Genomic DNA, 115,343 nt, shown 5'->3' with positions numbered 1-115,343 from the left:
TTTCTCTATTTAATATAAGGTTCATAAGTTCTTGTTGCACTGCATGCTCACATCTATTTAATTCATCAATAAATAAAAGAACTTTTTCTCCCTTTTCAATATGATCATCAATTTCCATAAGTTTTACATGTGTAGCATATTTTGTTACGCTTTTTTTAACTACGTCTCCTTTAAATAGGATTTCTTTCTTCTCTACCATTGGAAGACCACCTATTTCTCCCTCTTTAAGAAGATTTCCATCTATAGTAACTAAATGATAATTATTTATTCTACTAAGTTCCTTTGCTAAAGAAGTTTTTCCTATACCACTTTCTCCTATTAAAAGAGGTACTTCTCCTGTCATAAGAACTAAATTAACTGTACTTAACGCTTCTTTAAAATCCACTTTAGTGTCCCTTCTTTCTATAAATCTCTCCGTGAAACTTACCTTATAAACTCTCTTGTGAAAAATCTAAAATATTTTCTCAACTAAGCTATATTTTATATTTTTAAATCTCTATTTTTATATTGATAACATACTATCAACTAATATTATCTTTGCTCTTTTACTTCCATATTCTTTGATAAATTCTACTTTGTTCATCTCTAAGACTTCTAAATCGATAAAATCTAAAAGATAGCTTTCATCTACATTCTCTTCTGCAACTTTTTTTGTAAGTATATCAACAACCATATCAACATCTATACTTTCATAAAGATATTTAACAACATTTATATTATCTCCTATAAAAGTTTCTAAATCTTCATAAGTATAGTTTGGTAAGAAGTTTATTGCCTCAGCATCTTCCTTAACTGAAGTTCTCATTGCTTCTAAAGTAGGATTTTTTATAAATTTAATTGCTGACCAATGATTTTTAACAGCTATAAGCTGAACTTCTGGTGATGGATCTTCTATATATTTTATTGCATCATAATCCTTAGAAACAGCTATTTGTTTTAACTTTTCTGAAGGATTTTTCACAAATTGTATAGCCCACCCCTTAGTTTTAACAGCCTCTTCAACCACCTTTTCTGAAGGTTCCTTAATAAGCTTTAAGGCATTCCATAGAGATTTTACTGCTAATATGCATATTTCCTCTGATGGATTTTTAACATACTCTATAGTAGTTGGATTTCTTCTTACAGCTTCATCTTTACATTTTTCACATTGGTTTTCAACATATTGAATTGTAAATGGATTTTTCTTAATAGCCTCTAGCTGCATCTCCTCTGATGGATTTTCTATTTCTCTTATATATAAAGGATTTTCCTTAATCTTTTTTAATTCTAAATTATCCATAGCATTCATAAATTACACTTCCTCAATTTTATTTTTCTCTCAATAAATGCTCAATCATTTTAAAACTCAAATAATGTGTTGCTCCGTTAAAGTTGAGTAATTCTATCAACTTTCTAAATTACATTTATTATTATATAACAATTATTATTAAATATAAAGACATAAAACAAAATTTTAAAATAAACAATAAAAATTCTTTACCAAATTAATTTCCCTCTAAATATTTATATAAAAATCAACTTTCACTTAAAATAAAGTTTAAAAATAAAAATACCACCTTTAAATAAGGTGGCATTAAAAACTACTTTTATTTAAATATTATATATTATACTTATCTATGTCTCTTTGGACAGCTCTTAATAAATTATTAAGTTCCCAAACTTCTCCCTCTTCAATAAGTTTATTTAAACTTATTTGATATCTAGAAGCCTCAGCCACTTTTCCTATTGAAATAAGATTTAATATACTATTCATTATAGTACTTATAATATCTGATTTAACCTCAAATAAAGTTTGAGCATCCTTTATTTCATCTTTTATTTCAAGCATTTCTTCATCTAAAGTAAATGCTGCATCAGCTGCACGTTTTAATTTAAATTGTATGTCCTTTGGCAGATTCTTTTTATACTTATAATTTAAAGAATGTTCTATTGTAGCCCAGAAATTCATTGCTAAAGTTCTTATTTGAAATTCAGCAAGTATATCTTTTTGTCCATCTGCCATATTTATAGGATATCTTATAACCACATGATAGCTTCTATAGCCACTTGGTTTTACATTGCTAACATAGTCCTTTTCATAAAGAACTTGCATATCTTTTCTATTCCTTATAATATTGACAACAGTATCTATATCATCAACAAATTGGCACATTATTCTTATACCTGCAATATCCTCCATCTCATATTGGATTCTATCTACAGGAATACTATATTTATTTGCCTTTTCTAATATACTAGATACCTCTTTCACCCTTCCAGTTACAAACTCGATTGGAGAATATTCATTTTTTCTTCTAAATTCTTTTCTAATACTTCTTAACTTTACCTTTAATTCACTTACTGCTTGATCATAAGGAGTTAAAAAGTCTTTCCAATTTTGTATAGCCATAGAACCACCTATTTCCTAACTCTCTTAGAGAGATTTATTTAACTCTCCTCGCTCATTATACCAAAAAAAGTATTAAAACTAAATATTTCAAAATCTTAATTTTACATGAAACAGTGTCTTAATCTAAGATTTTTATTGGATCAAAATTTATAAAATCACAGCTTGTAAGCTTATACTCTATTCCATCTCTCTCTTCATTTAATACTTTGCCCTTAAGTGCCATACCATGAAGATGACCATAAATAACCTTATCAACACCAAACTCTTTAAATATATTGATAAAGGCTGAATCCTCAAATTTCTCATTTGTAGGTGGATAATGTACCATGCATATTATCTTTTCATATCCTGCCTTTTTAGCTTCTTCTAAAGATAATCTTAATCTTATCTGTTCCCTATCAAAAATCTTTTTATCCTTTTGTGTGAATTTATCAGAACCTTCACAAATCCACCCTCTGCTTCCACATATAGCCCAATCTTTATATGTAAAAAAATTATTTTGTATGAACTTTGTATTTTCATACATTTTATTCAATTTAGAAATACTTCCCCACCAATAATCATGATTCCCTTTAATTATTATCTTTTTACCTGGAAGTGCGTCTATCCAATCTAAATCATCTTTACTTTCATCTGATTTCATTGACCAAGAAATATCCCCTGCTATTAAAACAGTATCTTCCTCTGTAATTTTATTATTCCAATTTTCTTTTATCTTCTCATGATGATTACGCCACTTCTCACCAAAGATATCCATTGGTTTATCTGTATTAAGTGCTAAATGCAAATCAGAGATAGCATATAACGCCATATTTCATCACCTTTCATATATCTATTTAATCTTACATGTAATTATTAGAGAAAATATTTTCTTTAGTAAATAAAATAAATCATCTAAACTAATCTACATTTTGTCAGTAATTTATTATACACTTTTATTAATTATATATACAAGTTTCAAAGTGGTAGAAATACTTTTAAAATACAATTTATAAAAAACACATTTTCATTAAATTCAACTTTGTAATTTCAATACTCAAAGTTTTTAAATTTACTTCTTAATTAATTGTAACCCTCTGGATTTATATATTATTATTTGATAAATAACTAGATTAAATTAAGTGTAAATATCTAATTAAAATCACATATAAATAAAAGAGTGTAAATAGAATATATTACCACTAATAATAATTAGCTAATATATTCTAATACACTCTTCTAAAAAAGAATTATGCTAAAACTATTTTATTGTAGTTTTTCTTACCTCTTTTAATTAAAACTTCACCATTTTCAAAGTCAGCTTCTTCTAATGTCTTTTTAAAATCAGCAACTTTTTCTCCATTTAATGATAATCCACCTTGCTTAACAAGTCTTTTTCCTTCAGCTTTTGATGGAACTATTTCAGCTTCAACTAAAATATCTAAAAGTTCAGCACCTAACTTATCTTTTCCCATTTCATAAGTTGGAACATTACTCATGTCTCCACCTTTTCCAAATAAAGCTTCAGCAGCTTGTTGAGCTTTTGTAGCTTCCTCTTCACCATGTACAAGTTTAGTTACCTCAAATGCTAAAACTTTTTTAGCTTCATTTATTTGAGAACCTTCTAAACTTGAAAGTCTTCTAACTTCATCCATTGGAATAAATGTTAATAGTTTTAAGCATTTTTCAACATCTGCATCATTAACATTTCTCCAGTATTGGTAGAACTCGTATGGAGAAGTTTTCTCTGGATCTAACCATAATGCACCATTAACTGTTTTACCCATTTTTTGTCCTTCTGAGTTAGTTAATAATGTACAAGTCATAGCATATGCACTCTCTTGTGATTTCTTTCTTACAAGTTCAACACCAGCTATCATGTTTGACCATTGGTCATCTCCACCTAGCTCCATTTTACAGTTGTATTTTTTATTTAAAACATAGAAGTCATATCCTTGCATTAACATGTAGTTAAATTCTAAGAATGAAAGACCTCTTTCAAGTCTTTGTTTAAAACATTCTGCTGAAAGCATTCTGTTAACTGAGAAGTGAACTCCAACCTCTCTTAAGAATTCAACATAGTTTTGGTTTAATAACCAATCAGCATTGTTAACAAGTATAGCTTTATCATCTGAAAAATCTATGAATTTCTCCATTTGCTTTTTGATACAAGCAACATTATGAGCTATAGTCTCATTTGTCATCATCTTTCTCATATCAGTCTTACCACTTGGATCTCCAATTGTAGCTGTACCTCCACCAATTAAAGCTATTGGTCTATGTCCAGCCTTTTGCATATGAGCCATAAACATCATTGCAATGAAGTGTCCTACATGTAAACTATCAGCTGTTGGGTCAAATCCTATATAAAAAGTAACTTTTTCCTTCTCTAAAAGTTCTCTTGTTTCAGCTTCATGAGTAAACTGTTTTATGTACCCACGTTCCATTAACGTATCTAATACATTAGCCATTTGTTTATCCCTCCAAAAAAATTCTAATCCAGCTTACTTGCTGGTGCTATATTTAGCAATCATATAGTATATAGTATATCCTTTATTATATTAATTCTCAATTGATTTTAAAAAAAAGCTATTTTTTTAATTATACAAATCTAAATAACTAGCCCAAACCAAGGCTCACTAAAAATATATAAAAAAATAAGAACCATAACTTTTAATTATAGTTCTTATTATACCCATAGTATTAAATATCATAAATACTACATAAATCTATATAAAACAATTTATTTTCTAAACTAGCTAAAGCTTAAGCCACATATTTCTTGATATTTTCAGGCATTACTCTCACATCTCCATGAATAGTTACAAATACGTTTACATTAAGTTCTCTGCTCATAAGTTCTATTTTTTTCAAATAATTTTCTAAATCCTCTAATTTTATATCATCCAAAATATTTGCTATGCTATCAATATATATACTTTCTACATCATAATCTCTAGAAATTATCCCTTGTAAAAATCCATAAAATTGATCATAACTCTTTACACAATAATTGTCCATAGGTATAAGTCTAACCTTTTTATTTAACTGAAGCATTCTTTTATTATCATTATCAATAAAAATAATACTTCCTTTAGACTTTTCAATTTCTTCATTAGCTAGTTTAACTAAATTTTTGCTCTTTCCAGCGCCTCTTTGGTTAAAGAATAATTGAATCATCTTTACCACCCCTTAATAATATTTTATCAGGTAAAAACTTACTTTATATATAATATTCCTAATACCCTCAAAATATTAACCTATTGTTCTATATTTATTAAATATAAATTTAGTTATATTTTCTTCATTAACTGTTATAACTTTCACCTTATTAGTAAAGCTCTCCTTTACTTCTTTTCCCCCTAAATTGTAATTCATTTCCCCATCTCTACTGTCTAAGCTTATTATTTTTTCATATATCCACATATTTCTCTTTATATATCCTATACGTCCATCTCTATATCTTTTTACAATTTCTCCTGGACAATATACTGTTAATTCTTTCTTTCCTAAGACCACCTCAACAATCTTATTATATTGAGAGTAATCTCTGTATATCAAAATATTTCTTATAGTATCAATTATTAAGGCTACAGGATATTCATTAGGTACTATTTCTCTTAATTTTTTCTCCATGCTTTTCATCATGTCTAAAATATTTCCTCTTATTATAAAAGTTTGTTCTCCACCTAATAAATTTCTTATTTTTATCATATTATGTGGTATATAAATACTATTTACATCTGAAAAAACTAATAATCCACCTAGTGTACACATTGATTTCCCAGAGATATTATTTTTATGAATTATATTGCTACTACTAAGTAAAAACTCTCTATTTTCCTTAGATATTTTAATACCCTTTAGATAAAAATATCTTCTTACTAATTCCTCATTTAAAAAGTCTATATTACTATTTACTATGGGGCATGTCTCCAAATTAAAGCTTATACCTTTTTGAAATTCTGATAAAAGCTCTTGTTTTCTCATAATATCTGTAGTTGACCCTCTTCTTATATAAAAGGCTCCATTTTCCCTGATTTGATAAGGCTTTTGATAGCTATTAAATATTACTATTACCAATAATCTTTTTCCATCTAAAAAACATTCCTCTAAACTTATTGGAACAGGCGGTTCAATCCTTGAGGCAACTATTTGTTGAACTCTTTCTTCAGTAATATAATCAACATCCACACCAACTATTTTCTTTGTTTTATCCTCAACTCCTATTATTATATAACCTCTTCCCCCTCTAGAATTAGCTATAGCACATATATCCTTTGCAAGTTCTTTTTTCACACTTTCTGTAAAAAGCTCTATCTTTAATTTAAAATCTAATTTTTCATATTCATTTTTCTTTATTAATCTTCTCAGTTTATTCTCATTCATAATAACCCTCTTCTTTAATAAATATTATTGCCCTTATACCTTAAATAAAATATAGCATAAAATTAAAGCCCATAGAACATTATATTCCATAGGCTTTTTTAAATTGATTGTATTTATAATTTAAGAAACTATTTATTAAATCAGCTCTTAATCTGCATATTAAAAGCAATTTATACTTAAAATATAGACTTATTTAAAGTGTATTTCCTGTAATTGTTGTGCCATCAATTTCAACATCAACATTAATCTTTAAATTTGTAATACTTATAGGATCCTTTTCTAATACCTCATCTGGATATTTTCTATAAAAAAGATTACCAACATTAACAATGTCTATATCACTCTCTTTAAAGCTTTCAAAGAAAAGTTCTAAGTATTGTTTTATTACTGCCTCTTCTTCTAACTCTAAAAGATTTAAAAGTTTTTCATCCACAATGAGTCTTGATTGTGATTCCCCAATTAAACATTTAACTTTTATATCCTTATAAAGAGTTATATTTTCTCCATCATAACTTATTGATGTCTTTGTTTTTGCATTAGATATATCTAATGTTATAAAAGTATTAGGGTCTTGAGGGTTCATAACTTCTAGAGTTCCTCTTTTTAAATCTCCCATTAAAAGATTATAGCTCATACCTTCCTCTGCAGTTATTCTTCTCACTAAGACCTCATTTTTTAGCAAGGCTCCTCCGCTTAACTCTAATCTTTTTTCTTCCATATCATCTCTTATACTTAATGCTCCTAAAACTAGTAGGTTTCCATAATTAGTTCTAAGCTCTAAATAATCATTAGCATCAATAGCTATAACTCTAGGACTTTTATTCATCCTTTGAACTAAATCATCAATAAAAACACCTAAATATTCTTCATCAACAGTTACATCATTTAAAAGTTCTTCTGGAGAACCAAATAAAACAAACATATAAGGTCTAATCATGAATTCTTGATTTTTATTTATAATATCTATGTACTTTCTTATACCATTTTTAGCGGCCTTCTCTGTAAATATATATCCCTTGCATTGAGTAAAGTCTAACTTACTACTAGAATACATATTTATATCCTTAATAGCTTCTAAAACTGTTTTTCCAGTACCTTTATATAATACTCTTCTTCCTTTATCAGAACTTTCATTTGAACTTCTATAAGGTTTTACACAATCTAAATATATATCTATATTTCCCACTTCATTTTCATCAAATATTAAGCTTGTTACAAATGTAACTCTATTTATATCCTTATAATTATAGCAACCAATAAGCATGGTTGACATAATTATTATGCTTAGTAAACTAGCTATAACTTTCTTTAGGTTCATTTTTACCATCCTTACCGACTATATCTTTTGATATTTCGTCTAATCTTCCTCTCATAATAATGTCTTTAAATTTATATCTATTTAAAGTTCCTAGTGGGAATAAGTATTGATATTCACAACTTCTTAAATGTGCTAAGTGAGATAATAATACAACGCTTATTAAAATCACACCAGGAATTCCAAAAAAGGCAGCTGTAATTACTATTCCTATACTCCAAATCGATACTGCACCATAAAGCTTAGGAATTAAGAAATAACAAACGGCACTTAAGGCAACTACTACAATAGTTATTCTTGAAGCAATACCAGCTCCCACAGCAGCCTCTCCTAAAATAAGTCCTGATACTAAACTCATAGATGTTCCTATAGGTTGAGGCAATCTTAAACCTGCTTCTTTTATTATTTGGAATAATAACATCATTATTATTACCTCTGCTACTATAGGAAATGGAACCCCAGCCCTAGCAACTGCTAGTCTAAAGACAAATAAACTAGGTAAAACCGAAAAATGATGAGTAACTAATGCAACATATATTCCTGGTAAAAACATAGCAATAAAAAATGCTATCCATCTTAAAATTCTAGTAAAACTAGTAAAATACCTATTTAAATAATAATCATCTGGTGTTTGAAAATTTTCTATAAAAAAGAAAGGTACTGTAAGAACAAAAGGAGTTCCATCTACTATTATTGCAACCCTTCCTTCTAATAGTTTTGCTGCTACCTCATCTGCTTTTTCTGTATATCCAATAGTATCAAATAAAGTTCTATCTTCTCTAAGTTTAGCCTCAATATAATTAGTATCTAATATAAACTTATAATCTAAATTTTTTATTTTTTCTCTGATTTCATCAATTAATTCCTTTGGAGCTTTATTTTTTATATAAGATATGCATACTACAGTTTGAGTATCTTCCCCTACATATAAAGGCTCAAATTTTAAATTATGATTTTTTATCCTTCTTCTTAATAATGTAACATTATCCACAAAGGCCTCATTAAAACCTTCTCTAGGTCCCTTTATTACTGCTTCTGTTATTGGAATTCCAACACCTCTTCTTGTATAACCCTTTGTTTCGCAATAAATTACCTTATCAAACTTATCAAAGATTATTACTACATCCCCTGATAATACATGAAGTAATGTATCATTTTTATCCTTTGACCAATTTGTTATGTTTATATCTATAACCTTAGTCATAATATCATTTTCATCTTTTATTCCATCCTTAACTAAGGTTAATGGTTTTACTATGTACTCACTTATGAACTGAGTAGAACATAAAACATCCATAAAAACAATTGTGGCCGGTCCTAAAGCTGTATCCACCTCCCTATACTTAACATCAAAACTATCTTTTAATTTGTCTTTTAAGAAATCTAATTGTTTTTGCATTCATTTATCACCCAAAAATATTATCCGCTAGTATTATGTTTAATATTCATTTTTTTGAGAATACTAAAATTTGAAATTATAAAAGAAATGAGGTGATGTCTTTGGGAAAGCTAACTGCAAGACATTTTATATTTTTTATCATTGCTGCCATAAGTACATCTTTGGTTAACTATACATCCTTATTTATAAAAATAGGTGGAAGAGATACTTGGATTTTCACTATAATCTCTGGAATTATATTTTTCTTTGTAACTTCCTTTATTTTTAGTGTAATCTCAAAGATAGAATATTATGACTTTAAAGAAACTTGCTATATAGTTCTTGGTAAACCCTTAGGAAATATTTATATATTAATATTTTCACTTACTTTAGTCTTAATGTGCATAGAATCAGCTTCTGTAAGCTCATCTTCTATAAACGTTAATATTTTTGCTCAAAGTCCAATATGGTATTGTTTATTGTTTTTCATAATAACTGTATTTTTAATAGGTAAAAATAGATTTAATAGCATACTTATAATATGTATAGTTTGCGTAAGCATTGTACTTGCAATTAATTTATTATTAGCATTATTAAACATTAGATATATAGATTACACACTTCTTCTTCCTATATTTAAGGATAGAAGAATTTCAGAATATATTCTTTGTGCTTTAACTCAATTAGGCTCCTTATCAAGCTTAGCTATAGTTTTACCTATTCTTCCAAGAATAGATGATAAGAAAAACTTAAAAAAAATCTCAATAAACACAATACTTTTAACATCTATATTTTGTGCTTTGTGTGTTGTTATACTAATATCAACCCTAGGTTCTTTGAGGTCTGCAAATGTTTTTTATCCTCAATTTGTTCAAACTCAAAGAATTTATTTTGGTGGTTTTGTAGAGAATGGAAATGTTTTTGTAATGATTTCTTCTACTCTTTCTTGGGTTGTAAAATATTTAATAACTATTTTTTCATTGTATACAATTTGGAAAGATAGGGTAAAATATAAACGTAATTTTATAGCATTAATTTCAGTAATAGTATATGCCTTTTCTTACTTAGCTGCTAAGAATGCCTATACCCTTTTTATACTATTAAGATACTATCAATACATACTTCTAATAGTGCTGTTTATATGCCCTATAATCATATATACACTAGCTTATTTTAAGCGTCAGAAATTTAAATATTTGAAGTAAAAAGTATTGTATTCTTTTTTCTATATGATATAATCAATATATAAAATAAAATTTAGTAGATATGTACTTTATTTCTGTCCTGTAAAATTTATTTTATTAGTTTTATAGTATAGATCTCAAACGTACCTAGTAAATTTTACAGGAGGTAAAAGAAATGGAAGATAAAAATTTAGTTTGTAAAGACTGTGGAAAAGAATTCGTATTCACTGTAGGAGAACAAGAATTCTTCAAAGAAAAAGGATTTGAAAACGATCCAGTTAGATGCCCAGCTTGCAGAAAAGCAAGAAAAGCTCAAAAAATGAATAGATAATTGATAATTAACGCAAGTTTATTCATAAATTAAAAGTTCTGCACTTTGCAGAACTTTTTTCATTTCTATTTCATAAAAATAATCTTATTTGGAAATATTATATAGAGCAATCTAACTTATGATTTTTATACATAATTAAATATAATTTTATTAAAAACTATATACTCATTTTTTTAATATATTATGGATAGATTTTGCTTTTTATGATATATTTATGAGTATATAAAAATGAGAGAAAAGGGATGATAAACAATGTCAAATGCTGAGCACTCATCAAACTTTATAAGAAATATAATAATAGATGATTTAGATAGCAAAAAACATGATACAATAATAACTCGTTTTCCACCTGAACCTAATGGATATTTACATATAGGTCATGCAAAGTCTATAGTTTTAAACTTTGAATTAGGAAAAGAGTTTAACGGAAGAACTAACCTAAGATTTGATGATACAAATCCAACTAAAGAGGATACTGAATACGTTGAATCTATTAAAGAAGATGTTCATTGGTTAGGTTATAACTGGAGCGAATTACATTTTGCATCAAACTACTTTGATGAAATGTATAAAAGAGCTCTACTTTTAATTAAAAAAGGTAAAGCTTATGTTTGTGATTTAACTCCAGAAGAAATAAAAGAATATAGAGGTACTCTTACTGAGCCTGGTAAGGAAAGTCCATATAGAAATAGATCAATTGAAGAAAACTTAGATCTATTTGAAAGAATGAGAAAAGGTGAATTTGAGGACGGTTCAAAAGTTTTAAGAGCTAAAATAGATATGAGCTCACCTAACATAAACTTTAGAGATCCTATAATTTATAGAATTGCTCATGCTAGTCACCATAATACAGGTGATAAATGGTGTATCTACCCTATGTATGACTTTGCTCATCCATTAGAAGATGCTATTGAAGGAATAACTCACTCTATTTGTACTTTAGAATTTGCTGATCACAGACCATTATATGATTGGTTCGTTAAAGAATGTGAAATGGAAAGTGTTCCAAGACAAATTGAGTTTGCAAGACTTAATATCACAAACACTGTTATGAGTAAAAGAAAGTTAAAGCAATTAGTTGATGAAGGCATAGTTGATGGTTGGGATGACCCAAGAATGCCTACTGTTGCTGGACTTAGAAGAAGAGGTTATACTCCTAAGTCAATAAGAAACTTCTGTAAAGCTATAGGAGTTGCTAAGGCAGATTCTACTGTTGATTCTCAAATGCTTGAGCATTTCATAAGAGAAGACCTTCAAGAAACTGCTCCAAGAGCTATGGCTGTTATAAATCCACTTAAATTAGTTATAACAAACTATCCTGAGGGAGAATCAGAAATTCTTGAAATAGAAAATAATCCAAAGGATGAATCAGCTGGTAAAAGAGCTGTTACATTCTCAAGAGAAGTTTATATTGAAAGAGAAGATTTCATGGAAAATCCTCCAAAGAAATATTTCAGATTATTCCCAGGAAACGAAGTAAGATTAAAAGGTGCTTATTTTGTAAAATGTAACGAAGTAATAAAAGATGAAAATGGTGAAGTTACAGAAATTCACTGTACTTATGACCCAGAAACTAAGAGTGGAACTGGATTTACTGGAAGAAAAGTTAAAGGAACAATCCACTGGGTTGATGCTAATAACTGTATTCCTGCTGAATTTAGATTATATGAACCATTAATCTTAGATGATTGTGAAGAAAATGAAGGAAAGCACTTCCTTGAGCAAATAAATCCTAACTCATTAACTATATGTAAGGGATTCATTGAGCCAAGTGCTAAAGATGCTAAACCTCAAGATAAATATCAATTATTTAGACATGGATACTTCAATGTTGATCCTAATTTCACAAGTGATGATAATTTAGTATTCAACAGAATAGTTTCATTAAAGAGTTCATTTAAATTAAAATAATAAAAAATAATATTTAAGGGCATGTGTCAAAATATTTTTTAATAAAACTTATAACTCTATTCTATTTATACTGTTTATAAGTTTTATCATTAATATTTGATACTGCTCTTTTTCTTATTTAAATCTATTAATAAATTTTACTTGTATTTATTTTCTCTAATTTAAGTTAAATATTTTCTATGTTCCTTAATCCCCTCAAAAATCTATTATAAATTTCCCATACCTTTAATTTTCAAAGAAATATATACACTTTATTTCTCTTTATTCTTTTTCATAAAAAAATTTTCACCACTTATTGAAAATTATTATCATTTACTATTGACATTATTATCTTACTATTGTATTATAATGACATAAACTAATTGAAATTGATTTTCATTAATAATAAGAATTAAATTTACGAGGTGATATATATGAAAAAATTAAATATTATTTTTTGGTCAGGTTCTGGTAATACAGAAGCTATGGCTAACTTAATAGCTGAAGGAGCTAAAGAAAACGGATTAGAAGTAAAACTTTTAAATGTTTCTGATGCATCTACTCTAGATGTAGAAGGATGTGATGTATTAGCTTTAGGTTCTCCGGCTATGGGATGTGAAACTATTGAAGAAGGCGAAATGGATCCATTTGTTGAAGAAATTTCAGGACTTGTATCTGGAAAACCAACTTTATTATTCGGTTCATATGACTGGGGAACTGGTGAATGGATGGATACTTGGAAAGATAGAATGGAAGGCTACGGTGCAAATGTAGTAAATACATTAATAGTTAATAATACTCCAGAAGGAGAAGACATAGAAAATTGTAAAGCTGCTGGTAAAGCACTTTAAAATTTATTTGAAAGAAAGGTGGAAGAAGCTGAAATGAATAATGATTTCCTTAATCTCTTAGAAACTCTTAACAACGAAAAATATATGAGATCCTTTATATCATATTTAATTTCTCCTGTAATAACAGGGATTAAGCCTTCTTCCACCATTACTCTTTCAAAGCAAGGTCATAATTTATATAAGCTTTGGGATATGTATGGTGAAGATTTCTTAAAAGATCTTAATTTAAAGCACATATTGCTTAGAGAAACTGTAAATTCTAAGGTAGTATTAATTTATGATGAAATAAATTTAATGAATACTGTATATAAAAAATCTTCCATGGATTTTTTAGAAAAACTAGACTATAGATTAACTATGAGCATTGATGAAATATTAACTCATTTAGTTAATAGATATGATTCATTCCATTGTCCTCATGAATTAGGTATTTTTCTAGGAATTCCGGTTAAGGATGTAGAATGCTTTATGGAATGTACTAAGAGCAAATGCCTCCTTTGTGGATATTGGAAGGTATATGAAGAAGAGAAAAAAGCCCAAGAAATCTTTGAACTTTATGATAGTTCAAAAGAAATAATAATGAATCACTTGCTTTCTGGTAAGGATTTAAAGGAAGTTTATAACTTGACAAATAATGTATATAAATTTACTATTTGACTCTCATTGCTAATAAACCACTCAGATTTCTGCCATTATCTGAGTGGTTTTATTTTTTTCTTATTTTTGCTCTAAATTTACTACACCTATAAGTTGCTCTTCATATATGCAATTTATTTTTTAATATACTACTTTAATAAGTAATTATAAGTTTATCCTTTACATTGTAATTATTCATTGCTTGTAAACTTATATCCAACTCCTCTTATAGTTTGAATATATTGAGGATTTTTATCATCACTTTCAATCTTTTTGCGTAAATGTCTAATATGAACATCTACTGTTCTTGTTTCACCTATGTATTCATATCCCCAAATTTTATCAAGCAAAAGTTCTCTAGTTAATATATTGCCCTTATTCTTTATAAGAAGCTTTAATAATTCAAACTCCTTTAATGTTAATTCTACATTTTGAGTTCCTTTTGTTACTTCTCTTGTTTTAAAATTAACTACTACATCACCAAATTTAATTATATTTTCTTCTTTTTTAACATTACTTCTTCTAAGTAAAGCTTTTACTCTAGCCATAAGTTCTCTTATTGAAAATGGCTTTGTTATATAATCATCTGCTCCAAGTTCTAAGCCTAATACTTTATCAAACTCTTCCCCCTTTGCTGTAATCATCATTACTGGAATATCTGAAGTTTCTTCATTTCTTCTAATTTCTTTACATATTTCTAAGCCATCTATTTCTGGAAGCATTAAATCTAAAAGTATTAAATCAAACTTAATTTCTCTTATAAGCTTTAGAGCTTCAGTTCCATTAACAGCAACTTCTGTATCATATCCCTCTTTTTTTAAATTAAATTTTATAAGTTCTCTAATATGTTCCTCATCATCTACTATTAGGACTTTTTTATTTGTCATTCTTGTCCCTCCTTTACCCAAAACACTACCCTATTTTATAGCTTATCACAATATTGAAAACAAAAAAAGATATACCACTTATAGATATATCTTTAAATTATTATACTAATTAAGTCAGACCTAATAAGCTAAATTTTATCTTATTTATATTTTATGTTATTATCCTAGTTCAGTCATATCACCTTTTATGGCATAGACTATATTCTCACAAACATTAGTTATATGATCACCTATTCTCTCTAAATATCTAGCAACAAATATTAATTTAACCCCTTGATTTATATTATTAGAGTCTTTATGCATTGCAGCTAATAAATTTACATAAACATCATTATATAAATCATCAACTATATTATCCTCTAAGGCGGCATCATAAGCTAACTTTGTTTCATTACTATCTAATGCATTTTTTGCAGCATTTAGCATATTTAAACAAACTGATTTCATTTTAGGTATGCCTACCATTCCTGTAATATGCTCTTCATTATCTATTTTTATTGTTTCCATAGCTATATTTACTGAATAATCTCCTACTCTCTCAAGTTCCATAGCTATAGTTGATAAAGCATATACATTTCTTAAGTCTTTAGCCATAGGCTGCTTTAAAGCAGTAAGTTCAATAGATTTTTCAATTATTTTATTTCTTAAGTTATCTATATCATCATCCATTTTTATAACTTCTCTAGCTAGATCTAAATCCTTATTAACTATTGAATCCACTGATTTTTCTATGGCTACTTCACATAATTCCATCATTTCTTTAGTTTCAGATTTTAATTCTTTTATACTTATTCTTAAATCATCTATACTCATTTACTCTAATCACCCCTTATAATTTTAGCCAAATCTTCCTGTTATATAATCTTCTGTTCTCTTATCTCTTGGATTTGTAAAGATTGTATTAGTATCACTAAACTCTACAAGCTCTCCATTTAAGAAGAATGCTGTTTTATCTGATATACGCGCCGCCTGCTGCATATTATGTGTTACTATTACTATAGTATATTTATCCTCAAGCTTTCTTATAAGCTCTTCTACTTTTAATGTTGATATTGGGTCTAAAGCTGATGTTGGCTCATCCATAAGAATTATTTCTGGATTCATAGCTATAGCCCTAGCAATACATATTCTTTGTTGCTGCCCTCCTGAAAGACCTAAGGCAGAAGATTTTAATCTATTCTTAACCTCATCCCAAATAGCAGCATCTCTTAAACTCTCTTCTACAATCTTATCTAAAACCTTTTTATCTTTTATTCCATGTACTCTTGGTCCATAAGCAACATTGTCATATATACTCATTGGGAAAAGATTAGGCTTTTGAAATACCATCCCTACTTTAGTACGAAGTGCTATAACATCATCGTCTTTGTATATATCTTTTCCATCGACCTGTATTTCTCCTTCAATTCTAACTATAGGAATCAAATCATTCATTCTATTTAAAGTACGAAGGAAAGTTGATTTACCACATCCTGAAGGACCAATTAGTGCTGTAACTTCATTTTCTTTTATATCTATATTAATTTTCTTTAACGCATGATTACTTGCATAAAATAAATCTAAATCTCTTACTTGAATTTTTGTTTTCTTATCACTCATCTTAATACCACCTTAAATTAATAGTTTGCCTTATTAAATTTTTTAGCTATTAACTTAGCTGAAATATTTAATGCTAGTATTATAACTATAAGAACTATTCCAACTGCCGCTGCTGTTTCTATATCTCCTTTTTCCTTTGTTACAAGGTAAGCTTGAACTGTAAGTGTTCTTGCACTTGAAAAAATTCCTTTTGGCATTTGTGCAACAGTTCCAGCAGTAAGTAATATAGCTGCTGATTCCCCTATTATACGTCCTATTGATAATATTACTCCTGAAAGTATTCCAGGCATTGCACTTGGTAATATTACTTTATATAAAGTTTGAAACTTTGTAGCACCTAATCCTAAGGATGCTTCTCTATATGATTCCGGCACAGTTTTTAAAGCTTCTTCTGTAGTTCTAATTATTACAGGTAAAATTATTATTGATACTGTTAATGAACCTGCTAAAATTGAATACCCCATTTTTAAAGCTACTACAAAGAATATACCTCCAAATAATCCATAAACAATTGAAGGAATACCTGCTAAACTTTCAGTAGCAAATCTTATAAACTTAACCATCTTTCCTTGTTTAGCATATTCTTGTAAATATACAGCTCCCAAAACTCCTATGGGAGTAGCCACTGCTAAGGAAAGTAAAACAGTCCATAAGGTTGTTACTATCATTGGCAATATTCCACCACCGCCACCAGCTGAATAATTACTTGTTAAGAATGTTAAATTTATTTTTCCTATGCCCTTTATAAATATGAATCCTAAAATAATTACAAGAATTCCTATTGTAAAGATGGCTGATAACCAAACTAACCCATTTAATATATTATCTTTAACTTTTCTCATATTTATTTACCGCCCTTGTTAGAAAGTTTACTAAGTACTAAGTTTAGTATTAATATGAATGTAAATAATACTACCCCTGTTGCAAATAGCATTTCTTGGTGAGTTCCAAATGCATACCCCATTTCTAAGGCTATATTAGTTGTAAGAGGTCTTACACTATCCATTATAGAACTTGGAATAACAGGTGTATTTCCCGCTACTAATATAACTGCCATTGTTTCTCCAATTGCTCTACCTATTCCTAATACTACCCCTGTCATTATTCCTGATTTAGCCGCTGGTACAATAACTTTAAATATTGTTTCAGTTTTTGATGCTCCTAAGGCTAATGATCCTTCTTTATATGCATTAGGTACAGCTCTTATAGCAGTCTCTGATACTGTTATTACCGTCGGTAACATCATTATTGCTAATACTATTATTACAGCTAGCAAACTTTGTCCTTTAGGTAAATTAAATACCTCTTGTATTGTAGGAACTATTATTGCTAATCCAAATACTCCATATAAAACAGAAGGGATTCCAGCTAAAAGTTCTACTGCTCCTGACATAATTTTTGCTATTTTCTTTGGTGCTATCTCTGCTATGAATATTGATGTTAATATTCCCACAGGAACACCTATTAATAAAGCTCCTATTGTAGCACCTAAAGAAGCCACAATCATAGGTAATATTCCATATTTATTTGCACTTGGTATCCATTGTGTACCAAATATGAAATCCCAGAAAGAATATCCTTCTATTATGAAGGGTCTTAATCCCTTATAAAAAACAAATCCTATTATTAAAAGTAAACTTATTACAGCTACTGAGGCACTAATTAAAAATATCTTTTCAGTTAAGCTTTCTATGAAATATTTACTCTTATTATTCTGACTTTTAGCTTCCATATTTACCTCCACCTTAAATTAATCTCCAATAAATATATCTTTGACATTTTTCTTAAATTAATTCTCTTTAATAAATAAGTATTAAGTTACACTTATTAATCCATCTTCTTCAACTATTTCTTGTCCTTCTTTACTCATTATGAAATCTATAAATTTCTTTGAATTTTCATTTAAATTTTCCTCTTTATATACTAATAAAAATGGTCTTGATAGCTTGTACTTTTTATTTTGTACATTTTCAGCTGTAGGCTTTACTCCATCAATACTAACAGCGTGCACTGAATCATCTACATAACTAAAGGATATATATCCTATTGCATTCTTATTTCCTGCTACCATTGTTTTAATACTTCCAGAACCATCTGAAATCTGAGCCTGTGGACTTATTTCTTCTGAATTGAATCCAACAATTTCTTGGAAGGCATCTCTTGTTCCTGATCCATCTTCCCTTGAAACTAATACTATTGGAGTATCTTCTCCACCAACCTCTTTCCAGTTTGTTATTTTACCTGTATATATATCCCTAATCTGCTCCATTGTAAGATTTTGCACTGGATTTTCATTGTTAATTATTACTGACATACCATCATAGGCAATAGGTTTTTCTTTAATTCCAGATTCTAATTCCTTTTCCTTTAAATCTCTTGAAGAAATTCCTATCTCTACAGTTCCATTTATAGCATCTTTTATTCCTGCTGATGATCCTAATTGATTTACCTCAACAGTAATATCTGGCATCTCCTTTTTAAAAACTTCTGCTTCAGCCTCTACTAATGGTCCTACTGAACTTGAGCCTGAAATTTTTATTATATTAGCTCTTGATCCTCCACCACATCCTGTTAATAAAAAGCCCATTGCTAAAATACTGCTTAATGCAATTACTACTCTTCTCCTATTCATTTTTTCCTCCGCTTATATAAATTTAATATACATTTTAAAATCTAATAATTTATTTTTATTTAATTTTATATTTTTGTTTCGCTTACAAGATTAATCTTATTTCTCTTAGGTTAAGTTAATATTATTTCTATGTTAAATCTATGTAAAAAAATCTAATAAAAAAATCCTAAGAATATAAATAATCTATTCTTAGGATTAAATGTATATTAAATATATAAGCGAACTATTTTACTTTTATTAAGTGTTCTTTAGCTACTATGTCTTGCCCTTCCTCACTTAATATGAAATCTATAAAACTCTTACCTGATTCTGTTAAATTCTCTTCCTTATAGACTGCTAAGAAAGGTCTTGAAACTTTATAAGATTTATTTAAAACATTTTCTGGTGTTGCTTCAACTCCATCAACCTTTACTGCACTTACACTATCATCAACATAACTAAAAGATATATATCCTATTGCATTTTCATTACCTTGAACTAAGGACTTGATATTTCCTGATCCATCTGATATCTGAGAATTAACAGTTAACTCTTCAGCCTTAAATCCCACTATTTCTTGGAAAGCATCTCTTGTTCCAGATCCATCCTCTCTAGAAACAACCACTATTGGAGCATCATTCCCTCCAAGTTCTTTCCAATTTGTTATTTTTCCTGTATATATGTCTTTTATTTGAGCTAATGTTAAATCCTTCACTGGATTATTTTTATGTGTTATTAAAGCTATTCCATCATAAGCTATTTCTACTTCTTTAAGTCCTGCTTGTTTTTCTTCTCCCTTAAGGTCACGAGAAGCCATTCCTATTTCTGAAACTCCCTCCATAGCATTTTTAATACCTGCTGATGATCCTATTTGATTTATTTCTATAGATACATCTGGTTTCTTAGTCTTAAAAGCCTCCGCCTCTGCTTCCATAACTGGCCCTACAGAAGTTGATCCAGATATACTAACTGAATTTGTAGATTTTGCTTCGCTTCCTCCAGAATTACATCCAACCATGGCTGTTGCACCTATAAATATAGTACCTATAATTGCTATTAATCTCTTTTTAAACATATTTAAATTCCCTCCAAAATCTCAGTTAATATTGAGTACACTCTTATATTATCTTCTCAATGTTAAAAGGAAATTATGCTAAGGTTAAGTCCATGTTAATAAAAAAAATAAAAAGACTTTATAAAAAGTTATTTTTATACAAGTCCTTTTATAATCATTAACACTTATAATAAAAGTTATGAATTAAGTGGTAAAACACTACCTTAATTATTATTTAATAGTCTTGACAACATTTATTAGCCTTGGAAAGGCATATTCAAAGAATTCCTTGTAGCTTTGACAATAGTAGTTTAACTCTAAGTCTGAGTCTTCCTTTGAATCTCTGCACCTTCTACATCCACCTTTACAAAGTCTAAACCACTTACACCTTTGGCATTCTTCATGAACTTTAAAGGATGATTTTATAAACTCATGATTTTTATTTGTTTCAAATAATTCTTTCATTGTCATATCCTGTATGTTGCCTAGTCTCCATTTATCTAAAACATAAAAATCACAAGGATAAACACTCCCATCACTTTCCACAACAAACTGACAGGTACATGTCCCATTCATTCCACAAGATGATGACTTTCCTAATAAAATTGTTTCTAATAAACCATCAAAATATCTAATGCTTACTCTATTTCCATTTAGAAAATCTTCATACCAAAAATCGAATAAATTCTTTAAAAACTTAGTATAATCCTTTGGCTTTAAAGAATAATTATATTTACCCTTTTCCTCGTACAATGGGTCAAGACAATTTATAAATTGAAGAAATTTAAAATCTTTTTCCTTAAAATATCTATATATTTTATTTACATGCCTAGCTGTATTAGAGGTCACAACGCATAATATATTAAATTCAACATTATACTTTTTAAATAAATCCGTTGCCCTTTCTACCTTACTAAAGGTATCTAAACCATAACAATCTTTTCTATTTAAATTGTGTATTTCCTTAGGTCCATCCATAGATAGTCCCACAAGAAATTTATTTTCACTTAAAAACTTTGCCCAACTTTCATCTATTAAAGTCCCATTGGTTTGCAAACTATTACATATTTTTAAATTTTTATAATTATGTTTTCTCTGAATCTCAATTAACTTTTCAAAAAATTCTAATCCTGCTAAGGTAGGTTCTCCTCCCTGAAAAGCAAAACTACAATGGCCATCAGCTTCATTCAAAACCCCTTTGACCATGCTTTCTAAAACTTCATCTTTCATAATACCATAGCTCTTAACATTCCTATTGTCACTTAAAGAATGATAAAAACAATAAGTGCATTTTAAATTACATCCACTAGAAGCTGGCTTAATAAGCAAACTTAATGGTGGCATCCCAATTCCCCCTCTTACTTTTCACAATTATAATAAAAAATATTTATCACTTCTAATAAAATTTATTAATATATAATAACTATCCTTAATAGTATTAAACTTTTGCTAACTCTTCTTTCAAAGCTTTATAACCAATCTTTTCATTAATTAATCTTACTACCTTATTCATTTCATATTGATCTCTTCCTTTAATACTATATTCTCTACCATCTTTTAAGAATATAGTAATTAAGTAAACATATTTATTAGCTGTATTAATTATATTAATTTCTTTAACATCATGAAAATTAATATTTTCCTCTCCATTTATAAAAAGAATAAAATCATTTTTTCTTATAATAAAAGTACTTTTAATACTTTCCTTTGTAGCATATATAAACATTCCAAAACAAAAAATAATAGTTAATACTCTCCATATAGTTGATGTAATATTATTAGCTTCTCTTGCCATAACTCCAATTACCATATCAAAAGCGGAAAATATTAATAATACGTTTGATAGCTTATCATATAATAAACTAATAACTTTTGAATCTGTTTTTTTCTTTTCTAACTTAATAGTTTTTAATTTATTATTCCTATAAATAATTAAACCACCTAATATCAAAATACATACAATCAATCTAATAACCATAACTCCTCCTTTGTTCCCTCTGCTAAAAGCAAATTCTTCATAAAAATCACTTAACAAATTATTAATTTTCTTTATTGTATCATTTTTACAAATTAAAGGAAATAACAACTTTATTGTATAAAAAAGTTCACTAGATATAAGCGAAGTAATATTTGAATAAGTGATTAGAATCTATTATTTTCCCTATAAACCCTATAAAAAAAATTCATCATATATAAGCGAAATGTATTTGAATGAATGATTAGAATTTAATTGTTTTTGGAATGAATTTATCCTTAAAAATCTGAAACTGTTTGAAATGAAATGAGTTTTTCTCTTTTAGATAATCTTAATATTTATTTTCTTACTAAGTAATAAAAAGCTCTATAAAAAAGTTCACTAGATATAAGCGAAGTAATATTTGAATAAGTGATTAGAATTTCATTTATTCTGTAATAAATATAATGTTAAAAGGCTGAGACTGTTTGACCAACGGGAGTTTCGAAGCCTTAATTATATTTATGGAAGAATTAATAGAAATTCTTCACGAAATTCAATAATTACTAAGCTATATCTAGTGAACTTTACTTAATAGAGTTCTTAATTCCTATCTTGGGATTAATCCTATTTTCTTTTGCATTTTTCTAAGAGTTTTCATTGCAGCATAATTTGCTTTTTCTGCACCCTTTTTGTATATTTCCTCTAAAGCTTTTTTATCTCCTAATAAAGCTTTAACCTTTTCTTGAACTGGAGCTAACTCTTCAACTATAGCTTCAGCTACATCATTTTTAAATTCAGCATATCCTTTGCCATCATACATTTTTACAACTTCCTCAGGAGTATATCCTTTTATTGCACAAAGAATATTTATTAAATTCTTAACGCCTGGCTGTTCATCAGTATAATTTACTACACCAATACTATCTGTTACAGCTCTTGAAATTTTCTTTCTTATAACATTAGGCTCATCCATTATTAATATGAAACCATTTGGATTAGCATCTGATTTAGACATCTTTTTGCTTGGATCTTGTAAATCCATTATTTTTGCGCCCTCTTTTGGAACATATCCCTCTGGTATAGTGAATGTTTTGCTATAAGAATTGTTAAATCTAGTACCAATATCTCTAGCAAGCTCTAAATGTTGCATTTGGTCTTTTCCCACTGGAACAAGATCTGCATTATATAAAAGTATGTCAGCTGCCATAAGAACTGGATAATTAAATAATCCTGCTCCTATTGAATCGCCCATTTTCTTTGATTTATCTTTATACTGAGTCATTCTGCTTAATTCACCCATATATGAATTACATGTTAAAAGCCATGAAGCTTCTGAATGAGCTGGTACATGTGATTGTATAAATAATGTATTTTTCTCTGGATTTATTCCTGATGCTATATATATAGCTAAAACTTCTAAAGTTCTTCTTCTTAAATCTGCTGGTAATTGTTTTACTGTTATGGCATGTAAATCAACAACGCAGAAATAACAATCATATTCTTCTTGTAATTTAGTCCAGTTTTTTATAGCGCCTAAGTAATTTCCTAATGTTAAATCACCTGATGGCTTTATTCCACTAAAAATAATTTTTTTCTTATCTTCCATTAGTTTTTCTGATGCTTCTAAAAATCAAATGAAGTATCAGATACACCTCCTTTATAAAAATTTAATTAACCTTTTTATTTCTTAAATAGCTATTTTCTTTTAAAATAAAAAAGCCCTATAAGCCATAAGACTTATAGGACGAATATATCGCGGTACCACCTAATGTTACAAAGAAAATTCTTTGTATCTCTTTCTTGTAACGTAAGAATTACGATTTAGAATACTAAAATTCCTCTAAACATCTCGAAGATCCATTCAACTTAAGCATAACTATCATACTCCCAGCAAACATATGACTCTCTTAAAGTTTGTTTTTAAGTTTACTAATTCTTGTCATTGATATTTTATATTAAACTTTAATGTTATTTTATCATTTTTTACTCTTTAGTCAAGATTATTTATTTCTTTTACTTATTATTAAGATGAATTCTATAATTATCCCGTTAATATCCATTTTAACATTAATTTAATATTACAGCTATTTTTTTATCAAATTATCAAGTTTACATTTCCACAATTTTATATATAAAATATTTTTGTTGATTTTTCTTAACATTATGATAATATAGTATTATAACTTTTAAAAATAAAATAAAAATTTAATAAAAGAATATTAGCAAAATACTATATAAAAATTTTTTAAATCAAATTATAAATCAATATATTTTAAAATTATTTATCTCTTATATCTTAAATAATAATTTTAAATGTAAATATTAATTTGATTGTTTAAGAAAGACGGGGTGTATATTATGAATAACAAAAGATCAGATTTTTTAGTAATCGGCTTTGCACTATTCTCAATGTTTTTGGGGGCTGGTAACCTTATTTTCCCACCTTTATTAGGAAGAAATTTAGGTGCAGATTACTATTTAGGGATTATAGGATTTATAATAACTGGAGTTGGAGTACCACTACTTGGTATATTATCTTCAATGAGAGTTAACGGTAAGTTTGAATTATTCGGAGATAAAGTAGGTAAAAAATTCTCATTAATATATTCAATAGCATTATTTATACTTATTGGACCATTATTAGCTATTCCTAGAACAGCAGCTACTACATTTGAATTAGCATTTGCTCCTAACTTTGCAAATATAAATTACTTTGCAGTAATAGTTGTTTACTTTTTAGTTAATTTAATCTTTGTATTAAAGCCATCAAAAGTTATAGATGTTTTAGGTAAATTTTTAACTCCTATATTATTAGCTATATTATTTTTCTTAATAGCTAAGGGAGTTCTTAGTCCAATAGACGCTTTAACAAAATCATATACTCCTGATGCCCTTTCTACATCATTACTTGAAGGATATCAAACAATGGATGCAATTGCAGCTGTTATATTCTCTTCAATAATATTAGGTTCAATAAAAGCTAAAGGATATACTGGTAAAGCTAGCTTTAAATTACTTATTAAAGCAGCAGTTATTGCAATCGGAGGACTAGCAATAATTTATGGTGGATTAATCTTCCTTGGGGCTCATACTGGGGATTTAGCTTTAGATTTATCAAATTCTCAATTATTACTTTTTGTTGCTGAAAGTATTCTAGGACATGCAGGTGCAATATTAATAGGTGTATCAATGGCATTAGCTTGTTTAACAACTTCAATAGGATTACTTTCTGCTGGTGGAAGCTTCTTTGAAAGAGTTTCTAATGGTAAATTGCCATATAAATTTAACGTTTTATTAATGACAGTAACTAGTATATTAGTTGCTAGTATGGGATTAGATAAGATAATATCATTATCAGCTACTTTACTTGGTGTAATCTACCCAGTAACAATAGTTCTTATATTATTAAATCTATTCCATAAGAGAATAACTAACCCACTTACTCATAAGGTTACTGTATATGTTACTTTAGTAGTTAGTATATTAATAACACTAGGTAACTTTATACCTGGAGTAGAAAACTTAGTTTCTCTTCTTCCTCTATACTCTAAGGGATTTGGTTGGGTAGTACCTGCTTTAGTAGGATTTATAATACCAAGCATTATTCCTACAAGAGAAACTGCTACAGCTTAAAATATAATATCTTATAATATAAGAATATTTATCAAAATTTATATTTGATAAATATTCTTTTTTATTTATAAATCTTTTTTTCACTTTAAACTTTATAAAAAAATATTATTTTTTAGCTATAATTTTATGCGCTTTATCTTAAGCAAAAATAACCTTTCTTTAATTTTAATATTTTAAAAATAACATTAATATTATTTTTAAATTTTAACAATCTTATCCATAACTTTACAACTTATGCAATAGAATGCTACAATTGTTTTGTAATTTTAAAAAGGGAGGATGCTTACATTGGCAAGAAAAACTAATAAAAAAAGGAGTTCAAAAAAGCCTGCTAAAAATCGTAAATTAATAATTGCACTTTCAATTATAGGGCTTTTAATAGTTGGTTTAGTAGGAGGGGTAGCTACTTATGGACTAACTATGCTTGGAAAAGTGAACAAAGTTGATTTAAATGAAGACAATTTAGGAATTGATAAAGCGGTAGATGAAAAGCTTTCTAAATACGATGGAATAGCTAACATAGCTTTATTTGGAATTGATGCTCCTGAAGGTACTGATGGTAGATCAGATGCTATAATGATAGCTACAGTTGATAAGATACATAATAAACTTAAATTAACTTCAATAATGAGAGACTCTTATGTGGATATTCAAGGACATGGAAAAGATAAAATAAACCATGCCTATGCTTTTGGTGGACATGAATTAGCTTTAAAAACTTTAAATGAAAACTTTGACTTAAATCTTAAAGATTTTGCTACAGTTAACTTCTCATCATTACCTAAAATAATTGATTCTGTTGGTGGAATGGATCTAAATATAAGACAAGATGAAATTGATGCAAGTCCTGGTATAAACGATCATATAAAAAATTTAAATGCAATTAATAAAACTGATTGTCCTTTAATAACTTCACCTGGTGTTCAACATGTAAATGGTACACAAGCCCTAGCTTACTGTAGAATAAGATACACTGCTGGTGGAGATGGTGAGAGAACTGAAAGACAAAGAATAGTTTTAAGCAAATTATTTGAAAAATTTAATCAAGTTTCTCCAACTAAATACCCAACAATCTTAAACGAACTTATGCCTATGGTAACTACTAGTCTTTCATCTGGTGAAATTCTAAATCTTGCAAAAATAGTTGCTTCCATGGGTGGTTCTGGTTTAGAACAAGAAAGATATCCTATGGATGAATATTCTAAAGGTGAAATGATAAATGGTGTTTATTATTTAGCATTTGATAAAGATGTTACAGTTAAGCAAATTCATGATTATATTTTTGAAGATAAAAAATAAAATTTTTTATATACTTCTATATATTTATAGAAGTATTATTTTTGCTTAATACTATTGATTTAAATTAAAATATACTTTTTTTAATTCTATAATATTGATATAAAAATTGGAGGTTATTATGAAAAGAAGGAGAATTATTACAACCCTTATACTAACGCTTACTTTATCCTTGCAAAGCATATCAGTTTTTGCTCAGCCAAATAAAGAAGTATCTAACATTTCTTCAGAAAAGACTGATATAAATAATGGCTGGGTTCATGAAAATAATAATTGGTATTATATATTAAACAATGAAAAAATAACCGGTTGGAAAGAGATTGATGATAATTGGTATCATTTCAATAGTGAAGGAATCATGGAAACTGGTTGGCAATTTATAAATGGTGATTGGTATTATTTAAAATCTAATGGTCCTATGGCTACTGGTTGGCAATTTATAAATGATGATTGGTACTATTTAAAACCTAACGGTCCTATGGCTACTGGTTGGCAATCTATAAATGATGATTGGTACTATTTAAAACCTAATGGACCTATGGTTACTGGTTGGCAATTTATAAATAATGACTGGTATTATCTAAAGTCTAATGGGCCTATGGCTACTTCATGGCAAAAGATAAATGATGATTGGTATTACTTAAAACCTAATGGACCTATGGCTACTGGTTGGCAAAAGATAGATAACAATTGGTACTATTTAAATTCTAATGGGCCTATGGCTACTGGCTGGAGATTCTTAGATAACAATTGGTACCACTTAAGTGAAAATGGACCTATGACTATAGGTTGGAAAAATTCAGATGATAAATGGTATTATCTTGATGATAATGGTGCAATGGCTCAAGATTCTGAAAAAACAATTAATGGAAACATATATAAATTTGATTCAGATGGGGTAATGATAACTGATAAATGGTTTGAGTCTACTTATATAAATAAAGATGGAATTGTATTACACGGTTCTCCATCTAGATCTCATTCATATACTCAATACAAGTTATTTAATTATATGAGTAATGAAGACAATAGAGAATCTGTTCATTATGCTGCTATAGACCTTCACGGTGGAGAAACAACTAATAACTGTGTTTATTTCACTTCTGAAGCCTTAAGAAGAGCTGGAGTTAAAATCCCTCTATATGTAGCTAACACATATCAATTAGAAAGAGAATTACTTTCTAGAGGATGGATAAGATCAACTAACACAAGTGATCTTAGACCTGGAGATGTAGTATTTTCAGGATATAAACATTCATTTACATTTATGAATTGGTATGATGATGATTATGCTTATATAGTTGATAATCAAAAAAAATATTTTGATTCTGTTCTTCATAGAAGACTAGTCTCAGTAGATGACCCTGTTAACGGTACTATAAGAGCAACTCATTTCTTCTATTTACCAGAATAATATGTATAAAAATTTATTTTTAATTTATAAAATTATTAGTAATTATTAAAGTCTATTTTAATTTATATAAAAAAGAGACAAGCTATTAGCTAAAACTTAAGCTAATAGCTTGTCTTTATTATTTCTCTACTACTGATTTAACATAGTCTAATTCTTCTAAATTATCAATTTCATAAATACTATTTTCTGAAATCTTTTCAATGCGAATATCTAACTTAGAAATATTATTCTTTACAATATCATCCCAATATAACTCACTAAAATCGCCATTTTCAACCATGTCTTCAAGTTCCTTAACTATTATATCTGTATCTTTCTTATCCCAATAAGATACTCCACATAATATATAACCTTCATCATCTCCAACTTCTATATCATTTACCTTTAAATCCTCATCAAAGCTAAGTTTCCATTCTCCTTTAAAACCTTGTTTATTGGCAGAAAAATACATTGATGTTTCTGGTTTTTCTAATAAGAAATTTTCTGATATGTAAACATCAGCATCAACTACATAGGTATTCTCTAAATATTCTCTAACTAAATACATAGTATATATATTGTTATATATATCATATTTATCATTATTAACTAGTTTTACTCCGTATTTATCCTTTAAATAATCAAATTTCTCTGCAAGATAACCTGTAACTACAATTATTTCTTCTACTCCTCTTTCTCTTAAAAATTCTATCTGTCTTTCTAAAAGAGGTCTTCCATTAACTTCTATAAGTGACTTAGGTGTATCTAAAGTTAGGGGTCTTAATCTAGTTCCCATTCCTGCTGCTAGTAATATTGCTCTCATTTATTAATCTCCTTTATTATTCTCTCAAAACTTACTTTATATTTCTTTTTCTTTAAAATAATCTAATATTAAGGCATTTACAATCCCATCTTAATTAGTAAAATATAATTAATTTCTTTTATTATATATTTCATATCTATTAAGAACTAAACTGCTGTATTAGTAACATTAGTTAATTCTTCTTCATGTGCTGGTTGAGTTGCCACTACAAATGAGCCTATCATAACCATTAAAGCACATATTACCATTTTAATAGTTATATCATGACCTAATAGTACTTTATCAAAAATCATTGCCCATACAACATAAGTTATATTAAGTCCCATTGCTCTTGTTGGTCCTAATTTATGAATAGCCGTATAATAACAAACGTAAGAGATTGTTCCCATTAAAGCTGTGCCTATTATAACCAAAATAACATTTCCTTTTAAAACTTCAAATACTAATGGATAAGCTTTTAATAAAGGAAGAATTATTACCCCTGAAAAAAGAGCAGATATAAACTGTCTAATTTGTAAAGCTTGCTTAGGACTTATATCTTCATCTTTCATACCATAAGAGCATATTACAGATTCTGAACCCCATCCTAAAACACTTAACCCAGCAAATAAAAATCCTATTAAACTAGCTTTTCCCCCATCATTTCCAAATCCTAAAAGAGCTATTCCTAATATACTTATTGTTAATCCAATATATCCTTTTCTACTAATTTTTTCTTTTAAGAATATTGCTGCTAAAATTGCTCCAACTGCAGGATATATTGATGATATAGTAGCTGCATATGATGGTCCTATATAGTTAACAGAAAGTAAATATCCAGTCATACCCATAGGCCCACCAAATATAGATGCTAAAATAACATATTTTGTACTTGGAGTTTTTAATGACTTAAAAAGTTTTCCAACTTGTCTTGTAAAAATCATATAAATAAACATCCATAAAGTTGAAAAAAAATCATGTAAAAATGTACTTACAAAAGGAGCTAACATTATAGCTGCCTCTGTATTTATAAATGGAGCCATGGATAATATAACTCCAACTAAAACAGTATCTAGCCCCCAAGCCATAGCAGATATAATTCCACTACCATATCCCTTATAATTACTTTTAAACATACTGCCTCTCCTTTAAATTCATACTTTATTGCCCCATTAAAATTTTATCTAATAACTCTAAGTTTTTCTTTCCTCTATTATATCTATCTATACCATAAGTTCCAAAATCATCGCCTTGAGCCTCTTTTAAAATAGTCCATATGCTCCATAAAAAGTCCTGACATATTTTATAAACAAGAATTCTTATCTTATGCTTATCTTCAATTAAATTGTTAAAATATAGATTTAAGAATAATTCTTCATCATCCTCTGAAAAATCACATTCAATTGAGTGAGCCGCTAAATCCCACATAGGATCATTTAATCCACTGTACTCCCAATCTATTAGATACATTCTTTCATTAATATCTTTAACAAAGTTTTCTGGAACGGTATCATTATGACATGGTTTTATTTCCATTCCATTATCTTCTAAAACTTTTTCTAACTTTAATACTCTTGTTTTTATTTCATAATAATCTTCAAAAAGAGTACCACTAACCTTTTTAACAAGACTCTCATAATCCTCAATTTTCTCAAAAACATTAAATCTATTTTCCATTTTTATCTCTGAATTATGTAAAGTTCTTAATGCCCCTACCACTAATTCCATATTTTCTTTCTTTTTAGCCGTTGCAGGATTAAGAGTTTCTGCTCCCTCTATAAGTTCTGCAATCTTTACTCCAGACTCTTCATCAAAGAAAAGTATTTTAGCATCTATTCCTTCATCTGCTGCTAGTTTAGAGTTTATCATTTCATCTCTTCTATTAATCATAGAGCTTGTACCTAATCCTGGTATTCTTACTATATAGGCTTTGTCATTTACAAAAGCCTTATAGTTTTTATTAGTCATACCTCCTACAGGTACTATTTCTTTAACTTCCTCTTCTGAAACCTTTAATCCATTAACTATAGCACTTTTTACTTGATCTATTTTATATTGCATTTCTTTTCTTCTTATCATAGGTATAATGTGTTTCTTTACTTTTTCATATTGATCTTTATTGTCAATTTCTCCCCAAACAAGGTCATTTATCTTTTCATAACCAACCTTATAATTTCTAGCAACATCTAACATAGTGTACTCATAATTCATATATGGATTTATATTATGTTTAAATTCTTCTAACATCATTTTAAATAATTTATAAGATATTTTGCTTATACCAATCATTTCTCCATCAATCTTATTAAATTGGTGTACATCTTTTGACATTTTAAAAAGATAGCCATCTCTTATTTCAACGAAGGCCTCATCCCCTGATCCACTTTCATTAGTAATTAAAACACAATCTCTATTATCATTTTTAATAATTTGTTCTACAGCTCTACTTTCAAAAACAAGATCATTTTCTACCAATATAAAATCATCATCTATATATTCCTTAGCTAAAGCTAAAGAACTCATAGTTCCTGTCCATTTATAATTTGAATTAGTTACACAAAAAATTGTTGAATCTTTTTCAGCTAATTCTTCATAGTATTCTTTCTTATATCCATTTACTATAACAATCTTCTCTATACCATTTGATTTCAAAATATCAATTATTCTATCAATTATTCTGAATTCTTCAAGCTCTAAAAAACCAGCTGGCTTTCCAAAATCACCTTTACCACCAGCTCCTAAAATAACAGCTTGTTTAACTTTATGAAATTTATGCTTATGTATTGATAACTTTGTGCTTTTAACTTTATCTAATGAATTTTCTAGTAATGCAATTCCTGCCTCAGTTAATTCATATTTAACATTTCTCTTATCTATATCAATTTTAACTATGTATTCTTTAGTCAATAGTTCCTTAAGTAAAGAATTTATTTTACCTAAAGAAATGTTTAGCATTTCTGCTAATTTTCTTTGACTTATATTGTCTTCATCATTTATAATTTTTAAAACTTCAATATCATATGATAACATCCTCAACTCTCCCTTCGTTCATTTTTTGAACATTAATATAATATCACAAAATTTTCCTTATTACAATAAAAAAAGTATTAACTTATCCTAGATAAGTTAATACTTCTTAAAACTATTTAATAATATTAATTTTAAAATTACTATTTAAATTTGATATTATTGCTAGATATATACTTCTTATTTAAGATTATTTTATATTAAGTATTAATACCAATAATCATCTAAATCATCTTTAGGAATAACTAAAATTTTAGGATTTTTCTTAGGATCTATCCACTTTAATATTTCAATCATTTTTTCTCTAGGCATTGAAACACATCCTCCAGTAGCCCCTCTTCCTAAACAATGTACAAAAATTGCTCCTCCTTTATTTGGAACCTGATTGTGATTATAATCAGTTATTAAAGAATATTCATATTGTCTAGGATAAGAAATTAAATGCTCATAATCTCCACCAGGATTATAATTAATCAATCTATTATATGTAGAATTTTCGCTATTTAAATCCCAATACATATTATTATTAACCTTTATATAATCTAATTTTGTTCCAGGATTATTCTTAACTCCAAAAGCTCCTGTTATGCTCATAACACCAGCTGGAGTAGTATTAGTTGATTGAACTCTATTTTCAATATAAGCAAGTCCATTAGCTCCTACTCTTCCAGTTGTACTATCAATATTATTCCATTCACCAGAATCATTCTTTTCATAAATTTCTATATTACAATAACTTGTACTCATATTATTTGTCGTTACAACTATTATTTGATTACTATTTTCTAACTTTGGATTTCTAAAGGCTTTTTCATAATGAGCTACCCCATTATTATCTATTCTCCATCCATCAATATATTGGTTATTTATCATTTTCCCATCATCATTAAAGTAATACCAATAATCATTTATTTTGTTCCATTTTGTATCCATAACTCCATTTTCTTTAAGATGATACCATGTATCATTTATATTTTGCCACCCAATTTTCATCTCTCCATTATTATTAAAATAATACCAGTCGTTATTTATTTTTTTCCAACCTATATCCATAGGTCCATTTTCATTTAAGTGATACCATTCATTATTTATATATTTCCATCCATTTTCCATAGCACCACTTTCATTTAAATGGTACCATGCTCCCCCTAGTTCTCTCCATCCAATATCCACTACACCATTATCTCTTAAATGGTACCAACTTCCATTAATATTTTGCCAACCAGTCATCATAGATCCACTATTATTAAAATAATACCAATCTCCATTTATTTTTCTCCAACCAGTATCCATTACGCCATTCTCTCTCAAATGATACCAAGTTTTATTTATATACTTCCATCCTATTTCCATTTCTCCCTTTGAATTAAAGTAAAACCAATCCCCCTTTATATTCTCCCAATCCTTACTTCTAAGATTATTAGAATCAACATAGCTCCACTTATTATTTTCAAATTTCCATTCCTTATTATTAGCTGCTTGTACATTTTCTCCTAATACAAATCCACTACATAAAGTAGTAATTGCACAAGTTAAACTAAATAATTTTATTTTTCTTTTTGTAAATTTCATTATAGACTCCCCTTACAATAATTATTAAAACATGAAAAATTAATTATATATTCATAATTTTAACATAAAATAAATGCTTTGTTAATTATTCTTATAACCATTTATCTAAATTATGTATAAATTAAAATTTAAACAACATAAAAAAACTATATGATAAAATTATTTTTAAAATTCTATCATATAGTTTAGTTATACTTATTTTTAGTTATTTAAAAGAATATTTACTAATCCATTAGCAAATTTACCTGAAAAATCTCTTCTTAATATATCTTGATGTGAATAAGGAACTGGAAATTCTACTAAAACTGATTTAGCTCCTATAGCATTTCCATAAGTTATTACAAATCCACCTGGATATTTATTTATATTTCTAAAGCCAAATTCATTATCAAAATATCTAGCAATGCTAGGATTACCTATTGTTTTGTTTTCCCATCCATGTACATCTAAAAGAACTTTTTCAGTTGCTCCTTCCATAGTTTTATTTATGAAACTATATAAAGCCTTTGCCTCTGGAGAACCTAATGCTGTTGGTCCTGTATAGTTTCTAGCACTATAAAAAGGAGAAAATCCTGTAGGGAATGATCTATTTATATCATTCTTAGTTGTTACTGTAGTTCTACCTGGTCCATTGTTTGTCCATCCATCAATTCTTCCATCTGGATTAGCTGAAGGTATAATATATACACTCCATTCACTTAAATCTATTCCTTTAGTATTATATTCACTTCTTAATCTATTTACTGACTTTTCAGCTATTATTTTAAGTTCTTGTGAATCACCACTCCAAGCATCTTCATATCCATGTACTCCAAACACTGAGAATAATACCTTTTTACCATGTCCTATTCTATAATATTCTAAATCTCTACCCTTTCCACTCTTTCCATATACACCTTCAGTTACAATCTTATTTCCTACTCCATTTTTATCTAAATACCAATCATCTATAACTTTGTTGCTTTCTTTTTCTCCACTATTATTAAAATAATACCATTCACTTTCTATAGTTCTCCATCCAATACTCATAACTCCATTATCATTGAAATAATATGTTGAGTTATCAATATCTTGCCAGCTTGTCTGCATTTTACCTATATTATCAAAGTAATACCAGTCATTATTTATTTTTCTCCAACCAGTATCTGCAGGTCCATTTTCTCTTAAATGGTACCATATATCATTTATATATTGCCAACCTGTTTGCATTTCGCCGCTATTATTAAAATAATATTTGTCTCCATTTATATCTTGCCATCCAGTATTCATTTTACCGTCATCTTCAAGATGATACCATATATTATTTATATGTTGCCAACCTGTCTGCATTTCTCCATCTGAGTTTAATAGATACCAATCACTTCCTAATGATCTCCAACCAGTGTCCATTACTCCATTATCTCTGAAATGATATCTTTTATTTCCTATAGACTGCCATCCTGTTTGCATTTCTCCATCATTATTAAAATAATACCAATCATTATTAATCTTTCTCCAACCAGTATCCATAGGTCCATTATCTCTAAAATGGTACCATATATCATTTATATATTGCCAGCCAACTTGCATTTCTCCATTATTATCAAAACGATACCATTCATCATTTATTTTTTTAAACCCAGTAGCTAAACTTCCATCACTTTCATGATAATACCACTTATCATTTATAATTTCCCATCCATTTTTTATCTCTTTGTTTTTCTTGTCACTTAATTCTACCTTATTGTCAACTTTTACTTCACTAATATTAGTTGTGTTCTTATTTCCTTCAGCATAAACTGTTTCAATGCTACCTAAAGTAACAGAACCTAACAGTCCTAAAGAAAGAACTAATGCAATACTTTTTCTCTTCACTTGTCCACCTCTTTTTTTGAATTAGCGTATAAACTTGCTTATACTTAAATATTACCTTATTACGTTATATTTATCAATATTAGAAATTTATTCTATAATAAAAAGACTGAATTTAATCAGTCTTTTTATTACTGTTTCCATATTCCTTTTTCATCGAAATAATAACTATTTCCATTTATATATTGCCAACCTGTTTGCATTTCTCCATTCTCATTAAAATAATGCCATTGTCCATCTATTTCTCTCCATCCAATGTCCATTACACCATTATCTCTAAAATGATATTTTGGAGTACCAATATTTTGCCATCCTGTTTGCATTTCTCCATTTGAATTAAAATAGTACCAATCATTATTTATTTTTTTCCATCCTACAGTCATTGAACCTGTAGTTTCAAAATGATACCATATATTATTTTCAAATAACCATCCTGTTTGCATTTCTCCATTTATATTAAAATAGTACCAAATATTATCTATTTTTCTCCAGCCAATATTCATTACTCCATTATCATTGAAATAATACTTATATTTACCTATTGTCTGCCAACCCTTTTGCATTTCTCCATCATTATTAAAATAATACCAATATCCATCTATTTCTCTCCAACCTATGTCTATTGTTCCATTATCTCTAAAATGATACCATATATTATCTATACATAGCCAACCTGTTTGCATCTTACCTGATTGATCAAAATAATACTTGTTATTATCTATATTATTCCACCCAGTAACATATTTTCCGTCTATATAATAGTACCATATGCCATTATTTAATTCCCATTTTCCCATAACATTTTCAGAATACTTACCTTCATTTATAAGCTTAACTTTTGATGCATCTACAAAGCCTTTATCATTCCAATCGTATGGACCTGGGAATGCTACTGGTGATCCATTTGATATTACAGGAGTTGTTCTAACTGGATTTATTTCATAACATTCTTTTCCATTGTGATTAATCTTTTCTTTGCTAGTTAAAATTGTTGTAGCTCCTATTTTTTCTACTCTTTCAGTATATAAGCTACCTACATCATATAATTTTTCATTATCTTTATTTGTAACACTACTAGCCCCTGTATAAATGCCTAACTGATAGTAATTATAATCTTTTAAACCTGCTATTCCTTTTCCACTTGTCCAGTAATCAGCTATATAAGCATTTTGTCCTGCTTTTTCTCCCCAGAATGGATCTGAAGCATATTTAACATTAGCTCCACTACCCTTATTTCCAAGGTATCCTCCAAAATATCTCCAATCTTCTGGATCTGAATATCCTCTAGAAATATAATATTTTGCAAAATCATTTATACAGCCTTCAACAGTTTCAAATGAATTTGCTGATGCTCCTGGACTTGAATCAATAGCATTTATTCCAAATAAATTATTTTTTTGTTGAGCTATTTGAGATGTTCCCCAAGCTGATTCATTAGCCGCTAGTCCTAAAAGTAAAAGAGCATTTGCTCCATATTTATTTTGTGCATCTATAAAAGCTTGTCCAGTTCCTCTTAATTTGCTATATGATTTTGTCTTTTTAGCAATAAAATTATTTAATTCTTCAGCAGTAAATGTTGTTTTACTTCTAAATGGTAAATGCATATAATATGGATAAAAAGGATTATTTGCATTTACGGAATTATTATGATTATCATTTTGTAAATCACCTATTAATGTACTTAAATCTTTATAAAAATATTTGTTATCATAACTATAATATTTTACATTTTCACTTAAGAAATTAGGTGCTGGTCCTATAACAACCTCATATCCACCTTCAGAATAATTGGTAAGATCACTACTTATATAATGGATTAACTCTCCATCTCTAACTATATAATAACTTGGATTTTTTACTTGGTTTAATGGTACTATGACTAAATCATAATTTCCAGAACTAGTATCTTTATTTACCCAACCTTCATATCCTCCAACTTCTATTTTTGCAACATTTCCTCTATCCTCAATTATTGGAACATCATCTACATAACCATGATTAATATATGTAAAGTCATTTGTTAAATTAGGATTAGCATATATATTAGTTATTTCTCCATATCCAGCTGGACTTCCATTTTTATATTTAACTAATCTTCCCATTGATTTTTCTGAATAAGCTACTTGTCCACTATCATTTAAAACAACAGGCATTGCTGCAAAAGTATTATATTTTTCACTTGCATTTTCAACCTTTTTCTCTGCTTCTTCCTTTGTGTTTGCAGAATCTAAAAATGTATATTTCCCATTTTCATGAGCTAATGCTATCTCATACTTACTCTTAGTCTTTGTAACAAGTCTGTTTATAGATTCTTGACCTTCTTTATCCTTTTTAAATTCTTCTCTCTCAATTCCATTTTCATCTTTATAGCTTTCTACATTATCACCTGGAATTGAAAAAAACATATTTGGCTCTTTTACAATTTCATAAGTTTCTCCAACTAAAGTAGAAGACTTATTTTCATCAGACTTATCATTTACATTCTCTGAAGCTAGAACATTAATTGAAGTTACACTTAAAGTAATAACTGTAGCAAGAATAAACTTTTTAATCAATGAAACTCCCCCTTTTATTTTTTATCTTTTTAATTTTTTAGTAAATTTATTTATTATTTCTAATAAACAATCATCTTTAATAACTAGTAAAATCAAGAAATAAACTAATGGGTTTATAATCATTACTGCTAAAGTAAATAGTATAACTCCACTTATAAATTTTCCTATAAAATAAGTTATAGGTATAAATAATAATGATATTGCTAGATACTTCATCTTATCTAGGCTAAAAATGTTAAAATCTAAGTTCATAACAAATTTTATATATAAGTATTCTAATATAATAACGACTATATTAGCTAGCATTGTTGTTATTACTGCATTTGTTCCATTGAAATAACCTGTCCATAATAATGTTACATTTAATATTAGGTTTACTGCTCCCCCTATAAATGTTATCTTTACTTGTTCTTTCTCTTTTCCTCTTATATACATAACCTGATTACTTAATATGGTCTCAAATCCTAAAGTAATTATATATATAGCAAAAACCTTAAGCATTGGTATAGCATCTAAATACTTACTACCACCATATATAAGAATTACCTCTTTAGCTAAAACCAACATACCTATAGCAGCTGGGAAAAGAACTATAAAATACATTTTAGAAATTTTATCTAATAAACCTTTATATTCATCATGATTTTCATTTGCTATATAATTTGACATTCTTGGAATAGTTGCATAAATAACTGTAAGCAACAAGGTATTTATTATGTTACTTATATTTTGCGCTGTTGTATAATAAGCAACAGAATCCATATTTATATACTCTCCTATAAAATATCTATCAAGTTGAGTGTATAATACATTGGCATTTGATAATATAACAACTAAAAACATAGGTTTTATATGCCTTAATAATTTTAAGTCAGAAAAATCAAAAGGTATTCTTTTTCTTATGTATATAAAACTTACAATATTATTTAAAAATGTTGATAAAACTAAAAGAATCATATATTCTTTTAAGTCATTTGCACTTCTAACAAGTATAAATAAAAATACTACATAAACAATTCTAATTATAATAGTTTTTATTGTTATGAAGTCATAGTTTTCTAATCCTTCATTTACCCATTCAGTATAAAAGATATTAGCTAATAAATTAAAAGTTAATATCATACAAGCAACATATATTTCTGTTCCAGAATAGTTAAACTGAACAAATAATACATACCCAATTGTTGTAAGTATATTTGTTATAAAGGTTAGAGTAAATAGACTGGTATATACCTGTGAGAGCTTTTTTTTATCGTCTCTAACTCTACTTATTTCTCTTAAACCATATTGATATACTCCAAAACCTGCAAATATGAAAAAGTATCCATATATTGTTTGGGAGAAGTTTATTGTTCCCATTAAGTCTGGTCCTAAAACTCTTAATACATAAGGACCTATAATTATTGGAACTACTACATTAAAAATATTTAATAAGAATTTAAATATTATATTTTTCGATATTGATTTACTCATAGTTCCTCCTAATTATAATATTCTATCATTACTATGTCTCCACCCTTTAACTTTTCTTGATTTGTTGGTGCTTCTACATAATCCCATTCCTTTATAGGTGTCATATAATTTGGTCCATAATTTTCTCTTAAATAACCATCTGGATTTTCAGGAACTGTATATTCTTTTCCTTTAAACATGATTTTTTCAAGGCCTCTCTTCTTAACAAAATACTTCATTCCTTCAAAGCCAGTTGATACATCCTTATCTTTATAACTAACTTTATTTAGTTTATTATTTTTAAAAGTAAATCCATATGTCCACATAAGATTTTCATCTTTAAAATAGTAAAATATATCAAAGTATAACCCTTTATAGCTATATGTTTGCTCTACTACCTTACCATCTAAAGTAAATTCACGAACTTTTTTTATATTAGCTTCTTTAAAAGCTTTTTCTACTTCTTCAACTTGATTTTCGTAAAACATTCCTAAATCTATATCTAAATCGTGTGCTATAAAATCCTTTTCTCTCATAGCTCCAAGCAAAGTTCCATAATCAAGCCAAAAATGAAGATTATTCTTATCTAAATTTTCCTTTATAGTTTCTAAACAATCTTTAGCATGCTCTTTAAATAAAACTCTTCTTCCTTCTTCTAATTTCTCTTTATGATTTTTCCTCATATTTTTTACTAAATTTGTATTTGCAAAAGTTTCACTCAACATAATATTTCTTACTATGTTCTTTAATTTTCTTTTCACTTTACTCATAACTATCTCCTAAAAATCTCTTATTTCATAAGCAAATTATATTATAAATGCATAAAAGAATTTTATATTTCAAAATTCTTTTATGCTTTATGGTTAATTTTTATATTCAAAAAATCCTTTTATTCTACTTTTAAAAGCAAGCCAACTTCTTTTTGACTTAGTTGTCTTAAATGTTATTAAATATATTAATGATTTTAAGAAATGATATCCCTCAGCCTTAATAAATAATATTAGCATAGAAAAATCAAAATTTGATTTTACCATTGCACCAAATCCTAAACCATAACTATATATTTTCTTATCATCCATATTGCTATTTGAATCATAATGTGGATGATATATTTGAAGTTCTGGATTATATATTATTTTTAGACCCTTTTTACAGTTTTTATATATCAAATCTGCATCTTCACAAGCTCCAAAATATTTACCTGCTCCTAATTGATCATTAAATTTTACAAAGCATTTTTTACTATCTAAAAACATAGTTACTGAAGAACACTTTGTATAAAAGTTATTTTTATTTATTTCTATCTTCTCTTTAGGCCACTCCCTAAGTGAATCTTCACCATTACGCTCAACAATTCTTCCCATTAATAAGTCACAATGTTCATTTTCAAAGTAATTATTAACTATATTAAGGGTATCTACTAGATATTCACAATCATCATCTGGAAAAGCTATTATATCTCCAGTTGCTATCTCTAACCCCTTATTTCTATTTAAAGCTAATCCTCTTTCATTAGATTTTATGTGAACCACTTTTATTTTTTCTTTATATTTACTAATTATGGGCTCTAAGTCTATTTCTTTATTTTGATCAACAATGATTACTTCAACTTTATCCATTGGATAATTTGAATTCATTAGACTTTCAAGAAAACACCCTACTTCATCTTTTCTCCCATAGGTAGCCATTATCAATGAAAATTTTCTAATCATATTCTTTGCTCATCTTTCTTCATAATCATATTTATTATAATTAATAGTGTTAAAGTTACTACTAAATCATTATCATATCCTAAGTATTGTAAACAAACTATGGCTAACATAGGAAATATTATCATAAATAAATTTTTCAATATATTTTTTCTTGTAATAAAATCTTTAAAAAATTGAATTATAAAGGTAATATAAAGAACAATTCCTATTATTCCAAGTTCAAAAAATATATTAAGAAATACGTTATGAAGATTTGATTCAAACCTTCCTAATATATCCTGAATGAAATAAGCACTATATCCTATACCATTACCTACTATAAAATGAGTATCAAAAACGCTTATAATAAATTCTTTCCATATATATAATCTTGTAAAGCCACCATCTGTCATATTAAACTCTAAGTGGAAAAATTTATCAAAAAAGACAAACAGTGCTCCCAAGAATAAAATTCCACTTACTGCATATATACCTATTCTATATTTATAATTTAAATTTCTCATACTATAAAAAGCTAAAAATACTATCGGTATTATTATAGCTACTTGAGCAGTTCTGCTTAATAAAAGTACAACTGTTACTATCCCTAAAATTATAAAACTTATTTTTTCAATTAAATTTATATTAAAATTATCGAAGGCACATATGTAAAGGTATATCATATATATTAATGCAAACTTAGTAGCCCAAATATTCTTATTTTCTGCTCCAATTATATTATGATAACTACTGATTGTATAAGCTGCATCAGAACTTTCTGTTAGTGCGCCACTAAAAAAATCATTAAATAACTTGCCATCAAAATAAATATATATAATTTGTATAAAATTAATCAATATTATAAACTCTAAAAATCTAACTAAAGTTTTCTTATGGAACTTCATATTTGTTCCATCTACAACAAAATATGTTGATAATAGAAAACTCATATTAAGCAAAAGTTTTATAACATTTGAATAATATACAGGATGTTTAAAAATAAAACTTGCTATTATAGTATTTATAACTGTCCATATTATAAATAAAGCTAAAGTAATATTCCATTTTTTTAAATTTATATGTATCTCTTTTTTAAAAATAAGATATATAACATATAATATATTTAGTACAAATAGAGGTATATATATTTTAAAGTCTCTAATAAATATTGAGAATAGCACAAAATATATAAAAAGTTCATACTTTGTGTTTGATTTATTTCTTAAATTCATATATTATCTCCTATATTCAATTTATTATCTATACATCTTCTCATAATATTTTTGATAATCTCCTGATGTTACATTTTCCATCCATTCTTTATTATCTAAGTACCATTTTATTGTTTTCTTTATTCCAACTTCAAAAGTTGTTTCTGGATACCATCCTAACTCTTCTTTTATCTTTGTTGGATCTATTCCGTATCTTCTATCATGACCTTTTCTATCTTCAACATACTTTATTAAGTTTTCAGTTATTTCTTCATCTACATTATCATGTAAGTATTCTATAACTGTTTTTACTATTTGTATGTTAGTTCTTTCATTATGTCCACCAACATTGTAAACTTCTCCAAGTCTTCCCCCGTTTATTACCATATCGATTGCTTTTGCATGGTCTTCAACGAATAACCAGTCTCTTATATTCATTCCATCTCCGTAAACTGGTAAATCCTTATGATTTAAACAGTTATTTATTAGAAGTGGTATAAGTTTTTCTGGAAATTGGAATGGTCCATAGTTATTTGAACATCTTGTTATGTTTACTGGCATTTTATATGTATCTGCATAAGCCTTAACCATTAAATCTGAACTTGCTTTGCTTGATGAATATGGACTATGTGGATCTAATGGTGTTGTTTCCATGAAATATCCTGTTTCTCCTAATGAACCATAAACTTCATCTGTTGAAACATGTAGGAATTTAACTCCTTCTTTCCATCCTTCTTCTGTTTCCCATGCATTTTTAGCACAGTTAAGTAAATTTACTGTTCCTAATACATTAGTTTTAGCAAATACTTCTGGCTCTCTTATACTTCTATCAACATGTGATTCTGCTGCAAAGTGAGCTACATAGTCTATTTCATATTTTTCAAATAAACTTGAAACTAATTCTTTATCACATATATCTCCTTGAACGAATATATGTCTTTCATCATTTTCTATTGATTTTAAGTTTTCTAAGTTTCCTGCATAAGTTAATTTATCTAAGTTTATTATTTTTATATCTTCGTATTTCTTTAACATATATAATACAAAGTTAGATCCTATAAATCCTGCTCCACCTGTAACTAAGTAAGTTTTCATTTAATTCTCTCCTAACTTTAATAACTTTTATTGATTTTGTTGATTTTCAAAAAAGCTTTTTAAAGCTTCCTTCCAATCTCTCATTTCATCACCAATTGTACATCTAAGCATCATATTATCTAATGATGAATATTCTGGTCTTTTAGCTGGTGTTTTATATTCTTCTGAAGTACATGGGTTAACAATGCACTTATTGCCAGCTAACTCCATTATTTCTTTAGCAAAATCATACCAAGTACATTCCCCTTTTCCTGTACAATGGTATATTCCGTATTCTTCTGTTTCTATAAGCTTTAATATATGATATGCTAAATCATTTGCGTGAGTTGGATTTCCTTTTTGATCATTAACTACATTTAATGATTCTTTTTCTTTTCCAAGTCTCATCATTGTGTAAACAAAGTTATGTCCCACATATCCATATAACCAAGCGGTTCTAACTATATAATATTTTGAACAAAACTCTTTAACATAATTTTCACCTAAAAGTTTTGTTTTTCCATAAACACTATAAGGTGCAGTTAAATCAAACTCAGTTAATGGTTTTTCACCAAAACCACTAAATACATAATCTGTTGAAACTTGAACTAATTTAGCTCCAATTTCTTCACAAACCATAGCTAAATTTCTTGCTCCTAAAGAATTAACTTTAAATGCAAAATCTTCATTACTTTCACATCCGTCAACATTTGTTGCCGCTGCACAGTTTATTACTACATCTGGTTTTTCTTCATTAAGTACATTTTTAACATTTTCTAAGCTAGTTATATCTAATTTATCAACATCTAAAGCAATAACTTCTGAGTTTTTTATATTTTCACTAACTGAACCTATTTCTGCTTTTCCACTTTTTATTATTGATTGAAGTTCATTTCCTAATTGTCCATTTGAACCTGTTATTAATATTTTCATAGACTTCCTCCTATTAACCTTCATATATAAAAGGAATATCTAATTCTTTTAAAGTTTTTTGTTTCTTATCTTTTTCTGATAAGATTATTTCTTCTATTCCTTCTAAAGGCCATTCTACATTAACATATTTATCATTCCAAAGAAGTCCACTGTCATATTCTGGAGCATAAAAATCTGTACATTTATAGTTAAATACAGCTTCATCAGATAAAACTACAAATCCATGAGCAAATCCTTCTGGAACGTAGAATTGTCTTTTATTTTCTGCACTTAAATGAACACCTTCCCATTGTCCAAATGTAGGTGATCCTTTTCTTAAATCTACAGCTACATCCCAAACCTCTCCTTGAGTTACTCTAACAAGCTTTCCTTGAGTATGTTTAGTTTGGAAATGTAATCCTCTTAAAACACCTTTTTTAGATTTTGATTCATTATCTTGAACAAATTTCATAGTAAGTCCAGCTTCTTCAAAAGCTTTTTGACTATATGTTTCCATGAAATATCCTCTTTCATCTCCAAAAACTTTTGGTTCTATAATATATAAATCTTTTATTTTTGTTTCTATAAATTTAAAGTTACTCATCTTTTCACCACTTTCAATAAATTGTATATAAAGTTCAAAAAAATTTACATAATATAAGAATTTGTTATATTATGTAAATTTATATAATCGTCTAATATCTCTCTATTATTTTTTTTGTTCTAACTCTTCAACTATATCAACTAAATACTTACCATAACCAGTTTTCATTAATGGTTTAGCTAAGTTTAATACCTTCTCTGAAGAAATCCATCCTTTTCTATAAGCAATCTCTTCTAAACAAGCTATATATGTACCTTGAGTATTTTGAACAGCTTCAACAAAGTTAGATGCTTGTAACATTGAAGCATGAGTTCCTGTATCTAACCAAGCCATTCCTCTACCAAATAAATTAACTTTTAAAGTTCCTTCTTCCATATATAATCTATTTAAATCAGTTATTTCTAGTTCTCCTCTTGCAGATGGCTTTAATCCTTTTGCCTTTTCTATTACTGTATTGTCATAGAAATAAAGTCCTGGAACTGCATACTTTGATTTTGGATGTTCTGGCTTTTCTTCTAAAGAAATTACCTTTCCATTCTCATCAAATTCTACTACTCCAAAGGCCTTAGGATCTTGAACATAATATCCAAATACCATAGCACCCTTTTCTAAAGCAGCGGCTTCCTTTAAATTACTTGAGAAGTTTTGTCCATAGAATATATTGTCTCCTAGAATCATAGCTACATTGTCATCTCCTATGAATTCTTCTCCAATTATAAATGCTTCTGCAAGTCCATTTGGTGCTTCTTGAACTTTGTATTCTATATTTAAACCTAATTCACTTCCATCTTTAAATAACTCTTTAAAATTAGGTAAATCTCTTTCTGTTGATATTATTAATACCTCTCTTATTCCAGCTAACATTAATACTGACATTGGGTAATATATCATCGGCTTATCATATATTGGTACCATTTGCTTTGACATTGCCTTTGTTACTGGATATAATCTTGTCCCACTTCCACCAGCTAATATAATTCCTTTCATCTTCTCACCTTCTACCTTAATCCTAAATTTGACTATATACCTTTTTACTCATTGAAGAAGCCATAACAAAACTTCTAGGTAAACTTTCATATTTCTTTCCTAAGAAACTTCCAATAAATCTCGCTCCAAAATTAGGTAATATATTTAATGTAACCTTAAAGTTTTTATCTTCTAATGATCTTTTTAATACATGAATAGCTAAATCTTTACCACTCTTATTCCCTTTATAATTTAGGAACTGTGAGTTTTGTCTAAAGAAAACTCCAGTATCAAAGTATCTTTCATACAATGATTTAAGAGTAAATACATGAGAATGATAAACTTCAGAATCTGAGCAATACTTTATTCTATATCCAGCTTGTATAAGCTTTTCAGCAAAATACATATCTTCATTTATTAAAAGTCTTTTATTGTCATATCCATTTAACTCTTTATATACACTTGTTTTAACAGCTGATGATGCATCTGAATAGAAAAATGTTAATAATCCATATTTATTAATATCCTTTTTAGAAACCACTCTTGATTCTTCAGGATAATTCTTTTCTCTTATATATTTTTCTATAGTATTATTAGTACAAAGTTGTCTACTAAATGAAGCTTCACACTCCCCATCTATAATAGGTTGTACTAAATTTTTAAGCCAAAAGTTATTCTTCATCATTACATCTTGTGATATAAAAACTATAATATCTCCTGTTGACTTAAAAGCCATCATCTCCCTAGTTTTTGAATGTGAAAAATCCTTTGGTTCTATAAGTGTATATTGTAAATTCATATTTTTTAACATTTCTTCTGTTTTATCCTTACATCTAGTTAAAACATATGAAACTTCGACTTCTGTACCCTCTGGTTTTTCTTGTTCTAATATTTTATTGTGTAAACTCATTATATAATTTTCAGCATTATACAATGGACAAATTATAGATATCTTCATCTATACAGCTCCTTCTTTTTTTATAACTGATATAACCGTCTTAAATATTATTTTAATATCAAGCCATAAAGATCTATTATCTATATAGTACATATCCATTTGTACTCTTTCTTCATATGTTGTGTCACTTCTTCCATTTGCTTGCCAATAACCAGTTAATCCTGGTGTAACACTGAAAAGCTTGTCTGCATATTCACCATACTTTTCAACTTCTTTATCTACTATTGGTCTTGGTCCAACAATGCTCATATCTCCTTTAATAATATTTATTAATTGAGGTAATTCATCTAAACTTGTCTTTCTTAAAAAAGCTCCACATTTAGTTATTCTTGGATCATCATCTAACTTGAAATTCTTTTCAAATTCAGCTTTTTGCTCTGGTGTAAAATTATCAAACACCTCTTTTGCATTAGAAACCATAGATCTAAATTTATAAACATCTATATATTTTCTGTCTTTACCAATTCTTTTATGCCCAAAAAATGCTGGTCCTTTAGAATCAACCTTCACCCATATATATAAAATCAAAAATATTGGTGAAAATAATATTAACGCAATTAACGAACATATTAAGTCAAAACATCTTTTTGCAACATTATAAAATAGATAGCTTTTTTCCTTACTACACTCTGATTTAATTGGAATATCATTTATGTTTTGCATAAAATCCCCCTTAACTTTAATCATATTTTTATATTAAAATCTATAAAACAAATTTTTCAAAAACAAAAGCTACGCCATCTTCCTCATTACTTTTTGTAATAAAGTCAGCTTTTTCTTTTACTTCTTCAAAAGCATTTCCCATAGCAACTCCAAGGCCTGCATACTCTATCATATGAAGATCATTTCCAGCGTCTCCAATTGCTATAACTTCTTCTCTTTTTATACCTAAGCTTTCAGCTAGAGATTTAACCCCTTCTCCTTTATTACAAGTCTTACTTAAAAACTCTAAGAAATAAGGAGCACTTCTTACTACAGTATATTTTTCATATACTTCTTCTGGTAACTTCTTAATTCCTTCTTCTAGAACTTCTGGTTCATCAATCATCATTATCTTTATTATTTCTTCATCTTCTTTTATGTCATTATAATCAGCTTCACAAACTTCTATTCCGTTTATTCTACCTTCTAATTCTGTATATTTATTCATCTTAGGAGTTACACAGCCAAAATTAGAAAAAGCATGTATATTAACTCCAACATTTTTGCTTATTTCATATAAATATTTTAAATCGCTACCTTTTAAAGTATCTCTACAAATTACTCTATCAGGTCCAACTTCCTTAACTATAGCTCCATTAAAAGTTAAAACATACTCATCATCATGACATAAATCTAATTCTTCTAAATATCTTTTTACTCCATCTACTGGTCTTCCTGTTGCTAAAACTACTTTTACATTTTTTTCTCTAGCTTTCTTTATTGCTTCCTTAGTTTTTTCAGATACAGTTTTATCTTCTTTCAATAAAGTTCCATCCATATCTATAGCTACTAATTTATACATTAATTCACCTCTTAAACTTTATTTACAAATATATGTTAAATTTTTCTTTATTTTATACTAGGTAATTATATCAAAATTATTATACTATTTCATTATTTTTTGACATATACATTTAAGATTATATCATATCATTGCTTTTTTTCAAATTATTGCAAATAAATTGTAATAATTTGTTTGTATCATTAATATATTATAAAGTTTTTATTAATTATTTTAAGGAATTTAAAATATTGAAATACTTCTATCATGTTGATATAATGAAATTTGTCATTTATTTAGAAATTTTGATTTAATGTATATAATAAATTAATTCTTAAAAACAAATTATTTCTCTATTTTACTTACTGTAAATATATAATTTAATGGGGGGTCAATATGCCAGTTAGAATTGCAATACTTGGTGGTCCAAGATGTGGAAAAACTACTTTAATACAACAACTTTATGTTGAGTTTAAAATCAGAGGCTTAGATGTTGGAGCCGCAACTGAATATAGTACAGAATATCTTAAAGAAAAAGGTATGATAGAAACTATTTCTGAACAATACGGTATTTATTTAGGACAACTTCGTTTAGAAGAATCATTAAATCAATTTGATTATGCTTTAACAGATTATGCAACTTTTGTACCATATATATATGGAAGATTTATGCTAGGTGATAAAAAAAGATCTGAAAAAGAAATTGAAATACTAAAAGATCTTTACCATTTAGCTCTTAAAGATCTTCAAAAGTATGATCATATCTTCTTTGTTCCTAGAGAATTTGGTTATACTCAAGATGGTGTTAGATGGCAAGATGAATCAACTGCCTCTGCAGTTGATAATGCATTAAAGCAATTCTTAGATAGTGAAAATGTTAAATACACAACTATAGAAGGTTCAACTAAAGATAGAGCTAAACAAATACTATCTATTGTTGGATTAGATAATAAAGACGCACTACCTACTATGAGAGAACTTAAAAAGAAAAATTCAAAATAAAATATATAAAATAGGTCATATTAAAGATTAAGAATATGACCTATTTTTTTACTTAAAAGTATTTATTAATTTGATAGTTATTTTATGATATAATAGTCTAGGCTATTTAAGAGATAAAACAATTATTTTCTTAATCTTTCATATTTATATATATTAATGAAGGAAAATAGTTAATATTTTAATATACATAAAAAAATTAAGGAGGAAATTAGATTGAGCGATTTAATTAAGGAAATAGAGAAAAGAAGAACCTTTGCCATCATATCTCACCCTGATGCTGGTAAAACTACTCTTACTGAAAAATTCTTACTTTATGGAGGAGCTATTAGAATGGCTGGTTCTGTAAAGGCTAGAAAAGCTGCTACACACGCAGTTTCTGACTGGATGGAAATAGAAAAGCAAAGAGGTATCTCTGTTACTTCATCTGTTATGCAATTTAACTATGGTGGATATTGTATAAATATACTAGATACTCCTGGTCACCAAGACTTCTCAGAGGATACATATAGAACACTTATGGCTGCCGACTCAGCTGTTATGGTTATAGATGGAGCTAAAGGGGTTGAGGATCAAACAAGAAAATTATTCCAAGTTGCTTCATTAAGAGAAATTCCTATATTTACTTTTGTAAACAAAATGGATAGAGAAACTAGAGATCCATTCCAACTTCTAGAAGATATTGAAAGTGAACTTGGTATAAAATCTTACCCAATGAATTGGCCAATAGGATGTGGAAGTCACTTTAAAGGTGTTTATGATAGAGCTACAAACACAATCCACTTATTTGATGGTGGAAACCATGGACAAAGCGAGGTTTCAACTATAACTGGTGACTTAGAAGATCCTAAATTTAAAGAACTTCTAGGTGAAGATTTACATAATAAGTTAATGGAAGATGTTGAACTATTAGATATAGCTGGTGACGAATTTGATTTAGAGAAAGTTAGAAAAGGAGAATTAACTCCTGTATTCTTTGGATCAGCTCTTACAAACTTTGGAGTTGAGCCATTTTTAAATGACTTCTTAAAACTAACTACTTCTCCACTTCCAAGAAATTCATCAATAGGTGAAATAGATCCAATGACTGAACCATTCTCAGCTTTCGTATTTAAAATACAAGCTAACATGAATAAAGCTCATAGAGATAGACTTGCTTTCATGAGAATATGTTCTGGTAAATTTGAAAAAGGAAAAGATGTTTTCCACGTTCAAGGTGGTAAGAAGGTTAAACTTGCTCAACCTCAACAATTCTTAGCTCAAGATAGAGAGGTTGTTGAAGAAGCTTACGCTGGAGATATCATAGGGGTATTTGACCCAGGTATATTCTCAATAGGAGATACTTTATGTTTAAATCCTAAGAAATTCAAATTTGAAGGTATTCCTACATTTGCTCCTGAGCACTTTGCTAGAGTTAAACCTGTAGATACTATGAAAAGAAAACAATTCATAAAAGGTGTTACTCAAATAGCTCAAGAAGGTGCTATTCAGGTATTTAAAGAATTACACATCGGTATGGAAGAAATCATAGTTGGTGTTGTTGGTGTTCTTCAATTTGAAGTTTTAGAATATAGATTAAAAAATGAATACAATGTTGATATAAAAATGGAAAGACTTCCATTTAGATATGTTAGATGGATTGAAAATGATAATATAGATGTAGATTCACTAAACTTAACTTCTGATACAAAGAAAGTTAAAGATTTTAAAGATAGAAATCTACTTATATTCCAAAATGACTGGGGTATTTCATGGGCTATAGATCATAACCCTGGAATAATACTTTCAGGTGTTGGTAAATCTAACGACTAATACATTATTTTAAAGAAAACACATGATTTTAAGAAAACTCTTAAAGAATCATGTGTTTTTTTGCATTTAACAAGTTAACATTTAGTTCATATTTAAACTAAATATGTGCTATGATAAATTTATAGCAACATTACTTTTAATTAAATAATATCTTATATCTTAAGTGAAATTTAATTTAAAACAAATCTAAAAAACTTAATGAAATTATTAATTTTTTATTAACTAAGTTAATTAAAGTGGTAAAAGAAAGAAGGGAATATATGAAAGATAATATACTTAAAAAGATTAAACTTAATAAACCACTTAGCTTTTTTATTTTAATAATATGGTGTGCAGTTGTAGCATTTTTATTTTTAACTGCCCCTTCCCTATCAAAGCTAGTTAGTGAAAAAGGAGGAATACAATTACCTGATGATTATTCTTCTAAAATTTCAGACATACTCCAATCAGATAATAAATTTAATAGCAAAGATAGCTATATAGCTGTTTTTCACTCAAGTAATAAATTAACAGATGAAAATCTAAAAAATATAAAGGATACTATTGATAGATTGAAATCAAAAGAAAATAGTGATTATATTCAAAGTATAAATGATAGTTTTGATACTCCTCAGCTAAAAAATCAACTTAACTCTGAAAATGGTAAAACTATTATAGCCTTAATGACAGTAAATCCAAAGGATTCCTCTGTAAGTACAATAGAAAAAACTTTAAATGATGAATTAAAAACTCCAGGGGTTGAAACCTATGTTACAGGACAAAGTCTTATAGAGAATGATGTTAATGTGGCTGCACAAAAAGGACTAAATAAAACTCAAACAATAACTGTAATATTTATATTCATAGTCCTTATATTATTGTTTAAATCAGTAGTTACTCCATTTATTCCTTTACTTACTGTAGGAATAAGTTATTTAGGAGCTCAATCTGTTGTTGGGATTTTAGCAGATAAGTTTAATTTTCCTCTTTCAAACTACACTCAAATATTTATGATTTGTATAATGTTCGGTATTGGAACTGATTACTCTATTTTGCTACTTAATAGATTTAAAGAGGAATTAGCTAATGGAAATAATAGACTTGATTCTGTAAAAATAACCTTTAAAACTGCTGGTAAAACAGTTTTATCTAGTGCTACTCCAGTGTTTGTTGTTTTTGCATCCTTAAATTTTATTGGATTTAATTTATATAGAAGTGCCGTAGCTGTAGCAATTGGTATATTATTTTTAATTGCAGCCTTATTTACAATTTTCCCAGCAGTAATGATTATATTAGGAAAGAATATTTTTTGGCCTGTTAAAGGAACCTTTAAAGCAGAAGAAAATAGACTTTGGGCTAAGTTAGCTAATAAAGCATTTAGTAAACCAATTCCTATACTTGGAGCTATATTCACCATACTTTTACTTCCTATTTTATTTAATAACTTTCATCAATCATTTAACAATTTAAATGAAATTGGGGATACTTACTCTGCTAAGGAAGGATTTAATATAATAGCAGATGACTTTGGTATAGGACAAGCATCTCCTGTTTCAATATACATAGAAAATGATGATGATATGAGAAAGCCTGAATATGTAGCCTTAATAGAAAAACTTTCTAATAATCTACAAAACTCTAGTAATGATATAAAATCAGTATTAAGTGTTACTAGACCAACAGGAGTTCGTCTTGATGAAATTTATGTAAATGACCAAGCTGGTCAAGTTTCACAAGGTATAGATAAAGCAAATAATGGATTAAACAAAATAAATGACGGATTAAGTGATGCTAGTAAAAAGATAGATTCATCAAAGAGCAAGTTAAAGGGGGCTGAAGAAGGTACAGCTAAGCTTCAAGAAGGTACTAAAAAAACTGAAACTGGAGTTTCTGAACTCCAAAGTGCTCTTAATAAACTTGTGGAAAGTATTCGTGAGGAACATAATGGAGCTACAGAGTTAAAAGATTCCATAGATGGAGCTTTAAATAAAGTTAATTCTTTAAAACTAAGTAAATCTCAACTTGAAGAAGATTATAGTGCCATAGTTAATTCTGCTAATGATGTTCTTGATAATTTAAACAAAATTGGTTCCTTAACAGGTAATCCAAATTCAGTTAATGTAGATACTAGTAAACTTAAAGAATCTCTTTCATCATTAAATTCTCATTTAAGTGAATATTCAAAGTCACATCCAGAGGTTTTAAATGATGAAAATTTCAAAAAATTCTCTGATGATATTAATAATTTAAATAATAACTCTAATAATTTACAAGGAACTTTTAATAATACTCCAGAGATTAAAGCAATTAACGAAAGCATAGGCGCATTAAAAGTTCTAATAAATACTTTAAATAGCAAAAAGGATACTGTAATAAATGATTTAGATAAATTTAATTCTGGAATTTCTGAAATTGAAAATGGATTAAAGGCTTTAGATAGTGGTCTTGGCAAATCCTTAGCAGGGGGAGAAGAAATTTCATCTAAAGTTCCTGAAATTTCAAATGCCTTAAACCAAATAGCTAATGGTCAATCTAAAATCCAAGATGGTTTCAAAGAATTTTCTGGCCAAATAAATGAATTATCTAATGGACTTGAGGCTGGTTCTAATGGACTAACTGAAATTCAAAATGGACTTAAGTATGCTAACGGATTTATAAATGATTGGTCAAATCTATCTTATAATCTTTCAGGAATTTGTGTTCCAATTGAGGTATTTAGTAATGATGAATTTAAAAAATCCCTAAATCAATATATGAGTTCAGATGGTAAATTAGCAGTAATAAATGTAATTACTACAAAGAATCCTTATTCTAATGAAGCAGTTAATGAAATTCCTAATCTTAAGTCTCTTGTTCAAGATGGAGTTAAAGGAACTAAGTTAGAAAATGCTAATATAGGTATTGGTGGAATGGCTAGTACAACATACGAAACTAAGAGAATGGCTGATTCTGATTATGATAAAGCTTTAATATTTGTAATAGTTGGAGTATTTATTACCTTAATTATTATATTGAGATCTTTAACAATGCCAATTTACTTAATGATTTCTTTATTACTAACTTATTTTACTTCAATAAGCGTAATACAATTTGTTGTCACTAAAATTATGGGCTATCCAGGTATATCATGGATAACATCATTCTTTGGCTTTGTAGTTTTAATGGCTTTAGGTATAGATTATTCAATATTTATAATGACAAGATTTAACCAAGATCTTAATGGTTCTATAAAAGAACGTATAATAAGAACAATGAAAAGTATGGGTGGAGTAATAATATCTGCCGTAATAATCCTTAGTGGTACCTTTGCAGCCTTACTTCCATCTGGAGTATTATCCTTAATTGAAATTTCCATGGTGGTTCTAACAGGCATACTTTTATATGTTGTCTTTGTTCTTCCTCTATTTATTCCAGCAATGGTAAAAATATTTGGAAGGGCAAATTGGTGGCCATTTAAACCAGCCTTATCAAAAGAAGATAAAGCTTTAGATGATTCCACTACTATTGTTACAACAGTGGTCACAACTACTACCACAACTACCACTACAACTAAAAATGGTTCTTCTACCATAACAAAAAAAGAATCCAAAACAACTACAACCAAGGAATAAAATAAATAATATAGAGAAATTTATAGAAAGCTTCTACTTTGCAAAATAAATTTTTATGAAAATAAAGAGACTAAAATCCTAAATTTTACGATTTTAGTCTCTCTTTATTTAAGAAAATATTTTTAAAATACTAAATAAAAAAACTTACCTTTTCATTTAATCTTGTATAAAATTAATATCTTCTATATTATAAAAAATATGGTTAAATTAATCTAATACAAACTTTTCTATAGCTTTAGCTACTCCATCATTTTCATTTGTATCTGTTATGTAATCAGCTTTTTCTTTTAAAAACTCTTCTGCATTTCCCATAGCTACTCCAAGACCTGCAAACTCTATCATACTAAGATCATTTTCACTATCTCCTAAACACATAATCTCTTCTCTGTTTATATTTAATATATCAGCTAAAACTTTTACTGCACGTCCTTTTGAAGTACCTTTATTCATTACTTCAAAGTTACTTGGTGAAGAACTTACAACTTCTAAATCTTCATATTTTTTCAATTCTTCTTTTGCCTTAAATAAATCTTCAAGCTTATTACTATCATTTTCTATACAAATAGCCTTAAGTATATGTTTCCCATAAGTTTTAAAAGCTTCTTTAAAATCTATTCCTTCTGAAAACATTACCTTTTCCTTTGATTCTCCCATCATTTTATTCATAACCTTATAGCCATGCTCTTCTGGAACAATCTTTTCAGAGATTACAGTGTTTGGTGTATTAAAATAGGCCATATTAATATCATATTTTTTTATGACATCATATATTCTATCTAGTTGATCCTCATTTAAAACAGATTCATATATTACTTTATCTTCATCCTTTTCTCTTATAAAAGCACCATTACATGATATTATAGGTGTTTTAACTCCTAAAAGTCCTGCATAATATTTAGCTGATGCAAATAATCTACCTGTTGTTACAGCTACCTTTACGCCTCTCTCTGTAGCTTTTTTTATAGCCTCTTTATTTCTTTCACTAATTTCATGTTTATTATTTAATAATGTTCCATCCATATCTATACATATTAATTTATATGACATAATTAAATTCTCCCTCCAAACTTCCAACTGTCTATTATCTATTTTTTCTTCTTATTATACCATCCTAAAGTATAGTATTTCTTTTTTCAACTTTATTAATTCCACTTTAGATAAATATAAGCTACTTAAAACTTATTAATAATAGTTTTAACAAAATAACACATAGGTTTCCTAAAACTATACTAATTACCAAGCAAAATCTAATTTTAACTTAATAACTAAATTTATTTTGGGAAAAATAAATTTAAGCTAAAAATTTAGAGATTAAAACTCTAATTTATGGCTATATTAATAATTTGTTTTTATTAATGTAACTTTAATTTATCTAATTTAAATTAAATCATTAATCTAAAACAAAACTCAAAATTAAAATTTGAAAGGGGAAATAAATATGAGTAAAAAATATCCTCCAAGAGATAGAGACTTTTATAGTCCAGAAAAACATGATTTAGTTTCTTATTCTAAAACTGGTAAAACTTACACTAAATTGCCAAACCCATTAGAAGATGACATAGTTTGCAACAATATATCCTATAGTGAATTTGACTATATAGAAGGCGATATGCTAGACGACGATGATATTTAAATATAAAAAATGGGATGTAAATTTCTACATCCCACTTTTGTTATAATTAATAAAAATTATATTAACTAAATATATTGAAAATTATTAATAGACTAAATTCTAAAGAATTCAGTGAATGACTTTATACAATCAAAATGATCTTTAACAGCACCAAACTCTCTTATTGAATGCATTGCTAATATTGGAGTTCCCATGTCAACTGATCTTATTGGTAAATGAGTTGATGATATTGGTCCTATAGTTGAACCACCTCTCATATCTGATCTATTAACAAACTTTTGAACATTAACTCCTGCATTTCTACATATCATTTCATAAACAGCTGATGAATCACTATCACTTGTATAGCTTTGTGATGCTGCTATTTTTATTACAGGTCCTTTTCCTAAAACAGGTCTAACTACAGGATCGTGTTTTTCTCCTAAATTTGGATGAACAGCATGAGCTAAATCTGCTGAAATCATAAATGATTCTGATAATGATCTTAAGAAATCCTCTCTATCTTTACCTAAAGCTAGGACTATTCTTTCTAATATTGTTTTTAAGAAATCTGAATCTCCACCTTGTTTAGTAGCACTTCCAACCTCTTCATTATCAAAACATACCATTACATTAGTAGCTTGTGATACCTCAGCATCCATTAATGCTTTAATACCTGCATGAACCATTGATAAATCATCTAATCTTCCTGAAGATATAAACTCTTCATTTAATCCCATTAAGCAACCTTTTTCATATTCATATGGATATAATTCAAAATCAAGAATATCCTCTTTTTCACAATATAATTCTTTTGCTAAAAGTTCAACTAAATAATTACCTTTTTCTAAAGTTTCATTAACAAGTGATAATAAAGGTAATGTATCCTTTTGTCTATTTATTTTATATCCCTCATTAACTTCTCTATTCATATGAATAGCTAAGTTTGGAATTATAAGTATAGGTCTATTTATATTAACTATCTTATTTACTGGTTTTAATGGATTTTTACTTACTAATGATACTCTTCCAGCTAAAGCTAGTGGTCTATCAAACCAAGTATTTAGTATTGGTCCTCCGTAAACTTCTGTATTTAATTTTACATAAGTATTTTCAACTGTAATCTCTGGATTTGGTTTTATTCTAAATCCTGGTGAATCAGTATGAGCACCAATTATTTTAAATCCATTTTCAGCAATATCACCTTTACCAACTCTAAAAGCAATTAAAGCTGAATCATTTTTACTTACAAAATACTTTCCTTCCACTTCTAGATTCCATCTATCAGCCTCTTTTAATTCTTTAAAGCCTTCAAATTCTAAAGTGTCCTTAACATTCTTTACTGCATGAAAAGCTGTTGGACTTTCATATAAAAAATTAATTAATTCATTTGCAATAACTTTTTCCATATGTATCTCACCTTTCTGTATAAAATAGATACTTTTAATTATACTTTACCACAAAATCCATAATTAACAAAATCTTAAAGTTATCCAAAAAGCACTTCCTTTATTCAAAAATTTACACTATTTAAATATATTCACAACTAATTAAACCTTAATGTAATCTTTACTTACATATCCATTCTTAGTACCTGTACTAGCATTAAATTGAACCTTATACCAACCATTTTCCTCTTCTAAAATTTTAACTTTATCTCCTGATAATAAGTATCCAATAACTTGATATGAAGTTCCTGGACCAGTTCTAACATTTAGATTTGTACTTACCCCATATACAGTTCCTTCTTTAATTACACTATCAGTTCCATTATTAGATCCTTCATTGACTATAGTTATATATGACTTTGAAGCATATCCAACCTTACCGTTAAATCTTATTTCATACCATCCATCTACTTCTTTAATTATCTCTACCTTATCATTATTACGTAAAGTTCCTATTACTCCGTAATTACTTCCTGGACCGCTTCTCATATTTAAAGCACTATTTACCTTTACTACCCCTTGTTTATTTACTGATACAGATGGTTTTTCTGGCTCTACTGGTTTCTCTTCATTTGACTCGTTATCTACTACTTTTATGTATTGGCTTGATACATATCCACTTTTTCCATTAAACTTTATTTCATACCATCCATCTACTTCCTTGATGATTTCTAATTCATCATTATTACGTAAAGTTCCTATTACTCCGTAATTGCTTCCTGGGCCGCTTCTCATATTTAAGGCACTATTTACTTTTACTATCCCTTTCTTATTTACTGATACAGATGGTTTTTCTATTTCAATATCCCCATTAGTTTCTTCGTCCTCAGGATTTTCATTAATTATTGATATATAATCCTTACTTACATATCCATACTTCTTTTTAACTCCATCTATATAGTCAATTTTGTACCATCCATTTAACTCTTCATATATTCCTACCACTTGATTTCTATTTAATTTATGTACTATTCTTCCTGAAGTACTTGGACTCTCTCTCACATTAAGAACAGAAGCATTAGTAACTTTTCCCTGCATTTTAGGCTTTAACCCGTCATCTTCTAAGCTTCCATCTCCACCAGAAATTCTATCTTTAAAATAAGGCCATAAACTTGGTCTATCTTCAATCATCATCCTTGAACATGTTTTTCCACTTGCATCTCTATGCATAACAACGTTTTCTGCTGGTATGTTGTATTTATTCATTAGATATTTTGTTAATTCAATTCCATTTTCTAAAGTTTTATCAAAATCATTTCCTTTATTAACACATAGTTCTATAGCAATAGTTGTAGAATTATTTATATTTGGATTATTACCATCTCCAACATGCCACCCCTTCCAAGTATCTTCTAAAGCTTGAATAATATTGCCTTCATCAATTATATAATGTACTGATGCTTTAGCATTTGGATGATTTGCAAAGTAATTTCTATTAGCCATAGCATTAGCACCAGCTTGTCTATTATCAGTATCATGTATAACTATATATTTTGGATTTATAGTAATTCCTTGAGAGTAATTTATATCTATCAATTGTTTGTTTACTTTTATTCCATTTATAACAGGTGTGTTCTCTGTATTTTTTGCATTTCCATTATTAACTTCATGGTAATCCCCAGCTATACAATTACTTTCATTATGACTTTCCTTTTGAACTTCTTCTCCCTTATTTTCATCTGCTAGAACAATTTCATTAAAGCTTGAAATATTCATAGCTAAAGTACACGACAGTAATAAAGCACTTATTTTTCTTCTATTCATATGTCTTTTTCTCTCCTATATTTCATAATTTCCCTATATTAAAAATTCCCCAATTTGCTTATTATTTTATATTCTATTTCAATATTTTTCAATATAAAATATTATGATATAATATAATGAGATTTAGTTGAATAAATTTATATAACTTCTAGGTTTTATTTTTTTAAATCAACTATAATAATTATTTTTTAATTTAATATAAACTTAATTTAAAACTTAATAAAAATGGAGAGATGATTAATATGTTTTCAAATCTTATAATAAAAACCTTCATTAAGGATTACAAAAACACAGAAAATGAAAGTGTTAGAAGTTCTTATGGGTACTTAGCTAGTATAGTTGGAATAATTGTTAATATAATTTTATTCTTAATAAAATTTTCTGTAGGATTAATTTCAGCAAGTATAGCTATAACAGCAGACGCCTTTAATAACTTATCTGATGCTGGATCTTCTGTAATAACCATGATAGGTTTTAAATTAGCTAAAATGCCAGCAGATAAAGAGCATCCATTTGGACATGGTAGAATTGAATATATTTCAGCTCTAATCGTAGCATTCATGGTAATGTTAGTAGGTTTTCAATTCACCAAGTCATCAATTGAAAGAATTCTTAATCCAACACCTGTAACCTTTGAAGTAATTCCTTTTATTCTACTTGTAGTATCAATATTCTTTAAATTTTGGTTAAGTAGATTTAATAAATTAACAGGTAACAGAATAAATTCTTCAGCTCTTAAGGCTGCTTCAGTTGATGCTTTAGGGGATGTATTTACTTCAACATGTGTTGTTATATCATTTTTAGCTGCAAAATTTACTACTTTTCCTATTGATGGATATATAGGTGTTATTGTTTCCTTAGCTATTCTATATGCTGGATTTACTTTAGTAAAAGAGACTATAAATCCACTTTTAGGAGAAGCACCTGATCCAGAGCTTGCTAAAAATATTAGAGAAATGGTTTTATCATATGATCATATAATAGGAGTTCATGATCTTATAATTCATAACTATGGTGTAGGTAAGTGTATGGCTTCAATTCATGCAGAAATACCTTCTGACATAAATGTTATGAAAATACACGATATCATAGATATGGCTGAAAGAGAAATTTCTAAAAAACTAAAGATTTATCTAGTAATCCATATGGACCCTATTTGTTTAGAAGATGATGAAATAAAACAAGCTAAAGAAGAAATAGACAAAATAATCAAATATAATCCACTAATAGAATCAATGCATGATTTTAGGATTATTGGCCACGGTAACAAGAAAAATCTTATATTCGATATTGTTGTTAACCCAGAAAAACTAAGAAAAGTTATGTCTGAAAGTGAGCTTAAAGAAGAAATTATAAAAGCTGTTAAAGAAACTCACCCTCAATATAACTGCATAATAACTATTGATAAAGATTTTACTTGTTAAAAAAGAAAGTAGCTATGAATTTTCATAGCTACTTTTTTTATACAAACTTGAGAACTTATATTAAAAATATTTAAAACTTATTTTTAAGTCCCCTTCTTATTAATTATTTTTAAAATAATCTGATCTTATTATCTTAGTTGATATATCATAAGATTTTTTAACATGGTTTAATTCATCTTGAGATTTAGCTTCTCCTGCTACTTCACCCTCTGGCAATGCTACTATATTTCTATTTGTATTTAAAAGATTTCTTCCTATTACATTTCTTAAGCCGCCATCATTAATCCCTAAAAGATATGAAACTGTTGGCATAACATCTATAAGTCCACCTTTAGTTTCTATTGTTTTTCCTTGTATTGATGGATTATAGATTATAAGTGGTACTTTTTTCTCATTAATCTTCCAATAGTTACCGTCAAAATTAACATCTTTTAATTGCTCTTTATAATATTTATTTGGACCAGCATGATCACCATATATAACAAATACAGTATCATCAAATCTTCCTTCTTCTTTTAGCTTGTCCATAAACATTTTAATAGCTTCATCTGTATATCTTACTGTTTTAAAGTATTGTCCTATAAGAGTTCCTTCTATTTCACTAGGTATTTTTATTGTTGTATGTGCATCATCAATCTCAAAAGGACCATGATTCGTTAAAGTAACAGTAAATAGATAGAATGGTTGTTTTAAATCCCCAGCCTTAGTAGCTAATTGAGTTAAGTAACTCTTATCTGAAATTCCTAATCCAATTATTTCATCTTCATTAAAGTCATATAATGTATATGAATTTTGGAATTTTAATAAACTGTGGTGTACTTCTCCCCAATTCCAACTTCCAGCTACTTCTGGATGAGCTGAAACTGTAGTATAACCATTCTTTTCTAATATAGATGGCAATGTTGTTAAAGTTCTACTTGGATAAGCAAAAGATGTAGCAGTATTAGTTATTGGTAACATACCTGTATTAACCATTAAATCTGCATCTGAACTAAATCCAGTTAAGTTTTCTTCATAAATATTAGGGAAATAATATGAATTCTTTAGTATTGAATTTAATGTAGGAGTTATCTCCTGTCCATCAATTTTTTTATTTATAACAAAATCTTCTAAAGATTCAATTTGTAACACAACTAAGTTTTTGCCTTTTAATTCCCCTTTATATTGATTGTCTGGTAAGTTTTCATAATTTGCATCAAGCCAATTTTTAACTTCTTGTTTTTCTTCATTGCTTAATTTTATATCCTTATCAAGAACTAAGGTCTTATAAATATCAAAGAAATGATATCCTAAAGGAGTAGCTCTGAAAATTCCACTAGTTGGTGTCCAAGCAACTCTTAAAAATCCTTTTTCTCCATTAGTTATATCCTTAACATCATATAAATAGTATTTTCCTAAAACACATCCACTTGGTATTAAGAATGTTAATAAAAATGCTATAACTCTATATTTTACCTTTCCAAAATACCAATCCTTAGTGTACTTTCTAAATAATATGTAAAGTATAGGTAGTAATACTAAATCTATTATAAATAATAGCATCCTACTTCTAAAGAATATAAGATCCTTATTTAAAGGATTAAATAAATCTGGATAAATTAAAAACTTTATTGATGGAAAAGTTCCATACAGTCTGTAATAAAGTAAATCAAAAATTAAAAGTGCTGAAATTCCTAAGTCTACAATATATAGATAAATAAACTTTCCCCATCTTTTAAATAAAAACCCAAAACTTATGAATATTAATGGGAATAAAAGATATATTATCTTATAATCTATTAATCCATATACAAATCCTAAATTCAGCTCCATTCCACTATTGCTTTTTAGCATTGTACAAAAAACAGTTATCTTAAATACAAGTAAAATATAAAATAAAATTTCTAAAGGAAACTTTTTAAAGAATCCACCTATTTTACTTAAAAGTCCATTACTTTTAGCCATAAATCTTCTCCTTTCTAATATAATTAGTAAATAAATATTTAGTTATCACTCTATTATTATTGCATTTTTTGAATCTATTACCAAGTAAACTTTTTACATTTTAATAGAAAGAAGATATTAAATATTTTAATTAAATCAAAATAATTGTTACCTTTTTAATAACTTACCCTCCTAATATTAAAACTAATAAAACATATGTAAAGCTACTAGCTAAATCCTAATAAAAATATAGCTAATAGCTTTAAATTTAATTAATTATTTTTAAAATAATTTCCTTGTATAATCATATCTGCAATATTAAATGATTTCTCTAAATGAGCTTTTTCTTCAGGTGTTGGATTTCCAACTATTTCTCCATTGTTTAATATGCTTGCATTTCTATTAGTATTTACTAATACTCTTCCCATTGCTGTACTATCAAAAGTATCTCTATTAAATCCTAAAAGGTATGCTATAGTTGGTAAGAAATCTATTTGACCACCTTCTTTTGATATAGTCTCTCCATTAATACTTGGATTGTATATTAAGAAAGGTATTTCCTTTTCATCATCTTTCCACCAATCTCCCTCTAAAGGAGCATCTTTTATTTTATCTTCGTAGAATTTATGAACTCCACCATGATCTCCATAAATCATTATTACAGTATTGTCTAAAAGACCTTCTTCTTTTAATTGATTTATAAATTCTCCAATAGCTTCATCTGTATATCTAACACTTTGGAAATATGCACCTAACATATTTTCATTTAAATCTTCTGGTAAATTTAAATATTGTTTATCCTTAGGCATATCAAATGGTCCATGACTTGTTAATGTTACTAAGAATGTATAGAAAGGTTGTTTTTGACTCTTTAATCTTTCTCCAACCTGTCTTAAATAAGATTCATCTGACATTCCAAGTCCTATGATTTCACTTTGATCAAACTGATGAGCGTCCCATATTTCATCAGCTTTAAACGCCTTATGAACCTCTGCCCAGTTCCAATTTCCAGGAACCTCTGGATGTGTTGAAACTGTTGAATATCCCTTACTCTTTAATATTTTCTGTAAAGTATTATATTCAGCCCATGGATAACCAAATACTGTAGTTCCTTCTCTAACAGGAAGTATTGATGTATTAACCATTATATCGCAATCTGAACTTGTTCCTGAATTGTTTTGTTCTTTTATATTATCAAAATATAAACTATTCTTTAAAAGTTTATTTATGTTTGGAGTAATCTCTTGACCATAAACTTTTTTACCTATAACAAAGTTTTCAAGAGACTCAACCTGCAAGGCTATAACATTTTTTCCTTGAAGCATACCTTTATACTTGTTATCTGGTAAATCTTCTTTGTTTTCATCAAACCAAGCTTTAATTTCATTTTTTTGAGCATCAGTTAAAGTTTCTTTTCTGTTAGCATAATAATAAATATCATATCCATGATATCCTAATGGACTTGAATCACTAATTGTTTGAAAAGGCGCCCATGATATTCTTAAAAAACTTTTATCTGATTTTCTTTGAATATCTATATAGTAGTGTGATACCCCTATTACTGTTGCACTTATTCCAAAAAGGCATATAAATGCAATTAATCTAGTTTTTATATTATTTTTATATTTAACATTTTTTAAACCTGTAAAGTTATAAACTAAAAATAATATTATAAAATCAACTATGAACACTACATCTACTTTAGCTAAATTAAATAAGCTCTTTCCTACAGGATTAAATATTCCTGGCTCAATTATATGTCTTATTGATAAAAAAGTTCCATTTACTCTGTAATACCAAATATCAGCCACAAATAAAATTGTTACTAGAATATCAATAACTATACCGGCCCACATTCTTCCTTTACCTTTAAATAGATAAACAAAACTCGCTATTAGCGTAACTATTGCTATATGAGCCCACCAAGCAGGGGGAGTAAAATACATTAAGTCAAAATTAATTCCTCTAGACCCTGGGGTTCTAAGCATAGATAAAAGTAACATTGATTTTATTTGAAGTGTTATCACTAAGAAAATAAAAACCCAGTTACACTTAAAAAAGCTTTTTACTTTTTCCTTCATAAAATTTCCTCACTATCTTTTTATATAATATTTACTTAAATATTATAACATTTACAGTAAAATTTTCATTAAAAAATAATTAATATTTATTCAATAATCAATTTTTATTTTAAAATACAAAAGAGGATATAAAGATTTTTGTCTTTACATCCTCTTTTTGTACTAATTAATTTATTTAAAAGATTAAATCTATTAAGATTTAACCTCTTAAAGGCATTTATAAAACTTTTGATAGAAAATCCTTAGTTCTTGAATTTTTAGGATTTTGAAATATCTCCTCTGGAGTACCTTCTTCAATTATTCTTCCTTCATCCATAAATAATATTCTATCTCCAACTTCCTTTGCAAAGCCCATTTCATGGGTTACTACAACCATGGTCATTCCATCTTTAGCTAAAGACTTCATAACTCCTAAAACTTCTCCTACCATTTCAGGGTCCAAAGCAGATGTTGGCTCATCAAAAAGCATAACATCTGGTTCCATAGCTAAAGCTCTTGCTATAGCTATTCTCTGTTTTTCTCCTCCTGAAAGGGAATTTGGATAAACATTCTTTTTATCTAAAAGACCTACCTTTTCTAATAATTCACTTCCTTTTTTTATAGCTTCACCATTAGAAATATTTTTTATTTTTGTTGGTCCTATTGTTAAATTCTCCATAACTGTTTTATGTGGGAAAAGATTAAATTGTTGAAAAACCATTCCCATCTTTTCTCTTATTTTATTTATATCAACATTTTTATCTGTTATATCTTCCCCTTCAAAATTAATTACCCCTGAAGTGGGTTCCTCTAATAAATTTAAGCATCTTAAAAATGTACTTTTCCCTGACCCTGAAGGCCCTATTATAACTACTACTTCTCCCTTTTTTATTGTTTCATTTATATCTTTTAAAACCTCATTTTTACCAAAACTTTTATATAAATTTCTAACATTTATCATGATTTACTCAACCTCTTTTCTACATAAGACATAACTCTTCCTAAACTAAAGGTCATAACAAAATAAAACATTGCTATAACAATAAGTGGTTCAAAACCTTTATAAGTAGCCCCTGTAACTATTTTTGATGAATACATAAGTTCTGCTACTCCAATTGTAGATGCCATAGATGATTCCTTTATTATGGCAACAAACTCATTTCCTATAGCAGGGAGTATGTTTTTTATAGCTTGAGGAAGTATTATAAGTCTCATAGCCATTCCTTCTGTCATACCTAAACTTCTAGCGGCTTCTAATTGTCCCTTATCAACAGCATCTATACCAGCTCTTATTATTTCTGAAACATAAGCTGCTGAATTTAAGGAAATAGCAATAATACATGAAGGTAAAACCTCTAATTGAATTCCAAAGGAAGGTAATCCAAAATAAACTATATATATTTGTAATAAAAGAGGTGTTCCTCTTATAACTTCTACATAAGCAGTAGAAATAACCCTTAAAATTTTAACTTTAAATATTGAAAATTTGGAACGTTTCATAAAGCATAAAATTGTTCCTAATAAAGCTCCCAAAATAACTGTTATTGCTGAAATTATTAATGTCCATTTAGCACCTTCCAAAAACACTGGAAAATACTCTTTTAAAAAACTGAAGTCTAATCCCCCCATAGTATTGCCCCCTAATTATTAAAATTCATTTTATTCTTCTTTCTTTTGATATGGAACTAATTCAATAGCATCATTTGTAAATTGATCTATCTTTCCATTTTCTTTTAACTCTTTAATTGTAGAATTGACTTCATCAACTAAGTCTTTATTTCCTTTTTGTATTGCTATGGCTGAACCACCCTCTGAGTTTTTAATCACCTCATCTGCAACAGCTAACTCAGAATTAACCTCTGAAGCTATTTTAGCAACAGGAAGTTCAGTAATTACAGCATCTAACTTACCAGTTTTTAATTCTAAAATTAAAGTATTTACATTATCTAAAAGCTTAACATCGGCTCCTTCTATTCCTTTAGCTATCTCTGCTTGAATAGACCCCATTTGAGCCCCAACTTTTTTTCCTTTTAAATCCCCAATTCCTTTTATAGATTCTTTATTATCTTTATTTATTAATATTCCTTGCTCTGCTTCATAATAAATATCTGAAAAATCTACTGCTTCTTTTCTTTTTTCATCAGGAGTTATTCCTGAAATCCCCATATCGATCATTCCATTTTTAACAGATTGAATTATAGCCCCAAATTCCATCTCTTTAATTTCTAAATCAACCCCAAGATTTTTAGCAACCTCTTTTGCAATGTCTATATCCAACCCAACGATTTGGTCTTTTCCATCTTTAATTATATGGAATTCATAAGGTGCATAATCAGCACTAAGACCAACTACTAATTTTCCACTTTCTTTTATCTTAGCTACCTTATCATTAGATCCATTTTCTTTAGCAGTTTTTGCCCCACATCCTGCTAAACTTAAAGTCAATCCTCCAATCATAGCCACTGACAATATCTTTTTAAATATATTCTTTTTCATATATATTCCCCCTAATATTTATTCACTTATTGCTCTCTTCTTGAATAATTATACATTATTAATGAATAAAAATGCAATATATTTTTTTAATATAAATATATTGCAAAGGTTGATTTTTAATATAAAATTATTTTTAACAAGCATTTTATAACTATATACTCATATAGAAAACATATTCATTAGTTATTTAATTAATTTTAATATGTTTTATTTTCAAATTTATTATTTGATTCTAGATGCTCCTTTTGTGTTTTTATACATTTTATTCTTATGTTAAACAAATTTTATACAGCAGTAAAACTTAATCTCCTTTAGTAAACTAAAAAGGATTCTATAAAAATTTAATAATAAAAGTTACAAAGAGTATAATGAGACTATCTAGTTTAGAACTTCTCAAAATATGTTTGTAACTTTTATTAAAATCTATTTTTATAAAATCCTTTTAAAAAGTAAAATTATTTAAATTGTATTTCTTTTAATCTATGAAGTGCTCTAGTACTCATTATATATTTTATTAGATCTTCATTTTCATCCTTTGATGATCCATTATCTACAATAATAACTCCATCAAATTCTAATCCCTTTGCAAAATAAGATGGTATTATAACATTTCCACCTTTATATAATACATCTTCGTTATCAAACTTAACTAAATGCACTTTATTGCTTATAAGATTATACACCTTTTCTAACTCTTCTTTATCTCTTGTTATAATAGCAATACTTTCTAAGCCTTCATTTGAAAATTCTTTTAAAGACTCAATAATGCTTTCTGAAAGTTCTTCATTATTATGGAATTCAATTTCCTCAACTGGTTTACCATGTCTAACTATAGGAATTATTCTATCTTCATCAAGATATTTATTTGCATATTCCATTATTTCATAAGTACTTCTATAACTTTTATTTAGGTTATAAATCTCTGGATTTACATCATCAAATATTTTTCCTAGTTCCATCATAGGAGCTAAGTCTGAATATTTAATAAGTCTTTGATTTACATCTCCCACAACAGTAAAATACTTAGTTCCTGTTAATTCTCTTACAACCTTAAATTGAAGTGGTGAATAATCTTGAGCTTCATCTATAACCACATGTCTATAATCTTTTGTTGCTTTTTTACCTTCTAATTTTATTGCTAAGTATAATATTGGTGCTAAATCATTTATTGTATATTCTTTTTTATTTCCATTGAATCTGTCATAGATATCTAAAACATCTTCTCTTGAAATCCAGCTATCTAACTTAGCTCTTGAATCCATTACTTCCTTAACAATTTCTCTTATTCTTAATTTTCTTCTAAATTCTAAGTTATTTTCTTCAATTAAAAGTTCTTCAGGAGTTAATTTTTCCTTTTCTTTTCTTAATTCTTCATTAAGCTCCCAAACTTTCTCGTCTCTCTTATCCTTGATCTTAGATAATATTATTCTTTTAATTTTTTCACTTCTTCTGAATAAAGGCATATACTCATAATGTTTATTAAACATTTCTTCTATTTCTTCTTTTGAAATAACTAAATCACCAAAGTATTTTACATCTTCAACATGGAAATAATCCTTATCCATTTCTTTTACTAAGTTATCTAAATCTTTAATTATCTCATATGAATTTTTATATTTAGCATCCTCTATAAACTCTTTATCCTCTGAAAGTATTTTTTCTAAATACTTATCAAAACTCATTATGTATAATTCACTATCCATTTCTTTTAAAGCAAAACTAGCAAAAGTCTCCTGTTTTACTCCTACTTCCCCAAGACTAGGTAATACTTGTGAAATATACTCCATAAATATACCATTTGGTCCTAAGATAAGAACTTTATCTTCTAATTCTTTTCTATAGTTATATAAAAGGTATGCAACTCTATGAAGAGCTATTGTAGTTTTACCACTACCTGCTACTCCATTTACAACTATATTAGAAGTTCTCTCTTTTCTTATGATTTCATCTTGCTCTTTTTGAATTGTCATTATTACATCTTTAAGCTTATCAGAACTATTATTACTTAGAACCATTTGTAAAATATCATCTTTTACATCTATGGCTGAATCAAAAACTCCCTTTAATTCTCCTTTTTTAACTATAATCTGTCTTCTACCTTCTATATCACATTTTATAGGTCCATCTGGTGATGTATAACTTGCTTCTCCTAAACTACCATGATAAAAAAGTGAAGCCACAGGGGCTCTCCAATCTACTATTACAGGCTCATAGCTTCCCTCTGGAGTTACTCCAAATCTACCAACATATAAAGTATCCTTTTGATCAAACTCTAAATCATTAAAAGTAACTCTTCCAAAGTAAGGTGATTCCTTTAAGATTGTTAATTCCTTTAATTTTTTATCTATTGTAGTAAAGGCTTGTTCTTTTACATATCTTTCATGGTCAAAGTACTCTATTAATTTATCTTCATCATCTTTATATTCTTCAACTGCATTTTTTCTATAATCTAATATATATTGTGTTACAAATTTTCTTTTATTTATATATGAAAGCATTTCTTCATTTAATATATTAGAAACTTCCTCTAATTTTTTCTCTTCAACTAAAAATTCTATATCTTTTTTATCAGTCATTAGAATCTTCCTTTCTTACTTTCTCTATTACATTATACCCAATTATAACATTAACTTTCCTCTCATTAAAAATACAAATGAAAAGTCAAAAAGTGCATGAAGCATTTTTAACTTCATGCACATTTTATCATCTTATAAAATTATAGTGTATATTATTTTAAACTAACACTAAAAGTGAAATAGAAAATATCTTTTTTCTATATTTTTATACACCTTATTTCTATTCACCGTCAATTTTATTATTTGTAGAGCTATCATCTTTCTTTTCTTCTGTAGCTCCATCATTAACATTAGATTTAACTTCTTCATTTTCTTTAGATGAGTCTAAAGCATCATTGTTAGCTTCATTATTAGCTCTTGCTAATTTTGCAGCCTCTTCTTGAGCTTCGATCATAGCTTTTAATTCAGCTTGTTTTCTTTGCTCTTCTTCTAATCTTAATGCTTCTTCTCTAGCTTTTTTGATTGCTTCTTCTTTTTCTTTTCTCTTAGCTAAAGCTTGCTCTCTTAGACTTTGAATTTCTTTCTTAGCCTTTTCATCAGCTTCTCTCTTTTCTGGATATTTACTATAAACTATTTCCATGAATTCGTCACCCATGATAGTTTCTTTATCTAAAAGAACACCTGTTATCTCATCTAATAACTCTCTATTTTCAATTAAAATCTTAATTGATTTTTCATGAGCTTTTTTAATAACTTGTAAAACTTCTTCATCAGCTATGGCAGCAGTAGTTTCTGAACAGTTTCTAACTGGTCTTCCATCTAAGTATCTATTACTCATAGCTTCTAAAGCCATCATATCAAATCTCTCACTCATACCATAAATAGTTATCATATTTCTAGCTGATTGAGTAGCTCTTTCAATATCATTTGATGCACCAGTAGTTATACTATTAAATACTACTTCCTCTGCTGCTCTACCACCAAGCATAACTGATATTTGATCTATCATTTCTTCCTTAGATACTAAGTATTTTTCTTCCTCTGGAAGTTGCATTGTGTATCCTAAAGCTCCCATTGTTCTAGGAACTATTGTTATTTTATGAACTGGGTCAGTATTATTTAATAAAGCTGCAACTAATGCGTGACCTACTTCATGATATGCAACTATTTTCTTTTCTTTTGGTGAAAGTATTCTATCTCTCTTTTCTTGACCCGCTATTATAACTTCAACAGCTTCGTCTAAGTCTTCTTGAATTACAAACTTTCTACCATGTTTTACGGCTCTTAAAGCAGCCTCATTAACTATGTTTGCTAAGTCTGCCCCAACAGCACCTGGAGTAGATTTTGCTATTTCTTCTAAAGATACATCATCTGATAATTTAACGTCTCTAGAGTGAACCTTTAATATTTCCTCTCTACCTATTAAATCTGGTCTATCAACAATTATTCTTCTATCAAATCTACCTGGTCTTAATAAAGCTTTATCTAAAACTTCTGGTCTATTTGTAGCTGCTAAAATAACAACTCCTTTTGAAGAATCAAAACCATCCATCTCAGTTAATAATTGGTTAAGAGTTTGTTCTCTTTCATCATTTCCTTGAATAGCACCATCTCTACTCTTACCAATAGCATCAATCTCATCTATGAAAACTATACATGGAGCTTTTTCTTCTGCTTGCTTGAATAAATCTCTTACTCTCGCAGCTCCCATACCTACAAACATCTCAACGAAGTCTGAACCTGACATAGAGAAAAATGGTACTTTTGCTTCCCCTGCAACAGCCTTAGCAAGTAAAGTTTTACCTGTTCCTGGAGGCCCTACTAATAAAGCACCCTTTGGAAGCTTAGCTCCTATTTCTACGTATTTTCTTGTATCATGTAAAAAGTCTACAATTTCTACTAAGGATTCTTTAGCTTCATCTTGACCTGCAACATCTTTAAATGTTATTCCAGTCTCATTTTCAGCATAAAGCTTAGCATTATTTTTACCAAATGACATTACTCCGCCACCCATTTTATTATTCATTTTAGAGAACATCATTCTACCAACAAAGAATATAAGTATTAATGGGAAAACCCATGACATTAATAAACCTAAAAGTTGATAGTTTTCTGGTTTAGTTACATTGAATTCTACCCCAGCTACAGTTAAATCTTTAATTAACTCTGGTTGAGTAATACCAGCAACTGCTGGATTAGTTGTATATAAGATTTTCCCTTTTAAATTACTGCTATCTGAAGGTGTTATCTCAATTTGATTTCCTGAAAAGTTTACTGATTTAACTTCTTTTTTATCTAACATTTGCATGAAAGTACTATAATCTACTTTTTCGTATAGCATTTCATCTTTAACCATATTAAAGGTTAATAATATACCAAACGCTATAATACTATATATGACAATATATTTAAGCATTTTTTTATCTTTAAACATACATCATTCCTCCTTCTCTAACGTTTATTTTACAAATCCTATTCTATCAAAAGGATATACTGTTAACTGTGCCTTTGCTTCTATGTCTTTTCCATCTATATAAGGATTGCTCCAATATCTAGCATCATCACTATTATTTCTATTGTCACCTAACATTAAAAACTTTCCACTTGGAACATCAAAAGACATATCAGTTTTTCCACCTTGATATTTTACATAGTCTTCTTCAAGTTTATTTCCATTTATATAAACTGAACCATCACTTTTTATTTCAACATGCTCACCTGGTAATCCAATGACACGTTTTAAAAGTGGTTCTTTTAATTCATCAGAATTAAAAACTACTATATCTCCTCTTTTGATATTATTAGGATTATATATTTTAGTAACAAATAATTGATCACCAATCTCTACTGTAGGCATCATTGATCCTGTAGGAACTTTTATCTTAAACAATAAAAATTGATGAATCAAAGCTGCTAATAGTAAAGCTGCTAAAATTGGTATAATCCAATCTAAAAAGAATGATTTCTTCTTTGTATTACTAGAACTCATTACTATTCCCACATACCTTTCATCAAATCTTCTATTTCTTTTTTTCTTTTTTCTGTAAGCGCTTTATCCAAGCAAAACTTACCATCTTTGCCTTTAACTAAAACATCCCCCTCTTTTACGTCACCTATTACGTCATCTTTTTTTAATTCTAAAATATTTTCTTTTTCATCTTCACATACAATAAAATGTCCTTCTATTCTATCTACTATTATTTTTTTCATTTTATACTCCTTGCTCCGAATATTAGTATGAGAAATCTTTAAACTCAATTTAAAATTATTCCTCAATAATTTTAGAATTTTTTACCTTTAATAATCTTAAAGTATCAAGTATAAGTATATCATAAATTACCATAACTTTGTAAACTTTAATTCATACTTTTTCCCTCAAGTTTCATAAATATTTCAATATTATTTTATCAACTTATTGTGTCTTTTTTATGTCTTTCATTATTAAATATTTTTCACTTTTAAATAGTAATATTTTGAAACAATCTAATTTATTAAATAATTTTTGATTCTTAATTTTATTAAATAAATTTATATAATTCTAAAAAAATTATATTCTACTATATTCATTATTATCCTTCACTTTTATTATATACTTTAATACATTATTCTAAATACTTTTAATAAAAAAAGTTGTATAGTTTTTTTACCATACAACTTTTATATTAATTAAAAACATTCATTTCTAAGCAAATCTTCATAAGTTTCTCTTTTACACATAACTTTTGAAGTTCCATTACTTACACTTACAACTGCCGCCTTAGGAATTCTATTATAATTATTAGCCATTGAATGTCCATATGCTCCTGTAGACATTATAGCTAATATATCTCCAGTTTCCATTCTAGGCATCTCTATGGAATTTAAAAGTACATCCCCTGATTCACAGCATTTTCCCGCTACAGTAACTATCTCCTTAGAATTATCAAAAACTCTGTTAGCTATTAATGATTCATAATTTGCACTGTATAAGGCTGGTCTTATATTATCACTCATTCCACCATCTACACTTACATATTTTCTTATATTAGGAATTTCTTTTATAGCTCCTACAGTATAAAGAGTTAATCCTGCATTCCCTACAATACTTCTTCCTGGCTCTATACTTAATATAGGAACATTCATATTTAACTTTCTGCATATTTCATCAGCTTTATTTATTATAACTGAACAATATTCTTCTATTTCTTTTGGCTTATCTCCTTCAGTGTAATATATACCAAATCCTCCACCTAAGTCTAATTCTTTTATTTCATATCCTAAGGTTTCTTTTATATCATTTATAAGATTTAGCATAATTTCTGTTGTATCTTCAAAAGGTTCTAAGTCAAATATTTGCGAACCTATATGACAATGCAATCCATTAAGTTCTATATACTCTAATTCCATTGCTCTTTTAATAGCGTCATAAACTGTATCACCAATTACAGGGAATCCAAATTTTGAGTCCAATTGACCTGTTTTTATATATTCATGGGTATGGGCCTCTACTCCAGGAGTTATTCTCAAATAAACTTTTTGAACTCTTCCATATTCTTGAGCTATAGAATTAAGAACTTCTAGTTCATGAATATTATCAACTATAAATCTTCCAATTCCTAATCTTACTCCTAAATCTATTTCATAATCAGATTTATTGTTACCATGGAAATATATTCTTTCTAATGGGAAACCTGCTTTATAAGCAGTATAAAGCTCTCCACCTGAAACAACATCTAAATATAAATTTTCTTCATTAACTAAATTGCACATGGACATATTTATAAATGCCTTTCCTGCATAGGTAACTCTGTTTCCTCTTTCTTCACACTTCATAGCATTATAGTATCTTCTACAATTGCTTCTCACTAACTCTTCATCAATAACATATAAAGGAGTTCCATATTCCTTGCTTAAAGCACTTGCTTTTACTCCTCCAACATATAACTCATTTTCTTCTACTTTCATTGATCCAAATAATTTCATATCTTTTCCCTCCACAAACTTTTTTAGTGGCAGAGTATAAAAGTATGCAAAGCTACCGACTCTCCTGGCATTTAATTCCAATAAATAAAAACAGCAAAGGAACACCTTTGCTGCCTTAATCGCAACTTAGCGTACCTTGTAGCACTCCACTTTTTTCAAAGTGACAGTTATATGCATATTATACATATACCCAGAAATATTAATCACCATTAATATCTCTTCGGCCATAATCCCTTTCATCATACATAAAACACTTGTCAGCTACTTATGACTACTCTTAATTACGGCACCTCTACTTTGGTCCTATTTTCAAATTATTTATGCTTTTATTATATTAATTATTGTTTATAATGTTACTAAAAAATCTCAAATAATGCAATAGTATAAACTAAAATTATTAATAAAAAAATTTATACATTACAATTATTTCCTTCACATCTAAATGCATTAGTACCTTCATAACCTATTTCTTTTAAAACTTTTTTTACCACTCTTTTTCCTATGCTATCCTCATTTAATTCACAAAGAGCATCCTCTATATTGTACCAAGCAGCTCCTTCTACTTCAGTTGATTTCTCTATTTCTCCTGATTCATAATATGCTAAATAAGTTAGCATAAGTAATTCTTTTCCCTTTACAAAATCACTACCTAAATATTTTATATCTTTAACTGTTATTCCTGTTTCTTCTTTTACCTCTCTATAAACAGTTTCCTCTGCACATTCATCTACACCTACATATCCAGATATAAGAACTTTAGAATTTTCATATATATAACTTTGCTTTAAAAGAATTATCTCATCACCTTTTATTACAGCAACAACAATACAAGGCTTAGGTAAATCAAAAAACATCATATCATGTTTACTGCAATAAGGTATCATTCCCTCATCCCAGCTATTCTTTAACTCTAATTTTTCACCACATAACGGACAATATTTAAATTTCATAATTAATTTCTTTAGTAAAGCAAATATATTACCTTCTATAATTTTTTATTTCAAATTTATCTGATTCTAAGTTAAAACAAATATATTTTCTTCTGTAATTTCTTAAAATCACCATCTATAACTTATAAAAATTCGCTATTTTAGATAAGAATAGTAATATATAAATTAAGCTAACTAAAGTTCACCACCTTTCATATTCTCAAATACTTATCATATCTTTTCTATAAATTCAACTTTAAATAATAAATTCTAACTTTAAATAATAAATCCACTAACATTAACTTAATATTTAATATTTTGTGTTTTATATTTTACATATATTTATAATTTTAATTCTATAAACTAAAATTATGATAATAGATGCCTTAACTTATGCTATTTAGACTTCTACCTTTCAATTCTATAAATTAAACTTATAAAACTATTTCTACAGGATTAAGTAACTCAATTTCCTCTTCAGTAACTTTGCAATTATATGCAAAGATATCTACTCTTTCTTTTTTAGCTAATCTCAATGCTTCCCCAAACTTAGGATCTGTTTCATCATTAGGAGAAAACTTATTTACATTATCTATCTGTATTAAAAAAATTATTCCTGCACCCATTCCTAATTTTTTAATTTCAATCAGTTCTAATATGTGTTTCTTTCCTCTTTCAGTTGGAGCATCTGGAAACCTAGTCTCTCCATTTTCCTCTAAAGTTACCCCTTTTACTTCTAAAAAGTATGTATTTTCATTATCATCTTGTAATTTAAAATCAAATCTAGAATTTCCAAAAGTTTTTTCTCTACTTATATTATTAAAATTTACTAACTTTTCTATCTTTTTATTTATTAATGCCTCTTCTACAACTTTATTAGGAATCTGAGAATCTATATTTATTAAAACCTCACCCTTATAAGCTGCAATTAAATCATAAGGAGTTTTTCTATTTGGAGTAGTTCCTTTTCTTAAAAGAACTGTACATCCTTCTTTTAAAATCTCTCTACACCTTCCAGTGTTAGGAACATGAACTAATAACTCCTCATCATCTAAAACTACATAAGCTTGAAATCTATTTGGTCTTCTTAAAAAAATAGCTTTTCTGATAACACTATTGTACTTCATCTATGGTAACCTCTTTATATATTATTTAACTTTTAATTTTAGTTATAAATTAATAATTTTTTTATTCCTTATCTATGTTAATTAAAAACATGAGTCTTTTTCAGTTAATAAAAAAACATAAACATTTCCCTTTTATGAATTAATAAAATATCTTTTTTTCTACATTCCTTGTTATTATATTCTACATAAAAATACTTTTATTAACAAGGTTGAAATGAAGAAGATATGTAATTTGATTCTCTTAGATCCATTTAAAAACATTATTTTGTTTCTCAAATTGACTGAGAACTTATTTTTATTTGAACAAAAAGATTTTTTCTTATATGTCTAAAACTTATTTAAACACACTGTCATAGCCAGTTATTTTCATCAAACAAAAAATTTTATAAATAAAAAACTCGATAAGCATTGCTTATCGAGTTAATGGTGACCCCTAGGGGAATCGAACCCCTGTTACCACCGTGAAAGGGTGGTGTCTTAACCGCTTGACCAAGGGGCCAAACTAACCTGGCGACCACCTACTCTCCCACACAGTCTCCCGTGCAGTACCATCGGCTTCTAAAGGCTTAACCGTCGTATTCGGAATGGGAACGGGTGTTACCCTAAAGAACATCATCACCAGATGTTTAAAAGAACTTTGTTCTTTCAAAATTGCACATATTTAATTTACTATATTTGGTCAAGCCCTCGATCTATTAGTATCGGTCAGCTGAACATGTTACCATGCTTACACCCCCGACCTATCAACCTTGTGTTCTTCAAGGGATCTTACTAGCTTACGCTATGGGAAATCTCATCTTGAGGTTGGCTTCACGCTTAGATGCTTTCAGCGTTTATCCATTCCCGACTTAGCTACCCAGCTGTGCTCCTGGCGGAACAACTGGTACACCAGAGGTCAGTCCATCCCGGTCCTCTCGTACTAAGGACAGCTCCTCTCAAATTTCCTACGCCCGCGACGGATAGGGACCGAACTGTCTCACGACGTTCTGAACCCAGCTCGCGTGCCGCTTTAATGGGCGAACAGCCCAACCCTTGGGACCTACTTCAGCCCCAGGATGCGACGAGCCGACATCGAGGTGCCAAACCTCCCCGTCGATGTGGACTCTTGGGGGAGATCAGCCTGTTATCCCCGAGGTAGCTTTTATCCGTTGAGCGATGGCCCTCCCACGAGGTACCACCGGATCACTAAGCCCGACTTTCGTCCCTGCTCCACTTGTGGGTGTCGCAGTCAGGCTCCCTTCTGCCTTTGCACTCTTCGAACGATTTCCGACCGTTCTGAGGGAACCTTTGGGCGCCTCCGTTACTTTTTAGGAGGCGACCGCCCCAGTCAAACTGCCCACCTAACAATGTCCTGTGACCAGATTCATGGCCGCCAGTTAGAATTTCAGTACTGTCAGGGTGGTATCCCAAGGTTGACTCCACCAAGGCTGACGCCCTGGTTTCCTAGTCTCCCACCTATCCTGTACAGACAATACCAAAACTCAATGCTAAGCTACAGTAAAGCTCTACGGGGTCTTTCCGTCCAATCGCGGGTAGCGAGCATCTTCACTCGCACTACAACTTCGCCGGATTTACAGTTGAGACAGTGCCCAAGTCATTACGCCATTCGTGCGGGTCAGAACTTACCTGACAAGGAATTTCGCTACCTTAGGACCGTTATAGTTACGGCCGCCGTTTACTGGGGCTTAAGTTCACACCTTCGCTTGCGCTAAGTGTTCCTCTTAACCTTCCAGCACCGGGCAGGCGTCAGCCCCTATACATCAGCTTACGCTTTAGCAGAGACCTGTGTTTTTGCTAAACAGTTGCTTGGGCCTATTCTCTGCGGCCTACTCTCGTAGGCACCCCTTCTCGCGAACTTACGGGGTCAATTTGCCGAGTTCCTTAACTGTAATTCTTCCGCCGGCCTTAGGATTCTCTCCTCACCTACCTGTGTCGGTTTGCGGTACGGGCACTACTTCTCTCTCTAGACGCTTTTCTTGGCAGCGTGGAATCATGTACTTCGGTTCCGTAGAACCTTCCCCATCACGCCTCAGCATTATGAGAGCGGATTTGCCTACTCTCACTGCCTAAACGCTTAGACTAGCATCCAATAGCTAGCACACACTATCCTCCTGCGTCACGCCATCGATAATAACGATAGTAGTGGTACTGGAATATCAACCAGTTGTCCATCACCTACGCCTTTCGGCCTCGGCTTAGGTCCCGACTAACCCTCAGCGGACGAACCTTCCTGAGGAAACCTTAGGTTTTCGGCCTGTGGGATTCTCACCCACATCTCGCTACTGATGCCAACATTCTCACTCGTAACCAGTCCACCGCTCCTTACGGTACGACTTCAGCCCGGTTACGACGCTCTCCTACCGCTTGAACATAAGTTCAAGCCCGTAGCTTCGGTGGTAAGTTTAGCCCCGTTACATTTTCGGCGCAAGATCTCTCGACTAGTGAGCTATTACGCACTCTTTTAATGAATGGCTGCTTCTAAGCCAACATCCTAGTTGTCTTAGAAATCTCACATCCTTTCCCACTTAACTTACACTTTGGGACCTTAGCTGACGATCTGGGCTGTTTCCCTTTTGACCACGGATCTTATCATTCGTAGTCTGACTGCCGAGCTCAAAGTATGTGGCATTCGGAGTTTGATAAGGTTCGGTAAGCGCTATGCCCCCTAGCCCATTCAGTGCTCTACCTCCACTACTCATACTCGACGCTAGCCCTAAAGCTATTTCGGAGAGAACCAGCTATCTCCGGGTTCGATTGGAATTTCTCCGCTATCCACAGCTCATCCCATGCTTTTTCAACAGCAACGTGGTTCGGTCCTCCACGAGGTTTTACCCTCGCTTCAACCTGGCCATGGATAGGTCACCCGGTTTCGGGTCTACGGCATGCAACTAGTCGCCCTATTCAGACTCGGTTTCCCTTCGGCTCCGTACCTTAAGTACTTAACCTTGCTACATACCGTAACTCGTTGGCTCGTTCTACAAAAAGCACCTCATCACCCTCATAAGGGGCTCTGAGCGGTTGTAGGCACACGGTTTCAGGTTCTATTTCACTCCCCTCCCGGGGTTCTTTTCACCTTTCCCTCACGGTACTGCTTCACTATCGGTCATCAGGTAGTATTTAGCCTTGGGAGGTGGTCCTCCCTGCTTCCCACAAGGTTTCACGTGTCTCGTGGTACTCTGGATCATAACTCGTGGTCTTCTCGTTTCACTTACAGGACTATTACCTTCTACGGTGGAACTTTCCAGTTCTCTTCAGTTACAATAGCCTCCACTTTTATGTTATGTCCACAACCCCGGAAACAAGTTTCCGGTTTGGGCTCTTTCCCTTTCGCTCGCCGCTACTAAGAAAATCGATTTTTCTTTCTCTTCCTCCAGGTACTTAGATGTTTCAGTTCCCTGGGTTACCTTCATTAAGCTATGTATTCACTTAATGATACATGGGGTTTCCCATGTGAGTTTCCTCATTCGGAAATCTTCGGATCTCAGGCTATGTGCGCCTACCCGAAGCTTATCGCAGCTTATCACGTCCTTCATCGGCTCCTGATGCCAAGGCATTCACCATGCGCCCTTTGTAGCTTGACCTATATTAGTTATAGTTCTCATTTTACAAAGAATAGAAATTGGTTTTGCCAATTTGGCTTGTTGTTTCTATAAATTAAATTATGTGCAATTTTCAAAGAACAATTTTGAGAGATAGTCTCTCAAAATTAAACAGAGATATTATCCAGAATTCATTATCATCTTAGTTGTCCTAAGATGTATTCCTTAGAAAGGAGGTGATCCAGCCGCAGGTTCTCCTACGGCTACCTTGTTACGACTTCACCCCAATCGCTGACCCTACCTTCGGCCGCTGCCTCCTTACGGTTAGCTCACGGACTTCGGGTATTGCCAACTCTCATGGTGTGACGGGCGGTGTGTACAAGACCCGGGAACGTATTCACCGCGACATTCTGATTCGCGATTACTAGTAACTCCAGCTTCATGTAGGCGAGTTTCAGCCTACAATCCGAACTGAGACTGGTTTTTAAGTTTGGCTCCACCTCGCGGTATTGCATCTCTCTGTACCAGCCATTGTAGCACGTGTGTAGCCCTACACATAAGGGGCATGATGATTTGACGTCATCCCCACCTTCCTCCTAGTTAACCCAGGCAGTCTCGCTAGAGTCCTCAACTTAATGGTAGTAACTAACGACAAGGGTTGCGCTCGTTGCGGGACTTAACCCAACATCTCACGACACGAGCTGACGACAACCATGCACCACCTGTCACCTTGTCCCCGAAGGGATTTCCTCGATTAAGAGTAATGCAAGGGATGTCAAGTGTAGGTAAGGTTCTTCGCGTTGCTTCGAATTAAACCACATGCTCCGCTACTTGTGCGGGTCCCCGTCAATTCCTTTGAGTTTTAATCTTGCGACCGTACTCCCCAGGCGGAATACTTAATGCGTTAGCGGCGGCACGGAGGTGTTGAAACCCCCACACCTAGTATTCATCGTTTACGGCGTGGACTACCAGGGTATCTAATCCTGTTTGCTCCCCACGCTTTCGAGCCTCAGCGTCAGTTACAGTCCAGAGAGTCGCCTTCGCCACTGGTGTTCTTCCTAATCTCTACGCATTTCACCGCTACACTAGGAATTCCACTCTCCTCTCCTGCACTCTAGATAACCAGTTTGGAATGCAGCACCCAAGTTGAGCCCGGGTATTTCACATCCCACTTAATCATCCGCCTACGCTCCCTTTACGCCCAGTAAATCCGGATAACGCTCGCCACCTACGTATTACCGCGGCTGCTGGCACGTAGTTAGCCGTGGCTTCCTCCTTGGGTACCGTCATTATCTTCCCCAAAGACAGAGCTTTACGATCCGAAAACCTTCATCACTCACGCGGCGTTGCTGCATCAGGGTTTCCCCCATTGTGCAATATTCCCCACTGCTGCCTCCCGTAGGAGTCTGGGCCGTGTCTCAGTCCCAATGTGGCCGATCACCCTCTCAGGTCGGCTACGCATCGTCGCCTTGGTAGGCCGTTACCCCACCAACTAGCTAATGCGCCGCGGGTCCATCTCATAGCGGATTGCTCCTTTGGTTAAATGATGATGCCATCTTTCAACATTATGCGGTATTAATCTTCCTTTCGGAAGGCTATTCCACTCTATGAGGCAGGTTACCCACGTGTTACTCACCCGTCCGCCGCTAATCCGTTTCCCGAAGGAAACTTCATCGCTCGACTTGCATGTGTTAAGCACGCCGCCAGCGTTCATCCTGAGCCAGGATCAAACTCTCAATTTAAAAGTTTAATCTATACTCATATTACTTATAAAAGAATTGCTGGTTTATGTTAATATCTTCTGTTTAATTTTCAAAGACCATTTCTTCGTCGCCCTCAAGCGACTTCCTTAGTTTATCATCACTTCGAAATCTTGTCAACAACTTTTTTCAAAATATTTTTTAATTTTTTAATTAAATTTAATTTTGAAAATGAATTGTTTGTGTGTCTCTCAACGACGAGATTTATCTTACCATATATAACCCCATAAATTAAGCTTTTTATAGTCATTTATACAAATTAAATATGTTTTTCTTGTTTTTTCTAAATAATTCTTTCAAATAACTACATTGATACACTTGGGTAAGTTTTCTTTTATTTATTGTCTTATTATGTAGAAAAAAACTACATTTTCATAAATATCAAATTATAAAGCAAAGTATTAAATTTATTTTTTCTTTATTTTAATTACAATAAATCATTATTATATGTCATTATATTCACTTATTTTTATAATTCCATCATTTATACTTAATTTATTTATTATTTCACCAACTTCTATATAGTTAGGTAATTCAACTCTATATATAGCATTTTTATATTGTGCAGCTTCATTGTTATTTCTCCCCAAAAACTCTATGCTTTTTATCTTTACACCTTTTTGAGTGAAAATCTTATCTATAAACTCTAAAACTTGTGAATCTTTCTCATATATTATTTCAAAACATTTTTCTCCAGCCTTGGTTATAAATTTAGATTGAAACTTCTTTAAGCTTACTAAGGTTAAGAATATAAATAAAAACCCTAAAATGCCTAAGTTATAATACCCCATACCAATAGCTAAACCAAGACAAGCCACAACCCATAGTGATGCAGCAGTTGTTAACCCTTTTACTGATCCTTTGTTTTGTAATATTGTTCCTGCGCCCAAAAAGCCAATTCCCGAAATGACCTGAGCTCCCAATCTAGCATAATCAATTTTTATTACACTTCTTATATAATAATTATCTTTTATGGCTTCGAACACATCCTGACCTAATCTTATTTCTATTAAAGAAACTATAGCTGCGCCTACACAAACTAATATTTGTGTTCTAAATCCAGCAGCTCTATTGTGATACTCTCTTTCATAACCTATAACCCCTCCAACTATTGTTGCTAATAACAACCTTATAATTATATCTTTAAAACTTAAAGTTAATCCCATAATAAACTCCTCAAATACTTTAAATGAACTTATTATAAGATATGCTAAATAAATGTTAAAATATTTAGTCTTAATTCATATTAGAATATTTTTATTTTAGAATTAATTTAAACAACATATTTATATAAAGTATGTTATTAAATATAAAATAAATATTAACCTACTTATTAATCTCTACACTATTAAATATTCTTTAACCTATAAAATAGTTGTTAAATTCTAAAAAATATAGGCTTAAATATATTTAGATTTTTAATCACTCTAAACATACTTAAACCTAATTTACTTATTTAAAAACTTCTATCTAAATATATCTAATTTTAATTTATCTGCTATTTCCTTTAGAAGTTTCATACTAGCAACACTATTTCCTGGTACATCTAAGGCTGGACTAAATAATCCTATACCACATTTATTAGGAACTGAAGATAGTATTCCTCCTCCTACACCACTTTTAGATGGTAGTCCAATATGAACTGAAAAAGCTCCTGATTCATCATATAATCCATAAGTAGTCATTAATGATTTAACAACAGTAGCTGTTTCTACAGAAAATAATCTTTCACCATTCCAAGGCATAACCCCTTCATTAGCTAATACAGCACCTAATCTTGCTAAATCCTTAGCTGTAACTAAAACTGAACATTGTTTAAAGTATGAATCCAAAATATCAGTAACATCACCTTCCATGATTCCATTACCCTTCATATAATAAGCAAGAGATCTGTTTATATCACCTGTTTCTCTTTCTGATAAATATATTTCAGTATCTAAAGTAATTTCATCATCATTCATAATCTTTCTATAAAAATCTAAAATTCTTTTAAAACGTTCTTCATCATTTTTTCCTTTAAGTAAGGATACTACTTTAATAGCTCCTGCATTAATAAATGGGTTTGATGGTTTATTTTTATGATTTATTTGCATATTCATAATTGAATTAAAAGCAAATCCAGAAGGTTCTGTTCCAACTTCTGAAAATACTTTTTCTATTCCATTATCTAATATAGCTAATATTAATGTAGGAACCTTTGATATGCTTTCAATTGCAAATCTAACATCATATTCTCCAGCTGAAAACTCTTTATTTTCTTTTAAATCATAAATACAAACACCTAATTGATCTGGATTTACCTTTGCAAGGGCTGGAATATATGTAGCTACATGTCCTTCTTTTGTATATTTTCTATTAGCTTCTACTAAAGCATCTAAATTTATATCCATATAAATCACCTCTAAATTTATCTTCTAAAAATATTATAAACAGTTAATAATTTCAAAATCAAAACTCAAAAATTTTACTTCATATAATTTTTCTATAGGTTATTTACGAATTTAATTTTAAAATTAAGTTTATTTTAAAACAAAGTAGCTTTTAACTTATACCTAATCCTAAAAGTGTATTTTTTATGAATTTATTTACTTTTTATTAACTTATAGTATTCTTTAGAAAAATTTCAAAGAATACTATAAGCTATTTATAAAAATACTCTTATAAAAAAATTAGAAAGTGACTTATTTGATTGACTATAGTTTTACCTCTTCCCTTTTACTCAATGATGCGAGAGTTGAATCATGAGAAAAATTTATTAAATTACTCTTACTTACTCCTATTTTTTGAGAAGTATATATTCCTGTATGCCCTGAGAAGATATAACTTATTGCACACGCCATAAATAAATATGGTGCACCTCCTACTCCAAACATCTCTATTCCTAAAACAAAAGAAGCAATAGGCGTATTAGTTGCTCCTGCAAATACACCTACTAACCCTAAAGAAGCTAAAAATGAAGGTGATAAATTTAATATTCCTGATAATGTATTTCCTAAGGTTGATCCAATAACAAATAAAGGAGTTACTTCTCCCCCTTGATATCCAGCACCTAAAGTTATTGATGTAAAAATAAGTTTCCCTAAAAAATCAAAAGGTGATACATGTCCATCAAAAGCTTCTGATAATAAAGGAAGACTTAAACCTAAATATTTTCTACTTCCTACTAAATAAACTAATAATATTACAATACATCCTCCTACAAAGCTTTTTAATGAGGTATTCTTAAACTTATTAGAAAATAGACCTTTTAATTTATGTGTAAGTTCACTAAATAATCTACTAGCTAGTCCAAAACAAATTGCTGAAATTATTACTTTTAAAATAATAAGAACTGAGATATCTGGCACTCCCAAAACCTTATAATGAGAATGATGCACTCCTAAGATTTTAACAACCTCATTTCCAACAATACTAGCAAAGAAACTTGGTATTAAAGCTTCATAACTCATTTTACCTAATACAGAGACTTCTAATCCAAATATAGTTCCAGCAAGCGGTGTACCAAATATAGCTGAGAATCCTCCACTTACCCCTGCCATAAGCATTATCTTTGAATCTTCCTTATTTAATTTTAATAACTTTCCTATAGTTTCTGCTATACTTGCACCAATCTGTACTCCAGTTCCTTCCCTACCTGCTGATCCTCCAAAAAAGTGAGTTACAACTGTTCCAAAGAAAACTAAGGGAACCATGCGAAGTGGTACATCTCCACAATAATTATTTATATTTTCAATAATTAAATTATTACCTTTTACTGAGTTCCTTCCAAACTTATAGTATAGAAAGCTTACTAAAGCTCCACCAATAGGAAGTAAAAATAAAACAAAGCCATGATTAACTCTGTAATCAGTTGCCCATTCTAAAGATTTTAAAAATATAGCTATTACTCCTCCTATAAAAATTCCTATTAAACTTCCTATTAATAGCCACTTTAAAAATGTCTTTCCTAGAAGAAAGGTATTATTTCTACTTATATACTTTAAATATTTCTTAGATTTTTGCTTCATTTATATTCTCCCTTCATTGATATTAATAATTTTTGAGCAAAAAATAACTCCTACAAAATATAAGCTATATAAACATATAACTTGTATTTTGTAGGAGTCATTAGCATAAAGCATTTAATGGCGAACTCCATCGCCTATAAAAATTACTTAAAAATAGTAACATAATTATAAATAATTGTCCATATTCAATTTCAAATCATACTAAGTTAATAACTGGTCATTAACTAATTTACTTAGAAAATATACATTGATAATAAAAAACTCTTATAAGGATTAAAATTTTTTTCAAATTCTAACTAAGATATAAAATTTCAACTTATAAAAAACTTATAATTACTTAAAACTACTTATATTAATTTACTGAAGAAATTATATTTCTAATCTAAAATAATATCCTCAATAACCTTCACACCATTATCAAGCATAGAGTTTAAAAATACATAATTCATAAAATTAGCTTTATGCATAGGCATATCAAATGTATCTACAAGTTTTTTTGGTACATATATCTCTCCATCTTTATTAACTCTATTAAACTCTGCTCTTAAGCTTATAGCTAATTGATAAATACATATATCTGTACAATCTCCTACTATTATTACATTGTCTATCTCTTCTTTATTTAATATGAAATTCTCCTCTAAAAATCCATTTGTTGAATTTTTCTTTATAACTTCTATTCCCTCTAAGTTCAACTCATCAACAAGTTCCCATTCATCTGTATCTTTCATACAATGCTTAGGATATGCTTTTAATTCTATTGAGTCTTCTGTATGATAATCAGTAAAGGCTTTAACTCTTATTCCACTATTTAAAGCATAATTTGCTAAATTGCTTATTGGACTTATTAACTTCTCTATTCTATCACTATATAAAGCTCCTTCTTTAGCAAATCCTTTATTTATATCAACTATTAAAAGCATTGTTCTATTCTTATCTAAACTTTTTAAATCTAAACTTTCTAAAGATTGAAGTCTTTCATAAATTCCACTTATCATTTCATTACTTTCACTTAATAATAGTTCTTTAGTATCCACGATTTAAATCCCCCTATATTTTTTTATATTTATTTTATTATGTAACCAATTCATATCTTTATCAATAATTATAGATATTTTTAACATTTAATTAAAGAATTGATTCTTAAGAAATTTTTAAAAATTACATAAAATAATTTCCTTTATTATATTTATATAACATGAACTCTCATTTGATAAATTGATTTTAAACCCATATAATCAAAGAGTAATTTATATTATCAAATGTTAAATCTTAAAGAGAAGGAGGGTACATATTGAATAATTTTTTTAGAAACAATAAATCATATATAAAAATGGTATTAGTAATAATAGTATCTTATCTATCAATAAAGTTAATAGATAATATTCCTAGTGTTATGTCTGCTATTCATACAATTTTAGCAGTACTATTACCTTTTTTATTAGCATTTATTATTGCCTATATATTAAATCCAATTGTAAATTTATTTAGCAAAAAATTTAAATTATCAAGAGGAATTAGTATAGTAATAACTTACTTAATATTTGTAACATCAATTTCACTAGCAGCAACTTATTTATTACCTAAATTATATACAAGTTTAATTGAGTTAATAGATAATATACCTGCATTTACTAATTATGTACAAAACTTATTTACAGAAATAATGGCAAGCTTTAAAGTTCCTGAAGGAATAAACTCTTATTTACCTTATGGAGATACTAATAAACTAATAACATTTATTGGTTCTATGGTTACAGTGTTATCAAACTGGTTACTAGATGCTGCCATAAGCTTAACTAGTTCTATAATAAACTGGATATTTGGATTCTTAATTTCCATATATGTTTTAGTAGATAAAGATAAATTCTTAGCTCATAGTAGTAAGGTTACAAGAATCGTTTTTGGTAAAAATCTTGGAAACGAAATATTAGAATTTGTAAAGATACTTAATGAAAAAATAGGAACTTATGTTGGAATAAAAGCAATAGATTCCTTAATAATAGGTGTACTGGCCTTTATTGGATTAACAATAATGAAATCTGAGTATGCACTTTTATTATCAGTAGTAGTTGGTATAACTAATATGATTCCTTACTTTGGACCATTTATAGGTATGGTTGTAGGATTCTTTATAAATGTATTTATAAGCCCAATGAAAGCAGTTATTGTTTTAATATATCTTTTCATATTACAACAATTTGATGCTTGGTACTTAGATCCAAAACTTATAGGAAACAGAGTTGGTCTTAGCCCATTTTTAGTAATCCTTGGAGTTACCCTTGGAGGAGCTATCTATGGTCCTATAGGTATGATACTTGGAAGTCCAGTTATGTCAGTTATTAGAATCTATACTTTAAAATTAATTAAAAAATTTGAATATAGAGCAGAATAATAAAAAGAAGTTGTATTTAATACAACTTCTTTTTATTACTTAAATATATTTTAAATCAAATTTAATTTCATTATATACTCATTTATATTTATATTCCTATTTGTTGATTTTATAGATTTTTTTATTAAATTAGATTTTTTTATTGCTACAGTAATTGGCATATGACAGTCATTATCCTTTTCAAAATACATAAGTATTTGACCAGTTAAAACATTTCCACCAATATCAACCATAGGCTCAATAGCTTTTATATTCTTATTTATATGAGTGCTTACTATTATATTAACTCCCTCTTTCATCCCAATCTCTATAAATCCATAATCCTTTGAAATATTAATAACTTTCCCCTCAATTGGAGAAAATAAAAATTCATTATGTGAATTTAAACTAATTATTTCTTCTAAATCCTCTAAATTAAAAGCCTTGTTTAAAACAATATAATCTAAAACATTTCCCTCACTTGGCGCCATAATATAAATTTCATTATCTGATTTATTTAACATATATAAACACCTCTTGTTTTTAAAATATTTAGACCTTATTAATTTATATGTTTTCAACTTTTAAATTATAATTCTATCTACACTTATCTTAATTAAAGAATATCTTAATAAATTATCTTTTTCCTTTATAATAAGTTATAGAATATATAATTCATAAAAAGCCAAATTCAATCACAAAATCTTTTATAATTAAAATTTTTGATATAATACCTTGTAATTTTTGAATGTTTTTTATTGATTTTGATTGTTTTTGGTTGTATAATTTAGTTACAAGGTTTTAGGAGGTTATTATGTTAAGTGAAAAAAGACATGAGATAATATTAAACTTATTAAAACTAAAAGGTTTCGTTAGCCTAACTGAATTGCTTGAAGCTACTGAAAGCTCTGAATCAACTATAAGAAGAGATTTAAGTTATTTAGAATCTATAAATCTATTAAAAAGAGTTCACGGTGGCGCTAAATCATTGGCTAATGTTTCAAAAGAATTAAGTTACAACGAGAAATCATCCAAAAGCATTCACGAAAAAAGAGCTATAGCAAAATATGCAGCTTCTTTAATAGAAGATGGCGATTGTATTTTTGTAGATGCAGGCACTACAACATATGAATTAATCGATTACTTAGAAGGAAAAGATATACTTGTTGTAAGTAATGGCTTATCTCATATAGATACATTAATCCAAAAAAATATTAAGTGCTATGTAATAGGTGGAAATATTAAAATTTCTACAAAAGCAATAACTGGATGTGATGCATTAATGTGTCTTTCAAAATTTAGATTCGATAAATGCTTTATTGGTGCTAATGGAGTTCATCATACCTATGGACTTACTACTCCAGATACTGAAGAAGCAATATTAAAAGAATGTGCAATAAATAATTCTAGAAAAGCTTATGTATTAGCTGACGACTCTAAATTTGGAGAGATTTCAACAATAAAATTCTCTGATATTAACAAATGTGTAATAATAACAAACGAAAAACCTAAAGATAATACATATGATAAAAAAACTGATATAAAGGTGGTTGATATTTAATGATTTATACTCTTACTCTTAATCCATCTATTGACTATGTAATAGATGTAGAAAACTTAGAGCTAGGAAAAGTAAACAGAACAAGTAAAGATTTTAAATTTCCTGGCGGAAAAGGAATTAATGTTTCAAGAATTTTAGGAAATCAAAAAATAGATAATATAGCCCTTGGATTCCTTGGTGGATTTACTGGTAAGTTTATTGAAGATAATCTAAAGGCTTTAGGGGTAAAAACAGAATTTATAAAAGTAAAAGGTGATTCAAGAATTAATGTAAAAATTAAATCTAACAAAGAAACAGAAATAAACGGAGCTGGTCCAATGATAACATCTGAAGAATTAGACTCACTGTTTAATAGATTGGATCAATTAGTAGAAGGCGATATATTAGTTCTTGCAGGTAGTATTCCATCTACTCTTCCTAAAGATTTATACCTTCAAATACAAAAGAGAGTTTCTAAGAAAAATGTAAAGGTTGTAGTTGATACTTCTGGAAAAGCTCTTTTAGAAGCTATAAAAAATAAACCTTTTTTAATAAAACCAAATAATCATGAAATTGAAGAAATATTTGATGTAAAAATAAATTCTGAGAAAGAACTTATTAAATACGGAAAAGATTTAGTTTCCCTTGGAGCAGAAAACGTAATAATCTCTATGGCTGGAGATGGTGCTCTATTAATAAATAAGGATGGTGTATTCAAAGGAAACGCACCTAAAGGAGAAGTTAAAAATTCTGTAGGAGCTGGCGACTCTTTAGTAGGAGGTTTCTTAGCAAAATATGTTGAAACTAAAGATTTAATTGCTTCCTTCAAAAATGGAATAGCCTCAGGAAGTGCTAGTGCATTTTCTCTAGATTTAGCTCTTGCTGAAGATGTCAATAAATTATTACCAATTATAAAAATTGAAAAATATGAGGAGGTTTAAAATATGAAAATTTCTCAATTATTAAGTCTTGACACAATAAAACTTAACCTTGCTGCATCTAATAAAAATGAAGTTATAGATCAATTAGTTGATGTTTTATGGGATGCTGGAAAGTTAACTGATAAAAATCTTTATAAAGAAGAGATTTTAAAGAGAGAAAGTTTATCTTCTACTGGTATTGGCGAAAGAATAGCAATTCCTCATGCTAAAACAAAGGCAGTAAAAAATGCATCTTTAGCTCTTGGTATATACAAATACGGTGTAGATTATGATTCACTTGATGGTGAACCTGTTAATATAGTATTTATGATTGCTGCTCCAGCTGGAGCAAATGATGAGCATTTAGAAACTCTATCTAGACTTTCAGTACTTTTAATGAATCCTGATTTCAAAAATGGACTTTTAAATGCTAAAACACCAGAAGAAGTTATTTCTCTTCTTGATAAATTTGAAGAAAATGAAGAATCTGATGAAACTCAAGCTTCTAATGAAGCAGAAAATAATTCAAATAAGAAATATATCTTAGCTGTTACAGCATGTCCAACTGGTATTGCTCATACTTATATGGCTGCTGATTCACTTAACAAAACTGCTAAGGAAATGGATGTACATATAAAGGTTGAAACTAATGGTTCAACAGGAGTAAAAAATAGATTAACTCAAGAAGACATAGATAAGGCTGACGGTATAATAGTTGCAGCTGATAAACAAGTTGAAATGGCTAGATTCAATGGTAAAAAGGTCGTAATAGTTCCTGTAGTTCAAGCTATGAAAAGACCTCAAGAATTAATAAACGAAGCATTAAGTGGCTCTGCTCCAGTTTATTCTCATTCTGGAGATTCTTCTAATCAATCTTCTGGTAAGACTGAAAGAAGAGGATTTTATAAACACTTAATGAATGGTGTTTCAAATATGTTACCATTCGTTGTTGGTGGTGGTATATTAATAGCTATATCATTTATGTTTGGTATTCACTCAGCTGAAATAAATGATCCTACTTTTAATCCAATAGCTAAATTATTAAAAGATATTGGTGGGGGAAATGCTTTCTTCCTTATGATTCCTGTTCTTGCTGGATTCATTGGATCAAGTATAGCTGATAGACCTGGATTTGCACCTGCTATGGTTGGTGGTTTAATTGCTGCTAACAGTGGCTCTGGTTTCCTTGGTGGATTAATCGCTGGTTTCCTTGGTGGATATGTAGTTGTATTATTAAAGAAAATATTTAGTAAATTACCTCAATCATTAGAAGGTATTAAACCTGTTTTACTATATCCTCTATTTGGTATCTTAATAACTGGTGCCCTAATGTACTTAGTAATTGTTGGCCCTGTAACTGCTTTAAATAATAACATAGCAATATGGTTACAAAACATGGGAACTGGAAACTTAGTTCTTCTTGGAATAGTATTAGGTGGAATGATGGCTATAGATATGGGTGGTCCTATAAATAAGGCTGCATTTACTTTTGGTATAGCTATGATAGCTTCTGGAAACTACTATCCACATGCTGCTATAATGGCTGGTGGTATGGTACCTCCTTTAGCTACAGCTTTAGCAACTACTTTCTTCAAAAATAAATTTACTAAAGATGAAAGAGATGCTGGTGCTACTAACTATATAATGGGATTAACTTTTATAACTGAAGGGGCTATTCCATTCGCTGCAGCTGACCCATTCAGAGTTATTCCTGCTTGTGTTATAGGCTCAGCTCTAGCTGGAGGATTATCAATGATATTTAAAATAGGTTTACCTGCTCCTCACGGTGGAATATTAGTAGTTCCAGTAGTTGAAGGAAATCCTCTTTTATATCTTCTATCAATATTAGTAGGCTCTATTGTAGCTGCTCTAATAATAGGATTCTTAAAGAAACCTGTAAATGAAATAAATAAATAAGTTAATATATAAAATAAGTCTTAATAAAACTTACAAACATATTCCGAGAATTACTAGATATTCTCTTCATACTGTTTGTAAGTTTTATTCTTAACTTTTTATAACTAACCTTTGTATTTTAAGTAATTAAAATTTAACTACTAAGCAATAAGTTAAAACCACATGAAAATAAGTGGTTTTATTTTTTTAATAAATAAAAAAAGATTAGATAGAAATTCTTTTTAGAATTCTATCTAATCTTTAATTAAAATTTTCTATTATATTTATATACTTACTTTTTCAAACTATAATACAAATTTAAATATTTCAACTACTATAGCAGCTATGCATGCGCTTATTGGGATTGTTAATATCCAAGCCCAAACTATATTCTTAGCAACTCCCCACTTAACCGCTTTAGGATTTTTAGAAGCTCCAACACCCATTATGGTAGTTGTTATTATGTGAGTTGTACTTACAGGTGCATGGAACATAGTAGCTATTCCTATAACTCCAGCTGCCCCAGTTTGTGCTGCAAATCCATTAACAGCATTTAATTTAGCAACTCCACTTCCCATTGTTTTAATTATTTTTTGTCCGCCTATTGAAGTTCCTGTTGCCATTGCAATTGCACATAAGGCTATAACCCAAGTTGGTACTTCAAAAGTAGATAAAAATCCTCCACTTAAAAGTGCCATAGTAATTATACCCATTGATTTTTGAGCATCATTACCACCATGGTTTAAGGCCATTAGTGCTCCTGAAACCACTTGTAATTTTGAGAAAATTCTATTTACCGGGCCTGGTTTGCATCTTCTTAGTGCCCAGTTTAATAAAATCATAAATATGTATCCAACTATTAAACCTATAATTGGTGATAATATAAGCCAAAGAATTACTTCATCAAAAAGAGTTCCCCAACTTACTATGTTTATTGAATGTGAATAAGCTATTCCTCCACCTATTAATGATCCTATTAAGGCATGAGAAGAACTACTTGGAATTCCAAAATACCAAGTAATAAGATTCCATATAATAGCTCCTAATATAACTGCTGCAATAACCCATAGAGGTATTTTATTTTGATCTACTATACCATCTCCCACAGTTTTAGCAACCTCAGTTCCTAAAAATGCTCCAACAAAGTTAAATACGGCACATAAAGCTATGGCAGCCTTAGGTGAAAGAGCTCTTGTGGAAATTGATGTAGCAACTGCCGTTGCAGTATCATGAAATCCATTTATAAAATCGAAAGCTAATGTTAAGAGAATAATAACAACTGTTACAGCTAAAGTACTAAACATACTTCATCACTACTCCCTCAACTATATTGGCTACAGCCTCACAACTATCTAAAGTTGCCTCTAAGAATTTATATATTTCTCTCCATTTTATTATATCAAGAACTGGAGTTTTTCCATCTTCAGCAAATAATTCTGATATCATTTGTCTATAGAAAATATCTCCTTTGTTTTCTATTTTATTTATTGAAATTACTCTCTCTGTAATTTCTTTATTTTTCTTTTTCATATGCTTAAATTCTTCCATTAGAGATACTAATTCTCTTGATGCATCAACTATTAAGCTTCCTAAAACTTTAGCACCTTCTTTAGATTCATTTATATTGAACATAGTGAATCTATGCATAGTACTTTCTATTGAATCTAAAATATCGTCCATTCTTTTTGTTATAGAAAATATATCTTCTCTATCAATAGGAGTTATAAAAGAATTGTTTAGTTCTTCTATAAGTCTATGAACTATTTCATCTCCTTTATGTTCTAACTCTTCAACTCTAGCCACGTGGCTTGTTTTATTTTCAAGATCCCCTAAGGCTTCACTTAATATTACTGCTGCTTTTTCTACATTTTTTGCTTCATCGATAAACATATCATAAAATTTATCGTCTTTAGGATTTAAATTAAACATTCGTATTTCATCTCCTGGTTCTCATTATGAATTTTTATTGAACAAATCTAGTATATCATAATATTTTTTTAAATTTAACATTCAATTAATTAATTAACTTACACTTAACACAGAATGTATCTTTATCCATTTATTATACAATTATATCTTATTTTATTTAATATAATTAAATAAATCCTTTTAAATACCTATTATATTATTAATTATATGTAAATCCACTTAACATTGTATTATATATAGCTCAGCACTTTATTAACATTTTATTAAAAACACTGTAATTATATTTTATTTTAAAAGTCTTTTAGCTTCTAAAGCTCTTTGTATTATGGTTATAAATATTATTAAGGAAAATATATTTGTTACTAAATCTAATTTTATAGATGATAGTAAAATCATAAGTGAAAAACAAATAAATCCTTCTGATCTTTCTGCAAGTCCTGCTTGGTATCTAAAAGACTTCATACCATTATTTTGAGCTAAGGCTCCTACTGTTAAAAATATGGTCATAGATATTAAAATCATCATGGTTAATATTAAAAGATATAATCTACTATTTTGAAATTTTAAAGCTAAGACAAATATTATGCTAAGTTCAACAATTCTATCAAAGGTTATATCTAAAAGTGTTCCAAAGGGGCTAGTTAAATTCTTTTTTCTTGCCATAGCACCATCAACAGAATCTAAGTATCCTGATATCCAAAGAAAAACTACTGATAAAATCAATTTATCGAAATAAAGAAATACAGAACTTAAAACTCCTATAATTAGAGCTATTATACTAACTCCATTTGGTGTTAATCTTAACTTTAATAATGTATTAGCACCTAAATCTATTATTGGATTTACATACTTTCTTCCATAAGTATCTAACATTATTTTTTCTCTCCCTCTATTTTAAACTTTCATTTGCTTTTATTTTTATTAGATAAGTATGTGAACTACTCTCCACCTATAGGAATGGGAACACCTTAATGAATATACCTAAAAATACAGGGTTCCCCAAGCTTATAGGGTAGTTCCTACCCCAATTTAAAATTAACTCTCTTTTCCTACTTTGTTTGCTAATTTAATTCTATTTATCCATTGATTAATTGTGCTTATATTCTTTTGACTTTTAGCTTTGCCATTAATAACATCCTCATTAAAAATAAAGTCTAATATGTGTAGTGCATTTTTATCTGAAGATTTAAAGGTATTTACGCAGGATTCACAGTAAGAAACTATATTTTCACATTCTGTAGAGTTAGCTCTTTTATTCTTTTGACTTAACCATAATTCCTTATTTGTAACTCCTACCATTCCTCCACAACCACAGCATTCAGTTTTACTTCTATTCTTCTCAAATTCTACTATTTTAATTCCTAAATCTTTAAGTATGCTTCTAACAGCTTCGTGAATTTGTTCTTCTTTTTTTATAGGACATGGATCATGCAAGGCAAATTCTTCTTTTAAATCTGAATATTTGTTTTTTAGTTCCTTTGGCACTCCAAATTCATTTATAACTTCCCAAAGTGTTATTACTTTAATATCTTTAAAAGCTGATCCAAAAGTCTTATAACAATTTTCACAGGCTACTATTATTTCATCAACTTCCTTGATTTTTAGATTATTCTCTATATCATTTAAATTACTTTCAAATAATTCTAAGTTTCCAATATCCTTTGAAGGTTTTCCACAACATTTTAGAAGTATCTCTACTTCCCCTAAATTTTCTATTAAGTAGTCCTTTATTTTAAAAATAATTTCATTGTTATATCCACTTAAGCTACAACCTGGAATAAACACTCTCTTTATTTTCTTATTATTATTTTTTGATGTCAAAAACTTAGAAAAACTACCTTTTTGATGATTTTGAACAACCTTTAAATTAAATTTCTTTCTAGTATTTTTTAAATTCTCTCTATAAGATTTTATTCTTAAATTTTGAAACATCTCTTTTAAATTTATATCTTTTGGACATGCTTCAGTACATGCATTACAAAGCATACAAGAATATGCAATTTCATCATAACTTATTTTATTCTTATCTATATCTCTTAATATATTTTTAGGACTATCTCCAAAAGTATTCATCATTGGACATACCTTGTAGCAAAGTCCACAATTAACACAGTCATCTAAATTTTTCTTTAGTTCCTTATTTGTCATTTTTACCTCTTTTCTCATTCCAAACTTTTTTCCCTACATATATTGCTATACTTAAAGCAAATAAAATTAAAAGTCCACTCATAAGTAATTGTGCTCCCCCAGTAAGCATACCACCAACATAAGAATATACTATTGTGGCAGGTAATTGTCCAATACCTGTAGCAATGAAAAATGACCAAAAATTCATTGATGTAAGTCCTGCAGCATAACTAACTAAGTCAAAAGATATAAAAGGTAGCAATCTTGCTATTAGTATAGTATGTTTACCATACTTTTCAAAGAAACCATCTATATCCTTTAAAGCAAATTTACTAGTTAATTTTTCAACAGCATCTCTTCCTAAGCCTCTTGCTATATAAAAGCATAATGCTGCCCCAGCCATAGCACTACTCCATGATAATATAGCACCCTTAACCCATCCAAATATAGCTGCATTGCTTAAGGTTATTAAAAAAGCTGGTATTGGTGCTATTACAGACTGAAGTACCATTAATAAAAATGATGTTATAGGTGCCCATATTCCAAAAGATAATATATATTCCTTTATCATATCTAAATTCATACTACTTAAGTAAAATATCATCTGATTTATTTTACTATTAGCAGTTGGAACAAAAAAATACACCAAAAAAGCTACTATTAAAATAATTAAGGTAGCAACCCAAGGTTTAACTATTTTCTTCAAATTATTACCTCCATTTAAATCAATATTTCATTATTATAAAATAAACCTCTACTTTTTAATAAGGTTACTCTAAACACTTTAAGCCTTAATTTTAAAGTTAACCTTTTAAATAAAGATTAGTTTAAATTAATAATAATGTTTTTATTAAGTTTTAAGTCTAATTGGCAAACCTTAAATTCTTAGTTTAAAGTCACTAATTAATTATATAGCAAAAATTCTAAATAACTATACTGATTATTGTAAATTTAAATTTTAATTTTATTTTAACTAAAAAAGCAGATCTCACTAAAAGTGAGGTCTGCTCTTATTTTTAATAATCTTATTTTCTTTTCTAAATGCTAATAAATTTAGCCCTTAACTCCACCAATATTAACACCTTCTGTTAACTTCTTATGAACTAGTGAGTATATAACCATTGTAGGTACCATTACTATAACTAAACCTGCAAATAATGCTCCCCAGTCAGTTGCAAACTTTTGAACTTCCATTAAGTTTTGTAACCCTACTGGTAATGTCTTTTTATCTGCATCTGTTATGAAAGTCATTGCCATAGCATATTCATTCCAATAATTCATAAAGTTGAATATCATTATAGTTATAATACCTGGTTTAGCTAATGGAACTACTATCTTTGTTAATATTTGAAGATTAGTACATCCATCTATCATTGCTGCCTCTTCATAATCCTTTGCAATCCCCTTCATAAATCCACTCATTATATAGATTGAGAAAGGTAAGCTTAGCACTGCATATACAAGAGCTAGTGCAAATAAATTATTTAACAATTTCATTTTTTCTAATATTGTAAATAAAGGTACTATAATATATACTGGTTGGATAAATAATCCTGCCATAAATAAATTCTTTATAAAACTACATCCAAAGAACTTTTGTCTAGCTAAAACATAAGATGCTGGTACACTTAAGCATAGAGATAAAACCATAGCTATTATCGTAACTAATATTGAGTTGAAGAAGTAAGCTCCCATGTTAGCTTCTGTAAATGCAGTCATATAGTTAGCAAACCCAAAACTTTTTGGTAAGGCCCATGGACTTGCATAGAATTCTTTAGTAGTTTTAAAAGAAGACATTATTGTCCATATAATTGGTACTATAACTAAAATAGTTGCAGCTATTAATATAATCCTTAATAATGTATTAGATATTACTTTTTTAGTTTTGTTTTCAGTATCTAAACCTACATTTTTTCTCTTTTTAGTTTCTAACATGTTATCTCACTCCCTTCTGTTGTAATCTTTTTACTCTCTTTTCTTCCCTTGCATCAGAGTCACTTAATTTATTGATTATTAATGCAAGGATCATAGCAAAGGCAAATATAGTTACCCCAACTGCCATAGCATATCCATATTGAGAGTTTGTAAAGGCTTGTTTATACATATATGTCAATAAAACCTCTGATTTTCCATTTGGTCCACCCTTAGTCATTACAGTTACAAAGATAAAGCTTAGGTTAAGTGCCCCTGTAATAAAGAATGCAAAGGTTACTCTAACTACATCCCATAAAAGTGGTAAGGTTACATATCTAAACTTTTGCCAAGCTGATGCTCCTTCTAAATAACATACTTCATAAAGAGAAGGTGATATTCCATCTAATCCAGCTATATAAATTACCATATAATAACCAACTGCTTGCCATACCATAGTTATAACTAATGCCCATAGGACTAACTTAGAATCTCCAAGCCATGCAAGACCTGCTAACTTATCTAGTCCTATCATTTCAAAAAATGCTTTAAGAATTCCTATTGATGGGTCATAAACATATGTAAATAAAACCCCTATAACAACCATTGATAATATATTTGGGAAAAATAGTATAACTCTGTAGAAATTCTTTTCTTTTAACTTACTTTGAGTTATTACTACAGCTAAGAATAAAGAAAGGGTTATTGTTATTGCTGGAAATAAAACTATTATGAAAAATGTATTCCCAAATGCTTCCTTAAAATATCTATCGTTTAAAAGTGCTTTAAAGTTATCTAACCCCACAAATACTGGTTCTCCTGAAATCCCACTCCATTCATATAAAGACATCATGAAACCTTTTCCAATTGGGTATAACATAAATATTGTAAATAGTATAAGTGCAGGCAACACACACATTGCTAAAAATATTTTTCTTTTATTACTGTTCATGAAATTTCACCCCCTATAATTTTAAAGAAGGAGAAGAATCTCCTCTCCTTCTCAATAAATTTTATTTTATCTTAATAATTATTCAACAACTTCTTTAGCAAGAGTTTGTGAATCAGATTCTAAGTTATTAATCCACTCATCAACTGTTAATTCTTTATTTATGATACTTCCTACTGGTCCAAATAAACTATCATTTCTAAAATCTAGTTTAGAGTTTGTTGGTTTAAATGAAAGTGGAATTGGTTTAGCACCTTCTTCAACAACCTTATAAGACTCATATCCTGATGCGTCTAATGAAGATTTAGCTTTTTCAACTGCTCCCTTAACTGGAACTACAGCCTTAGCTATTTCAGCATTCTTTTGAACCATAGCATCTGTATATTGGAATGCTAAGAATTCTTTTGCTAATTCAACTTGATCTGATTTAGCTGGGATATACATTTGCTCTATTGTAGTAGTTACATATGGAGTATCCCCTTCTTTAAATGCTGGTGGAGCCATAAATCCAAACTCAAATCCTTCTGGTATAGCATCTTTCATTTCTCCTTCTAACCAGCTACCGCATGGTAAGAATAATGCTTTTCCATTTAAGAATTCAACTTGTGCTTGAGTATGAGTCATACCAACTGTTCCATTAAGAACCATGTCCTCATCAGCCATTCTTTGGAATATATCTAATGCTTTTTTAACATTTGGATCTTTCCAAGCACCTTCTTCATAGTTGAATATCTTTTCTACAGCTTCTTCTCCAGCTGCACTAGCTAACATTGGGAATATTACAGCCTCATTATATCCTGGCGCTTGTCCTTGATAAGTATAAAGAGCTATTCCCTCATCCTTTGCCTTCTTACCTAATTCAAAGAACTCATCCCAAGTTTTTGGAACTTCCCATCCTTTTTCTTTGAATAATGCTTTGTTATACCACATACCTGTAACATTATAGTAAAGTGGTGCTAAGAATACTTTTCCATCTCCATATGGAGTTGTAAGTGGTGTATCTAAAAATCCTGGTAATATTTTATCTTTTAATTTTTGTCCTGGATTATCTGGATCTTCTCTATCAAATACATCACTTAAATCTACTAAAGCTTTATCCTTTATTAAAGCATTAGCTATACCTGATGGGTCATTTGTACTTAAGTATATAAAGTCAGGTGTATTTTCTGATGATAATTTAGGTCTTATAATATCACCTATTTTAGGATTAGCTTCCATCTTAACTTCTACATCTGGGTGCTCAGCTTCAAAGGCATCTATACAAGCATCCCAGTAATCCTTACCAAATCCACCTTCAAAAACAGCTATTTCTAAAACCTTTTTCTCTCCTGAACCTTCAGCTTGTTCAGTTGATGGCTTTTCATTATCTTTTGGTGCCTCCTCTTTATTTCCACATCCAACAAATGCAGAGGCAGCTATAGCGGTAACACATGCAACAGTTAGCATTTTAACTAATTTTCTTTTCATAAACTCTCTCCTCCAATACCCTTACTCATTTCTTGTAAACATTTTCTTCTCATATTTATAATACTTCTTATTGGAATTTTTTTGAATATAAGGATTTTACTTAAACATGTACTTTTTTTACAATATCAATCCAAAATAAAAATAATCTATATTTATGACAAAACTTTATTACTATAATCCTTTTTAAACTTAGATGGACTTACCCCATAAAACTTCTTAAAAACTCTGTTAAAATAAAACTGATCTGTCATTCCAATACTGTTTGCAACCTCTTTAACTAAAGTATCTTGCTGTTTTAATAATTCCTTAGCCTTTTTCATCTTTACTTCGTTTATAAAGTACATAAGATTTTTTCCTGTTTCATTTTTAAAAATTCTACTTAAATAACTTTCATTTAAATTCACAGCATTAGCTACCATAACTAAGGTTATTCTCTTATCAATATTCTTTTCTATAAACTTTATAATCTCATTAACCTCTTTTTTATAACTAAGCTCTTTGCTCTTTATATATCTTTGATTGATGTAATCTATTAAAAGAGTTGAATTATTTATTAATTCCTCTATGTTATCACTCTTTAATATCTTTCCTTTTAATTCTTTTATACCATTTAAATCATCTTGTACATACTCATGATTCTCTATTAATTCGCACATAAAATTTACATAGTTTATTAAAGTTGAAGGTTTTACATTCATATTAGAACACCTTCTAGCAAATTCTTTTATAAGTTCCTTATTAGCAGAAATTTCTCCTAACTCTATATTCTCTAAAATGGCATCTGTTACTTCCTTTCTAAGCTTAATAGCATCACCAAAACCCAAAAATTCTTCACTTATTATTAAAAAGTTTTCTTTTCCATAAAACTTTAGACTAAGAATTTCCTCAACCTTTTTAAAGCTCTCTTTTAAGCCTTTTACACTTTCTATCCTTTTTATTAAGACAGCACTAACTTTAATATTTAAATAAAGCATTATTAAATTCTGTATATTTATTGTTTTTATCTTTAAACTATTAAAATCCATTTTAGATATAAAAATATACTTATGATTATTTATTGGGATAATCTTAACCCCATTTACACTAAATTCTTCTTTTATTATGTTTTCTATAGTAATGGCTAATTTATTTTTATCCTTAATTTTTTCCTCATAAATCTTTTTATAATTATCTATATAAATACAGGCACCAGTATAATACTCACAATTATCATCTAAAAAATTAATCTTTGGAAACTCATTTAAAAGTTCTTCATAAGATAGATCATCCTTTAAGTATTCCTTTAATAAAGAAATCTCGGCTAATTTTTTTGTTTTATCAAATTCATTTTTAAATTGAGCTTCTTTCTCTTCTTCCTCTTTCCTCTCTTCTAAACTCTCCCTAAATTTATCAATTATATCTTCTAGTTCCTTTGGTCTTAAAGTTATTTTTAATAAATAATCATCTGCTCCCTTTTTCATTGCTTCCCTAACTAATTCATACTCCCCATGATTACTAAGAACAAGTATATTACCCCTAAAATTCTCTTCTTTAAGCTTATCAATTAATTCAATTCCATTTAATCCTTTCATTTTAAGGTCCGTTATAATAAGATCAGCACCATTTTCATTTAGTATATTAAGAACTTCTGAGCCATCTTGAGCTAATCCAACTATATTAAACCCATGAGATTCCCAGTCTATTATATTTCTCATAGCAATTCTAACTATTTTTTCATCATCAGCAATAATAACCTTGAACATAAAAAATTCCCCCTATATACTCTTAGGAATTACTATTTTAACAATAGTTCCTTTATTCACCTCACTGTAAATAGTTGTCCCATAACCTAAGCCAAATGTTAACTTTATCCTTTCATCAACATTATTCCATCCAATACCTGAAAGTTTATTATCTTTAACCTTTTCTTTACTATTAAACCCCTTTCCGTTATCCTTAATCGATATTAAAATTTTTTCTTCCTCTGACATAATTTTAATAATAATCTTTTGATTCTCCTTATTTTCATCAATTCCATGAATTATTGAATTTTCTACTATTGGTTGTAAGATAAACTTTATAACTTTATTTTCTAATAAAAGTTCATCTACTTCATACTGAACATCAAAGGAATTACCGTATCTTATCTTTTGAATAACAACGTAATTTTTTATATTCTCTAGTTCTTCTCTAATAGTTACAAGCTCATTTTTATCTATAATTGTATTTCTTAATAATTCTGCTAGGGAACTAAGCCCCTCGCTTACTGTATAATCTTGATTCATTAAAGCTGTCCACTTTAAAGAGTTCAATGTATTAAAGAGAAAATGAGGATTAATTTGTGCCTGTAACATCCTTATCTCTAAATCCCTTTTCTCAACTTCTTGTAATTTAGTCTTTTCAATTAATTCATTTACTCTTTTTAACATAGAATCAAAATTATCAGAAATAACACCAATCTCATCTTCATAAGTATCATTTACTAAAACCTTTAAATCCCCCTCAGATACTCTTTTCATCTTATTTAAAAGGTTATATAAAGGTACTTTAATACTTGAATATAGAAAATATGAAAATATTAATACCACTAAAGTGAAAAGTAATCCTATTATAGTCATTTCCTTCCTTAAACTTTGAATGTCAGCATTTATAAAATCATAAGGGGTCATTGAAGCTATATACCAATTAAATCCCTTTAATTTTCTATAGGTAGCTACATAATTTTCTCCATTTACCACTATACTCCTTGCTGTATCCTTAGAATCTTTATTTTCAAGGAATTTATTTAAATCTGTCTCCTCTAATATAAAATTACTATTTAAATTATTTTCAGAAATTATTATGTTATTCTTATCATCTATTATAAAAATTTCACTGCCTTTACCAATATTAAAAAGAGAAAAAGAAGAAGCAAAAACTTCACTTTTTATAGCCATAAAAACATATCCCACAATACTGTTATCCTGTTTTACTGGAGTTACTATGCATATGTGAGGTTCATTATTTAAAATTGTAGAAAACCAAAATAGTCCATTTTCAGATTCATCTGCATATCTTTCTATATCTTCTCTCTTAAAATATTTAAAGCCTTGCATATAAGTAACTTCATAATCCTTTGATATTATTTCAACCTCTGCTAGATTAGGTAAAAGAGAAAGTTTTTTAGATAAGTAATCATTCATATATTTTAGAAATTCATTCTTTTCTTTTCCATCCATAAATTTGTAATTTATAAGATTATTAGCTATTTCTTCATTCATTGATAATTCAATAGATGCTCTTTCTAAGAATTCTTTATTTTTGTAAATGTCTTCACTCATGATAGAAAGCATATTTTCCGAATAATTTATTGCATTATTCTTCAATGCATTGGTAGCCTTTTTATATAGGAGTATGCCTAAAATACTACTACAAAAAATTATTCCTACAGAAAATGATGCTATAAGTCTATTTTTAATAGAAGTTTTTCTAAGAAAATTTGATATTCCTCTTAAGGTATTTGTTATTTTCTTTATTATTTTCCTCACTCCTTAGTATAATTTCTATATTCTTTTTTAACATTTTATCATATATGGTATTTTTTTGAAACTAACTTCCTAGGCTAAATATTTTATTTTCCTAATTTTTACAAAAATTATATAAAATCTAAAAAGACCCTTAGTGAAAAACTCACTAAGGATCTATATATATAAGGGAATTAAAAGAAAAAGCTTATTTATTTATATTTAACCATCTTATTTCCATAGGAGCTAAGGTTAAAGTTTCAACCTTAACACCATTTATATATGCATCTGTAATTTTTTCTTCTTGAGTATTGTTTATTACAGCCATTTTTCCTACTTCTAAGAAGGCAGCACACTCAGTATCTATATTAGTTACATAGAATTTTTTCATCTCATCCTCTTTACTTGCAGCCCAATAAATTGCTCTTAATAAAATTCTGCAATTCTCTGGAGTATATGGGAATCCTGCAAAATAAACGCTTCTACCTTTTCCATATGTGTTTACAGCACAAGTAGTATCTCCTCTGAAGTTATTCTTTAAGCAATGGCAATTACCAAAGTCCATTCTTAAAACTTGGTAACTATCACCCTTTCCATAAATGCCTTTCATCCCCTCACCAAAATCAATAGCTTTTTCACCAATTTCTTCTGTTATAAAATGATGTGGATTTAATTCATTATATTTTCTAGTGCTTAAACTAAATCCAACTTCCTTGTCAACTCCTAAAACATCTGCTAACTGGAAGAATTTATTCTCATAATGTATTGCAGTTGGTTCTCCAACCCCTATAAATCCTCCACCATTATGAACCCATTTTCTAATCATAGAAACTAATTTAGGATTTTTCCAATACTCTCCACCACTCCAAGCAGTGTAAGCATCTCCAGCATTTATAATAACTCCAGTATCCTCTGGAATTCCATTTTCTAATATATCATCAAAACTAATAAATTCTACTTCTACAGGCATACCACTTAAACATTCAACAATTCCAGCGTATGAATATATTTCCTTATACCAAAGAGCATGAGCTACTTGTTGAGTTTGCCAGCTTCTTAATTTACCCCAACAGTTTAATACACAAATCTTAAATGGGGCTACATACGCCTTAGTTCCTTTTATAGTTTCATGAATTTCTCTAAACTCATCACATATTTTTTCAACTTGCTCAACAAACTCTGGGAATTTAACTGCAAGTCCTAAATATCCACCATATCCTATTCTATCTAGTGGACTTCTTAAAATAGCTCTTCTTGCTTGTAACCAATTCTCCCTTGCTTCCCCAACAGGGTCTCCTGTTTCATTAAATACATCTGGGAAAAAGTATGGTAAAAATCTTCCTTCTGTATATTTAACTCCTGGAATATCAGCTATCATTCTCATAGTTGTTCCATTACCTACTGAACCAACCACTGCATCTAATCCAATGCTTGGGAAATACTTTCCATAAGGCTCTGTACCTATCCAGTTATCCCCTAAAAACATCATTGCTTCTTTTCCATTTTCATGACATAAATCCACTAACTCTTTAGCCATTTTTGAAACATGTTTACATTGAAAATCTATGAAATCTTTATATTGTTTTGTTGGAACCCTAAATGTTGAATTATAATAACCAGCATCAACTATATCTTCTGGTCTTAATTTATATCCTTTTTCTTTTTCGAATTGCTCTAAAGCTAAAGGACTCACTGATGAACTATATCCAAACCAATCAACAAATTTCTCCTTAGCAACCTCGTTAAAGCATAATGTAAAGTGATAGAAGAAAGTAGTAAATCTAACTACATCTACTTCTGGATTCTCATGAATCCATTTCTTTAAAGCTTCTTTAACATGTACCCTAGTCTTAGCTTGTCTACAGTCATATGGCATTTCATGAGGTTTATCGCCCCAATCATTAGTTATATGATTATACATTTGAGTTGGATCCCAAATCATATAAACTAAGAAATTTACTGTATATTCATGATAAGGTGTAGTTTCTTCTACTGTTAAGATTTCACTCTCTTTATTAAAATTCCATTTTGAAGGATCTACAACTTCACCAGTAGTTCTATCTATAACTTCCCACCATTTTTTTTCATCATGAACCTTATCTATTTCAAATTGCTCAGAATAATATCCAGCTAATATTTTTATTTCAGTTTTTTCTGATTTAGCAATAACAGGCTCTGACATTAAGTAAAGTTGTTGTAATTCATCTTTATTTTCACTAGCCCATTTTTGATCACTTCTAACTGTTAGGTATGTAGAATATAGCTTAACCCCTAAGTCAACTATATCCTTAGAAAGCTTAGTACCATCACAATCTCTTAAGGCATCAGCTCCCCATCTATCTATAATACTCTTTATTTCTTCTTTCATATTAGAATCAGTCGGTATTGTAACTCTTCCCTTTAACTCTCCCATAAATTTCTCCTCCATTTCCCTCAATCTAAACATTTAAAGTCATGTATATTAATATAACCTTTTTCTTACAGTTTAATATTAACATTTGTCAATTAACGTTTACATGTAATTTATTTACTAAATCATTGAAAATTTTGAGTATATTATTTTTAATGATAATTTATAATTAAAAAGTACTTTATTAAAAATAAAAAAACTTACAAACCTATTCTAAGAACTACTAAAAGTTCTCTTCACATGGTTTGTAAGTTTTATAGACGATTATTTTAATCCATTCCCTTTTTTAATCTTATTAAAGGTTTAATAATTTAGCTGTTACATCTTCTAAAGAATTTAATTCATTATCTAAATTTTTTATTTCTTCCTCAGCACTTGGTGTAAGGTTTAAAAGAATAAGACCTGAAGTTGAACATGTATTTTCAGTAGCTTCGTGTAAGCCTATTCTAGTATGTATTATACAACCATATTTAGTTAGTATTTCTTGAACTCTTGGTGCTGCAACAGTTCTAGGTGATATTTTGATAGCCATTATAGTGTACATAATAAATCCCTCCATAAATAATAATCTTAATTACATATTAGCATATATTAGTAAATTTTTCTTGCATAATCTTTAATTATTATTTACAAAAAATAATTACAATATACTATATTTCTTATTATTACTTCATTTAAAAAATTTCAAATAAATAATTATTTTATAAATACATCTGTGAAAGAAACAACACTATAAAATTTCTCTCATCTAAAAAGTTTCTCCCCTTAATCTTTTTATCCTCTTTATCAAATATGAAATCAAACATACTACTTCCTCCAATATAAGTTCTTCATATGCCATTCTATCCACATTTATTAATATTAAACCTAAGAATATTATGTTATTTCAAATAAAAAAATATTATATAATGTTTATATATTAAGATTTAAAGGGGTGTTTTTATGAATAATTTTTTTAAACATACACTAGAAACTCATACACCTCAAAGTATGAGTAAAATTACATCTTATATAAGAGAGGATATTAAAAATAGTAATATTGAAAATGGAATTGTGGTTGTTTATTGTCCACACACTACTGCAGGTATAACAATAAATGAAAATGCAGACCCTGATGTTGTTAAAGATTTAATTTATGGATTTGAAAAAGTTTATCCAACTAATGATCATAAATACAGACATTTTGAAGGCAATTCACATTCACACCTTAAAAGTTCTACAGTTGGAGTATCTCAGCAATTAATATTACATAGAGGTAGATTAATCTTAGGTCAATGGCAAGATGTATATTTCTGCGACTTTGATGGCCCAAGAAACAGAACTTTTTATGTTAAGATTCTTGAGGGATAATATTTAATTAATTTATTATTAATTATATTTTCAATAATATTCATCCAAAATTTTCTGTTTTTTAGTATAATTTACTTAAATAATTTGTTTTAGGGGGAATATTATGAAAATCAATCACAAAATAACATCGATTGTATTAACACTTGGACTAATATCTTCAAGCATATATACAATCAATGTAAATGCAGAAACACTTAATTCGAAAATCCAAGTATCAAACTTAAATTTATCTAACTCATATAACATAAAAAATGAAAATTTAATTAAATCTTCTAAAGAAGGTTGGATTAATACAAATGGAATATGGTACTTCTATAAAAATGGAATTATACAAACTGGTTGGCTAAATGATAATGGTATTTGGTACTATTTAAATGAAAATGGCTCTATGGCTACAGGTTGGTATAAAGTTGATTCTAACTGGTATTATTCAAATTCTAACGGAGTTATGCAAACTGGCTGGCTAAATGATAATGGCAATTGGTACTATTTAAATGACAATGGTTCTATGGCTACAGGTTGGTATAAAGTTGATTCTAACTGGTATTATTCAAATTCTAGCGGAGTTATGCAAACTGGCTGGCTAAATGATAATGGCAATTGGTACTATTTAAACGACAATGGTTCTATGGCTACATGTTGGTATAAAGTTGATTCTAACTGGTATTATTCAAATTCTAATGGAGTTATGCAAACTGGTTGGTTAAATGACAATGGTACTTGGTACTATTTAAACGACAATGGCTCTATGGCTACAGGTTGGTATAAAGTCTATTCTAAATGGTATTATTCAAATTCTAACGGAGTTATGCAAACTGGCTGGCTAAATGACAATGGTACTTGGTACTATTTAAATAGTTCTGGTGAGATGGTTACTAACACAATTATTGATGGTTGGAAAATAGATTCTAACGGTATAGCAACGCCATTAAAAGATGAAAACCATTCTATTGTATATGTAACTCCAAACGGTAAAAGCTATCACTATAGCAAAGATTGTACAGCCTTAAAAAGAAGCTCTTCTATCCTTAGCATGAGCCTTAATGAAGCTATAAATAAAGGAAAATCTGATCCTTGTAACTTGTGTGTTAAATAAACAAACTTTAACACTAAGTTTATTTAAATAGTTATTCTTAATTTTAAGATAAATACTTTTAATTATAAGTTCAAGCTATAGAATCTTTAATTTTATAACTTGAACTTATATGCTTAACTTGGAAAGTTATATATTCTCTAAAAGATTTGCCATTTCAATGGCTGCCATAGCTGCATCAAACCCTTTATTCCCAGCTTTAGTTCCGGCTCTTTCTATAGCTTGTTCTATATTCTCAGTTGTTACTATTCCAAAGATAACTGGTACTTCAGTATCTAAGCTTACATTAGCTATTCCTTTTGATACCTCTCCACAAACATAATCATAATGACTAGTAGCTCCTCTTATTACTGTTCCTAAACAAACAACTCCAGCATATTTTCCTGACTTAGCTAACTTTTTAGCTATTAATGGTATTTCAAAAGCTCCTGGAACCCAAGCAAGGTCTATATTATCTTCCTCTACTCCATGTCTTTTAAAAGCATCTAAAGCTCCATCTATAAGCTTTGATACAATGAATTCATTAAATCTTCCTGCAACTATAGCAAACTTTTTATCTTGACCTATTAAATTTCCTTCTAAAATCCTCATTCTAATCTCTCCTTTAAACATTTTTATACTTCAAGTATTTTTTTAATTCTTCGTATCTAATATTGATACTTTTTTATCCACTTTTAATCTATCTTTAAATCTAAAATTTTAAATAACTCTATAAAATTACTGCATTATTAAATGGTGCATTTTCTCTTTCTTAGTTTTCAAATAAAACTCATTTTCCTCATTACACTTTATTTCTATAGGTACTCTTTCTACTATTTTAAGTCCATATCCCTCTAAGCCAGTTATTTTTTTAGGATTATTAGTCATTAACCTGATTTCCCTTACACTTAACTCTTTTAAAATTTGTGCTCCAACGCCATAATCTCTAAGATCTTCTGGAAATCCTAAAGCTATATTAGCTTCTACAGTATCTAATCCTTCATCTTGAAGCTTATAAGCTTTCAACTTATTTATAAGACCTATTCCTCTTCCTTCTTGTCTCATATAAAGTAATATCCCTTTTCCCTCTTCATTTATTTTTTCCATAGCCCTATGAAACTGCTCTCCGCAATCACATCTTCTTGATCCAAAAACATCTCCAGTTAAGCATTCTGAATGCACTCTTAATAATACTGGCTCCTCTGATTTTATCTCTCCTTTAACTAAAGCCACATGATGCTCTCCTGTAAGTTTATCTATAAACCCAATAGCCTTGAACTCTCCATATTTAGTTGGCATATTAGTTTCAACAACTCTATAAACAAAATTATCTCTTTCTGTTCTATAAGCAATTAAATCTTCTATAGTTATTATTTTCATATTATGACTATTTGCAAATTCTAATAATTCATCAGTTCTAGCCATAGTTCCATCATCTTTCATTATTTCACATATTACCCCAACTTCTTTTAATCCAGCTAACTTTGCTAAGTCAATTGCCGCCTCTGTATGCCCAGCTCTCTTTAAAACGCCACCATTCTTAGCTATTAAAGGGAATACATGTCCTGGTCTTCTAAAATCCTCTGCTTTACTTTCTTCATTTATTAATTCTTTAATTGTATGAGCCCTTTCAAAGGCTGATATTCCTGTAGTTGTATCTTTATAATCTATAGATACTGTAAAGGCAGTTTCATGATTATCTGTATTATTTAAAACCATAGGATTCAATCCTAAATTTTCAGCTATCCTCTCACTTACTGGAGCACATATTAAACCCTTTCCATAAGTAGCCATAAAATTTATTTTTTCTCCAGTAACAAGTTCTCCAGCCATAACTAGATCCCCCTCATTTTCTCTTCCCTCATCATCAATAACAATAACCATTTTCCCATTTTTTATATCTTCTATTGCCTCTTCTACTAAATTAAACTTCTTCATATTTTTAAGGAGATAAAAATCCCCAACACCACCTTTCAAGAATTTTTAAAATTATTAGATATTGTTTTTTGTAACTAATACATCTACTTTGTAAAATCAAACTTAATCTAAAACAATATATAAAAATAAATATTAAATTTTAAAATACAATTTAAATAAACCCATTAATAGTTAAAAACTCTTCTGTTAAAACAGACTTTTTCTTTCTACTATCTTTTTTAAATCCTAAAAGCTTTTCAACATACTTACCAATAGAGTCACATTCTATATTTACTAAATCACCAATTTTTCTTTTAGTTAATGTTGTCTCTTCCTGGCTATGAGGAATTACTGAAACTTTAAAACTTTCCCCTTTAACCTCTGCAATAGTTAAACTTATTCCATCAATAGCTATAGAACCTTTATAAACTATATATTTGCTTAATTCATATGAAACTTTAATTTCTACCCATATTGCTTCCCCCTCATCTTTAAAAGAAATTATTTCTCCAGTGGAATCAATATGGCCAGTTACTATATGTCCATTAAATCTGCCATTAATACTCATGGCTCTTTCTAAGTTCACCTTACTTGATTTTTTTAAGTTTCCAAGATTACTTTTTCTTAAGGTTTCTCCCATAACATATGCAGTAAAATAATCTTTTCCCTTAGTTGTTATAGTTAAGCAAACTCCATTTGTTGATATACTATCACCTATCTTTGTATCCTCTAAGACCTTATTAGCTCTTATTTTCAGTAAAGATGATTTTTCATTTTTATCTATGCTTATAACTTCTCCTATTTCTTCTACAATACCAGTAAACATATTATTCACTTCCTTTTTCTATTAACTAAGGCCACATTCAATTAAAATATCCTTATCAAAATTCTTCAAATTTACTTCAGGAAATTCAAAGGCGTCTAAAACATTTCTTATTCCTTCCCCTTCAACAGGAGTAATAGCATTTTTTCCTCCAAAAACTTTTGGTGCAACAAAGGCATATATCTTATTTACTTTTTTATTTTCTAAAAAAGTAAAATTTAAATTTCCTCCTCCTTCAATAAGAACTGAATCAATATTTTTTTCTTTTAAACACTCTAAAACCTGATTAATATTAATTTTTCCTTCATCTAAATTTACTTCTATTACCTCTATACCTATATCTTTTAATTTTTCATTTTTTATCTTATCTTTTTTATTTGTTGTAAAAATTAAGGTTTTTGACTCATTTTGATTTTTTAATATTTCTGAATCTAAAGGAATTCTTAATTTACTATCAAGTACTATCCTAAAATGCTTTCTTTCTAACTCTTTATTTTTATTAAGTCTACATCTTAAATCTGGATTATCCTTTAAAACAGTATTTATTCCAACCATTATTGAGCTATATTTATTTCTTAAGGAATGAACAAACTCTCTTGATTTTCTATTAGTTATCCATTTTGATTTAAATTCCTTAGTTGCTATTTTTCCATCTAAGGTCATTGCCCATTTAAGTGCAATAAAAGGTCTGTTTTCCTTAATATAAAAATTAAATATCTCATTTAATCTAATACATTCCTTTTCTAAAACTCCTACCTTAACCTCTATGCCTGACTCTCTTAAAATTTTAATACTCTTTCCTGATACTAAAGGATTTTGGTCTAAGGTTCCAACTACTACTCTCTTAAATTTATTTTTAATTATGGCTTCTATACATGGAGGAGTTTTACCATAGTGACAACAAGGTTCTAAGGTAACATATATTGTTGCTCCCTCAGTAGATTTAATAGAACTATTAATAGCATTAATTTCAGCATGATTTCCTCCAAAAAACTCATGATATCCTTGTCCTATTATTTCTCCACCCTTAACAATAACAGCTCCTACCAAAGGATTTGGATTTACATATCCCTCTCCTTTTCTAGCTAATTCCAAAGCTTTTTTCATAAAAAATTCATCCAAGTTATCCTCTCCTTCCAAATTCTTCTTTAGAAGTACCTAATAAAAAATAAAAGCTCTGAGTAAATTTAAACTCAGGGCTTTTATTAGTTATCCAAGTAATTGAAGTTATTTAAATAGAATCTTAAAATTTTAATTAATATATCTAAAAATATTAGGCTTAATAAAATTTAAAACTGGTTTAAATAAATCCTTTAAATATATTTCTATATTTCTAAAAATAAAAATTTTAACCAATTCAAAATAATTAATAACGATATAAATAGTATAAAAAGTAAAGCTCTGAACAAAAAATGTTCAGAGCTAAAGATTCTAAAGCACAACAATCCATTTAATATGCATATAAAACATAATAAAAAGATAACTTATTAGATATTCTTCTTTCATCCAGACTTTACTGTCGGCCTCGGAGTTTCACCGAATCATGCTAAACTAGCTCGCGGGCTTTACCGCCGGTAGGGAATTTCACCCTGCCCTGAAGAATTTTTATTAAATTATATCTATAAATTACCATTTAAACTTTTTCATGTCAATTCAGTATTAAGTTTATAAAATCTAATTCTCACTATATAATCATCACATATTCTTTATTTCCTCAATAATGCTACTTTTTATATTATCCATTGGAAAAAGTGTGCCTGGACATAAAGTATCCACAACTTCCCTGTGTGGAAGTATATCTTTTATTGGATATTTTAAGCTTAAATAAGTTCCTAGTTTAACAAGTGAATTTTTTTGTGCCTCTTTTAAACCCTCTTTTTCAAAGTTTCCTTCAATGCATATTCCTAAGGTATTATAATTTGCATTTTTTGCATGAGCTCCTATTACATTTTCATCTCTACCTTTATAAATTGTCCCATCCTCCCTTATATAAAAATGATATCCTATTCCACTCCATCCATTATCTAAATGAAACTTATGAATATCTTCTGGAGTTTCTGGTGAATCTGTTGCTGAATGATGAATAATTAATCTTTTAGGTGAATTCCCCTTTTTAAGCCCGCTTCCCCATTTATAATCAACTTCTTTTATATCTAATTCCTGCCTCATTTTTTCTAACTCTCTACTTGAAATATTCTTTTTATAAGCATCTCTATAACTCTCATCTTTATTCATTTTAGAAAAAACAAAGAAAATACTTCCACCAATAATCAATATA

The 115,343-nt window shown here is 28.8% G+C and carries 92 protein-coding genes, 1 tRNA gene, 3 rRNA genes, 1 pseudogene, 3 riboswitches and 1 other annotated feature (2 of these 101 running past the window's edge); of the genes and pseudogenes, 20 read left to right on the top strand and 77 right to left on the bottom strand.

Annotated elements, in window-relative coordinates:
- From GOM42_RS03490 to GOM42_RS03450, 9 genes are all read right to left on the bottom strand, one after another.
- Window positions 1-385: the 5' portion of an AAA family ATPase gene (locus GOM42_RS03490; protein ID WP_078233391.1), read on the bottom strand. It extends 731 nt beyond the left edge of the window; 385 of the gene's 1,116 nt are visible here — the first part of the coding sequence; it begins with the start codon at window positions 383-385; its stop codon lies off the left edge, out of view.
- Window positions 386-502: 117 nt separating this feature from the next.
- Entirely contained in the window at window positions 503-1,288 is a 786-nt protein-coding gene (locus tag GOM42_RS03485; protein WP_252597697.1) for a hypothetical protein, read from the bottom strand.
- Between the two features lie 309 nt (window positions 1,289-1,597).
- Window positions 1,598-2,389, bottom strand: a complete 792-nt coding sequence (locus GOM42_RS03480) for a GTP pyrophosphokinase family protein (protein ID WP_003460748.1) — start codon at window positions 2,387-2,389, stop codon at window positions 1,598-1,600.
- A gap of 118 nt (window positions 2,390-2,507) precedes the next feature.
- A complete protein-coding gene (locus GOM42_RS03475) occupies window positions 2,508-3,200 on the bottom strand; it encodes a metallophosphoesterase (RefSeq protein ID WP_003452988.1) in 693 nt (230 codons plus the stop codon).
- A gap of 418 nt (window positions 3,201-3,618) precedes the next feature.
- Complete coding sequence (tyrS, locus tag GOM42_RS03470) at window positions 3,619-4,839, bottom strand: tyrosine--tRNA ligase (RefSeq protein WP_003460750.1); 1,221 nt, start codon at window positions 4,837-4,839, stop codon at window positions 3,619-3,621.
- 295 nt (window positions 4,840-5,134) lie between these two features.
- Window positions 5,135-5,548: an ATP-binding protein gene (locus tag GOM42_RS03465; RefSeq protein WP_003468443.1), complete on the bottom strand. Its 414-nt coding sequence runs from the start codon at window positions 5,546-5,548 to the stop codon at window positions 5,135-5,137.
- A gap of 75 nt (window positions 5,549-5,623) precedes the next feature.
- Window positions 5,624-6,757, bottom strand: coding sequence for an RNA-binding domain-containing protein (locus tag GOM42_RS03460; RefSeq protein ID WP_252597696.1), 1,134 nt, complete (start codon window positions 6,755-6,757; stop codon window positions 5,624-5,626).
- Window positions 6,758-6,950: 193 nt separating this feature from the next.
- Window positions 6,951-8,075: a Ger(x)C family spore germination protein gene (locus GOM42_RS03455; protein ID WP_003460753.1), complete on the bottom strand. Its 1,125-nt coding sequence runs from the start codon at window positions 8,073-8,075 to the stop codon at window positions 6,951-6,953.
- Window positions 8,050-9,471 (bottom strand): spore germination protein, encoded by a 1,422-nt coding sequence (locus GOM42_RS03450; protein WP_078233390.1) that lies wholly within the window; start codon window positions 9,469-9,471, stop codon window positions 8,050-8,052. The genes GOM42_RS03455 and GOM42_RS03450 overlap by 26 nt, the downstream gene beginning before the upstream one ends.
- A gap of 95 nt (window positions 9,472-9,566) precedes the next feature.
- Between GOM42_RS03450 and GOM42_RS03445 the strand changes: the two genes are divergently transcribed.
- From GOM42_RS03445 to GOM42_RS03425, 5 genes are all read left to right on the top strand, one after another.
- On the top strand, window positions 9,567-10,655 hold the full coding sequence (locus GOM42_RS03445; RefSeq protein ID WP_011009947.1) for a GerAB/ArcD/ProY family transporter: 1,089 nt from the start codon (window positions 9,567-9,569) through the stop codon (window positions 10,653-10,655).
- A 154-nt stretch (window positions 10,656-10,809) separates the two neighbouring features.
- Complete coding sequence (locus GOM42_RS03440; protein WP_003452998.1) at window positions 10,810-10,965, top strand: zinc-ribbon domain-containing protein; 156 nt, start codon at window positions 10,810-10,812, stop codon at window positions 10,963-10,965.
- Window positions 10,966-11,217: 252 nt separating this feature from the next.
- Entirely contained in the window at window positions 11,218-12,876 is a 1,659-nt protein-coding gene (locus GOM42_RS03435) for a glutamine--tRNA ligase/YqeY domain fusion protein (protein WP_003476932.1), read from the top strand.
- Window positions 12,877-13,289: 413 nt separating this feature from the next.
- On the top strand, window positions 13,290-13,706 hold the full coding sequence (locus GOM42_RS03430; protein WP_003480361.1) for a flavodoxin: 417 nt from the start codon (window positions 13,290-13,292) through the stop codon (window positions 13,704-13,706).
- A gap of 33 nt (window positions 13,707-13,739) precedes the next feature.
- The gene (locus GOM42_RS03425) at window positions 13,740-14,363 is read left to right on the top strand and encodes a DUF3793 family protein (protein WP_003464415.1); all 624 of its coding nucleotides are present in this window, start codon (window positions 13,740-13,742) and stop codon (window positions 14,361-14,363) included.
- Between the two features lie 170 nt (window positions 14,364-14,533).
- On the opposite strand, the gene GOM42_RS03420 is transcribed toward GOM42_RS03425, so the two are convergent.
- From GOM42_RS03420 to trpS, 10 genes are all read right to left on the bottom strand, one after another.
- Complete coding sequence (locus GOM42_RS03420) at window positions 14,534-15,229, bottom strand: response regulator transcription factor (RefSeq protein ID WP_078233389.1); 696 nt, start codon at window positions 15,227-15,229, stop codon at window positions 14,534-14,536.
- Between the two features lie 159 nt (window positions 15,230-15,388).
- Window positions 15,389-16,042, bottom strand: a complete 654-nt coding sequence (gene phoU, locus GOM42_RS03415; RefSeq protein WP_078233388.1) for a phosphate signaling complex protein PhoU — start codon at window positions 16,040-16,042, stop codon at window positions 15,389-15,391.
- Between the two features lie 24 nt (window positions 16,043-16,066).
- The gene (gene pstB / locus GOM42_RS03410) at window positions 16,067-16,828 is read right to left on the bottom strand and encodes a phosphate ABC transporter ATP-binding protein PstB (protein WP_003453508.1); all 762 of its coding nucleotides are present in this window, start codon (window positions 16,826-16,828) and stop codon (window positions 16,067-16,069) included.
- 17 nt (window positions 16,829-16,845) lie between these two features.
- Window positions 16,846-17,670, bottom strand: a complete 825-nt coding sequence (gene pstA, locus GOM42_RS03405) for a phosphate ABC transporter permease PstA (RefSeq protein WP_003460575.1) — start codon at window positions 17,668-17,670, stop codon at window positions 16,846-16,848.
- Window positions 17,671-17,672: 2 nt separating this feature from the next.
- On the bottom strand, window positions 17,673-18,560 hold the full coding sequence (gene pstC / locus GOM42_RS03400) for a phosphate ABC transporter permease subunit PstC (protein WP_003453504.1): 888 nt from the start codon (window positions 18,558-18,560) through the stop codon (window positions 17,673-17,675).
- 81 nt (window positions 18,561-18,641) lie between these two features.
- The gene (locus GOM42_RS03395) at window positions 18,642-19,460 is read right to left on the bottom strand and encodes a phosphate ABC transporter substrate-binding protein (protein WP_011590282.1); all 819 of its coding nucleotides are present in this window, start codon (window positions 19,458-19,460) and stop codon (window positions 18,642-18,644) included.
- A gap of 223 nt (window positions 19,461-19,683) precedes the next feature.
- Window positions 19,684-20,514 carry a phosphate ABC transporter substrate-binding protein gene (locus tag GOM42_RS03390; protein ID WP_003460571.1) on the bottom strand — a complete coding sequence of 277 codons (831 nt, stop codon included), beginning with the start codon at window positions 20,512-20,514 and terminating at the stop codon, window positions 19,684-19,686.
- A gap of 210 nt (window positions 20,515-20,724) precedes the next feature.
- Window positions 20,725-21,837 carry an anaerobic sulfatase maturase gene (locus GOM42_RS03385; RefSeq protein WP_078233387.1) on the bottom strand — a complete coding sequence of 371 codons (1,113 nt, stop codon included), beginning with the start codon at window positions 21,835-21,837 and terminating at the stop codon, window positions 20,725-20,727.
- 94 nt (window positions 21,838-21,931) lie between these two features.
- Window positions 21,932-22,471 (bottom strand): hypothetical protein, encoded by a 540-nt coding sequence (locus GOM42_RS03380; RefSeq protein ID WP_003476923.1) that lies wholly within the window; start codon window positions 22,469-22,471, stop codon window positions 21,932-21,934.
- 586 nt (window positions 22,472-23,057) lie between these two features.
- A complete protein-coding gene (gene trpS / locus GOM42_RS03375) occupies window positions 23,058-24,056 on the bottom strand; it encodes a tryptophan--tRNA ligase (RefSeq protein ID WP_003464429.1) in 999 nt (332 codons plus the stop codon).
- Window positions 24,057-24,187: 131 nt separating this feature from the next.
- Window positions 24,188-24,402, bottom strand: a binding site (T-box leader).
- Between the two features lie 406 nt (window positions 24,403-24,808).
- Between trpS and brnQ the strand changes: the two genes are divergently transcribed.
- From brnQ to GOM42_RS03360, 3 genes are all read left to right on the top strand, one after another.
- Window positions 24,809-26,083, top strand: a complete 1,275-nt coding sequence (brnQ, locus tag GOM42_RS03370) for a branched-chain amino acid transport system II carrier protein (protein ID WP_003453506.1) — start codon at window positions 24,809-24,811, stop codon at window positions 26,081-26,083.
- A 288-nt stretch (window positions 26,084-26,371) separates the two neighbouring features.
- The gene (locus GOM42_RS03365; RefSeq protein ID WP_003460577.1) at window positions 26,372-27,382 is read left to right on the top strand and encodes an LCP family protein; all 1,011 of its coding nucleotides are present in this window, start codon (window positions 26,372-26,374) and stop codon (window positions 27,380-27,382) included.
- A gap of 118 nt (window positions 27,383-27,500) precedes the next feature.
- Window positions 27,501-28,793 (top strand): N-acetylmuramoyl-L-alanine amidase family protein, encoded by a 1,293-nt coding sequence (locus GOM42_RS03360; protein ID WP_003460565.1) that lies wholly within the window; start codon window positions 27,501-27,503, stop codon window positions 28,791-28,793.
- 118 nt (window positions 28,794-28,911) lie between these two features.
- Here GOM42_RS03360 and GOM42_RS03355 read toward each other — a convergent pair whose 3' ends face one another.
- The 17 genes from GOM42_RS03355 to yidA all read right to left on the bottom strand — a co-directional run bounded on the left by GOM42_RS03355 (window position 28,912) and on the right by yidA (window position 48,951).
- A complete protein-coding gene (locus GOM42_RS03355) occupies window positions 28,912-29,595 on the bottom strand; it encodes an NTP transferase domain-containing protein (protein ID WP_011009940.1) in 684 nt (227 codons plus the stop codon).
- 146 nt (window positions 29,596-29,741) lie between these two features.
- Entirely contained in the window at window positions 29,742-30,710 is a 969-nt protein-coding gene (locus GOM42_RS03350; protein ID WP_011009939.1) for a DMT family transporter, read from the bottom strand.
- A gap of 25 nt (window positions 30,711-30,735) precedes the next feature.
- Window positions 30,736-32,604, bottom strand: coding sequence for a phosphocholine cytidylyltransferase/choline kinase family protein (locus GOM42_RS03345; RefSeq protein WP_057230824.1), 1,869 nt, complete (start codon window positions 32,602-32,604; stop codon window positions 30,736-30,738).
- Window positions 32,605-32,808: 204 nt separating this feature from the next.
- Window positions 32,809-34,173: a L,D-transpeptidase family protein gene (locus tag GOM42_RS03340; RefSeq protein ID WP_049039483.1), complete on the bottom strand. Its 1,365-nt coding sequence runs from the start codon at window positions 34,171-34,173 to the stop codon at window positions 32,809-32,811.
- Window positions 34,174-34,374: 201 nt separating this feature from the next.
- Window positions 34,375-36,027, bottom strand: coding sequence for a cell wall-binding protein (locus tag GOM42_RS03335; RefSeq protein ID WP_003460499.1), 1,653 nt, complete (start codon window positions 36,025-36,027; stop codon window positions 34,375-34,377).
- Between the two features lie 128 nt (window positions 36,028-36,155).
- A complete protein-coding gene (locus GOM42_RS03330) occupies window positions 36,156-38,579 on the bottom strand; it encodes a glucosaminidase domain-containing protein (protein WP_003460505.1) in 2,424 nt (807 codons plus the stop codon).
- A 21-nt stretch (window positions 38,580-38,600) separates the two neighbouring features.
- Window positions 38,601-40,052 (bottom strand): flippase, encoded by a 1,452-nt coding sequence (locus GOM42_RS03325; protein ID WP_011590273.1) that lies wholly within the window; start codon window positions 40,050-40,052, stop codon window positions 38,601-38,603.
- Between the two features lie 8 nt (window positions 40,053-40,060).
- Window positions 40,061-40,801 carry a LicD family protein gene (locus tag GOM42_RS03320; RefSeq protein ID WP_003448712.1) on the bottom strand — a complete coding sequence of 247 codons (741 nt, stop codon included), beginning with the start codon at window positions 40,799-40,801 and terminating at the stop codon, window positions 40,061-40,063.
- Window positions 40,802-40,894: 93 nt separating this feature from the next.
- On the bottom strand, window positions 40,895-41,743 hold the full coding sequence (locus GOM42_RS03315) for a glycosyltransferase family 2 protein (RefSeq protein WP_003460503.1): 849 nt from the start codon (window positions 41,741-41,743) through the stop codon (window positions 40,895-40,897).
- Window positions 41,740-42,954 carry an O-antigen ligase family protein gene (locus tag GOM42_RS03310; RefSeq protein WP_003448723.1) on the bottom strand — a complete coding sequence of 405 codons (1,215 nt, stop codon included), beginning with the start codon at window positions 42,952-42,954 and terminating at the stop codon, window positions 41,740-41,742. Before GOM42_RS03310 ends, GOM42_RS03315 begins: the two co-directional genes overlap by 4 nt.
- A 24-nt stretch (window positions 42,955-42,978) precedes the next feature.
- Window positions 42,979-44,028: a dTDP-glucose 4,6-dehydratase gene (gene rfbB / locus GOM42_RS03305; protein ID WP_078233386.1), complete on the bottom strand. Its 1,050-nt coding sequence runs from the start codon at window positions 44,026-44,028 to the stop codon at window positions 42,979-42,981.
- A 27-nt stretch (window positions 44,029-44,055) separates the two neighbouring features.
- Entirely contained in the window at window positions 44,056-44,940 is an 885-nt protein-coding gene (gene rfbD, locus GOM42_RS03300) for a dTDP-4-dehydrorhamnose reductase (protein WP_011009934.1), read from the bottom strand.
- 13 nt (window positions 44,941-44,953) lie between these two features.
- Entirely contained in the window at window positions 44,954-45,523 is a 570-nt protein-coding gene (gene rfbC, locus GOM42_RS03295; protein ID WP_003460494.1) for a dTDP-4-dehydrorhamnose 3,5-epimerase, read from the bottom strand.
- Window positions 45,524-45,628: 105 nt separating this feature from the next.
- Window positions 45,629-46,510, bottom strand: a complete 882-nt coding sequence (rfbA, locus tag GOM42_RS03290; RefSeq protein WP_011009932.1) for a glucose-1-phosphate thymidylyltransferase RfbA — start codon at window positions 46,508-46,510, stop codon at window positions 45,629-45,631.
- A gap of 22 nt (window positions 46,511-46,532) precedes the next feature.
- Entirely contained in the window at window positions 46,533-47,447 is a 915-nt protein-coding gene (locus GOM42_RS03285; protein WP_003460502.1) for a glycosyltransferase, read from the bottom strand.
- Complete coding sequence (locus GOM42_RS03280; RefSeq protein WP_003476898.1) at window positions 47,448-48,110, bottom strand: sugar transferase; 663 nt, start codon at window positions 48,108-48,110, stop codon at window positions 47,448-47,450.
- A 40-nt stretch (window positions 48,111-48,150) separates the two neighbouring features.
- Window positions 48,151-48,951, bottom strand: a complete 801-nt coding sequence (gene yidA, locus GOM42_RS03275) for a sugar-phosphatase (RefSeq protein ID WP_003460506.1) — start codon at window positions 48,949-48,951, stop codon at window positions 48,151-48,153.
- A gap of 375 nt (window positions 48,952-49,326) precedes the next feature.
- Here yidA and GOM42_RS03270 point away from each other — a divergent pair, with 375 nt between their 5' ends.
- From GOM42_RS03270 to GOM42_RS03260, 3 genes are all read left to right on the top strand, one after another.
- Window positions 49,327-49,932, top strand: coding sequence for an ATP-binding protein (locus GOM42_RS03270; RefSeq protein ID WP_003448743.1), 606 nt, complete (start codon window positions 49,327-49,329; stop codon window positions 49,930-49,932).
- A gap of 213 nt (window positions 49,933-50,145) precedes the next feature.
- Complete coding sequence (locus GOM42_RS03265; protein ID WP_003448736.1) at window positions 50,146-51,741, top strand: peptide chain release factor 3; 1,596 nt, start codon at window positions 50,146-50,148, stop codon at window positions 51,739-51,741.
- A gap of 260 nt (window positions 51,742-52,001) precedes the next feature.
- Window positions 52,002-55,331 carry an MMPL family transporter gene (locus GOM42_RS03260; protein WP_011590272.1) on the top strand — a complete coding sequence of 1,110 codons (3,330 nt, stop codon included), beginning with the start codon at window positions 52,002-52,004 and terminating at the stop codon, window positions 55,329-55,331.
- Window positions 55,332-55,538: 207 nt separating this feature from the next.
- Here the strand turns inward: GOM42_RS03260 and GOM42_RS03255 are convergent, their stop codons facing one another.
- Window positions 55,539-56,378, bottom strand: a complete 840-nt coding sequence (locus GOM42_RS03255) for a Cof-type HAD-IIB family hydrolase (protein WP_003460189.1) — start codon at window positions 56,376-56,378, stop codon at window positions 55,539-55,541.
- Window positions 56,379-56,769: 391 nt separating this feature from the next.
- On the opposite strand from GOM42_RS03255, the gene GOM42_RS03250 reads away from it, so the two are divergent.
- A complete protein-coding gene (locus GOM42_RS03250; protein WP_003448762.1) occupies window positions 56,770-56,964 on the top strand; it encodes a hypothetical protein in 195 nt (64 codons plus the stop codon).
- Window positions 56,965-57,056: 92 nt separating this feature from the next.
- On the opposite strand, the gene GOM42_RS03245 is transcribed toward GOM42_RS03250, so the two are convergent.
- Both GOM42_RS03245 and GOM42_RS03240 read right to left on the bottom strand, forming a co-directional pair.
- Complete coding sequence (locus GOM42_RS03245) at window positions 57,057-58,352, bottom strand: M18 family aminopeptidase (RefSeq protein WP_011590271.1); 1,296 nt, start codon at window positions 58,350-58,352, stop codon at window positions 57,057-57,059.
- Window positions 58,353-58,493: 141 nt separating this feature from the next.
- Window positions 58,494-60,155, bottom strand: a complete 1,662-nt coding sequence (locus tag GOM42_RS03240; protein ID WP_252597695.1) for an SH3 domain-containing protein — start codon at window positions 60,153-60,155, stop codon at window positions 58,494-58,496.
- A gap of 242 nt (window positions 60,156-60,397) precedes the next feature.
- Here GOM42_RS03240 and GOM42_RS03235 point away from each other — a divergent pair, with 242 nt between their 5' ends.
- On the top strand, window positions 60,398-61,579 hold the full coding sequence (locus GOM42_RS03235; RefSeq protein ID WP_003469646.1) for a cation diffusion facilitator family transporter: 1,182 nt from the start codon (window positions 60,398-60,400) through the stop codon (window positions 61,577-61,579).
- A gap of 99 nt (window positions 61,580-61,678) precedes the next feature.
- Here the strand turns inward: GOM42_RS03235 and GOM42_RS03230 are convergent, their stop codons facing one another.
- From GOM42_RS03230 to GOM42_RS03135, 20 genes are all read right to left on the bottom strand, one after another.
- Window positions 61,679-63,523 (bottom strand): LTA synthase family protein, encoded by a 1,845-nt coding sequence (locus tag GOM42_RS03230; protein WP_078233384.1) that lies wholly within the window; start codon window positions 63,521-63,523, stop codon window positions 61,679-61,681.
- A gap of 251 nt (window positions 63,524-63,774) precedes the next feature.
- Entirely contained in the window at window positions 63,775-65,583 is a 1,809-nt protein-coding gene (locus tag GOM42_RS03225) for an LTA synthase family protein (RefSeq protein ID WP_078233383.1), read from the bottom strand.
- A gap of 217 nt (window positions 65,584-65,800) precedes the next feature.
- Window positions 65,801-66,523, bottom strand: coding sequence for an amino acid ABC transporter ATP-binding protein (locus GOM42_RS03220; RefSeq protein ID WP_078233382.1), 723 nt, complete (start codon window positions 66,521-66,523; stop codon window positions 65,801-65,803).
- Window positions 66,520-67,191 (bottom strand): amino acid ABC transporter permease, encoded by a 672-nt coding sequence (locus GOM42_RS03215; protein WP_003476881.1) that lies wholly within the window; start codon window positions 67,189-67,191, stop codon window positions 66,520-66,522. Before GOM42_RS03215 ends, GOM42_RS03220 begins: the two co-directional genes overlap by 4 nt.
- Window positions 67,192-67,221: 30 nt before the next feature.
- Complete coding sequence (locus tag GOM42_RS03210) at window positions 67,222-68,058, bottom strand: ABC transporter substrate-binding protein (protein WP_078233381.1); 837 nt, start codon at window positions 68,056-68,058, stop codon at window positions 67,222-67,224.
- Window positions 68,059-68,513: 455 nt separating this feature from the next.
- Entirely contained in the window at window positions 68,514-70,634 is a 2,121-nt protein-coding gene (locus GOM42_RS03205; protein ID WP_078233380.1) for a UvrD-helicase domain-containing protein, read from the bottom strand.
- Between the two features lie 220 nt (window positions 70,635-70,854).
- A complete protein-coding gene (gene ftsH, locus GOM42_RS03200; protein ID WP_078233379.1) occupies window positions 70,855-73,008 on the bottom strand; it encodes an ATP-dependent zinc metalloprotease FtsH in 2,154 nt (717 codons plus the stop codon).
- Between the two features lie 24 nt (window positions 73,009-73,032).
- Entirely contained in the window at window positions 73,033-73,563 is a 531-nt protein-coding gene (gene lepB, locus GOM42_RS03195) for a signal peptidase I (protein ID WP_003460206.1), read from the bottom strand.
- A gap of 2 nt (window positions 73,564-73,565) precedes the next feature.
- Window positions 73,566-73,784 carry a DUF3006 domain-containing protein gene (locus tag GOM42_RS03190; protein WP_003460209.1) on the bottom strand — a complete coding sequence of 73 codons (219 nt, stop codon included), beginning with the start codon at window positions 73,782-73,784 and terminating at the stop codon, window positions 73,566-73,568.
- 456 nt (window positions 73,785-74,240) lie between these two features.
- On the bottom strand, window positions 74,241-75,536 hold the full coding sequence (gene lysA, locus GOM42_RS03185) for a diaminopimelate decarboxylase (RefSeq protein ID WP_078233378.1): 1,296 nt from the start codon (window positions 75,534-75,536) through the stop codon (window positions 74,241-74,243).
- Window positions 75,537-75,667: 131 nt separating this feature from the next.
- Window positions 75,668-75,839: riboswitch (Lysine riboswitch) on the bottom strand.
- Between the two features lie 107 nt (window positions 75,840-75,946).
- Complete coding sequence (locus GOM42_RS03180) at window positions 75,947-76,486, bottom strand: NUDIX domain-containing protein (RefSeq protein ID WP_003460223.1); 540 nt, start codon at window positions 76,484-76,486, stop codon at window positions 75,947-75,949.
- 413 nt (window positions 76,487-76,899) lie between these two features.
- Entirely contained in the window at window positions 76,900-77,592 is a 693-nt protein-coding gene (gene sfsA / locus GOM42_RS03175) for a DNA/RNA nuclease SfsA (protein ID WP_003460225.1), read from the bottom strand.
- Between the two features lie 424 nt (window positions 77,593-78,016).
- Window positions 78,017-78,091 (bottom strand) — tRNA-Glu (locus tag GOM42_RS03170).
- A gap of 6 nt (window positions 78,092-78,097) precedes the next feature.
- Window positions 78,098-78,215 (bottom strand): 5S ribosomal RNA (gene rrf, locus GOM42_RS03165).
- A gap of 52 nt (window positions 78,216-78,267) precedes the next feature.
- Window positions 78,268-81,173: ribosomal RNA gene (locus GOM42_RS03160) — 23S ribosomal RNA — on the bottom strand.
- Window positions 81,174-81,360: 187 nt separating this feature from the next.
- Window positions 81,361-82,873: ribosomal RNA gene (locus tag GOM42_RS03155) — 16S ribosomal RNA — on the bottom strand.
- Together the 16S, 23S and 5S rRNA genes with 1 tRNA gene alongside form the textbook arrangement of a ribosomal RNA operon.
- Window positions 82,874-83,334: 461 nt before the next feature.
- Entirely contained in the window at window positions 83,335-84,057 is a 723-nt protein-coding gene (locus tag GOM42_RS03150; RefSeq protein WP_003480305.1) for an MgtC/SapB family protein, read from the bottom strand.
- 300 nt (window positions 84,058-84,357) lie between these two features.
- Window positions 84,358-85,281, bottom strand: a complete 924-nt coding sequence (gene glsA / locus GOM42_RS03145) for a glutaminase A (protein ID WP_003450257.1) — start codon at window positions 85,279-85,281, stop codon at window positions 84,358-84,360.
- Window positions 85,282-85,584: 303 nt separating this feature from the next.
- Complete coding sequence (locus GOM42_RS03140; RefSeq protein ID WP_003480303.1) at window positions 85,585-86,898, bottom strand: voltage-gated chloride channel family protein; 1,314 nt, start codon at window positions 86,896-86,898, stop codon at window positions 85,585-85,587.
- An 84-nt stretch (window positions 86,899-86,982) separates the two neighbouring features.
- Window positions 86,983-87,042, bottom strand: a riboswitch (Fluoride riboswitch).
- Window positions 87,043-87,275: 233 nt separating this feature from the next.
- Window positions 87,276-87,935, bottom strand: a complete 660-nt coding sequence (locus tag GOM42_RS03135; protein ID WP_041702615.1) for an isochorismatase family cysteine hydrolase — start codon at window positions 87,933-87,935, stop codon at window positions 87,276-87,278.
- 257 nt (window positions 87,936-88,192) lie between these two features.
- Between GOM42_RS03135 and GOM42_RS03130 the strand changes: the two genes are divergently transcribed.
- On the top strand, window positions 88,193-89,293 hold the full coding sequence (locus GOM42_RS03130) for an AI-2E family transporter (protein ID WP_011590260.1): 1,101 nt from the start codon (window positions 88,193-88,195) through the stop codon (window positions 89,291-89,293).
- A gap of 50 nt (window positions 89,294-89,343) precedes the next feature.
- On the opposite strand, the gene GOM42_RS03125 is transcribed toward GOM42_RS03130, so the two are convergent.
- Window positions 89,344-89,796 (bottom strand): hypothetical protein, encoded by a 453-nt coding sequence (locus tag GOM42_RS03125; RefSeq protein WP_011590259.1) that lies wholly within the window; start codon window positions 89,794-89,796, stop codon window positions 89,344-89,346.
- A gap of 290 nt (window positions 89,797-90,086) precedes the next feature.
- Here GOM42_RS03125 and GOM42_RS03120 point away from each other — a divergent pair, with 290 nt between their 5' ends.
- Genes GOM42_RS03120 through GOM42_RS03110 form a run of 3 tightly spaced genes read left to right on the top strand, consistent with a single transcriptional unit; the run spans window position 90,087 to window position 93,649 of the window.
- On the top strand, window positions 90,087-90,833 hold the full coding sequence (locus tag GOM42_RS03120) for a DeoR/GlpR family DNA-binding transcription regulator (RefSeq protein WP_003465612.1): 747 nt from the start codon (window positions 90,087-90,089) through the stop codon (window positions 90,831-90,833).
- The gene (gene pfkB / locus GOM42_RS03115) at window positions 90,833-91,753 is read left to right on the top strand and encodes a 1-phosphofructokinase (protein ID WP_011590258.1); all 921 of its coding nucleotides are present in this window, start codon (window positions 90,833-90,835) and stop codon (window positions 91,751-91,753) included. The genes GOM42_RS03120 and pfkB overlap by 1 nt, the downstream gene beginning before the upstream one ends.
- 3 nt (window positions 91,754-91,756) lie before the next feature.
- The gene (locus tag GOM42_RS03110) at window positions 91,757-93,649 is read left to right on the top strand and encodes a PTS fructose transporter subunit IIABC (RefSeq protein ID WP_057230807.1); all 1,893 of its coding nucleotides are present in this window, start codon (window positions 91,757-91,759) and stop codon (window positions 93,647-93,649) included.
- 284 nt (window positions 93,650-93,933) lie between these two features.
- Here the strand turns inward: GOM42_RS03110 and GOM42_RS03105 are convergent, their stop codons facing one another.
- From GOM42_RS03105 to GOM42_RS03050, 12 genes are all read right to left on the bottom strand, one after another.
- On the bottom strand, window positions 93,934-94,932 hold the full coding sequence (locus tag GOM42_RS03105; RefSeq protein WP_252597694.1) for an inorganic phosphate transporter: 999 nt from the start codon (window positions 94,930-94,932) through the stop codon (window positions 93,934-93,936).
- Window positions 94,925-95,557 (bottom strand): DUF47 family protein, encoded by a 633-nt coding sequence (locus tag GOM42_RS03100; RefSeq protein WP_003450071.1) that lies wholly within the window; start codon window positions 95,555-95,557, stop codon window positions 94,925-94,927. Before GOM42_RS03100 ends, GOM42_RS03105 begins: the two co-directional genes overlap by 8 nt.
- Window positions 95,558-95,842: 285 nt before the next feature.
- Complete coding sequence (locus GOM42_RS03095) at window positions 95,843-96,430, bottom strand: CDP-alcohol phosphatidyltransferase family protein (protein ID WP_025648506.1); 588 nt, start codon at window positions 96,428-96,430, stop codon at window positions 95,843-95,845.
- Between the two features lie 162 nt (window positions 96,431-96,592).
- Window positions 96,593-97,705, bottom strand: a complete 1,113-nt coding sequence (locus GOM42_RS03090) for a (Fe-S)-binding protein (RefSeq protein WP_057230805.1) — start codon at window positions 97,703-97,705, stop codon at window positions 96,593-96,595.
- On the bottom strand, window positions 97,695-98,390 hold the full coding sequence (locus tag GOM42_RS03085; RefSeq protein ID WP_003450082.1) for a TVP38/TMEM64 family protein: 696 nt from the start codon (window positions 98,388-98,390) through the stop codon (window positions 97,695-97,697). The genes GOM42_RS03090 and GOM42_RS03085 overlap by 11 nt, the downstream gene beginning before the upstream one ends.
- A 347-nt stretch (window positions 98,391-98,737) precedes the next feature.
- Window positions 98,738-99,619, bottom strand: coding sequence for a carbohydrate ABC transporter permease (locus GOM42_RS03080; RefSeq protein WP_003449831.1), 882 nt, complete (start codon window positions 99,617-99,619; stop codon window positions 98,738-98,740).
- A gap of 1 nt (window position 99,620) precedes the next feature.
- Window positions 99,621-100,547, bottom strand: a complete 927-nt coding sequence (locus GOM42_RS03075) for a sugar ABC transporter permease (protein ID WP_003457627.1) — start codon at window positions 100,545-100,547, stop codon at window positions 99,621-99,623.
- Window positions 100,548-100,625: 78 nt separating this feature from the next.
- Window positions 100,626-102,011, bottom strand: a complete 1,386-nt coding sequence (locus GOM42_RS03070; protein WP_003450251.1) for a carbohydrate ABC transporter substrate-binding protein — start codon at window positions 102,009-102,011, stop codon at window positions 100,626-100,628.
- A gap of 152 nt (window positions 102,012-102,163) precedes the next feature.
- On the bottom strand, window positions 102,164-103,753 hold the full coding sequence (locus tag GOM42_RS03065) for a response regulator (RefSeq protein ID WP_057230804.1): 1,590 nt from the start codon (window positions 103,751-103,753) through the stop codon (window positions 102,164-102,166).
- 12 nt (window positions 103,754-103,765) lie between these two features.
- Complete coding sequence (locus GOM42_RS03060) at window positions 103,766-105,517, bottom strand: histidine kinase (protein WP_057230802.1); 1,752 nt, start codon at window positions 105,515-105,517, stop codon at window positions 103,766-103,768.
- Window positions 105,518-105,701: 184 nt separating this feature from the next.
- The gene (gene gnpA, locus GOM42_RS03055; protein WP_110016372.1) at window positions 105,702-107,906 is read right to left on the bottom strand and encodes a 1,3-beta-galactosyl-N-acetylhexosamine phosphorylase; all 2,205 of its coding nucleotides are present in this window, start codon (window positions 107,904-107,906) and stop codon (window positions 105,702-105,704) included.
- 292 nt (window positions 107,907-108,198) lie between these two features.
- Window positions 108,199-108,447 (bottom strand): hypothetical protein, encoded by a 249-nt coding sequence (locus GOM42_RS03050; protein ID WP_003457734.1) that lies wholly within the window; start codon window positions 108,445-108,447, stop codon window positions 108,199-108,201.
- A 398-nt stretch (window positions 108,448-108,845) separates the two neighbouring features.
- Between GOM42_RS03050 and GOM42_RS03045 the strand changes: the two genes are divergently transcribed.
- From GOM42_RS03045 to GOM42_RS03035, 3 genes and pseudogenes are all read left to right on the top strand, one after another.
- A complete protein-coding gene (locus GOM42_RS03045) occupies window positions 108,846-109,253 on the top strand; it encodes a secondary thiamine-phosphate synthase enzyme YjbQ (protein ID WP_003457667.1) in 408 nt (135 codons plus the stop codon).
- A gap of 295 nt (window positions 109,254-109,548) precedes the next feature.
- Window positions 109,549-109,884: pseudogene (locus GOM42_RS15710) on the top strand (cell wall-binding protein); the annotation flags it as partial.
- Entirely contained in the window at window positions 109,882-110,349 is a 468-nt protein-coding gene (locus GOM42_RS03035) for a hypothetical protein (RefSeq protein ID WP_260324251.1), read from the top strand. The pseudogene GOM42_RS15710 and the gene GOM42_RS03035, both read left to right, overlap by 3 nt.
- 126 nt (window positions 110,350-110,475) lie before the next feature.
- Here the strand turns inward: GOM42_RS03035 and ribE are convergent, their stop codons facing one another.
- From ribE to GOM42_RS03010, 5 genes are all read right to left on the bottom strand, one after another.
- Window positions 110,476-110,937, bottom strand: a complete 462-nt coding sequence (ribE, locus tag GOM42_RS03030; protein WP_003471176.1) for a 6,7-dimethyl-8-ribityllumazine synthase — start codon at window positions 110,935-110,937, stop codon at window positions 110,476-110,478.
- A 126-nt stretch (window positions 110,938-111,063) separates the two neighbouring features.
- Entirely contained in the window at window positions 111,064-112,263 is a 1,200-nt protein-coding gene (locus GOM42_RS03025) for a bifunctional 3,4-dihydroxy-2-butanone-4-phosphate synthase/GTP cyclohydrolase II (RefSeq protein ID WP_011590250.1), read from the bottom strand.
- A 151-nt stretch (window positions 112,264-112,414) separates the two neighbouring features.
- Window positions 112,415-113,068, bottom strand: coding sequence for a riboflavin synthase (locus tag GOM42_RS03020; RefSeq protein ID WP_003471205.1), 654 nt, complete (start codon window positions 113,066-113,068; stop codon window positions 112,415-112,417).
- Window positions 113,069-113,089: 21 nt separating this feature from the next.
- A complete protein-coding gene (ribD, locus tag GOM42_RS03015) occupies window positions 113,090-114,187 on the bottom strand; it encodes a bifunctional diaminohydroxyphosphoribosylaminopyrimidine deaminase/5-amino-6-(5-phosphoribosylamino)uracil reductase RibD (RefSeq protein WP_003471179.1) in 1,098 nt (365 codons plus the stop codon).
- A 368-nt stretch (window positions 114,188-114,555) separates the two neighbouring features.
- Window positions 114,556-114,671, bottom strand: a riboswitch (FMN riboswitch).
- 89 nt (window positions 114,672-114,760) lie between these two features.
- Window positions 114,761-115,343, bottom strand: partial view of a peptidoglycan recognition family protein gene (locus tag GOM42_RS03010; protein ID WP_003471344.1) — the 3' portion only. 86 nt of this gene lie beyond the right edge of the window; 583 of the gene's 669 nt are visible here — the last part of the coding sequence; its start codon lies beyond the right edge, outside the window; its stop codon occupies window positions 114,761-114,763.

It is taken from the genome of Clostridium sp. 16K-1-R1 (assembly GCF_023921145.1).
Taxonomy (GTDB): domain Bacteria; phylum Bacillota; class Clostridia; order Clostridiales; family Clostridiaceae; genus Sarcina; species Sarcina perfringens.
This window is presented reverse-complemented; position numbering and strand designations above follow the sequence as displayed.

What these genes read in the sequence shown, in the direction of transcription:
- GOM42_RS03210 (WP_078233381.1), bottom strand. Translation starts at nt 68,058, where the DNA reads ATGAAAAAGAATATATTTAAAAAGATATTGTCAGTGGCTATGATTGGA.
- GOM42_RS03325 (WP_011590273.1), bottom strand. Translation starts at nt 40,052, where the DNA reads ATGAGTAAATCAATATCGAAAAATATAATATTTAAATTCTTATTAAAT.
- GOM42_RS03260 (WP_011590272.1), top strand. Translation starts at nt 52,002, where the DNA reads ATGAAAGATAATATACTTAAAAAGATTAAACTTAATAAACCACTTAGC.
- GOM42_RS03420 (WP_078233389.1), bottom strand. Translation starts at nt 15,229, where the DNA reads ATGACAAATAAAAAAGTCCTAATAGTAGATGATGAGGAACATATTAGA.
- GOM42_RS03450 (WP_078233390.1), bottom strand. Translation starts at nt 9,471, where the DNA reads ATGCAAAAACAATTAGATTTCTTAAAAGACAAATTAAAAGATAGTTTT.
- GOM42_RS03110 (WP_057230807.1), top strand. Translation starts at nt 91,757, where the DNA reads ATGAAAATTTCTCAATTATTAAGTCTTGACACAATAAAACTTAACCTT.
- trpS (WP_003464429.1), bottom strand. Translation starts at nt 24,056, where the DNA reads ATGGAAGATAAGAAAAAAATTATTTTTAGTGGAATAAAGCCATCAGGT.
- GOM42_RS03045 (WP_003457667.1), top strand. Translation starts at nt 108,846, where the DNA reads ATGAATAATTTTTTTAAACATACACTAGAAACTCATACACCTCAAAGT.
- ribE (WP_003471176.1), bottom strand. Translation starts at nt 110,937, where the DNA reads ATGAGGATTTTAGAAGGAAATTTAATAGGTCAAGATAAAAAGTTTGCT.
- GOM42_RS03020 (WP_003471205.1), bottom strand. Translation starts at nt 113,068, where the DNA reads ATGTTTACTGGTATTGTAGAAGAAATAGGAGAAGTTATAAGCATAGAT.
- GOM42_RS03205 (WP_078233380.1), bottom strand. Translation starts at nt 70,634, where the DNA reads ATGACTGATAAAAAAGATATAGAATTTTTAGTTGAAGAGAAAAAATTA.
- GOM42_RS03190 (WP_003460209.1), bottom strand. Translation starts at nt 73,784, where the DNA reads ATGAAAAAAATAATAGTAGATAGAATAGAAGGACATTTTATTGTATGT.
- GOM42_RS03180 (WP_003460223.1), bottom strand. Translation starts at nt 76,486, where the DNA reads ATGAAATTTAAATATTGTCCGTTATGTGGTGAAAAATTAGAGTTAAAG.
- GOM42_RS03150 (WP_003480305.1), bottom strand. Translation starts at nt 84,057, where the DNA reads ATGGGATTAACTTTAAGTTTTAAAGATATAATTATAAGGTTGTTATTA.
- GOM42_RS03475 (WP_003452988.1), bottom strand. Translation starts at nt 3,200, where the DNA reads ATGGCGTTATATGCTATCTCTGATTTGCATTTAGCACTTAATACAGAT.
- GOM42_RS03250 (WP_003448762.1), top strand. Translation starts at nt 56,770, where the DNA reads ATGAGTAAAAAATATCCTCCAAGAGATAGAGACTTTTATAGTCCAGAA.
- GOM42_RS03385 (WP_078233387.1), bottom strand. Translation starts at nt 21,837, where the DNA reads ATGCCACCATTAAGTTTGCTTATTAAGCCAGCTTCTAGTGGATGTAAT.
- GOM42_RS03220 (WP_078233382.1), bottom strand. Translation starts at nt 66,523, where the DNA reads ATGATAAATGTTAGAAATTTATATAAAAGTTTTGGTAAAAATGAGGTT.
- GOM42_RS03390 (WP_003460571.1), bottom strand. Translation starts at nt 20,514, where the DNA reads ATGTTTAAAAAGAGATTAATAGCAATTATAGGTACTATATTTATAGGT.
- GOM42_RS03480 (WP_003460748.1), bottom strand. Translation starts at nt 2,389, where the DNA reads ATGGCTATACAAAATTGGAAAGACTTTTTAACTCCTTATGATCAAGCA.
- GOM42_RS03280 (WP_003476898.1), bottom strand. Translation starts at nt 48,110, where the DNA reads ATGCAAAACATAAATGATATTCCAATTAAATCAGAGTGTAGTAAGGAA.
- GOM42_RS03425 (WP_003464415.1), top strand. Translation starts at nt 13,740, where the DNA reads ATGAATAATGATTTCCTTAATCTCTTAGAAACTCTTAACAACGAAAAA.
- rfbB (WP_078233386.1), bottom strand. Translation starts at nt 44,028, where the DNA reads ATGAAAACTTACTTAGTTACAGGTGGAGCAGGATTTATAGGATCTAAC.
- rfbC (WP_003460494.1), bottom strand. Translation starts at nt 45,523, where the DNA reads ATGAGTAACTTTAAATTTATAGAAACAAAAATAAAAGATTTATATATT.
- ftsH (WP_078233379.1), bottom strand. Translation starts at nt 73,008, where the DNA reads ATGTTTAAAGATAAAAAAATGCTTAAATATATTGTCATATATAGTATT.
- GOM42_RS03285 (WP_003460502.1), bottom strand. Translation starts at nt 47,447, where the DNA reads ATGAAGATATCTATAATTTGTCCATTGTATAATGCTGAAAATTATATA.
- GOM42_RS03090 (WP_057230805.1), bottom strand. Translation starts at nt 97,705, where the DNA reads ATGACAAATAAGGAACTAAAGAAAAATTTAGATGACTGTGTTAATTGT.
- GOM42_RS03025 (WP_011590250.1), bottom strand. Translation starts at nt 112,263, where the DNA reads ATGAAGAAGTTTAATTTAGTAGAAGAGGCAATAGAAGATATAAAAAAT.
- GOM42_RS03050 (WP_003457734.1), bottom strand. Translation starts at nt 108,447, where the DNA reads ATGTACACTATAATGGCTATCAAAATATCACCTAGAACTGTTGCAGCA.
- rfbD (WP_011009934.1), bottom strand. Translation starts at nt 44,940, where the DNA reads ATGAAAATATTAATAACAGGTTCAAATGGACAATTAGGAAATGAACTT.
- GOM42_RS03070 (WP_003450251.1), bottom strand. Translation starts at nt 102,011, where the DNA reads ATGAAAAGAAAATTAGTTAAAATGCTAACTGTTGCATGTGTTACCGCT.
- GOM42_RS03320 (WP_003448712.1), bottom strand. Translation starts at nt 40,801, where the DNA reads ATGAGTAAAGTGAAAAGAAAATTAAAGAACATAGTAAGAAATATTATG.
- pstA (WP_003460575.1), bottom strand. Translation starts at nt 17,670, where the DNA reads ATGAGAAAAGTTAAAGATAATATATTAAATGGGTTAGTTTGGTTATCA.
- tyrS (WP_003460750.1), bottom strand. Translation starts at nt 4,839, where the DNA reads ATGGCTAATGTATTAGATACGTTAATGGAACGTGGGTACATAAAACAG.
- GOM42_RS03245 (WP_011590271.1), bottom strand. Translation starts at nt 58,352, where the DNA reads ATGGAAAAAGTTATTGCAAATGAATTAATTAATTTTTTATATGAAAGT.
- pfkB (WP_011590258.1), top strand. Translation starts at nt 90,833, where the DNA reads ATGATTTATACTCTTACTCTTAATCCATCTATTGACTATGTAATAGAT.
- GOM42_RS03095 (WP_025648506.1), bottom strand. Translation starts at nt 96,430, where the DNA reads ATGTTAGATACTTATGGAAGAAAGTATGTAAATCCAATAATAGATTTA.
- pstB (WP_003453508.1), bottom strand. Translation starts at nt 16,828, where the DNA reads ATGAGTGATAAGAAAACAAAAATTCAAGTAAGAGATTTAGATTTATTT.
- GOM42_RS03340 (WP_049039483.1), bottom strand. Translation starts at nt 34,173, where the DNA reads ATGAAATTTACAAAAAGAAAAATAAAATTATTTAGTTTAACTTGTGCA.
- GOM42_RS03105 (WP_252597694.1), bottom strand. Translation starts at nt 94,932, where the DNA reads ATGTTTAGTACTTTAGCTGTAACAGTTGTTATTATTCTCTTAACATTA.
- GOM42_RS03360 (WP_003460565.1), top strand. Translation starts at nt 27,501, where the DNA reads ATGAAAAGAAGGAGAATTATTACAACCCTTATACTAACGCTTACTTTA.
- GOM42_RS03315 (WP_003460503.1), bottom strand. Translation starts at nt 41,743, where the DNA reads ATGATTAGAAAATTTTCATTGATAATGGCTACCTATGGGAGAAAAGAT.
- GOM42_RS03455 (WP_003460753.1), bottom strand. Translation starts at nt 8,075, where the DNA reads ATGAACCTAAAGAAAGTTATAGCTAGTTTACTAAGCATAATAATTATG.
- GOM42_RS03240 (WP_252597695.1), bottom strand. Translation starts at nt 60,155, where the DNA reads ATGAATAGAAGAAAAATAAGTGCTTTATTACTGTCGTGTACTTTAGCT.
- lepB (WP_003460206.1), bottom strand. Translation starts at nt 73,563, where the DNA reads ATGAGTTCTAGTAATACAAAGAAGAAATCATTCTTTTTAGATTGGATT.
- GOM42_RS03485 (WP_252597697.1), bottom strand. Translation starts at nt 1,288, where the DNA reads ATGAATGCTATGGATAATTTAGAATTAAAAAAGATTAAGGAAAATCCT.
- GOM42_RS03100 (WP_003450071.1), bottom strand. Translation starts at nt 95,557, where the DNA reads ATGTTTAATTTAAATCCTAAAGACGATAAATTTTATGATATGTTTATC.
- GOM42_RS03225 (WP_078233383.1), bottom strand. Translation starts at nt 65,583, where the DNA reads ATGAAGGAAAAAGTAAAAAGCTTTTTTAAGTGTAACTGGGTTTTTATT.
- GOM42_RS03380 (WP_003476923.1), bottom strand. Translation starts at nt 22,471, where the DNA reads ATGGTTATTAGATTGATTGTATGTATTTTGATATTAGGTGGTTTAATT.
- GOM42_RS03035 (WP_260324251.1), top strand. Translation starts at nt 109,882, where the DNA reads ATGGCTACATGTTGGTATAAAGTTGATTCTAACTGGTATTATTCAAAT.
- rfbA (WP_011009932.1), bottom strand. Translation starts at nt 46,510, where the DNA reads ATGAAAGGAATTATATTAGCTGGTGGAAGTGGGACAAGATTATATCCA.
- GOM42_RS03255 (WP_003460189.1), bottom strand. Translation starts at nt 56,378, where the DNA reads ATGTCATATAAATTAATATGTATAGATATGGATGGAACATTATTAAAT.
- GOM42_RS03345 (WP_057230824.1), bottom strand. Translation starts at nt 32,604, where the DNA reads ATGTTATCATATGATATTGAAGTTTTAAAAATTATAAATGATGAAGAC.
- GOM42_RS03445 (WP_011009947.1), top strand. Translation starts at nt 9,567, where the DNA reads ATGTCTTTGGGAAAGCTAACTGCAAGACATTTTATATTTTTTATCATT.
- GOM42_RS03065 (WP_057230804.1), bottom strand. Translation starts at nt 103,753, where the DNA reads ATGTTCAAGGTTATTATTGCTGATGATGAAAAAATAGTTAGAATTGCT.
- GOM42_RS03430 (WP_003480361.1), top strand. Translation starts at nt 13,290, where the DNA reads ATGAAAAAATTAAATATTATTTTTTGGTCAGGTTCTGGTAATACAGAA.
- GOM42_RS03435 (WP_003476932.1), top strand. Translation starts at nt 11,218, where the DNA reads ATGTCAAATGCTGAGCACTCATCAAACTTTATAAGAAATATAATAATA.
- GOM42_RS03310 (WP_003448723.1), bottom strand. Translation starts at nt 42,954, where the DNA reads ATGAATTTAAGAAATAAATCAAACACAAAGTATGAACTTTTTATATAT.
- brnQ (WP_003453506.1), top strand. Translation starts at nt 24,809, where the DNA reads ATGAATAACAAAAGATCAGATTTTTTAGTAATCGGCTTTGCACTATTC.
- GOM42_RS03465 (WP_003468443.1), bottom strand. Translation starts at nt 5,548, where the DNA reads ATGATTCAATTATTCTTTAACCAAAGAGGCGCTGGAAAGAGCAAAAAT.
- GOM42_RS03355 (WP_011009940.1), bottom strand. Translation starts at nt 29,595, where the DNA reads ATGAGAGCAATATTACTAGCAGCAGGAATGGGAACTAGATTAAGACCC.
- GOM42_RS03350 (WP_011009939.1), bottom strand. Translation starts at nt 30,710, where the DNA reads ATGTTTAAAAGTAATTATAAGGGATATGGTAGTGGAATTATATCTGCT.
- GOM42_RS03120 (WP_003465612.1), top strand. Translation starts at nt 90,087, where the DNA reads ATGTTAAGTGAAAAAAGACATGAGATAATATTAAACTTATTAAAACTA.
- GOM42_RS03440 (WP_003452998.1), top strand. Translation starts at nt 10,810, where the DNA reads ATGGAAGATAAAAATTTAGTTTGTAAAGACTGTGGAAAAGAATTCGTA.
- GOM42_RS03080 (WP_003449831.1), bottom strand. Translation starts at nt 99,619, where the DNA reads ATGTTAGAAACTAAAAAGAGAAAAAATGTAGGTTTAGATACTGAAAAC.
- GOM42_RS03140 (WP_003480303.1), bottom strand. Translation starts at nt 86,898, where the DNA reads ATGAAGCAAAAATCTAAGAAATATTTAAAGTATATAAGTAGAAATAAT.
- GOM42_RS03075 (WP_003457627.1), bottom strand. Translation starts at nt 100,547, where the DNA reads ATGAACAGTAATAAAAGAAAAATATTTTTAGCAATGTGTGTGTTGCCT.
- gnpA (WP_110016372.1), bottom strand. Translation starts at nt 107,906, where the DNA reads ATGGGAGAGTTAAAGGGAAGAGTTACAATACCGACTGATTCTAATATG.
- pstC (WP_003453504.1), bottom strand. Translation starts at nt 18,560, where the DNA reads ATGGAAGCTAAAAGTCAGAATAATAAGAGTAAATATTTCATAGAAAGC.
- GOM42_RS03230 (WP_078233384.1), bottom strand. Translation starts at nt 63,523, where the DNA reads ATGGCTAAAAGTAATGGACTTTTAAGTAAAATAGGTGGATTCTTTAAA.
- GOM42_RS03395 (WP_011590282.1), bottom strand. Translation starts at nt 19,460, where the DNA reads ATGAATAGGAGAAGAGTAGTAATTGCATTAAGCAGTATTTTAGCAATG.
- GOM42_RS03125 (WP_011590259.1), bottom strand. Translation starts at nt 89,796, where the DNA reads ATGTTAAATAAATCAGATAATGAAATTTATATTATGGCGCCAAGTGAG.
- lysA (WP_078233378.1), bottom strand. Translation starts at nt 75,536, where the DNA reads ATGAAATTATTTGGATCAATGAAAGTAGAAGAAAATGAGTTATATGTT.
- sfsA (WP_003460225.1), bottom strand. Translation starts at nt 77,592, where the DNA reads ATGAAGTACAATAGTGTTATCAGAAAAGCTATTTTTTTAAGAAGACCA.
- phoU (WP_078233388.1), bottom strand. Translation starts at nt 16,042, where the DNA reads ATGAGTATAGATGATTTAAGAATAAGTATAAAAGAATTAAAATCTGAA.
- GOM42_RS03270 (WP_003448743.1), top strand. Translation starts at nt 49,327, where the DNA reads ATGCCAGTTAGAATTGCAATACTTGGTGGTCCAAGATGTGGAAAAACT.
- GOM42_RS03235 (WP_003469646.1), top strand. Translation starts at nt 60,398, where the DNA reads ATGTTTTCAAATCTTATAATAAAAACCTTCATTAAGGATTACAAAAAC.
- GOM42_RS03460 (WP_252597696.1), bottom strand. Translation starts at nt 6,757, where the DNA reads ATGAATGAGAATAAACTGAGAAGATTAATAAAGAAAAATGAATATGAA.
- GOM42_RS03215 (WP_003476881.1), bottom strand. Translation starts at nt 67,191, where the DNA reads ATGGGGGGATTAGACTTCAGTTTTTTAAAAGAGTATTTTCCAGTGTTT.
- glsA (WP_003450257.1), bottom strand. Translation starts at nt 85,281, where the DNA reads ATGGATATAAATTTAGATGCTTTAGTAGAAGCTAATAGAAAATATACA.
- yidA (WP_003460506.1), bottom strand. Translation starts at nt 48,951, where the DNA reads ATGTATAAATTAGTAGCTATAGATATGGATGGAACTTTATTGAAAGAA.